At 67.7% G+C, this 112,609-nt stretch carries 106 protein-coding genes and 1 pseudogene (1 of these 107 cut by a window edge); 52 read left to right on the top strand and 55 right to left on the bottom strand.

Going from position 1 to position 112,609, the window contains the following annotated elements:
* Both C5B85_RS08820 and C5B85_RS08815 read right to left on the bottom strand, forming a co-directional pair.
* Window positions 1-2,587, bottom strand: the 5' portion of a protein-coding gene (locus tag C5B85_RS08820; protein WP_104285656.1) for a hypothetical protein. Its footprint begins 2,396 nt before the window's first position; only the first 2,587 of its 4,983 coding nucleotides appear in the window; its start codon is at window positions 2,585-2,587; its stop codon lies beyond the left edge, outside the window.
* Between the two features lie 248 nt (window positions 2,588-2,835).
* The gene (locus C5B85_RS08815; protein ID WP_219819380.1) at window positions 2,836-6,045 is read right to left on the bottom strand and encodes a DEAD/DEAH box helicase; all 3,210 of its coding nucleotides are present in this window, start codon (window positions 6,043-6,045) and stop codon (window positions 2,836-2,838) included.
* A gap of 297 nt (window positions 6,046-6,342) precedes the next feature.
* On the opposite strand from C5B85_RS08815, the gene C5B85_RS08810 reads away from it, so the two are divergent.
* Window positions 6,343-7,860, top strand: a complete 1,518-nt coding sequence (locus C5B85_RS08810; protein ID WP_374953093.1) for a recombinase family protein — start codon at window positions 6,343-6,345, stop codon at window positions 7,858-7,860.
* 247 nt (window positions 7,861-8,107) lie between these two features.
* A complete protein-coding gene (locus tag C5B85_RS08805; RefSeq protein ID WP_104285653.1) occupies window positions 8,108-8,374 on the top strand; it encodes a hypothetical protein in 267 nt (88 codons plus the stop codon).
* A gap of 70 nt (window positions 8,375-8,444) precedes the next feature.
* Here the strand turns inward: C5B85_RS08805 and C5B85_RS08800 are convergent, their stop codons facing one another.
* The 4 genes from C5B85_RS08800 to C5B85_RS08785 form a co-directional block, all read right to left on the bottom strand.
* Window positions 8,445-9,626 (bottom strand): site-specific integrase, encoded by a 1,182-nt coding sequence (locus tag C5B85_RS08800; protein WP_104285652.1) that lies wholly within the window; start codon window positions 9,624-9,626, stop codon window positions 8,445-8,447.
* 4 nt (window positions 9,627-9,630) lie between these two features.
* The gene (locus C5B85_RS08795) at window positions 9,631-9,858 is read right to left on the bottom strand and encodes a helix-turn-helix domain-containing protein (protein WP_104285651.1); all 228 of its coding nucleotides are present in this window, start codon (window positions 9,856-9,858) and stop codon (window positions 9,631-9,633) included.
* 414 nt (window positions 9,859-10,272) lie between these two features.
* Complete coding sequence (locus C5B85_RS08790) at window positions 10,273-10,824, bottom strand: HEAT repeat domain-containing protein (protein ID WP_181064352.1); 552 nt, start codon at window positions 10,822-10,824, stop codon at window positions 10,273-10,275.
* Window positions 10,825-10,888: 64 nt separating this feature from the next.
* Window positions 10,889-12,790 carry an ABC transporter ATP-binding protein gene (locus tag C5B85_RS08785; RefSeq protein ID WP_104285650.1) on the bottom strand — a complete coding sequence of 634 codons (1,902 nt, stop codon included), beginning with the start codon at window positions 12,788-12,790 and terminating at the stop codon, window positions 10,889-10,891.
* 261 nt (window positions 12,791-13,051) lie between these two features.
* Here C5B85_RS08785 and C5B85_RS08780 point away from each other — a divergent pair, with 261 nt between their 5' ends.
* The 7 genes from C5B85_RS08780 to C5B85_RS19545 all read left to right on the top strand — a co-directional run bounded on the left by C5B85_RS08780 (window position 13,052) and on the right by C5B85_RS19545 (window position 19,335).
* Window positions 13,052-13,264: a heavy-metal-associated domain-containing protein gene (locus C5B85_RS08780; RefSeq protein ID WP_104285649.1), complete on the top strand. Its 213-nt coding sequence runs from the start codon at window positions 13,052-13,054 to the stop codon at window positions 13,262-13,264.
* Window positions 13,261-14,253 (top strand): heavy metal-binding domain-containing protein, encoded by a 993-nt coding sequence (locus tag C5B85_RS08775; protein ID WP_104285648.1) that lies wholly within the window; start codon window positions 13,261-13,263, stop codon window positions 14,251-14,253. Before C5B85_RS08780 ends, C5B85_RS08775 begins: the two co-directional genes overlap by 4 nt.
* Window positions 14,254-14,334: 81 nt before the next feature.
* Complete coding sequence (locus tag C5B85_RS08770) at window positions 14,335-16,605, top strand: cation-translocating P-type ATPase (RefSeq protein WP_104285647.1); 2,271 nt, start codon at window positions 14,335-14,337, stop codon at window positions 16,603-16,605.
* 54 nt (window positions 16,606-16,659) lie between these two features.
* Complete coding sequence (locus tag C5B85_RS08765) at window positions 16,660-16,935, top strand: YHS domain-containing protein (RefSeq protein ID WP_104285646.1); 276 nt, start codon at window positions 16,660-16,662, stop codon at window positions 16,933-16,935.
* Between the two features lie 166 nt (window positions 16,936-17,101).
* Window positions 17,102-18,466 (top strand): MFS transporter, encoded by a 1,365-nt coding sequence (locus tag C5B85_RS08760; RefSeq protein WP_104285645.1) that lies wholly within the window; start codon window positions 17,102-17,104, stop codon window positions 18,464-18,466.
* Window positions 18,467-18,567: 101 nt separating this feature from the next.
* Window positions 18,568-18,879 (top strand): metal-sensitive transcriptional regulator, encoded by a 312-nt coding sequence (locus C5B85_RS08755; protein WP_104285644.1) that lies wholly within the window; start codon window positions 18,568-18,570, stop codon window positions 18,877-18,879.
* 216 nt (window positions 18,880-19,095) lie between these two features.
* Window positions 19,096-19,335, top strand: coding sequence for a hypothetical protein (locus C5B85_RS19545; protein ID WP_258070681.1), 240 nt, complete (start codon window positions 19,096-19,098; stop codon window positions 19,333-19,335).
* A gap of 420 nt (window positions 19,336-19,755) precedes the next feature.
* On the opposite strand, the gene C5B85_RS08745 is transcribed toward C5B85_RS19545, so the two are convergent.
* A complete protein-coding gene (locus C5B85_RS08745; protein WP_104285643.1) occupies window positions 19,756-21,186 on the bottom strand; it encodes an MFS transporter in 1,431 nt (476 codons plus the stop codon).
* Between the two features lie 228 nt (window positions 21,187-21,414).
* Between C5B85_RS08745 and C5B85_RS08740 the strand changes: the two are divergent.
* The 3 genes and pseudogenes from C5B85_RS08740 to arfB form a co-directional block, all read left to right on the top strand.
* Window positions 21,415-22,146: pseudogene (locus C5B85_RS08740) on the top strand (2-oxo acid dehydrogenase subunit E2); the annotation flags it as partial.
* A gap of 322 nt (window positions 22,147-22,468) precedes the next feature.
* Window positions 22,469-23,734, top strand: a complete 1,266-nt coding sequence (locus tag C5B85_RS08735; RefSeq protein ID WP_104285641.1) for a vWA domain-containing protein — start codon at window positions 22,469-22,471, stop codon at window positions 23,732-23,734.
* 318 nt (window positions 23,735-24,052) lie between these two features.
* Entirely contained in the window at window positions 24,053-24,475 is a 423-nt protein-coding gene (gene arfB / locus C5B85_RS08730; protein WP_104285640.1) for an alternative ribosome rescue aminoacyl-tRNA hydrolase ArfB, read from the top strand.
* 83 nt (window positions 24,476-24,558) lie between these two features.
* Here the strand turns inward: arfB and C5B85_RS08725 are convergent, their stop codons facing one another.
* Complete coding sequence (locus C5B85_RS08725) at window positions 24,559-25,332, bottom strand: M15 family metallopeptidase (RefSeq protein ID WP_104285639.1); 774 nt, start codon at window positions 25,330-25,332, stop codon at window positions 24,559-24,561.
* Between the two features lie 86 nt (window positions 25,333-25,418).
* Between C5B85_RS08725 and C5B85_RS08720 the strand changes: the two genes are divergently transcribed.
* Window positions 25,419-26,114: a response regulator transcription factor gene (locus tag C5B85_RS08720; protein WP_104285638.1), complete on the top strand. Its 696-nt coding sequence runs from the start codon at window positions 25,419-25,421 to the stop codon at window positions 26,112-26,114.
* Window positions 26,111-27,229: a HAMP domain-containing sensor histidine kinase gene (locus tag C5B85_RS08715; protein ID WP_104285637.1), complete on the top strand. Its 1,119-nt coding sequence runs from the start codon at window positions 26,111-26,113 to the stop codon at window positions 27,227-27,229. The genes C5B85_RS08720 and C5B85_RS08715 overlap by 4 nt, the downstream gene beginning before the upstream one ends.
* Here C5B85_RS08715 and C5B85_RS08710 read toward each other — a convergent pair.
* Window positions 27,226-27,729 (bottom strand): VanZ family protein, encoded by a 504-nt coding sequence (locus tag C5B85_RS08710; RefSeq protein ID WP_181064351.1) that lies wholly within the window; start codon window positions 27,727-27,729, stop codon window positions 27,226-27,228. The genes C5B85_RS08715 and C5B85_RS08710 overlap by 4 nt on opposite strands.
* A gap of 128 nt (window positions 27,730-27,857) precedes the next feature.
* On the opposite strand from C5B85_RS08710, the gene C5B85_RS08705 reads away from it, so the two are divergent.
* Together C5B85_RS08705 and C5B85_RS08700 are read left to right on the top strand one after the other, a co-directional pair.
* Window positions 27,858-29,324, top strand: coding sequence for an amino acid permease (locus C5B85_RS08705; protein ID WP_258070679.1), 1,467 nt, complete (start codon window positions 27,858-27,860; stop codon window positions 29,322-29,324).
* A 232-nt stretch (window positions 29,325-29,556) separates the two neighbouring features.
* Window positions 29,557-31,182, top strand: coding sequence for an HNH endonuclease signature motif containing protein (locus tag C5B85_RS08700; RefSeq protein ID WP_146077899.1), 1,626 nt, complete (start codon window positions 29,557-29,559; stop codon window positions 31,180-31,182).
* Window positions 31,183-31,685: 503 nt separating this feature from the next.
* Here C5B85_RS08700 and C5B85_RS08695 read toward each other — a convergent pair.
* The 3 genes from C5B85_RS08695 to C5B85_RS19540 form a co-directional block, all read right to left on the bottom strand.
* Window positions 31,686-32,264, bottom strand: a complete 579-nt coding sequence (locus C5B85_RS08695) for a hypothetical protein (RefSeq protein WP_146077898.1) — start codon at window positions 32,262-32,264, stop codon at window positions 31,686-31,688.
* A gap of 160 nt (window positions 32,265-32,424) precedes the next feature.
* Complete coding sequence (locus C5B85_RS08690; RefSeq protein ID WP_104285633.1) at window positions 32,425-33,051, bottom strand: response regulator; 627 nt, start codon at window positions 33,049-33,051, stop codon at window positions 32,425-32,427.
* Entirely contained in the window at window positions 33,048-34,436 is a 1,389-nt protein-coding gene (locus tag C5B85_RS19540) for a histidine kinase (protein WP_258070678.1), read from the bottom strand. The genes C5B85_RS08690 and C5B85_RS19540 overlap by 4 nt, the downstream gene beginning before the upstream one ends.
* 166 nt (window positions 34,437-34,602) lie before the next feature.
* Here C5B85_RS19540 and C5B85_RS08680 point away from each other — a divergent pair, with 166 nt between their 5' ends.
* From C5B85_RS08680 to C5B85_RS08655, 7 genes are all read left to right on the top strand, one after another.
* Window positions 34,603-35,670 carry an ABC transporter permease gene (locus C5B85_RS08680; protein ID WP_104285632.1) on the top strand — a complete coding sequence of 356 codons (1,068 nt, stop codon included), beginning with the start codon at window positions 34,603-34,605 and terminating at the stop codon, window positions 35,668-35,670.
* A complete protein-coding gene (locus C5B85_RS08675; RefSeq protein WP_104285631.1) occupies window positions 35,667-36,353 on the top strand; it encodes an ABC transporter ATP-binding protein in 687 nt (228 codons plus the stop codon). Before C5B85_RS08680 ends, C5B85_RS08675 begins: the two co-directional genes overlap by 4 nt.
* 537 nt (window positions 36,354-36,890) lie before the next feature.
* Complete coding sequence (locus C5B85_RS08670) at window positions 36,891-38,135, top strand: NAD(P)/FAD-dependent oxidoreductase (RefSeq protein ID WP_181064350.1); 1,245 nt, start codon at window positions 36,891-36,893, stop codon at window positions 38,133-38,135.
* 60 nt (window positions 38,136-38,195) lie between these two features.
* Window positions 38,196-38,543: a hypothetical protein gene (locus C5B85_RS19370; protein WP_219819379.1), complete on the top strand. Its 348-nt coding sequence runs from the start codon at window positions 38,196-38,198 to the stop codon at window positions 38,541-38,543.
* On the top strand, window positions 38,540-38,923 hold the full coding sequence (locus C5B85_RS19365; RefSeq protein ID WP_219819378.1) for a DUF2809 domain-containing protein: 384 nt from the start codon (window positions 38,540-38,542) through the stop codon (window positions 38,921-38,923). The genes C5B85_RS19370 and C5B85_RS19365 overlap by 4 nt, the downstream gene beginning before the upstream one ends.
* 216 nt (window positions 38,924-39,139) lie before the next feature.
* On the top strand, window positions 39,140-40,801 hold the full coding sequence (locus C5B85_RS08660; RefSeq protein ID WP_104285628.1) for an ABC-F family ATP-binding cassette domain-containing protein: 1,662 nt from the start codon (window positions 39,140-39,142) through the stop codon (window positions 40,799-40,801).
* Window positions 40,802-40,897: 96 nt separating this feature from the next.
* Window positions 40,898-41,305 carry a DUF5684 domain-containing protein gene (locus C5B85_RS08655; protein ID WP_104285627.1) on the top strand — a complete coding sequence of 136 codons (408 nt, stop codon included), beginning with the start codon at window positions 40,898-40,900 and terminating at the stop codon, window positions 41,303-41,305.
* Here the strand turns inward: C5B85_RS08655 and C5B85_RS08650 are convergent.
* Window positions 41,295-42,191: a DUF4386 domain-containing protein gene (locus C5B85_RS08650; RefSeq protein ID WP_181064349.1), complete on the bottom strand. Its 897-nt coding sequence runs from the start codon at window positions 42,189-42,191 to the stop codon at window positions 41,295-41,297. The genes C5B85_RS08655 and C5B85_RS08650 overlap by 11 nt on opposite strands.
* Before the next feature lie 96 nt (window positions 42,192-42,287).
* Here C5B85_RS08650 and C5B85_RS08645 point away from each other — a divergent pair, with 96 nt between their 5' ends.
* A complete protein-coding gene (locus C5B85_RS08645; RefSeq protein ID WP_104285626.1) occupies window positions 42,288-43,031 on the top strand; it encodes a TetR family transcriptional regulator in 744 nt (247 codons plus the stop codon).
* Between the two features lie 73 nt (window positions 43,032-43,104).
* On the opposite strand, the gene C5B85_RS08640 is transcribed toward C5B85_RS08645, so the two are convergent.
* Window positions 43,105-43,950: an alpha/beta fold hydrolase gene (locus C5B85_RS08640; RefSeq protein WP_104285625.1), complete on the bottom strand. Its 846-nt coding sequence runs from the start codon at window positions 43,948-43,950 to the stop codon at window positions 43,105-43,107.
* Between the two features lie 133 nt (window positions 43,951-44,083).
* Here C5B85_RS08640 and C5B85_RS08635 point away from each other — a divergent pair, with 133 nt between their 5' ends.
* A complete protein-coding gene (locus tag C5B85_RS08635) occupies window positions 44,084-46,246 on the top strand; it encodes a cell wall-binding repeat-containing protein (protein WP_104285624.1) in 2,163 nt (720 codons plus the stop codon).
* A gap of 59 nt (window positions 46,247-46,305) precedes the next feature.
* On the opposite strand, the gene C5B85_RS08630 is transcribed toward C5B85_RS08635, so the two are convergent.
* Window positions 46,306-47,235 carry a LysR family transcriptional regulator gene (locus C5B85_RS08630; protein WP_104285623.1) on the bottom strand — a complete coding sequence of 310 codons (930 nt, stop codon included), beginning with the start codon at window positions 47,233-47,235 and terminating at the stop codon, window positions 46,306-46,308.
* Window positions 47,236-47,312: 77 nt separating this feature from the next.
* On the opposite strand from C5B85_RS08630, the gene C5B85_RS08625 reads away from it, so the two are divergent.
* From C5B85_RS08625 to C5B85_RS08615, 3 genes are all read left to right on the top strand, one after another.
* Window positions 47,313-49,052: an L-aspartate oxidase gene (locus tag C5B85_RS08625; RefSeq protein WP_104285622.1), complete on the top strand. Its 1,740-nt coding sequence runs from the start codon at window positions 47,313-47,315 to the stop codon at window positions 49,050-49,052.
* 116 nt (window positions 49,053-49,168) lie between these two features.
* Complete coding sequence (locus C5B85_RS08620) at window positions 49,169-49,660, top strand: SRPBCC domain-containing protein (RefSeq protein WP_104285621.1); 492 nt, start codon at window positions 49,169-49,171, stop codon at window positions 49,658-49,660.
* Window positions 49,661-49,831: 171 nt separating this feature from the next.
* Entirely contained in the window at window positions 49,832-50,050 is a 219-nt protein-coding gene (locus C5B85_RS08615) for a hypothetical protein (RefSeq protein ID WP_104285620.1), read from the top strand.
* A 93-nt stretch (window positions 50,051-50,143) separates the two neighbouring features.
* Here the strand turns inward: C5B85_RS08615 and C5B85_RS08610 are convergent, their stop codons facing one another.
* Window positions 50,144-50,617, bottom strand: coding sequence for an Lrp/AsnC family transcriptional regulator (locus C5B85_RS08610; protein ID WP_104285619.1), 474 nt, complete (start codon window positions 50,615-50,617; stop codon window positions 50,144-50,146).
* Window positions 50,618-50,775: 158 nt separating this feature from the next.
* Here C5B85_RS08610 and hisC point away from each other — a divergent pair, with 158 nt between their 5' ends.
* The 3 genes from hisC to C5B85_RS08590 all read left to right on the top strand — a co-directional run bounded on the left by hisC (window position 50,776) and on the right by C5B85_RS08590 (window position 54,002).
* Complete coding sequence (gene hisC / locus C5B85_RS08605) at window positions 50,776-51,918, top strand: histidinol-phosphate transaminase (protein WP_104285778.1); 1,143 nt, start codon at window positions 50,776-50,778, stop codon at window positions 51,916-51,918.
* A 13-nt stretch (window positions 51,919-51,931) separates the two neighbouring features.
* On the top strand, window positions 51,932-53,368 hold the full coding sequence (locus C5B85_RS08600; protein WP_104285618.1) for an amino acid permease: 1,437 nt from the start codon (window positions 51,932-51,934) through the stop codon (window positions 53,366-53,368).
* Between the two features lie 403 nt (window positions 53,369-53,771).
* A complete protein-coding gene (locus C5B85_RS08590; protein WP_146077896.1) occupies window positions 53,772-54,002 on the top strand; it encodes a hypothetical protein in 231 nt (76 codons plus the stop codon).
* On the opposite strand, the gene C5B85_RS08585 is transcribed toward C5B85_RS08590, so the two are convergent.
* The 4 genes from C5B85_RS08585 to C5B85_RS08570 form a co-directional block, all read right to left on the bottom strand.
* Complete coding sequence (locus C5B85_RS08585) at window positions 53,983-54,903, bottom strand: DUF1295 domain-containing protein (protein ID WP_104285616.1); 921 nt, start codon at window positions 54,901-54,903, stop codon at window positions 53,983-53,985. The two genes, C5B85_RS08590 and C5B85_RS08585, sit on opposite strands and share 20 nt — an antisense overlap.
* A gap of 89 nt (window positions 54,904-54,992) precedes the next feature.
* Complete coding sequence (locus C5B85_RS08580) at window positions 54,993-56,858, bottom strand: long-chain fatty acid--CoA ligase (RefSeq protein ID WP_104285615.1); 1,866 nt, start codon at window positions 56,856-56,858, stop codon at window positions 54,993-54,995.
* 163 nt (window positions 56,859-57,021) lie between these two features.
* Entirely contained in the window at window positions 57,022-57,474 is a 453-nt protein-coding gene (locus C5B85_RS08575) for a DoxX family protein (RefSeq protein WP_104285614.1), read from the bottom strand.
* A gap of 262 nt (window positions 57,475-57,736) precedes the next feature.
* A complete protein-coding gene (locus tag C5B85_RS08570; RefSeq protein ID WP_146077895.1) occupies window positions 57,737-58,372 on the bottom strand; it encodes a pentapeptide repeat-containing protein in 636 nt (211 codons plus the stop codon).
* 182 nt (window positions 58,373-58,554) lie between these two features.
* On the opposite strand from C5B85_RS08570, the gene C5B85_RS08565 reads away from it, so the two are divergent.
* Window positions 58,555-59,025, top strand: coding sequence for a hemerythrin domain-containing protein (locus tag C5B85_RS08565; RefSeq protein WP_104285612.1), 471 nt, complete (start codon window positions 58,555-58,557; stop codon window positions 59,023-59,025).
* A 174-nt stretch (window positions 59,026-59,199) separates the two neighbouring features.
* Here C5B85_RS08565 and C5B85_RS08555 read toward each other — a convergent pair whose 3' ends face one another.
* Together C5B85_RS08555 and C5B85_RS08550 are read right to left on the bottom strand one after the other, a co-directional pair.
* Window positions 59,200-61,074, bottom strand: a complete 1,875-nt coding sequence (locus C5B85_RS08555; RefSeq protein WP_104285610.1) for an ABC transporter ATP-binding protein — start codon at window positions 61,072-61,074, stop codon at window positions 59,200-59,202.
* Window positions 61,075-61,090: 16 nt separating this feature from the next.
* Window positions 61,091-62,839, bottom strand: a complete 1,749-nt coding sequence (locus tag C5B85_RS08550) for an ABC transporter ATP-binding protein (protein ID WP_181064348.1) — start codon at window positions 62,837-62,839, stop codon at window positions 61,091-61,093.
* Between the two features lie 208 nt (window positions 62,840-63,047).
* Here C5B85_RS08550 and C5B85_RS08545 point away from each other — a divergent pair, with 208 nt between their 5' ends.
* Window positions 63,048-63,368, top strand: a complete 321-nt coding sequence (locus C5B85_RS08545) for a hypothetical protein (RefSeq protein ID WP_104285608.1) — start codon at window positions 63,048-63,050, stop codon at window positions 63,366-63,368.
* Between the two features lie 29 nt (window positions 63,369-63,397).
* On the opposite strand, the gene C5B85_RS08540 is transcribed toward C5B85_RS08545, so the two are convergent.
* From C5B85_RS08540 to C5B85_RS08525, 4 genes are read right to left on the bottom strand one after another with little or no spacing between them, the layout of a single operon-like run.
* On the bottom strand, window positions 63,398-64,789 hold the full coding sequence (locus C5B85_RS08540) for a glycosyltransferase family 2 protein (protein ID WP_219819377.1): 1,392 nt from the start codon (window positions 64,787-64,789) through the stop codon (window positions 63,398-63,400).
* Window positions 64,790-64,827: 38 nt separating this feature from the next.
* Window positions 64,828-65,805: a hypothetical protein gene (locus C5B85_RS08535; protein WP_104285607.1), complete on the bottom strand. Its 978-nt coding sequence runs from the start codon at window positions 65,803-65,805 to the stop codon at window positions 64,828-64,830.
* Window positions 65,802-66,785, bottom strand: a complete 984-nt coding sequence (locus tag C5B85_RS08530; RefSeq protein WP_104285606.1) for a WcbI family polysaccharide biosynthesis putative acetyltransferase — start codon at window positions 66,783-66,785, stop codon at window positions 65,802-65,804. Before C5B85_RS08530 ends, C5B85_RS08535 begins: the two co-directional genes overlap by 4 nt.
* A gap of 43 nt (window positions 66,786-66,828) precedes the next feature.
* Entirely contained in the window at window positions 66,829-67,890 is a 1,062-nt protein-coding gene (locus C5B85_RS08525) for an epimerase (RefSeq protein WP_104285605.1), read from the bottom strand.
* A gap of 26 nt (window positions 67,891-67,916) precedes the next feature.
* Here C5B85_RS08525 and C5B85_RS08520 point away from each other — a divergent pair, with 26 nt between their 5' ends.
* From C5B85_RS08520 to C5B85_RS08510, 3 genes are read left to right on the top strand one after another with little or no spacing between them, the layout of a single operon-like run.
* On the top strand, window positions 67,917-68,657 hold the full coding sequence (locus C5B85_RS08520) for a TetR/AcrR family transcriptional regulator (RefSeq protein WP_104285604.1): 741 nt from the start codon (window positions 67,917-67,919) through the stop codon (window positions 68,655-68,657).
* The gene (locus C5B85_RS08515; RefSeq protein ID WP_104285603.1) at window positions 68,654-69,895 is read left to right on the top strand and encodes a DUF4166 domain-containing protein; all 1,242 of its coding nucleotides are present in this window, start codon (window positions 68,654-68,656) and stop codon (window positions 69,893-69,895) included. Before C5B85_RS08520 ends, C5B85_RS08515 begins: the two co-directional genes overlap by 4 nt.
* Window positions 69,813-71,147 (top strand): glucose-6-phosphate dehydrogenase, encoded by a 1,335-nt coding sequence (locus C5B85_RS08510; RefSeq protein WP_181064347.1) that lies wholly within the window; start codon window positions 69,813-69,815, stop codon window positions 71,145-71,147. The genes C5B85_RS08515 and C5B85_RS08510 overlap by 83 nt, the downstream gene beginning before the upstream one ends.
* A 112-nt stretch (window positions 71,148-71,259) precedes the next feature.
* On the opposite strand, the gene aqpZ is transcribed toward C5B85_RS08510, so the two are convergent.
* The 5 genes from aqpZ to C5B85_RS08485 form a co-directional block, all read right to left on the bottom strand.
* Window positions 71,260-72,024 carry an aquaporin Z gene (aqpZ, locus tag C5B85_RS08505; RefSeq protein WP_104285601.1) on the bottom strand — a complete coding sequence of 255 codons (765 nt, stop codon included), beginning with the start codon at window positions 72,022-72,024 and terminating at the stop codon, window positions 71,260-71,262.
* Window positions 72,025-72,290: 266 nt separating this feature from the next.
* Window positions 72,291-73,943, bottom strand: coding sequence for a M24 family metallopeptidase (locus C5B85_RS08500; protein ID WP_104285600.1), 1,653 nt, complete (start codon window positions 73,941-73,943; stop codon window positions 72,291-72,293).
* Between the two features lie 67 nt (window positions 73,944-74,010).
* Window positions 74,011-74,790 (bottom strand): ABC transporter ATP-binding protein, encoded by a 780-nt coding sequence (locus C5B85_RS08495; RefSeq protein WP_104285599.1) that lies wholly within the window; start codon window positions 74,788-74,790, stop codon window positions 74,011-74,013.
* A 24-nt stretch (window positions 74,791-74,814) separates the two neighbouring features.
* Window positions 74,815-75,864 carry an ABC transporter substrate-binding protein gene (locus C5B85_RS08490; RefSeq protein WP_104285598.1) on the bottom strand — a complete coding sequence of 350 codons (1,050 nt, stop codon included), beginning with the start codon at window positions 75,862-75,864 and terminating at the stop codon, window positions 74,815-74,817.
* Between the two features lie 121 nt (window positions 75,865-75,985).
* Window positions 75,986-76,855 (bottom strand): ABC transporter permease, encoded by an 870-nt coding sequence (locus tag C5B85_RS08485; RefSeq protein WP_104285597.1) that lies wholly within the window; start codon window positions 76,853-76,855, stop codon window positions 75,986-75,988.
* Between the two features lie 319 nt (window positions 76,856-77,174).
* Between C5B85_RS08485 and C5B85_RS08480 the strand changes: the two genes are divergently transcribed.
* The 10 genes from C5B85_RS08480 (at window position 77,175) to C5B85_RS08435 (ending at window position 85,355) form a co-directional block, all read left to right on the top strand.
* Window positions 77,175-77,669, top strand: a complete 495-nt coding sequence (locus C5B85_RS08480) for a RidA family protein (RefSeq protein WP_104285596.1) — start codon at window positions 77,175-77,177, stop codon at window positions 77,667-77,669.
* Between the two features lie 45 nt (window positions 77,670-77,714).
* Window positions 77,715-78,611, top strand: a complete 897-nt coding sequence (locus C5B85_RS08475) for a LysR family transcriptional regulator (protein ID WP_104285595.1) — start codon at window positions 77,715-77,717, stop codon at window positions 78,609-78,611.
* 128 nt (window positions 78,612-78,739) lie between these two features.
* Window positions 78,740-79,699 (top strand): 5-dehydro-4-deoxyglucarate dehydratase, encoded by a 960-nt coding sequence (kdgD, locus tag C5B85_RS08470; RefSeq protein ID WP_104285594.1) that lies wholly within the window; start codon window positions 78,740-78,742, stop codon window positions 79,697-79,699.
* A complete protein-coding gene (locus tag C5B85_RS08465; RefSeq protein ID WP_258070677.1) occupies window positions 79,696-81,225 on the top strand; it encodes an aldehyde dehydrogenase (NADP(+)) in 1,530 nt (509 codons plus the stop codon). The genes kdgD and C5B85_RS08465 overlap by 4 nt, the downstream gene beginning before the upstream one ends.
* Window positions 81,226-81,275: 50 nt before the next feature.
* Entirely contained in the window at window positions 81,276-81,662 is a 387-nt protein-coding gene (locus C5B85_RS08460) for a biopolymer transporter Tol (protein WP_258070676.1), read from the top strand.
* Window positions 81,663-81,812: 150 nt separating this feature from the next.
* The gene (locus tag C5B85_RS08455; protein WP_219819376.1) at window positions 81,813-82,214 is read left to right on the top strand and encodes an ethanolamine utilization protein; all 402 of its coding nucleotides are present in this window, start codon (window positions 81,813-81,815) and stop codon (window positions 82,212-82,214) included.
* A gap of 5 nt (window positions 82,215-82,219) precedes the next feature.
* Window positions 82,220-82,990, top strand: a complete 771-nt coding sequence (locus C5B85_RS08450) for a dimethylamine monooxygenase subunit DmmA family protein (RefSeq protein ID WP_104285593.1) — start codon at window positions 82,220-82,222, stop codon at window positions 82,988-82,990.
* Window positions 82,987-83,976 carry a PDR/VanB family oxidoreductase gene (locus C5B85_RS08445; RefSeq protein WP_104285592.1) on the top strand — a complete coding sequence of 330 codons (990 nt, stop codon included), beginning with the start codon at window positions 82,987-82,989 and terminating at the stop codon, window positions 83,974-83,976. The genes C5B85_RS08450 and C5B85_RS08445 overlap by 4 nt, the downstream gene beginning before the upstream one ends.
* The gene (locus tag C5B85_RS08440) at window positions 83,973-85,004 is read left to right on the top strand and encodes a DUF3445 domain-containing protein (protein WP_219819375.1); all 1,032 of its coding nucleotides are present in this window, start codon (window positions 83,973-83,975) and stop codon (window positions 85,002-85,004) included. Before C5B85_RS08445 ends, C5B85_RS08440 begins: the two co-directional genes overlap by 4 nt.
* Before the next feature lie 105 nt (window positions 85,005-85,109).
* On the top strand, window positions 85,110-85,355 hold the full coding sequence (locus tag C5B85_RS08435) for a hypothetical protein (protein WP_104285591.1): 246 nt from the start codon (window positions 85,110-85,112) through the stop codon (window positions 85,353-85,355).
* A gap of 116 nt (window positions 85,356-85,471) precedes the next feature.
* On the opposite strand, the gene C5B85_RS08430 is transcribed toward C5B85_RS08435, so the two are convergent.
* The 3 genes from C5B85_RS08430 to C5B85_RS08420 form a co-directional block, all read right to left on the bottom strand.
* Window positions 85,472-86,224: a sulfite exporter TauE/SafE family protein gene (locus tag C5B85_RS08430; protein ID WP_258070675.1), complete on the bottom strand. Its 753-nt coding sequence runs from the start codon at window positions 86,222-86,224 to the stop codon at window positions 85,472-85,474.
* Between the two features lie 271 nt (window positions 86,225-86,495).
* Window positions 86,496-87,467 (bottom strand): carbohydrate kinase, encoded by a 972-nt coding sequence (locus tag C5B85_RS08425; protein ID WP_258070674.1) that lies wholly within the window; start codon window positions 87,465-87,467, stop codon window positions 86,496-86,498.
* The gene (locus C5B85_RS08420) at window positions 87,464-88,081 is read right to left on the bottom strand and encodes a maleylpyruvate isomerase family mycothiol-dependent enzyme (RefSeq protein WP_258070673.1); all 618 of its coding nucleotides are present in this window, start codon (window positions 88,079-88,081) and stop codon (window positions 87,464-87,466) included. The genes C5B85_RS08425 and C5B85_RS08420 overlap by 4 nt, the downstream gene beginning before the upstream one ends.
* Before the next feature lie 188 nt (window positions 88,082-88,269).
* Between C5B85_RS08420 and C5B85_RS08415 the strand changes: the two genes are divergently transcribed.
* Window positions 88,270-89,484, top strand: coding sequence for a zinc-dependent alcohol dehydrogenase (locus tag C5B85_RS08415; RefSeq protein ID WP_104285589.1), 1,215 nt, complete (start codon window positions 88,270-88,272; stop codon window positions 89,482-89,484).
* 81 nt (window positions 89,485-89,565) lie between these two features.
* Here the strand turns inward: C5B85_RS08415 and C5B85_RS08410 are convergent, their stop codons facing one another.
* From C5B85_RS08410 to C5B85_RS08375, 8 genes are all read right to left on the bottom strand, one after another.
* Window positions 89,566-89,781, bottom strand: coding sequence for a helix-turn-helix transcriptional regulator (locus C5B85_RS08410; protein ID WP_104285588.1), 216 nt, complete (start codon window positions 89,779-89,781; stop codon window positions 89,566-89,568).
* Entirely contained in the window at window positions 89,781-90,266 is a 486-nt protein-coding gene (locus C5B85_RS08405) for a DUF2975 domain-containing protein (protein WP_104285587.1), read from the bottom strand. The genes C5B85_RS08410 and C5B85_RS08405 overlap by 1 nt, the downstream gene beginning before the upstream one ends.
* Window positions 90,267-90,416: 150 nt before the next feature.
* Window positions 90,417-90,875, bottom strand: coding sequence for an SRPBCC domain-containing protein (locus C5B85_RS08400; RefSeq protein WP_104285586.1), 459 nt, complete (start codon window positions 90,873-90,875; stop codon window positions 90,417-90,419).
* Window positions 90,876-91,098: 223 nt separating this feature from the next.
* Window positions 91,099-91,884, bottom strand: a complete 786-nt coding sequence (locus C5B85_RS08395; protein ID WP_374953092.1) for an SCO1664 family protein — start codon at window positions 91,882-91,884, stop codon at window positions 91,099-91,101.
* Window positions 91,885-92,192: 308 nt separating this feature from the next.
* Entirely contained in the window at window positions 92,193-92,801 is a 609-nt protein-coding gene (locus tag C5B85_RS08390) for a DUF3090 domain-containing protein (protein ID WP_104285585.1), read from the bottom strand.
* Between the two features lie 16 nt (window positions 92,802-92,817).
* Window positions 92,818-93,555, bottom strand: coding sequence for an MSMEG_4193 family putative phosphomutase (locus tag C5B85_RS08385; protein WP_104285584.1), 738 nt, complete (start codon window positions 93,553-93,555; stop codon window positions 92,818-92,820).
* 218 nt (window positions 93,556-93,773) lie between these two features.
* Window positions 93,774-95,423 carry an ABC-F family ATP-binding cassette domain-containing protein gene (locus tag C5B85_RS08380; protein ID WP_104285583.1) on the bottom strand — a complete coding sequence of 550 codons (1,650 nt, stop codon included), beginning with the start codon at window positions 95,421-95,423 and terminating at the stop codon, window positions 93,774-93,776.
* 103 nt (window positions 95,424-95,526) lie between these two features.
* The gene (locus C5B85_RS08375) at window positions 95,527-95,973 is read right to left on the bottom strand and encodes a MarR family winged helix-turn-helix transcriptional regulator (RefSeq protein ID WP_104285582.1); all 447 of its coding nucleotides are present in this window, start codon (window positions 95,971-95,973) and stop codon (window positions 95,527-95,529) included.
* Between the two features lie 122 nt (window positions 95,974-96,095).
* Here C5B85_RS08375 and C5B85_RS08370 point away from each other — a divergent pair, with 122 nt between their 5' ends.
* The 4 genes from C5B85_RS08370 to C5B85_RS08355 all read left to right on the top strand — a co-directional run bounded on the left by C5B85_RS08370 (window position 96,096) and on the right by C5B85_RS08355 (window position 99,688).
* Window positions 96,096-97,313, top strand: coding sequence for an MFS transporter (locus C5B85_RS08370; RefSeq protein WP_104285581.1), 1,218 nt, complete (start codon window positions 96,096-96,098; stop codon window positions 97,311-97,313).
* Between the two features lie 355 nt (window positions 97,314-97,668).
* Window positions 97,669-98,850, top strand: a complete 1,182-nt coding sequence (locus tag C5B85_RS08365) for a lipase family protein (RefSeq protein WP_258070672.1) — start codon at window positions 97,669-97,671, stop codon at window positions 98,848-98,850.
* Window positions 98,850-99,275, top strand: a complete 426-nt coding sequence (locus tag C5B85_RS08360; RefSeq protein WP_219819374.1) for a hypothetical protein — start codon at window positions 98,850-98,852, stop codon at window positions 99,273-99,275. Before C5B85_RS08365 ends, C5B85_RS08360 begins: the two co-directional genes overlap by 1 nt.
* Window positions 99,276-99,352: 77 nt before the next feature.
* On the top strand, window positions 99,353-99,688 hold the full coding sequence (locus tag C5B85_RS08355; protein ID WP_146077894.1) for a hypothetical protein: 336 nt from the start codon (window positions 99,353-99,355) through the stop codon (window positions 99,686-99,688).
* Between the two features lie 55 nt (window positions 99,689-99,743).
* Here C5B85_RS08355 and C5B85_RS08350 read toward each other — a convergent pair whose 3' ends face one another.
* Window positions 99,744-100,118: a hypothetical protein gene (locus C5B85_RS08350; protein ID WP_146077893.1), complete on the bottom strand. Its 375-nt coding sequence runs from the start codon at window positions 100,116-100,118 to the stop codon at window positions 99,744-99,746.
* Window positions 100,119-100,370: 252 nt separating this feature from the next.
* Here C5B85_RS08350 and C5B85_RS08345 point away from each other — a divergent pair, with 252 nt between their 5' ends.
* Entirely contained in the window at window positions 100,371-100,889 is a 519-nt protein-coding gene (locus C5B85_RS08345) for an SRPBCC domain-containing protein (RefSeq protein WP_104285577.1), read from the top strand.
* A 158-nt stretch (window positions 100,890-101,047) separates the two neighbouring features.
* Here C5B85_RS08345 and C5B85_RS08340 read toward each other — a convergent pair whose 3' ends face one another.
* The 12 genes from C5B85_RS08340 to C5B85_RS08285 all read right to left on the bottom strand — a co-directional run.
* Complete coding sequence (locus C5B85_RS08340) at window positions 101,048-101,797, bottom strand: SGNH/GDSL hydrolase family protein (protein ID WP_104285576.1); 750 nt, start codon at window positions 101,795-101,797, stop codon at window positions 101,048-101,050.
* Between the two features lie 152 nt (window positions 101,798-101,949).
* A complete protein-coding gene (locus C5B85_RS08335) occupies window positions 101,950-102,180 on the bottom strand; it encodes a hypothetical protein (RefSeq protein ID WP_104285575.1) in 231 nt (76 codons plus the stop codon).
* Window positions 102,177-102,899 (bottom strand): DsbA family protein, encoded by a 723-nt coding sequence (locus C5B85_RS08330; RefSeq protein ID WP_104285574.1) that lies wholly within the window; start codon window positions 102,897-102,899, stop codon window positions 102,177-102,179. Before C5B85_RS08330 ends, C5B85_RS08335 begins: the two co-directional genes overlap by 4 nt.
* A gap of 212 nt (window positions 102,900-103,111) precedes the next feature.
* The gene (locus C5B85_RS08325) at window positions 103,112-104,800 is read right to left on the bottom strand and encodes an HNH endonuclease signature motif containing protein (RefSeq protein ID WP_146077892.1); all 1,689 of its coding nucleotides are present in this window, start codon (window positions 104,798-104,800) and stop codon (window positions 103,112-103,114) included.
* Between the two features lie 194 nt (window positions 104,801-104,994).
* The gene (locus C5B85_RS08320) at window positions 104,995-106,371 is read right to left on the bottom strand and encodes a Y-family DNA polymerase (protein ID WP_258070671.1); all 1,377 of its coding nucleotides are present in this window, start codon (window positions 106,369-106,371) and stop codon (window positions 104,995-104,997) included.
* Entirely contained in the window at window positions 106,364-106,825 is a 462-nt protein-coding gene (locus C5B85_RS08315; RefSeq protein WP_104285572.1) for a LexA family transcriptional regulator, read from the bottom strand. Before C5B85_RS08315 ends, C5B85_RS08320 begins: the two co-directional genes overlap by 8 nt.
* Window positions 106,826-106,880: 55 nt before the next feature.
* Entirely contained in the window at window positions 106,881-107,741 is an 861-nt protein-coding gene (locus C5B85_RS08310; RefSeq protein ID WP_104285571.1) for an ABC transporter ATP-binding protein, read from the bottom strand.
* Window positions 107,738-108,796: a FecCD family ABC transporter permease gene (locus C5B85_RS08305; RefSeq protein ID WP_374953091.1), complete on the bottom strand. Its 1,059-nt coding sequence runs from the start codon at window positions 108,794-108,796 to the stop codon at window positions 107,738-107,740. Before C5B85_RS08305 ends, C5B85_RS08310 begins: the two co-directional genes overlap by 4 nt.
* Before the next feature lie 50 nt (window positions 108,797-108,846).
* The gene (locus C5B85_RS08300; RefSeq protein WP_219819373.1) at window positions 108,847-109,893 is read right to left on the bottom strand and encodes an iron ABC transporter permease; all 1,047 of its coding nucleotides are present in this window, start codon (window positions 109,891-109,893) and stop codon (window positions 108,847-108,849) included.
* Entirely contained in the window at window positions 109,890-110,921 is a 1,032-nt protein-coding gene (locus tag C5B85_RS08295; protein WP_104285570.1) for an iron-siderophore ABC transporter substrate-binding protein, read from the bottom strand. Before C5B85_RS08295 ends, C5B85_RS08300 begins: the two co-directional genes overlap by 4 nt.
* A gap of 230 nt (window positions 110,922-111,151) precedes the next feature.
* Entirely contained in the window at window positions 111,152-111,943 is a 792-nt protein-coding gene (locus C5B85_RS08290; protein ID WP_104285569.1) for an AraC family transcriptional regulator, read from the bottom strand.
* A gap of 61 nt (window positions 111,944-112,004) precedes the next feature.
* Window positions 112,005-112,609 (bottom strand): NAD-dependent epimerase/dehydratase family protein (locus C5B85_RS08285; RefSeq protein WP_146077891.1); only part of this gene is annotated, 605 nt, incomplete at its 5' end.

Here is a 112,609-nt window from a genome sequence, read left to right as displayed (position 1 = left end):
ACTCAGTGAGGGTGAGGAGAAGCTGAGGATCGTGCATCCCAAGCCCCCAGGCGCTCCAGAAGAAGTCGACAGCGGGTTGAAGGCGCGATGGGGACTCGGCTGCTACCTCCAGGAGGCATGCACGTGTTTCGTCGTTGATGTCAGGGCCAAGGAGAGCCAGCAGCTCAACGAAGCGCTCTTCGGTGATCTGCCAGTTCAGCTTGCTCCGGCGCCGTCTCATTGTTGTATGACCTTGGAAGACGTCAAACACAGCGTCGCCTTCAAGCTCCTGTGCCGCGCTCGACCGGTCAGCCTGCGGGTAATGCTTATGCCAATGGTCGAGCAGGACTCTGCGAAGCGCGAGACGAGTGGAGTTGCCGGCAGACAACTGTTCCAGTAGGGAGGATTTGAGCCAGTCTGACACCAAACGGTAGGTCTCGTTATCACGGTGCCACAGTTGCTCTGTTTCCTCAACGAGCAAGCGCACGACCGGCTCACCTCGTCGGACGTCGATCATGTTGTCATGTCGCTGATGCAGCGAAACGACTCGGACAATGTTCGCGAGAACGTTCTGCGTATCTGTGCCGGATTCGTCGATCATGCGGCGGAGAAGAGCATAGGAGTTCGGCATCTCAAGTACCGCTTCGAGCGGCACGTCCTTCCAGCGGACGCTGGCTTCCTCTCCCAGAGCGTCAAAATCGGCGATCTGTATCGCGAGTTCAGCATGGGGATCGTTTGCGCCGGAAAGCCTGCCCTCGCATGCGAGCTTAGCGGCTGACATCGACCATCGCGCTGGTCCGGATGTCTTCAGAGTTCCGCTCAGGGAAGGGGCCTGCACTAGACAGACAGCGGTTGCGAAGCGACGGACCTCGTCATGGGCAAACTCCGGCGCGGGCCTTCTTAGATTCGCTGGTGCCACCAGCCGATCTGCCCGGAGAGAGTCGAGTGCTGCGTAGTCGGCGCCTGAGTAGGCCTTTTCGGGGCTCGGGAGGCCGAGTGCTGCCTCGCTCATTGACAAGAGGGTTGCGGTTCTCGCTGCCGCTGAGCTTTGACCCACTGCACGGCCTATGAGGTCCTGCCAAATCAGCTCGAGACAGTCCCAGTCGGCCAGCGGCTTGGTGACTGCGGAACCGGTACGCGCCAAGAGGTCAATGATCGCCAGTCGCCGAAACAGCGATTTGGTGGGGATGTTTCGCAGGGCACCTGCGATCGCTGGCACCTTGGTTCCCACGGCGCGAAGCTCGCTGTCATCGAGTCCAGGCACTTCGAATCGCTGTGGGTCGGGGTATATGCCGTGGAGCGTGTTGGAGGCTTCGTTGACTGCCGTGTCGGCGGCGACGAGCACTATTCCGACTCCTGCTGCATGTGTCGCTGCCACAAGTTCTCGGAGGAGTGGTGCACGCCCTTCATTGGCGGCATCGGCGGCGTCAATGATGAGGACGCGATCAGGTGCAGACATCTCCCCGAGTACGTCAGTAAGAGACATTCCGAGATCCGCCGACAGTGCCGCAACGCTGTCGCGGGTCCGTCGCAAATTGAGCACTACGCACTGAAAATCGCTGTTGCGGTCCGCCAGCGCCGCTGCCGACGAGAGGGTCACCGCGCTCTTGCCTATCCCGGATTCACCTGTAACTAGGAGAGCCCCATGTGTCTTGCCTGCGTGAGCGATCGTGGCCTGAATGTCCGCCTGTAGCTTCGCTCGTGGCAGTTGGATTCCGTCTGCCAGATCGTGGCGAACGGCAACCCTTGCGGATTCCTGTTCCAGGCTGAGCTGCGCCCACGCATCCTTAGATCGGCCGGCGTCTGCTGCGAGAACAGAGTGGAACTTGTGTCGGAGCAAGGCACGGTCAACTACAGTGCCTTGCTGATCAAACTGAGTAGAGCCGGCCGAGTGAAGGGCATCGCGGACATCGGTCCCCTTCTGTCCGTGCCGGGCGAGAGGATTGAGCCGGTTTCCAATTTCTACCCAGTCAGTTTCGTCGTCGGACTCGACGCGAAAACTCAGGATCCATAGGCGGTTGAGGAGTGACCAGACGATTCTCCGAAGTTCGTTGTCGGAGGCCGTCGGCCGCGCCTGAGATACCAGCCTTGTCAGGTGCTCGTACCGCTTCGCATAGCCTGAGTTCCGCCCAGGCGTGTGGATCTGTGAGTAGAAGTCAGCTTCCGTTGCGTTGTCTCGTGCAAGGGAGGCGAGGAGCTGAACTTCCTTAGTCGAAGAGGCCATAGTTGCGACGGCGACCGCAACGTTTGCACACTCGTCCTCTGCCAAGGTCTCGACCTGGTCAACAAGGGTTCTGACGAGTTTGGCTGTCTTCGAATGGCTGCGGGTGAACTGGGGGGCGCGTCGAGCTGCGATGTGGACGACGATCGTTTCTCCATCGTGTTCAGCCTCTACCCTTAGATCGTCGACGGGATCGGTTGAGCTCGTCTGGAAGGCGACCCTGACGACAGGAAGCTCGTGAGTCTCAGCTCGCCCGGCGCCCAGCAGCATGTCGGCGAGATAGCTAGTCGCGATTCGGTGAGCAAGGGTGTTCCCTCCGCCACCGCCGGCATACGGATTGACCACCGCGATCTCTTTCTCGCGCGCGTTCACGTTATCGGCGCCCATGCTCTAGACCTCCCCGATCGAACGTGTTGCCGACAGCTTCACCCAGCCACGATCCCTCACAGGCAATGAACGCCAATAATCGGCGATCTCAACCAACTTTCCTTCCTCTCGGGGCACGCCAGATCGAGAGGATGGACCAGGGAACGCGGTTTCCTCAACGCGAGCGTCGTAACGCATGTCGTCTGTTGACTCCGAAGAACTTGCTGAAAGCCGTTCTTCTACGGAAACCCATTGACAGTCTCGAATTCTCATCGCGATCCATACACCTCGAAACCTCCCTTGGTGACGGCCTGGACGTATGAAGCTGCCCCCGCAATCAGTCGAAGCTGCTCGACGCTTGAGGCCTCGATGCTCAGGCCTGGCTGAGCGATGATCGTCGTGAAGCGTGGGAACAGCAGCGGCGCTTGCTGTCTGATCTTGAACAGTGCCCCTCGATCGCCGATCTCGAACGCCGAACCGCCGAAGCTGCGTTCGTAGCCACCGGCCCGCTGATCGAGGTGTTCGAGAAGCGGCAGTGCGGCCTTGTCTCGCCACCGAGCTCCTCGCATCGCTTGCCCGCACACTTCGTAGAGATCGGCAAGTCGCGATCCGGGTTCTGGTTTCGATGAATATTTGCAATGCACGAGGGTGACGTGAAAATTCCCGCCCTCAACTCGGAGCCCAACGAGGTCGGCCGCCTCACCAGATCGGTCGTCGTCGATGAGGATATCGAAGGTCTGGTTCTCCGAGAGGTGTCGGGCCATGAATGCCTGGATCGAGTCTTGTCTGCGCTCACGGCCTTGCGACTCGACCGTGATGTTCACGCCACCTGCTGCCCAGTCGAGAGTGCGCAAGTTCTCCCGGGGGTATGGGGCGAGTTCGGTGCGCGGCTCAAGAAGCCGGTCATCTCCCGTAATCAGCCGATCGCCAGAGAGCAGCAGCGTCGGCTTGTGGTTGTTCAACCACGTAGACAGTGGTGAACTGGTCCCGCGTCCGGCTTCGACCGTGGCATCGTCGGCTACTGCGCGGTAGTGAATACCTCTCTCGCTGAACCGTCCTTCGTACGCGAGTTCCCAGTTTGGGGTGACTACCGAAAAGAGAAGATGACCGACGGTGCCGTAGTCGTCAACTCTCAAATCCGCGTCGGTGAGAAGAACGCCCGAGCCGTCGTACACGACGCGCGACGAGGTACCTGCCCCGAGATACAGATCCCACGGCCATTCGACCGCCAGGAACGGGTGAGGAGGCCGTTCCTTCACGTCGATCGGAATGATCATCTCGCGGAACAGAGAGCGGACGTCAACGGAGCTATCGCGAAGTTTCGTACCTTGGTCGTGACACCAACGACGCCACTCAACGAGGTTGGACGCAGCCCTCATCGACCAGAATCTGCCCGAAAGTGCCGCGGATATGGTGACTCGTTCGCCGTCCTGGAATGCCTTGGCAGCGACGTGGGTGTTGGTCTTGTTGCTCTGCTCTGCCTCCGTCAGCGCTGTCTCGACGTTGCTTCCGACGTGCATCGAGAACCGCTTATCGCGATCCCGGGCGTCTAGTAGGCCAATGTTCGTTGGCACGAGACGGTCGAGTCCAGCGAACACCTTGAACGTGTCGAATCCGTTGACCGGTATGGGCTCGTGCCCAAGAACCGCCTCCACGAGATCATCCAGGCCGCGCTTCGTGTCAGATGAGTGAACATAGAGGAGGCCCTGAGACCGATCGAGGAACAGGACGATGAGTGCGTAGTCAGTGGCACGGATGGAAGGAATATCGCCCCATCTAAGGTCAGTGATCGACTCGATTACGAACCACGCGATGCTGTTGTCTTGGTTGACGCTGACAAGTCCGTCCAAGACTTTATCTCCATAGATGCGCCGCGCCGCGAGTGGATCCCAATCCAAGTTTGTGGCCTTGAACGCTCGCGCGCTCATTTTTGGCTCCAAGAGGCCGACGGGAACGTCGGGCGGTGTCTCGATGAACGACGCTTCAAAGTCGCTGAGTTCATCAGCTTGTTCGGTCGCACGCTCGGTGATGTCACTGAGGACCTTGTTCCAATCCGGGTCTTCTCGGAGGAGGAACCGGAGTGGAGAGAGTGCTTGTTTAGGGTCTTGGCGTATAAAGACGCTCGCTTCGCCGATCGGAACTGGAGACGATGTCCTTGCTAACCGCCCGATGAGCTGGACCATCGGGCTCAGAGACTGGTGCGCATCATGGAACGCGCCGACTTTAAGTGTCGGCAGATCGAAGCCCTCGCCGAGCATGTCGACGCACACGATCACGCGGCTGGAACGGTTGCGCATCGCTCGTAAAGCTGCGGTTCGATCTCTTACTCCAAGCGAGTCATAGATCACTTTCGGAGCGAGGTCCGGTGCTAGCCGCGAATACAACGCATGGACTTCGTCAGCTCTCGACTTCGTATCGACACGTGCTAGCAGGAGGTGTTCATGTCCTGCGGCCAGGTCACTTCGTAGCCGGGCGATCGCGGCCTTAGCGAGTGCCTCGTCGTCGTCATCGAGATCGAGGACGGCAGTGAAGTCGATTTTGCTGAAGTAGCCCTCTCGTTGCGCCTCTCGTAGCGGAAAGCGGAAGATCACACGTCCCGGCAGCGTGCGTCCGTCACGCCGATAGGGAGTCGCAGTGAACAAAAGAACAGGGCGGTCAGCGAAGGCGCGGATGATTTCGGTCCAGGTGCGAGCTGGAGCGTGGTGTGCTTCATCGACCAGAAGATGCGTGAACCCCGCGAAGAAGGCCCGGCGTACCGATTCGCTTGAGGCGTTGATAGCGCTGGGAGTCGCAATGACAACGTTGCAGGCAGCTGCGAAGCTGGCGGCATCTTCTTCGCTGTCGAATCGGCCAGAGACTCGTCCTACTCGTGGTCTGAGCGCGCCCGGGCCGACTATTCCTTCCTGTTGAAGAATGCCGAGCGTCTCGAACTTCGACGCGAGCTGCTCCCGTAACGCGGACGAGGGAACGATTACGAGGACTCGTTCCGGGCGTCGCGCGACCAGCCACGCGAGCATAGTTTCTGTCTTGCCGGTCCCCGTCGGCATGACCACGGTTCCTGGCTCAGTGAGGCCTGATGATTGGTAGCCAAGGATGGAGTGCAGAGCACCGATCTGTGGACGGCGCAGGCTGTGTGGTCGGTCATAGGCGGTGAACCCTATCGCGCCCTCAAAGGAGTCGAGGATCTTCTCTGCAGGGATCGGGTCTCTCTCGCCGATCCATTCGATCACGCCCTCGGCCTTGTCGATCGGTAGTACGGCAGCTATTCCGTCATCAGGTTGAGTCTGATCTGGTGAAGCCGTGGAGCATTCGCCGTATTGGCTGCGGGCGGTCTCTGTTTCGTCTTCGCTGAGGATTAGTGAGTCGTGGGCCGGAACCAACAACTGTCTGATGATGTTCTTGCCGACAGCGCTTTCCGTCGCCCACACGGATGCGGTTCTCATCGCTGTCTCCCGATCCGCTTTGGCCAGTGATGCCATCGCCCGTTGGCTACGGCAGAGACATGGCTTGCGTTGCACGAGAACGGCCGGCGACGGGCGCTCTGCTCGTTCGCTGAAGGTGGCTTTGCGAGAGATGAGCTTGTCACCGGGTACCTCCTATCGGTGACGCGGTCACCGACAGTTCGTCAGACATCCCTCTGATTCTCCAGCATGTGGATCGCCGCGACCAGACGACACGCATGAGCCAGTGCACGTGCCCTTCCGCTCCTTGGGCATGGGAGCGCCAACGTTGACTGAATGACTCATCTTCTAAAGCCCTCCCACGTTCCAACTTCTATCCATACTGCGTTCTCGCCGCTGTCGGCCGTCTCGTACATCCGCGTATCCACTGCGCGCCAAGCGGAGCGAAACGGCGAGCGAGACGGCTTCTCAATCCCTGCCCAGCGCGAGGCGAACAGGAAGCAGGCACATGGGCTGAGTGCTCTCATCTCTGCCGAGTTTGTCGACCGCGGTCAATCTGGGCTGAGTACAAACCGTCCGGAGCTTCAACGGATGCTCGCCTACCTGAGAGAGCATCCTGTCGACTACGTCATTGTCCACAAGCTCGACCGGCTAGCCCGATCACGTGCTGACGACATCACGATCAGCCAGGCGGTTCATGCTGCAGGTGCCCGTCTCGTCTCGACTACAGATGGGATCGACATGACACCGAACGGTGTGCTGCTGCACGGGATCATGGCATCGATCGCGGAATTCTATTCACGCAACCTTGCGCAAGAAGTCATGAAGGGTATGCGGCAGAAAGTCATCCAGGGTGGGACTCCGAGTCGCGCACCGATCGGCTATCTCAATGTCCGGCTCCAGACTGATGACGGACAAGAGTACCGAACCGTCATCGTTGACTCGGATCGAGCCCCACACGTCGCCTGGGCATTCGAAACGTACGCGACGGGTGACTGGAGCGTCGCTCAGCTCGTGGCTGCGCTCGAGAAGCGAGGTCTACGAACTCGACCGACACCGTCACGACCACCCGCAGTTCCTACCGTCACGAGCTTTCACCGAGTGCTGACCAACCCGTATTACAAGGGCATTGTCACGATGAACGGTGCCCAGCACGCCGGATCACACGAGTCGCTCGTCTCTGCATCCACCTGGGATACGGTGCAGCGGCTCCTCGGTGCTCGGCGTAACGGCGAGCGCAGCCGCATCCACACGCACTATCTCAAGAGCACGGTTTATTGCTTCAACTGTCATCGGCGACTCCTCGTGCACAAAGCTCGTTCAAAGAGCGGGCGCATCTACAACTACTTCGTCTGTTCCGGCAGGCAGAAGGCTCCAAAATGCACGCAGCAGGCACTTCCGGTTGCGGACGTTGAGCGCCAAGTTGAAGCAGCGTATTCATCGGTTGAGATCTCTGGCGCACAGCGACGGCAGATTGAGCAGTCTCATCAACGACGTCTCGACCGCGACGCGTGCGACAGCGACCAGAGACTGGCCGAACTCGACGAGCAGGCTGAGGCTCTGGCCTCGCGTCAGGCGAAGCTGCTCGACCTCTACTACTCGGATGGCATTCCCCGCGAGATCCTCACCAAGGAGCAGAAGAAGCTATCTCAGGAGTTGACCCGGATCGCAGGAGAACGCGAACGCCTCAGCGAGGATACGAGCTCCATCGTGCGGCGCGTCATCGGCGTCCTCGATCTTCTCAATGACGCTCACGCGCGCTACCTAGCCGCGACGTCGGATGCGCGGAAGCAGATGAACAACACACTGTTCAGCCGTATCCTCATCGGCCCAGCCAACGAGAATCTGCGCGTGGAGATGCGCGCTGAGGTCTTAGAGGTCCTGTCCTGCTGAAGCGACCAGCGGCGGTGTTCGCACAGCTGATTTGAGTGGACCTAAGGAGATTCGAACCCCTGACCTTCTCACTGCGAACTTGGCCCGCCCATCGCTACCTGGCGCCACTCGCCAGCCATCAGCCTCGCTCGTCCCAAGCGGCAGATCGTGGCCCCGTCACCGCTTCCATCAGAACTTTGGGATGGCGGCGCGCACCTGTCGTGAAGGGCATGAACAAGACTCGTCCGATGATCTAAGGAGAAGCAACATGCGTTTCGACAATGATGAGGCCCGGCTCAACGCGGTGCGAGGAATCGCGTATCTCCTCGAGGACCGCGATCGCTGGGCGGAGTTCCTCACCGCAGTCGCACAAGAGGCCCCTGCGCTCTGGGGCTTCCTGGAGTTCGCGACGGAGGCGTACGACCGGTTCTGGGAGAGCTTCAATAGCGCAGACGAGTTCGTGCCTGAACAGATCGTCGCCGAGTTGCAGGCAGTGCTCACTCATATGACGAGTCCTGAGCGCTCCGAGCAGTGACACCATCCGATCCTCCGGCCACTCTCCCGTATGAGGTTCTCCACTTAAAATAGCGCGGTGGAGAGCAGCCTCACTCTTCCCTCGAGAAGACGCGATCCAGCATCTCCGCGGTAGCCGGATTCACCATCTCGTTGCGGCGGATATAGTGCTGGATCGTAATCTTAGGGTCGGTGTGCCCTAGTAGTTCGGCGGCGAGCTCGACGCCGCCCTGCTCGTTGATCGCGGTCGCGACCGTGCGGCGGAACATGTGCGGTGTGACGCCGGTGATGCCCGCGAGGTCGAGCACATGCCGGAGTTGACGGCGCACGTTGTTCGTCGTGAGCGGGGTTCCCTCCCTACTGCAAAACAGCAGCGCGTCGAGCGACGAGTCTTCCAGTCGCGTCAGGCGACGCCGCACAGCCTCGGCGGTGAACGACGGGATTGCGACCGTGCGCCGTGACTTCGCGGTCTTCGGGTGATCCTGTCGCATCGTCGGCTCGCCGCGGTGCGTGACGATGGTGCCACTGATCCGAATCGAGGGAGTTGCGCTCGTGATGTCGATATCTCGGCGACGGATCGCAAGCGCCTCACCAATACGCGTGGAGGTGCCGAGCATCACCTCGACGATCGCGCTAAGTTGTCCGTCCGGTTTTGGGCCAGATGGCGAGCGCCCGGCTTCCCAATACGCGATCGCTGCACGAATCGCGTTCACCTCGGCGGGTGTCAGCGCATTCGGCGTCGAGGCAGGCCGCCGCAGGCGAGAGACGTGATCCATCGGGTTACGCGGCAGCACCTCGTGCCGCACCGCGAGCCCGAGTGCGAGTTTCAGCGCCACACGAGCCTGTTTCGCGCGGTTGTAGCTCTGCTTCGCGAGTTGCTTCAAGAAGTGATCGCAGCGGGCGACGCCGATCTCGCGCAGGGTGAGGTGCTCGAAAGCGGGCAGCACGAGCGTGCGCATGTTGCGTTCGTAGAGCTGCAGCGTCGTCTTCGAGAGCCGATCCTCGAGCTCGAGATCCTCCAACCAATAGGCGACCAGGTCGGGGAATGGGCTGTCGGGTGTGAGCGCAGAGCCGCCGGGTTGGAACAGGGTGCGCTCGGCGAGCTTGGCCTTCAGAGCGAGTTCCGCGGCGCGCTGGGTGTCGCCCGTCGCCTGCACGAGCCGGTTCTTGCCGTCCCAGTCGCGATAGCGGGCGCGGGCGACGACGCGACCGTTTGCGCTCGTGAGGAAGCCGATGTCGCCGAAGGTGCCGATCGTGAGGCGCTGGCGGCTCATCTCGTCACCTCCCGTCCGAGGGAGGCGTGTCGCGTTGCTGCTCGATCCAGATGCGCACGTCGGAGACGGCGAACTTCAGGTGCTTGCCGAAGCGGTATGCGCGTGGGCCGAGGCCACGGGTGCGCCAGTCGTAGACCGTCGAGACGGGCACGCCCAGGTAGGCGGCGAGCTCGCCGACGTCGAGCAAGGGCTCCAGACCCCAGGGGTTCTCTGCGATGCGTTCGGTATCCATGCCGAACAGGTGCGTCGCAGAGAACCGAGCACGACCGCCAGCAACGGACGGCTGCCGGAGTAGAGCAGCCAGGAATGGCCGCGGAGAGGTCAATTAGATGGCAATGTGATGACCGGATCAAATCTCACCTACGGAAAAGTCCCGGAAACCCTTGAGTTTCCGGGACCTTTCGGTCGACGGTGAGATGTCGCAAGACATCGAAATAGCTCGAACCTGCAGTTGCAGGTTCGAGCTATTTTGTTCTTCGGGCGGGTGCCTTGGGTTGCCGGTGGGTTGGTAGTCCTTGCTGAAGTCGACGGCGAGCTCGCAGAGCCGACTGGCCAGCAAGCCCGCCCGTCTCGTGCTTTCGGAGCGTCGTCGCCGACCTCACCTCACCCCCCAGACCCGGTGGGTCAAGCCCCACCATGACGAGCTCTAGTCTCGCGGGAACCTCGCACGCAGCGCTTCGATGCCCTGTTGCGCACTACGCCGCACATCAATCTCGGGATCCTTCAGCAGCGGGCGCAGGCGATCCACGTCTTCTAGGGCGCCCACGGCTCCCAAAGACCTCGCGGCTGCCGATCGCACTCGGGCCACGCTGTCGCCGAGCAGCCCGGCGAGTTCGGACGCTACTGGGAGGTTGCGCGCCGCGACAACCCTTGCTCCCATTTCACGGACGCGCCAAGCCGGGTTGCCGAGCGTGCCGATCACCGCAGGCGCGGCCGACTCGTCCCAGACGTACAGCAGCGCTCGGGTGCCCCAGAGCTCGGGCCAGTAGAGCACGGGCGCACCATCGAGGATTCCCTGCGCGTGGTCTCCGCCGACAAAGAGCAGAAGGTCGTCGCCTTCGTCCTGCCCCTTGATGAGGCCGAGTGCTCGCTCAACGAACTCGGACTGACCGTACCGCTCTACGGCAGCCGCCAGTCGCTGCTCGAGCGGCAGGTCTACAGGAACGGGCGCAGGATCTGAAGAGGAGATGTCAGGCATCCGATCACCCTACGCGGACCGCGCTCCGGTCAGTTGACCAAAGAGGCGCCTTCCCGCGTCGAACTCAGGATCCGCCCGCCGCATCTTCATCCGCCGCCACAATCTTCTGCACCGCGAACTGCGTGCGGTGCAGTTCCTCGTACCGGCCAGCCGCGGCGAGCAGTTCCTCGTGCGTGCCGCGCTCCACGATCGCGCCATCCTCGATCACGAGGATCAGGTCAGCACTCCGAATGGTGGACAGGCGGTGCGCAATCACCATCGCCGTCCGCCCTTCGAGCGCTTCGCTGAGCGCCGCCTGCACCGCGGCCTCCGACGTCGAGTCGAGCGCTGCCGTCGCCTCATCGAGGATCACGACGCGCGGCTGGGCCAGCAGGAGCCGCGCGATCGTCATCCGCTGACGCTCACCGCCGGACAGACGGTAGCCGCGCTCGCCGACCATGGTGTCCAGCTGGTCGGGCAGCGAGCGGATGAGCGGCTCGAGCCGCGCGCGACGGACCGCATCCCACACCTCGTCGTCGGTCGCTTCGGGCCGGGCGAGGCGCAGGTTGGACATGATCGTCTCGTGGAACAGGTGGCCGTCCTGCGTGACCATGCCAAGCGTGTGCCGCATGGAGGCGAAGGTGACGTCGCGGACGTCCGCGCCAGCGAGGCGCACGGCGCCACTATCGACGTCGTACAGGCGAGACAGGAGCTGCGCGATCGTCGACTTGCCGGCACCCGACGTGCCGACGAGAGCGACGGTCTGCCCCGGCTCGATCCGGAAGGACACGCCATGCAGCACCTCCTCGCCGCCGCGCGTATCCAGCGTGGCGACCTCCTCGAGCGAGGCGAGCGACACCTTATCGGCGGACGGGTAGCCGAAGTGAACATCGTCGAACTCGACGGACACCGGGCCGTCAGGAACGACTGCGGCGTCGGGCTTCTCCTGGATGAGCGGTTCGAGGTCCAACACCTCGAAGACGCGCTCGAAGCTGACCACGGCGCTCATGATCTCCACGCGTGCATTCGCGAGGCTCGTCAGCGGCGCGTAGAGGCGGGTGAGGAGCAGCGCCAGGGTCACCACATCACCGGTTTCCAGCTGGCCACCGAGCGCGAGGGCGCCACCAAGTCCGTAGACGAGGGCGAGTGCAAGCGCGGAGACGAGCATCAGCGCGGTGAAGAAGACGAACTGCAGCATCGCGGTGCGGACCCCGATGTCGCGAACGCGGGCCGCGCGGACGCGGAACTCCTCGGCCTCCTCATCCGGCCGACCGAACAGCTTGACGAGGGTCGCACCGGGCGCCGAGAAACGCTCGGTCATCTGCGTGCTCATCGCCGAGTTGTGGTCGGCGGCCTCGCGGCGCAGCGCGGCGAGGCGGCCCCCCATCCGGCGTGCGGGGATGAGGAAGATGGGGAGCATGATCACGGCAAGCACCGTCACGAGCCAGGACGTGCTGAGCATGACGATCAGGGTCAGGATGAGCGCCACGAGGTTCGTGACCACGCCCGACAGTGTGCCGCTGAACGCTTGCTGCGCGCCGATCACGTCGTTGTTGAGGCGGCTCACGAGGGCGCCCGTCCGCGTTCGGGTGAAGAACGCGATCGGCATCTTCTGCACGTGGTTGAAGACGGCGGTGCGGAGGTCCAGGATCACGCCCTCGCCGATCCGCGCCGAGTACCAGCGCGTCACGAGCGATACGCCCGCGTCGGCGATGGCCACGAGCGCGATGAGCACGGCGAGCCAGATGATTGTGGAGAGCGCGCCCTTCGCGACGATGACGTCAACCACCCGGCCGGCGAGCACCGGCGTCGCGACCGCGAGAACAGCGCCCACGATCGAGAGTGCGATGAAGATCACCAGCTTCGACCGGTAGGGCACCGCGAACGTCAAGATTCGCCGCACCGACTCACGGGAAATGCCGTTCTTGCTGTTCTTGGCGTCCGAGATCTTGTAGAGCGAACTCCAGGCCACGCCTTCCATGCTCATAGCGGTTCCTTCCGTGGATGCCGGGCTCAGCTTAGGCCGCGGCTTGTCCCAAATCGGGGTTGTCCGCCAGGGGCGGAGTGTGCTGCCGGCTGGAGACTCCAGGAGAGAGACGCGCGCGCCCCGCCTCGTGAGAAACAGGATCGCCCTCCCGCGTGCGCGCCGGGAATGTCGCCCTTCTCGGCTTGGCGGAATACCCATGAGGGGTATACGGTTGCAGTTACAGCTACCCGGTAGGGGTATTTAGTTTTCGAAGGAGACGCAATGATCACGAACGAGTACCAGGTGACGGGCATGACGTGCGGGCACTGCGAGATGTCGATTCGAGAAGAGGTCGCCGAGGTGACCGGAGTCGAGGACATTCAGGTGAGTGCCCAGACCGGCAAGCTCGTGGTGACCAGCTCCGGCCCCGTCGAAGACGCGCGCATCTTGGCCGCCGTCGCGGAGGCGGGGTACACGGCGGTGCCAGCGGCATGAACGCAGGCGCACGACTAGCGGTATATGGGCTCGGGGTGGTGGTGGCGTTCGGCGCGGCATTCGGCCTCGCCGGCGTCGTTGTCCCGGAGAGTGTTGTGGGTGATTGGACGAAGGGTGCGGAAATGAACGGTCACGAGGGCGGACACACGTCTAGCGAAACTGAGGCAGCTCCCACCGCGAGTGTCGCGGCGGACGAGCTGAAGGGCCTCACTCTTGGCCTCAACGGGTACGTGTTGTCGCAAATCGATGCTCCTGCGGGAGTCGGTGAGCCTGGCGAGCTGACGTTCCAGATTCAGGATGCGGTCGGCACCCCGGTCACGGAGTACACGACCGCGCACGACAAGGACCTGCACCTGATCGTGGCCCGATCCGACGGCAGCCAGTTCCGTCACGTCCATCCGGTCCTCGACGCATCCACAGGCACCTGGTCGGTGCCGTGGGAGTGGGCTGCGGCCGGAACCTATCGAGTCTTTGCGGACTTCACGCCAGCGGGTGCCGAGGCAACAGGCCTGACGCTCACCCACACCCTCCAGGTGGCGGGGGAGTTCGCTCCCGTGGCGCCGCAGCCAACCCGGGTGTCCGAGGTCGACGGATTCACCGTGACGCTCGACGGAGACCTGGCAACAGGCACGGCGAGCGAGCTCACGCTCAGCGTCGAACGAGATGGCGCGCCGATCACCACGCTCGAGCCGTACCTTGGCGCATTTGGCCACCTCGTCGCGCTGCGGGAGGGCGACCTCGCATTTCTGCACGTGCACGCCGAGGGCGAGGAACCCAAGGCGGGTCAGGTGTCCGGCCCGGACATCGGCTTCTTCGCGGAGGCACCGACTGCCGGGCGCTACCTCCTCTACCTGGACTTCCAGGTCGACGGGCAGGTGCACACCGCCGAATTCGTGATCGACGCCGGCCACGGCGCACCCGCGACCGACCCCGGCCACAGCGCACCCGAGACCGACGCCGACGAAGAGTCACACGAAGACGGGCACTGACCGTCAGGGCTCGCCTTGCCCCGCCGCGGTCGATAGCCGCAGCACTGAACCTTTGCACTGCCAAGAGAAGAGAAGAAGCACATGAGTCCATCAGCGGCCCCGAACGTCGGGGCAGGTGTCGAGCTGGAGATCGGCGGAATGACGTGCGCCTCCTGCGCGATGCGAATCGAGAAGAAGCTCAACAAGCTCGACGGCGTCGTCGCGACCGTGAACTACGCGACAGAGAAGGCGAAGGTCACCGTTCCTGACGGTTACGACCCGGCACTGCTGATCGCTGAGGTCGAGAAGACCGGGTACACGGCCGCGATGCCCGTGGCCAAGGGGAAGAAGCGCGACGACGTGGGTGCAGGAGACGCTGACGACGCGGATCCCGAGCTCCTATCGCTGCGCAACCGGCTCATCGGCGCGATCATTCTGACGGTTCCCGTCGTCGCGATGGCGATGATCCCGGCGCTCCAGTTCACCTACTGGCAGTGGGCGTCGCTCGCGCTGGCCGCACCCGTGATCCTGTGGGCCGCGTGGCCATTCCACAAGGCCGCGTGGACGAACCTGAAGCACGGCGCCGCCACGATGGACACGCTCATCTCGATGGGCACATCCGCCGCCTTTCTTTGGTCGCTGTACGCGCTGTTCTTCGGCACCGCCGGAACTCCCGGCATGACGCATCCCTTCGAGTTCGCGTTGGCTCCCTCTGATGGTGCGGCGAACATCTACCTCGAGGTCGGCGCGGGGGTGACGATGTTCATCCTTGCCGGCCGGTACTTCGAGAAGCGATCGAAGAAGCAGGCCGGGGCGGCGCTGCGTGCGCTGCTGGAACTCGGCGCGAAGGAGGTCGCCGTCCTGCGCGGCGGGGTCGAGACGAAGATCGCCGTCGAAGATCTGGCGGTTGGCGACGAGTTCATCGTGCGCCCGGGGGAGAAGATCGCCACCGACGGTGTTGTGGTCTCCGGGACCTCAGCAGTGGATGCATCCATGCTCACCGGCGAAGCCGTGCCGGTCGAAGTCGCCGAGGGCGACGCGGTGACCGGGGCCACCGCCAACGTGGGCGGACGACTCGTCGTCCGTGCAACCAGGGTCGGCTCGGACACGCAGCTGGCGCAGATGGCCCAGCTCGTCGAGGACGCCCAGACCGGGAAGGCGGAGGTGCAGCGCCTCGCGGACAGGATCTCCGGGGTCTTCGTGCCGATCGTGATCGTGATCGCATTCGTCGCCCTGGGTGGCTGGCTTGGCGCCGGATTCCCGGTGACGGCGGCCTTCACCGCTGCTGTGGCCGTCCTCGTAATCGCGTGCCCTTGCGCCCTGGGCCTCGCAACTCCGACGGCACTCCTGGTCGGCACCGGTCGAGGCGCCCAGCTGGGCGTGCTCATCAAGGGCCCAGAAGTTCTGGAATCCACCCGCAAGGTCGACACGGTTGTGCTGGACAAGACCGGGACGGTCACCACGGGAAAGATGAGCCTCGTCGACGCGTTTGTCGAGGAAGGCACGGAACGGACCGAACTCCTGCGACTCGCGGGTGCGCTCGAAGAAGCTTCGGAGCACCCGATCGCGCAGGCAATCGCCAAGGGTGCGACCCAAGAGGTCGGGGCCCTGCCAACGCCAGAAGGCTTCGCGAACATCGAGGGCAAGGGTGTGCAGGGCATCGTCGACGGACACGCAGTGTTGGTGGGCCGCGAGTCGCTGCTCGCCGAGTGGTCGCAGTCGCTGAGCCCTGAGCTGGCGTCCACGAAGGCACGCATCGAGAGCGAAGGCAAGACGGTTGTGGCCGTGGGTTGGGATGGACGGGCCCGCGGCATCCTGGTCGTCGCCGACACCGTCAAGCCGACGAGCGCCGAAGCGATCGCGCAGTTCAAGGCGATCGGCTTGACCCCGATTCTCCTCACCGGAGACAACGAGGCCGTGGCTCGACAGATCGCCGCAGCTGTTGGCATCGAGACGGTTATCGCCGAAGTGCTGCCCAAGGACAAGGTCGACGTCGTCACCCGTCTGCAGAGCGAAGGCAAAGTTGTCGCGATGATCGGAGACGGCGTCAACGACGCCCCCGCCCTCGCGCAGGCCGACCTCGGTCTCGCAATGGGCACCGGCGCTGACGTCGCGATCGAAGCATCCGACATCACCCTGGTGCGCGGAGATCTGCGCAGCGCGGTGGATGCGATCCGACTGTCCCGGAAGACGCTCAGCACGATCAAGACCAACCTCTTCTGGGCTTTCGCCTACAACGTCGCGGCTATCCCCGTTGCGGCGCTCGGAATGCTCAACCCCATGCTCGCAGGGGCCGCGATGGCGCTTTCCAGCGTCTTCGTCGTCGGCAACAGCCTGCGCCTGCGCGGATTCAAGACCGTCGCCAAGCAGTAGCGCGACCGCGCCACCCCGCGCCCTCACCCCACCATTGAAAGGAACTATCCCCGCATGACGAACCACACACAGGCACCCTCGAGCTGTTGCAGCACCAGCGCCCCCAACCCCGCCACCGCGAGCAACGGCCGCGAGAACCTGATGGCGAGCGACGTGAACGACGACATGACCACGTGTCCGGTCATGGTCGGCAACCCCGTCAACAAGAGCGCCGCTGAAGCGGTCGGCCTCTACCGAGACCACGAGGGTGAGCGGTACTACTTCTGCTGTGCCGGATGCGGCCCCGCCTTCGACTCGGACCCGGCCAAGTACGCCGCGAATATGGCCTAGCTGTACACCGAACGCGGACGACGTCAGACAATTCACCTCGGTCGACTCGACCTGAACGGACACCCCCTTCAATGCCCATCACCAAGTACCTCGAATCGGTCGGGCCTGCTCCAGCGCCGTCCGGGTCGCGATCGCAGCAAGTCGCCGTCGGCGCAGTTCCCGTCTGATGTCAGAACTGCCTCTCGCGGGCCGCCGGCGCGGCTTCGGCTTTGCTATCACCGCGACCATGCTGCTGATGATCGCCGCCAGCGCGCCGTCTCCGTTTTACCCGGAGTTCGCTGCCCAATTCGAGTTGCCGCCGGTCGCGATCACGCTGATCTTCGCCGTCTACGCCTTCACGATGCTCGCGACCCTGCTGCTCACGGGCGCGCTCTCCGACACGGTCGGGCGCCGCCCCGTCATCGCGGCAGGGTCAGTGCTGCTGGCAGCGAGCCTCGTGCTCTTCTGGCAATCTGGCGGCCTCGCCATGCTGCTCATCGCCAGGGCCTTGCAGGGAATCGCTGCCGGCCTGCTCCTGCCAGCGCTGTCTGCGATGGTGGTCGACTTCGCGCCGCCGAAACAATCGGAGGCAGCCTCGCTGTGGAACACCATCGCGGCCATGACGGGCCTCGGAATCGGTGCAATCACCTCGGCTTTCGTCCTTGACCTCGTCGTCGACGCATCCAGTGCAGTCTTCGGCACCCTGACAGTCGTGTTCCTCCTGGCGACCGCAGTGGTCTGGGCGACGCCGGAGGCGCCCCGCTCGAGCCGCTCGGCTGGTTCGACTGGTTTGACCCGCTCGGCTGGCGTGCGAGTCGAGCCCACCAGGTCACGGTTGGAGGTTCCCGCGAGGCTGCGACGACCGCTCGGGGTCGCGGTGCCTGCCATCATCGCCGGATGGGCAACAAACGGACTGTTCCTTGCCCTTGGGTCGTCACTCGTCGGGCAGGAGTTCGGTGCGACGACGCACGCTCAGCAGAGCGTCGCGATCCCGATTTTCGCTGCCGCGGGCATCGTCGCATCCGTCCTGCTCCATCGTCGTTCGGCACGGCTTGTGAGCGTCTACGGCACGTCCGCGCTCGGCGTCGGAACCGCACTGAGCCTGCTCGCCTTGGCGTTGAACTCCCTGCCCGTCTACCTGCTCACGGTGGCGGTTGTGGGCACGGGCTTTGGGACAGCCTTCATGGGCGTCTTGAAGACGCTCATGCCGCGCGTCGGCCCGAATGAGCGTGCAGCCGTGATGGCGGTTATTTACATCGTCTCGTACCTCGCCTTCGGCGTTCCCACGATCGTCGCGGGTCTGCTCGTGCCGGCCGCCACGCTGCGGGGTGCGATGACGATCATCGGCGTCGTGATCGTCGTGCTCTGCGCGATCGCCACCGTGCGGCGACTCAGGATTCGTGACATCCCCGACGGGAAGGAGGCGGAGCATCCGAACGCAGAGCTCCGCAGCAATGTTCCGGTCGAACCTGCGGAACGCGAGGGCGCATCTTCCGCGGCGTCCGCCTCCGGCGAGCGAGGGTCGAGGGGCCAGACGGGCGACGGCCGGTAGCCTTGCAACGGTTGGAGGGGTCCGCCGCCTGTCGGCGCGATCCCTCCCGCACCGCACGGGCACCTCGCCCAGCTCGCCTGCTCACCCCGAAGGAACGACCCATGTCACCCTCATCTGAGTCTCCCGCAGAAGACCACGGCTACATCAGCGACAAAGACCAGTATCTGAAGCGGATGCGGCGCATCGAGGGGCAGGCACGCGGCATCTCCAAGATGATCGACGAGGAGAAGTACTGCATCGACATCCTCACGCAGATCAGCGCCCTGACGCGCGCGATGCAGGTCGTCGCGGTGGGCTTGCTCGATGACCACCTCCGGCACTGCGTCGTCGACGCGGCGCGACTCGGTGAGGACGAGGCCGAGGCGAAGATCAAGGAAGCCAGCGACGCGATTCGTCGGCTCGTCCGCTCCTGATCTCAACCCGTTTGCGTCCCGGCGCGAGTGATTCGCGTCGCGCTTTGCAGCAGGCCGCCCGCTTGGGCGATCAGTACCTGCTGTTGAGTTCTCGACTCTAAATACCCAATACCCGCACGGGGTATATTCGTGGTCTGGGCAACGATGCCCAGATGCCGCGGAATGCGGTATTCGCTGGCCCCTCAACTCGGGCCTGCAAGAACTCAAGGAGTATCCGTGCCGCGCTTTTCCCGTCTCACACCGTCGACGGCCGTTGGGGCCTCCCGAGATCTGCTTGGCGAGCTCGTGGCTCGTCACGGTGAGGTTGGTGACATGGTGTCGACCATGCCGCACTCGCCCGCGGTGCCTGGCGGGTACCTGCAACTCAGCCGCTCGCTGAGGCGAGCGAAGCTGGACCGGAAGATCAGCGAGCGCATCTCGATCGCAGTTCAGGCGCAACAGGGGTGCGGTCTGTGAAATCGCCGACGTCGTCGGCGTTGTCTCGCTCAACATCCTCACTGGTGCGTTCAACCTCCTCGCGGGACTCACACCTGGGAAGGGCGACGGGAACGCGGACCAGGCCCAGCCGCACTGAGTCTGGCTTCGGTGACCAGGCGAGCGAGCGAGCGAGCGAGCGAGTGGGTCGGGGCTGCGCGATTGGGGGAGCGGATGACGAAGCCAGTCGGTCCGTGTGGCCCGGGAGCAGAGCTGTCGGACCTGTCCTGCGTTTCCGCCTGACAGGTCCGACAAGAGCGGGCGAGCAGCCCACCTATTCTGCGGTGAGCGCGATCCGGTTCTTCTGACGAGCCGATGAATCCGAGCGAGGCGGAATCATGAGCGCCGGGCGGGCGGCCTGGTGACGTACGTTCTCACGCAAGCAGCCCATCCCGATCGCGGTCAGACGGAGATCGACTCCTTGGCTGCCGGCGCGGATGCCCGTGGCTTGGACATGGTGATTGCGGTGACGATTGCGCCGACCAGCGCGAGGATGGCCGCGCCGATGAAGGCTGCCGAGTACCCCTGGGTCAGTTCTGCCTTTGACGCGTCTGTGCCTGCGATGCCGTAGACGATCGCAGTGAGGACGGCGAGTCCGAGGGCCGATCCAATCTGGTAGCTGGTGCTGACGAGCCCGGACGCGATGCCGGTTTCGGCGGGCGGTGCTGCGTCGATCGCCGTTCCGAGGGATGGGACAAACGCGAGCGACATGCCGAGCGCGGACAGGAGCGAGGCGGGCAGGACATCAACTGCGTAGGTGCCGTCTGGGCGAACGAACGCGAGCCATGCCAGTCCGCCGGCCAGCAGCACGAGACCTGTGACGATCATCGACTTCGCGCCGAACCTCGCCTGGAGACGTGGTGCCAGCGCGATCATGACGATCACGACCAGGCCGGTCATTGGGAGGAGTGCCGCACCTGCGAGGAACGCGGTCGCCCCGAGCACCTGCTGCAGGTACAGGTTCAGGAAGAACCACATCGACACCCAGGCTGCCCCGAGCATCAACTGGGCCCCGTTTGCCGCGGCGAGCCGCGGAGCGCGGAGGAGACCGAGACGCAGCAGTGGACTTCGGCTGCGTGCCTGGATGATGAAGAAGAACACCAGCAGGACGATGCCCGCGGCCAGCACGCCGAGCGTGGGCCACGTGAGCCAACCAACTTCTGGGGCGTTCACAACCGCGTACACGACGGCGGCGAGGCCGGCCGTCACGGTGAGGGCACCGCCAAGGTCGATTGATCCCGACGCCTTGCGGACGGTTCGGGGGAGCGCCGTGGCGGTGAAGGCGAGGACGAAGGCTGCGATGGGCACGGTGATGTAGAACACCCACGGCCAGCTCAGGTACTCGGTCAGCACTCCGCCGAGGAAGACGCCAGCCGTGCCGCCGATTGGTGCGGCGGCTCCGTAAACGGCGAAGGCCTTTGGAAGGTCGGCGGTGCCACCGAACAGCATCATCAGCAGGGTCAGTGCTGCCGGTGCGATGAGCGCCGAACCGGCGCCTTGGATGGCGCGGCCAGCGAGCTCGAGGCCGATGTTGCTGGCGGCCCCGGCCATGATCGATCCCGCGATGAGGACCAGCCAGCCGGTCACGAAGATCTTCCTGGCGCCGAATGCATCGGACAGGCGCCCTCCGAGCAGGAGGAGGCCGCCGAATGCGACCACGTAGGCGTTGAACACCCATGAGAGGGACTCGGGCGAGAAGCCGAGCTCCCTTTGAATGTCGGGGAGGGCGACGCCGATGATCGAGGTGTCCATGATGACGACGAACTGCGCCGTCGCGATGAGCACGAGGCCGAGCCAGCGCTTGGCGGGCGATAAGGGCGGGTGGGTGGTCATGAGTTTCCTCCTGCGGAACAGTGCCGGCGTATCCGGACGCGGTGTACTCTATACCCATAGGGGGTAGGGGTTATAGCAAGATTCCCCTGTGTGTGCACGAGGTGCACGGGTAGCCCCACGCAGAGAAGGAGAAATCGCATGAGCAAATTCGCCAGTTCCCCGGTGTCCGGAGAGCGCGCTGAACCGGTCGCGGTCGCGGAGTCCTCTGCCGTTCCCGGCGTGCGCGAACCCCTCGGGGTCTCACCGTTGCGCGGAACCACGGTGCCGATGACGCGCCTGCGCAAGGTGATAGCCGGACGCGCGGTCGAGGCGATGACCTCGATGGCGCAGGTGACCACCGTGGTCGAGGTGGATCTGACCCGCGTCGCTCGCCTTCGCGACAGCGTGAAGGCGAATTTCCTGCGAGCGACGGGCAACAAGCTGTCGTTCCTGCCGTTCTTCGCGATGGCGGCGGCAGAGGCACTCCGCGTCTACCCGATCATCAACGCCAGGGTCGACGACGACAGGATTGTCTATCCGGCGCGGGAGGATATGGGTATCGCTGTTGACGCTGAGCGCGGGCTCATGGCGCCAGTCATCCGAGACGCCGGGGAGCTCGACATCGCCGAGCTCGCCGCACACATCGCGGACCTCGCCGTGCGCACGCGAGGCAACCGGCTCAAGCCGGACGAGCTGGCAGGAGGTACGTTCACGCTGACCAACACGGGTTCGCGAGGGTCGCTGTTCGACACACCCGTCGTCTTCTTGCCGCAGTCGGCCATTCTCGGGACGGGCGTCGTTGTCAAGCGCCCGGTCGTCGTCACGGCGGCGGGGGTGGATGCGGTTGCCGTGCGGTCCATGGTGTACCTCGCGCTGTCCTACGACCACCGCATCATCGACGGGGCAGACGCTGCGCGGTTCCTGGTGAAGGTCAAGGAGCGGCTGGAGGAGGGTGCGTTCGAGTCGAGCCTCGGCATGTAGTGCGGCGACCGGGAACCCGGCTTCGCAGTCGAGCATCCCGAATACCGAGTTACCCGGGAGCCTCCCCGTTGCAGGACGAACACATCCAGATCGACGCACTGCCGTCTCATTGGCCTATAAGGCCAGGTCTGCGCTGGTGCAGATGTGACGGGAGTGACAGCAGGGAGTAAAGGCGCTCGCTGACTCGTTGGTTAATCGAGATTTCTCACGGCAAGTGCTCAGTTTGGTCTAATCTGGATCGAATCCACAGAGGTGTTCCCAAGTGCACCCACGCTCACTTAGGTCGCGAGCCATCCGGCACGACCGTAGAAAGGCTGACTGCATGCCCAAGCGCATCCGACGTTCACTCACTGCCCTCATCGGCGGTATCGCTGCCGCGGGGCTCCTCGCGGTCTCGGCGCCCGCATTCGCGGCGCCGGCTCCAGTTGAGCCCGCCCCGACCTGCGAAGCGCAGCCGCAGGACGTCGCCATCCTGATCGACACCACCGGTTCGATGAGCGGCGCGATCTCCGCTGCCCAGGACACGGCGGTCTCAGCGGCCAACACGATCAGCGCCGCAGGCGGCCGCGTCGCACTCGTCGAGTACAAGGACGCTGGCGACTCGATCGTCGCGCAGACGGCGACCGACTTCACGACCGACGCGGCAGCATTCGCGGCGGCAACCGAGACGCTCTACGCAAGCGGCGGTGGCGACAGCCCCGAAGCCGTGCTCTACGCGCTCAACCACACGCTCGACAACCTCTCATGGACCCCGAGCGCGCCGCACGCGATCATTCTCATCACGGACGAGACGTTCCACGACCCGGACGTCGCGGACCCGACCCTGACCGCAGCCAGCGTCACCGCCGACCTCAACGCCAGCAACACGCAGGTGTTCCCGCTGCTCACCAGCTCATTCGCTGACAGCGAGGGCCAGTACACGGCGCTCGCGACAGCAACGGGTGGTTTCGTCACGACGCTCGATGGCTCCGCGGAGACCATCGACGAGATCCTCGAGCGCCTCATCGGCGAAGTCGTTTCACGTCCCTGGGTGAAGTTCACTGAGGAGTCGTACTCGGGTGTTGTCGGCGAGGCGGTCGCGCTGCCGACCGTCAGCGGAGCCGACTGCGCGCCGCTTGAGGTCGCAACGTGGTCCTGGACACTCGTCGAGGGTGACCCCGACGTCGCGCCAGGCGCTGACGATGAGGCAACCGCAACGTGGGGCGCGCCCGGCACGTACGCAGTGACTGTCACGCTCACGACCGTCGATGGCCAGACCGCGACGGCCACGACGACCGTTGTCGTCACGGCTGCTCCGACGACGACGCCGACCGCAACGGAAACCACCACGCCGACGCCGACCGAAACGGCCACGCCGACGCCGACCGCCACCGCGACCGCGACGCCTCCGGTGACCGTGACGGTCACGCCGACCACGACGGCTCCGGCTAGCACGACGCCGGCTGCCACGCCCACTGCATCGGCAGCTCCGGGTGGCGGCCTCGCCACCACCGGCGCTGAGAACGTCGGCCTCCTCGCAGGCGGGGCCATCGCGCTCATCCTCGCTGGACTCGGCACGACGCTCCTGCTCCGCCGCCGCAACGCCTAACGGCTGAGCAACACCTCGGCTCCCGCTGAGGGAATCCGCTGACGGCCACCGCCACCTCCTGAAGTCAGGGAGGTGGCGGTGGTCGTCTCTCCGCGCCCTCCGCGCACGCATCCCACCGTCCGCTGTCCACCGTCCGTCCGTCCATCCCGCGTCCGCTGGCCGGCGCGCATCCACGAGGGAGATGCAGTTTCGTAGCGAAACGAACCTGCATCTTCCGCACTTTTGCAGCGGGGAGCGCGAGGCCGGGTACGCGGATGAGCGTGAGGGGAAGATGCGGCGGTCGCACCGGGTGGCCGGCAGGCGTGGGAGGCTTGGCGCATGGACTTGGAGGTGTCGCGCTCGCTCACGATTCCGGCCGCGGAGCTCGGTTGGCGCTTCTCGCGATCGTCGGGACCCGGCGGGCAGCACGTCAACACCACCGACAGTCGCGTCGAGCTGTTCTGGAACGTCAGCGAATCACAGGTCCTCACCGACGATCGACGGCGGATGCTCCTGGAGCGTCTCGAGAAGCGCCTCGTCGACGGAGTGCTCACGGTGACCTCCTCGGAGCGGCGCTCGCAGCTCCGCAACCGCGAGGCAGCGCTCGAGAAGCTCGCTGACCTGGTTCGCCAGGGGCTCGCCCCACCCGGGCCGAAGCGGCGTGCGACGAAGCCGACCAAGGGATCGCAGCGGCGTCGCCTCGAGTCGAAAGGCCAGCGGTCGGCGACCAAGGCTCAGCGGCGGCGGCCAACCCACGACTGACCCGCTTGCAGCGTGCATCGCCGCCAGTCGATTGCCGCCTTCCGAGGGGGCATTCCGGCGTATTGGCTGGCAGCGCTGGCGGGCTACCCGCGCAACCGCGGATCGTACGTCGGGTCCAGGTACTGCTCGGCGCATCCATTCGAGGATGCAGACGCCTGGAATTCGAAGTGCCACGGTTCGTTGAGGTAGGTCTGGCAGAGCCCGTATGCAGCCCCGTTGGTGGCGAGCCAGTCGGATGCCCCGCCGCCTTCCACATCGACGGCGTCGCCCGAGACGTGCAGGGAGGTCTCTGGCGAGGCGACCCAGCGGGCCGCTTCTTCCTCTGAGCCGTACTCGGCACGCGCATCCTGGAGCAACTGACTTTGCAGCTCAGTCGAGCGCCAGCCACTGTTCACCATGACGTACACGCCCGCAGATTCGGCGTCGCGGGTTGCCACTTGAAGTGCATCGAGCAACGAGGGGGACAGGTTGCTGATGCCGGCGTACTCAGTGTCGAACGCCGTCGTGCCGAACGGCAGGCGGCCGTCGGAGTTCTCGGCGCCAGCGTCGCTCGGATTGGGTGCGTTACCCGCCCCTGCGTCGCCGGATGTATCTGCGTCGCTGGATGTTCCTGCGTCGCTGGGTTTTTCTGCGTCGCTGGGCGCCGCAAGCACCGCATCCCGAACTGGCGGCTCGCTCTGCGACGCCGTGCTCTGCCCGAGCTGCGCTGAGACGAGCGCGACGCCGAGCCCTGCCAGGGCGACGACGGTGGCGCCGCCGATGAGAAGCCGCGCGGTTCGCTTGCGCTTCGGCAGGTTCGACCGCTTCTGCGGGTTCGGAACGGTGTGCTGATGGCGGGGCGAGCTGGTGAGCGTCATGAGACCAGTTCAGGCGACGCGACGTTGCCCGGGCGTTACAGCTTTCGCATACGCCGGCGATATGCCGCGGCTCGTATCATCGGCCTATGCGTGTGCTGCTGGTTGAAGACGAGCCCTACATGGCGGAGGCGATCCGCGACGGGCTGCGGCTCGAGGCCATCGCCGCCGACATCGCCGGTGACGGGCACGCGGCGCTCGAGCTGCTGAGCGTCAACGATTACGACGTCGCTGTGCTCGACCGTGACATCCCGGGCCCCTCCGGCGACGAGGTGGCCAAGCGAATCGTGGCGTCGCAGAGCGGGGTGCTCATCCTCATGCTCACTGCCGCCGACCGGCTCGACGACAAGGCGTCAGGCTTCGAGCTCGGCGCCGACGACTACCTCACGAAGCCCTTCGAGCTGCAGGAGCTGGTGCTGCGACTGCGCGCCCTGAATCGCCGCCGCGCGCACAGCCGCCCGCCCATACATGAGATCGCCGGCTTGAAGCTCGACCCGTTCCGTCGCGAGGTGTACCGGGACGGCCGCTACGTGGCTCTCACCCGCAAACAGTTCGCCGTGCTCGAGGTGCTCATGAGCGCTGGCGGGGGAGTCATCAGCGCCGAGGAGCTGCTCGAGAAGGCCTGGGACGAGAACGCCGACCCGTTCACGAACGCCGTCCGCATCACTGTCTCCGCGCTGCGAAAGCGCCTCGGGGAGCCGTGGCTCATCGTCACCGTGCCGGGCGTCGGCTACCGCATTGACGCCGACGCGGACTCGGTGCACGAAGAGAACGAACCGCGGTGACCCGGCAGCGCGGCCTCAGCGTTCGACTGAAGCTCGCCCTCAGCTACGCCGCCTTCCTCATGATCGCGGGCGCGCTGCTGCTCGCTGTGGTCTACGCCTTCCTGCTCCGCTACGTGCCAGCCGAGGCGATGGCGAGCGAGTGGACGTTCTTCCCCGGCCGCACCGACCTCGTGCGCGCGTTTGTGCCGGCTGCTGCCTGGGCCTTGCTGTTCCTGCTCGTCTTCGCGTTGGTCGGCGGATGGTTCCTGGCGGGGCGGATGCTCGCCCCGCTCACGCGCATCACGGTCGCCACGCGTGCTGCCGCGGCCGGGTCGCTATCTCACCGCATCCGCTTGGAGGGGAAGAGCGACGAGTTCACGGAACTCGCGGACAGCTTCGACGCGATGCTCGCCCAGCTGGAGGCGCACGTCGCCCAGCAGCAGCGGTTCGCGGCGAACGCCTCGCACGAGCTGCGCACGCCGCTCGCGATCTCGCAGACGCTCCTCGACGTCGCCCGGAAAGACCCGGACCACGATCACGACGAGGTGCTCGGCCGCCTGTACTCGGTGAACGCTCGCGCCATCGAGCTGACGGAGGCGTTGTTGGTGCTGAGCCGCACCGAGCACGGCACGTTCGCGACCGAGCGCGTCGACCTGTCGCTCGTCGCGGAGGAGGCGGCCGAGACGCTGCTTCCGCTTGCCGAGAAGAGGGGCGTCGCCATCGAGACGGCGGGGGAGGTGGCGAATACGGTCGGGTCGCCGGCGCTCATCTCGCTGCTCACGACAAACCTGCTGCACAACGCGATCGTGCACAACTTGGCGCAGGGCGGGTCCGTCACTCTCACGACGAGTTCGGCGGCGGATGCGGCGATGTTGGTCGTCGAGAACACGGGCAGCCCGATCGACGAAAAGCTACTCGCGACCCTCACGGAGCCGTTCCAGCGCGGCGAGCAGCGCGCCCGCAGCGACCATGCCGGCGTTGGGCTGGGTCTCGCGATCGTGAAGAGCGTCGTGAAGGCGCACGGCGGTTCGATGCAGCTCGCGGTGCGCGACGGCGGCGGGCTACGCGTGACCGTGCGCCTGCCACCCGCGACCGGTCGCGAGGCGAGCGCGGCAAGCGTCCGCGACGCGACCTAGCTGAACGCCGAGCGCCGCACGCTCGGCGCGACGATCGCCGCACCCATCAGCGCGCCGACGGTGTTCGCGATGATGTCGGTCGTATCGAAGCTGCCGACGGCAAGCGCGAACTGCGTCGACTCCATGGCGAGGCTCGTGAAGCCGGCCGCGAAGAACGTCTTCGGGCCGGGAGCCACGCGCCACAGGTACCCAGTGCAGAGGCCGAACGGAACGAAAACGGCGACGTTAGCGAGCACCTCAAGCGGCCGGCTCGCCGCGTACCCCTCGCTCGCGATGAACGGGATGAGCTTCAGGTGCCTCGTCTCGCCCCAGCCCACAAACGGCGCTTCGAGCTTCCACACGATCAGCCAGGTCAGTAATGCCAGGTACGCGAGGAAAAGCCCAGCCACCAACAGTCGAGGTGCGCGCGACGGACGCCGTGTGCGCTGTCGCCGCTGGGCGCTGCCGTAGGCCCGCGTGGTCGGGAGTTCTAGGGTCTGTTCTGCTCGGCTGTAGCTCATGGCTACAGCCTCTCGAGGGGCGTGTTGCGAGGACGTATGCGAGTTTCGATACGCGGACGATACGCGTCGGCATGCGCTTCTCCACAGGCGACAAGCCGAGCTCTGCAATCGTGGGAGAATTCCGGCTTGTGACTTCCGCCAGCGCATCCGAAAACCCCAGCCAGCACGAGGCTGCGCGAGACCCTCAAGCCGTCGCGGGGCAGGCCAGCGAGGCGCACCACCTGCAGCGCTCGCTCTCGCCTCGCCAGCTCGCCATGATGGGCCTCGGCGGCGCGATCGGTGCCGGCCTCTTCGTGGGCTCCGGCCAGGCGATCGCGGTCGCCGGGCCCGCCGTCATCGTCTCGTACGCAGTCGCCGGCCTGCTTGTCATCTTCGTGCTCTTCATGCTCGCGGAGATGGCCGCCGCCGACCCGCAGAGCGGCGCATTCTCCGTGTACGCGGCCAAGGCATTCGGGGCGACGGCAGGCGCCACTCTCGGCTGGTTCTACTGGATGCAGCTGGTGATCGTCATCGCCGCCGAGGCGACTGGGGCTGCCGCGATCGTGGCCGCCTGGACCCCCGGCATTCCGCAGGGCGTGTGGGCGCTCGCATTCATGGTGACGTTCACGCTCGTCAACCTGCTCGGGGTTCGCCGCTACGGCTCCTTCGAGTTCTGGTTCGCCGTGCTTAAGGTGGCCGCCATCATCGGCTTCCTCGCCCTGGGTGCGGCGCTCCTCTTCGGCCTCATCCCCGACGTGCCCTCGCCGGGCCTCTCGAACCTCGTAGCTCACGACGGGTTCGCGCCGACCGGCATCCTCGGCATCTCGGCCGCCCTGCTGATCGTCATGTTCAGCTTCGGCGGCACCGAACTCACCGCGATCGCCGCCGCCGAGACGCGCGACCCCGCCACGAGCATCCGCCGCGCCGTGCGCAGCGTCCTGTGGCGCATCCTGCTCTTCTACATCGGCTCGGTCTTCGTGATCGTCGCCGCGCTTCCGTGGACCGACCCCGCCGTCGCCGGTCCGTTCGCCGCGGTGCTCGCGGTCACCAACATTCCCGGCGTCGACTTCATCATGTCGGGCATCATCGTCATCGCCCTGCTCTCGGCGCTCAACGCCAACCTCTACGGCGCCTCACGCATGGTCTACTCGCTGTCCGAGCGCCGCTTCGCGCCCCGCGGCATGCAGCGCCTCGCGCGCAACGGCACGCCGGCCGTCGCCGTACTCGTCTCGGTCGGCGTCGGCTTCCTCACCGTCGTCTTCAACTTCCTCGCGCCCGACGCTGTCCTCCCGACGCTGTTGAACGTCGTCGGCTCGACCCTCATCGTGCTGTGGGCCACGGTAACGGCCTCACAGTTCGTGCTCCGACGGCGAGCGGATGCACGCGGCGAGACCCTCACGGCCCGCATGCCCGGCTTCCCCTGGTTGAGCATCCTGGCCGGTGTGATCCTCCTGGTGATCATCGTGCTGACAATGCTCAACGAGGGGTCCAGGGAGCAGCTGCTCGCGACGCTCGGCATGACCGCGGTCATCGCAATCGCGTGCGCGCTGACGAACAGGCACCTGCGGCGTCAGGGTGTCGACCCGGTGCAGCTGCTGCGTGGCGAAGTTCGCTAGCGCTCTGCGCGAGCTGCGCCCACCTCGAGCGCATTGCGGCAAAGAAATTAAGTTATCCGCATTTCTCTTTGACGCCCCCCTCCGGTTCAAAGTTATATGCGAAAATTGTAAAATTTGGGTTCGCTTCAGTTCTGGGGATAACTGGTGAACGGGCTTGCGGGGAGTGTTTCGTGGGTGAGGAAGTTATCCACAACCCTGCGAAATGTCGGTGGTGGTGCGTAGTGTTTGGGGCATGCAACAGCACCGCGATGATGGCGTTCCGGATCCTGGGTTTGACCCTTCGGATCCGGTGTCGGTCGCGGCGCGGCGGTCGGAGATTCTGGCGTTGGAGGAGGCTGCCGCGGCGATGCTCGCGGCGGGTGCGGCGTTGCAGTTGCGGGCGCACGCGGCCGCGTACGAGTTCGGGCATGCGCTTGATCGTGCTGAGGGGTGCGCTGAGTCGGCGATGCATGTGCGCTCGATCGCGAACGAGGTGGGGCTGCTGGTGAGGCTCGCCGCTGGGACCGCGCAGGGGCACCTGGCGTCGGCGGCGGTGACGTTGCGGGAGTTCCCGGCGCTCACGTTCGCGCTCGAGGAGAATCTGGCAACGCCTGCGCAGGCGAGCACGCTCGCGAGCGTCGGGTTGAAGGTGAACCATGAGGATCCCGCGGAGCAGGTGCTGCGTCGGGCCGAGTTCCTGCAGGTCATGCTCGAGCGGGTGCGGCAGGAACCCCTCCCGCCGAAGGCTCTCCAGAAGGCGGCTGAGCGGGTCGCGGAGGAGCTCACCGGGGAGTCCATCGATCAGCGTTACGAGCGGGCGAAGAAACGCCGCCGCGCGAGCGTCGAGGACCTCGGCGACGGCATGAGCGTGCTGCGTGTGCTGATGAGCTCGTTCGTCGCGAACGCTGTCCTGGACCGGGCGCGGAAGCAGGGCAAAGCGATCATCAAGGCCCGCCCCAAGCCAGGCGCCGCGATCGAAGAGCCAGCGGACGGCGCGAACGCTGCAGCCGGCACGAGCGCAGCAGCGGGCACGAACCCGGCAGCAGGCACGAGCGCTGCAGCGGGCACGAGCGCGAACCCGGCGAGCGGGGAAGACAGCGCGGACCATGCGCCCGACGAGCGCACCCTTGACCAGGTCATGTCCGATGTGATCGCGGACATGCTCCTCACGAGCGACCCCATGAACCCGTCCGCGACCGCCGCGAGAGGCATCCAGGCCACCGCGCACATCAGCATCCCGGCCACGAGCATGCTGGCCGGCCCGAACAGTGGCGGCCCCAACACCGGCGGCCTCAACTCCGGCGGCCTCAACTCCGGCGGCCCAGGCGGCCGGGGCTTTGCTCCGGCGCTGCTGGATGGCATGTCGCCCATGCCGCTTGAAGAAGCGAAACGCCTCGCCGCCACCGCGCCAGCCTTCATCCGCGTCCTCACCCACCCGGTCACGGGTGCCGTGCAGGCCGTCGACTCGTACACGCCCACCGCCGCGATGCGCGCGTTCCTGCAAGCCCGCGACGTGCACTGCCGCTTCATCGGCTGCCGACAACCTGCCGCGAGATGCGAACTCGATCACACCATCGATCACCAGTACGGGGGTAAGACCGCCGTCTGGAACCTCAGCGACTTCTGCCTCGCGCACCACATCGTGAAACACCACACCGCCTGGCAAGTCAGACAACTCGGCGGCGGCATCCTCGAATGGACCACTCCGAGCGGGAAGGTCTACATCGACCGACCCGAACCCTACGGCGTGATCTTCACACCAAGCGACGAATTGACCAGAGCAGGCGGCACCGCGCCGTCGATGTCAGACGAACGTCTGCGCCCAGTCAGCGGTACCCCGCCGGCGCGGGCAAACGAAGTCGCACCGCCACCGTTCTAGGTCCGCCTCTGGCGTAGGAGTATCGCCGACGCGCGCTGGTTCCTCTTCGCGGGCGGGAGTCCGTCCGCGGGGCATGAGCTCCGCTTCCGGCGCGGGAATCCCGCCGGCGCGGAGTGGTTCTTCCTCGTTGGCAGGAAGCCAACTGCCGCGCACGATTCCGCTTTCGGCGCACGATTCCGGCCGCCGCGCATACGTTCCTCCTCGCGGGCAGGAATCTGGCCGACGCTCGCTCGTTCTTGCTCGCGGGCGGGCACCCGGCAGTCGTGCATGAGCTCCGTTTCCGGCGCGGGAATCCCGCCGGCGCGGACTGGTTCTTCCTCGTTGGCAGGAAGCCGACTGCCGCGCCGAGTTCCGCTTTCGGCGCACGATTCCGGCCGACGCGCATACGTTCCTCCTCGCGACCCGGAATCCGACCGCCACAGAGGGCGAGCAGGGGCGGGGCGAGGGCGGGGCGATCGAGCTCGCGACTCTCGCGCGTCTCGTCGGGCTTAGCGACGCCGGGGTCAGTCCACGCGGGGAGCCACGAGATCCGAGGGTGTTTCCGGGACGACTCCAGGCCAGTCCCCGAGCCGGTCGAGATTCTCCGGCACACCCTTCTCGACCGCAGAGTCCGAGACGGGAATCACCACACGCGAGAAGCCGTTCGCGGCTACCCCGATGCCTCCTCCGCTCGGCGAGAGCCATCCCTCGGCCCCGGCCACCGCTGCCAGGTCCAACTGGTCGCCCGGCGCTCCCGTGTAGTTGATCTCGACGGACGTATTCGGCATCGGGTCGTCGTTGACCGACCACGCGGACTCGGCGAGAAACTCCACGAGGCCGGCCGGGTCCACGAGCACATACTCGGGATCCAGCCGCACCTGGAACGTGAAACCGGTGTTGCCCTTGACGTTCGGCTCAGAGCCCCCGACACCGGAGAACGATAGCCCGGCCATGCCGTCGAGCGTGCTGATCAGCTCGGCCCGCGTCTGCCCGCCGGTTGCGGTCGGCGACATTTCGCGAGCGCCCGGAGCCTCGGGACCCGCGCAGCCGACAAGCGAGAGCAGCGCGGACAACGCCAGGAACGCGGCGGCTGGTTTCGACAAGCGGTCAAGGATCACCGCTCCAGACTAAGCCGGGTGCTGCGGGTGCGGGCTGCGGTGCGCGGGGTGCTGCGGTGTGCGGTGTGCTGCGGGGTGTGGTACGCGGAGTGCGGACGGCGCCAGGGGATCCGAGTGGCGTAGGCCAGAGGCTCTCAGGCACGACCTAGCGCAGAACGCCGCGCGCCCTCGCCTCGGAGACCGCCGCCGTGCGGGAGGTCACGCCGAGCTTCGAGAACACGTGCGCAAGGTGCGACTTCACGGTCGTCTCGGTCACGAACAGCTCGGCGGCGACTTCCGTGTTCGAGCATCCGTCGGCAACAAGCTCGAGCACCTCGATCTCGCGAGGCGACAGGCTCTGCTGCGGTGCGCGGAGCCGGTCCATGAGTCGGGACGCGATGGGCGGCGCAAGCGCGCTCGCTCCGCTGGCCGCGGCCCGCACCGCCGCGAGCAGCTCGTGGGGCGGCGCGTCTTTCAGAAGATACCCGCTGGCACCGGCTTCGACGGCGCCGAGGATGTCACCGTCGGAGTCGTAGTTCGTCACGACAAGCACGTGCGGGGGATCAGGCAGGCCGCGGATGCGCTTGGTCGCCGACGCGCCACTCTCGTTCTCGCGCGCACCGAACTGCAAGTCCATGAGAACGAGGTCGGGGTGCTCATCCGCCGCAGCCCGCACGGCCTCGTCGGCACTCGACGCCTCGCCGACAACCTCGATGTCGGCCTCGACGCCGAGGAGCGCGCGGAGCCCCGCCCGGACCACGGGGTGATCGTCGGCGATGACAACTCTGATCATGCGGTCGCCTCCTTCGGGAGCGTGACGGTGAGGGTCGTGCCTCGCCCTGGGACCGAGGCGACGTCCAGCATTCCACCCAACTGCTGTACACGCTCTCGCACGGCCACGAGCCCGAACGAGTCACTTCGCGGGCGCGTCGGCTGCGCATCGGCGGCCGTATCGAACCCCCGCCCGTCGTCGGCGACCGTGAAGGTCAGCCCGGCTTCCGTCTGCTCGAGGGTAATGGTGGCGCGCGTCGCGCCAGCATGCTGTGCAACGTTCGCGAGCGCTCCCTGAGCGATGCGCAGCAGCGCAGTCTGCACGGCCATTGGCAGCGCGTCGGCGTCGCCCCGTGAGTCGGCGTTGTCCCGTAGGTCGGCGTTGTCCCGTAAGTCGGCGCTGGCCCGAACATCGGCGTCGCCCCGTAAGTCGGCGCTGGCCCGAACATCGGCGTCGCCCCGTAAGTCGGCGTTGCCCCGTAGGTCGGTGTTGCCCCGCACGGCGGTGTTCCCCCGCGCGTCGGCGTGGCCCCGTGCGTCGGTTCTGGCACGAACGTCGACGCGCACCCCGTGGGCCGCGGCGGTCGCCTCGGCGAGCCGCCGCAGCGCGTGCTCCAAGTCCATGCCGTCGAGGTCGGGCGGCGACAGCTCACGAATGAACCGCCGCGTCTCCGCGAGGTTGTCGGCGGCCGTCTCCCTCGCCAGGCGGACGTGCGCGACTCCTGGCCCGTCCGGCTCGGCCCGCTCGGCGGCATGCAGGAGCATCTGGATGCTCGCCAGGCCCTGCGCGACCGTGTCGTGAATCTCCCTGGCAAGACGCGCGCGCTCCGCGAGCGTCCCCGCCTCGCGCTCCGTGGCAACCAGGTGGGACTGCGTCTCCAGCAGCTCGCTCATCAGCTGCTCCCGCTCCCTGGCCTCCATCGCGAGGGCTTTGTATCCGAGGCCGATGAGCACGGCAACGCCGGCCCCGATGCACGGGCCGACGACGCCGGCGACCGACCAGCCCTCGTGCAGGCCCAGGCCGACGACCGCGATGGTGGTCGTCGCGGCGACGGACAGCATCCCCGCCGCTCGGCCAAGCAGGTGCAGGTAGACGAAGAAGAGCGGGAAGACGAGGTACGCGGCCTCGCGCGACAGCCAGAGGAGGAGCATCCACTCAACGGTCAGCGCGGCCAGCCAAAGGAGCCGGCGGGAGTCAGGGCCCGACACTGACGTTGTGCGCGAGCTCACGAAGACTCCGAGGCCGTACGTCACGCCGAACAGCGCCGCCGCGCCGACGATGACCGGCGCACCCTGACCCGGGGTGATGAGCGCACGCACGACCACGAGCGCGAGGAGGCCGAACAGCAGCGCATGGAGCCCCGTGCGCAGCCCCACGAAAACCGGGGTGAGAGCGGTGGGCGACATGTCGCTCAGCCTAGACAGGCGCGCGGGGAGGATCATCCTTCGAAAGTTGGAGCGGAGCCTCCACCCTGCAGCCCTGGAGGAGTGTGCCGACGGCCGATGCCGCGCGAGGGGCCTCGGCGGGAGAGTTGTCTGAGCCGCCGGACCTGGCGGCGGGAAAGGACCAACCATGTTCGTCGCGCTCCGCGACCTCCGCTTCGCGAAGGGCCGATTTGTGCTCATCGGCTCCGTCGTCGCACTCATAACCGTGCTTGTCGGGTTCCTCAGCGGGCTGACGGGCGGCCTCGCCACACAGAACATCTCGGGCGTCCTCGCCCTGCCCACCGACCGACTCGCCTTCACGGTGCCGGCCGGCGACGACGCCCCGAGCTTCTCGACCTCGTCGCCCACAAGCGAACAGGCGGATGCCGTGGCCGCGGTCCCGGGGGTCGCGAGCGTCGCCCCGCTCGGCATCAGCCAGCTGCGCGCGGAGTCCGCAACGACCGGCGCCGCGGTGGCCGTCTTCGGCGTGCCCGCGGGGTTCAGCGACACTTCCCCATCGGCGACAGACACGATCACCCTCTCCGAATCGGCCGCCGAGGAGCTCGCTGCCGCCGTGGGAGACGAGGTCACGATCGGGGGCTCCAGTTTCCGCGTCGAAACCATCGGACCGGACGCCTGGTACAGCCACACCCCGGTTGTCGAGGTCGCACTCGACGACTGGCGCGCCCTCGCCGAGGCGACCGGGCCGCCGGATGCGTTCGCCACGGTCCTCGCCATCTCCGGCGACCCAGACTGGGCGGCCTTCGACGCAGAGACGGGGGTCGTGTCGGAGACGCTGGTCGGCTCGCTCACCGCCCTGTCAGCGTTCCGCTCAGAAGTGGGCTCGCTGCTGCTCATGGTGGCCATGCTCTTCGGCATCTCGGGTCTCGTGATCGGCGCGTTCTTCACCGTGTGGACGATGCAACGGCAGGGCGACATCGCAGTACTCAAGGCCCTCGGCGCGAGCACGGCATCGCTGGCTCGCGATGCGCTCGGACAAGCCCTGCTTGTGCTCCTCGCGGGGATCGGCACCGGCGTCGCGCTCGTCGCCCTCCTCGGGACCGTCGCGGGACAGGCGCTGCCGTTCCTCCTCAGCCCCCTCACCACGCTCCTGCCGGGCGCGATCATGGTCGCCCTTGGCCTCGCCGGCGCCGCCTTCGCGCTGCGCTCCGTCACCACCGCCGACCCACTCACCGCCCTCGGAGGCAACCGATGATCGCCCTGGACAACGTCACTCTCACCTTCCCAGACGGCGCCGGCCGCCTGACCGCGCTCGACAGTGTCAGCCTCTCGGCGCAGCCCGGCACGGTCACAGGCATCACGGGGCCAAGCGGCTCCGGGAAGTCGAGCCTGCTTGCCGTCGCTGCCACGCTCATCCGCCCAGACTCAGGCAGCGTGCGCATCGGGGATGTGGACGCCAGCGCGTTGAGTCGCACGGAAGCGGCCGCCCTGCGCCGGTCCAGCATCGGCATCGTCTTCCAACAGGCCAACCTCCTTCCCTCGCTCACGGCCCGAGAACAGCTCCTCGTGATGAACGAACTCGGGGAGCCGGCAAGCCGACAGCGCAGACCGGACGCATCCGCCCACGCCGACGAGCTGCTCGCCGCCGTCGGCCTCGAAGACCACCGCGCCAAGCGGCCGCACCAGCTCTCCGGCGGGCAACGGCAGCGGGTCAACATCGCGAGGGCCCTCATGAACAACCCGAGCGCCCTGCTCGTCGACGAGCCGACAAGTGCGCTCGACCAGGAACGCGGCGCCGCCATCATCGACCTCGTGCTGCGCCTCACGGAGGAGCTCAACACCGCGACCCTCCTGGTCACGCACGACCTCACGCACCTCCCGAGCCTGCACAGCTCCGTGCACCTGGTCGACGGTCGACTGGCGCAACTCCAGCGCTGACGACGGCGCTGACGACGGCGCGGCCCGGCGCTGACTCCAGGGCTGATTCCAGCCCTGGTGGCGGCGCTGACTCCAGCGCTGACGGCGGCGCTGACTCCGGCGCTGACTCCAGCTCTGATGGCGGCGCTGACTCCGACGCTGGTTCCCGCGCTGACTCCAGCGCTGAGGTGCCCGGCTGGGAGCAGACCGACTCGGAGGCGCGCGGGATCTGCCCGGATTGCGCCCGGCTGTGACCGGCAGTATCCGGCTGTATCCGGCTGTCCAAGGCATGCGACCGGCTGCGCCCGGATTTCGCCCGACTGCGCCCGGCTGTCCACGGCATGCGACCCGCTGTGCCCGGGTTGCGACCTGCAGCGCCCCGGCTGCGCCCCCGGCTGTGCCCGGGTTGTGACCGGCTGTGGCCGGATTGCGCCGGGCTGTGCTCAGGATGCGCCGGGTGTGCCGGTGACGCGCCCGGCGGTGCCCGGATGCGCCAGGGCTGCGCGAGAATCAGGGAGCGGCCCGGGTGGTCGCCACAACGGAAGGCGGCGAGACCCCATGCGCATCATCGTCATCGGAGCCGGACTCGCGGGCCTGACCTCCGCCTGGGAGCTGCGGAAGCTCGGCCACGAGGTCACGGTGCTCGAAGCGCGCAACCGAGTCGGCGGTCGCACCTGGTCGCAGCGGCTTGGCAACGGGCAGATCACCGAACGCGGCGGCGAGTACGTCTTCCCGACCGAGTTCGCGATCCGCAGGCTCTCGGCGGAGGTCGGGGTGCCCATTCTGAGCCACAACGTGCGGTACGCGCGGCGCACCGTCGATGGCAGGCACGTCTCGTCCGCCGATCTTGAGGCGACGACGACGCGCATCACCGAGACGCTGCGGCGGATGCTCGGAGACGGACACACGCGGGTCTCCGTCGAAGAGGCGCACCGGGAGGCGCTTGGCCCCGACTACCGGCAGAACCCGGTCTACCGGCGCATGGTCACGTCGCTCGCGAGCGACCCGAGCCTCGTGAGCGCCGCCTCCGCATTCCTCTACGACCCCGACGCCGGGCAGCCGTTCATCGACGACGGCGGGCGCTTCATCGGCGGCAACCAGTCGCTGTCGATCGAGCTCGCCCGCCGCCTCGGTCCGGCCGTGCGGCTCGAGCATCCCGTGATGGCACTCGATCAGTCGGATGCCGGCGTCGAGGTGACGCTGGCCGACGGCTCGCCACTGCACGGCGATGCCGCCGTCGTCGCGGTGCCGCTGCCCATCCTGCGCGAGCTGCGGCTCGGCTTCGAGCTCACCGAGGACCAGCGCGTCGCCCTCGACCACCGCATCATGGGCACTGCCGCGAAGCTCGGGGTGCCGCTCAGCGCGGTCGACGACGACATCGCCCTGCAAAGCTCCCACCTGACCTGGTGGTCGTGGCGGTCCCTCTCTGCTGACGGCGAGCACCGCATCCCGGCTCTCTCCTGCTTCGCCGGGAGCCGCGCGACCCTCGACGCCCTGCGGACGGCCGATGGGCCAGAGACCTGGGTCGCTCAGCTCCGCGCGATGCGGCCCGAGTTGGTCATCGACGGCGACGTGCTCCTCACCGACTGGAGCGCCGACGAGTGGACGCGCGGCTCCTACTCTGCCGCGTCGCTCGACTGGACTCCGGCCGATCTCGACGCCTTCGACGTGCCGGCCGGCCGGGTCGCGTTCGCGGGGGAGCACACCGGGCTCGAGCAGACGCTCAACGGCGCAGTCGTCTCTGGGCTCCGGGCGGTCGGGGCGCTCTCGCGCCTGACTGAAGCAACGGGCGGTGCCGTGTGAGCGCTCGGCCCGGTTCCAGCAATGGGGCCGGCTCTATCGCGGGCGTCGACGGAGCCGAAGGTGTGGACAGAGGCGAAGGAGCGGCCGGAGCCGAAGGACCGGACAGAGCCGAAGGAGTCGACGGAGCCGATGGAGTGGACGGAGCCGATGGAGTGGACGGAGCCGATGGAGTGGACGGAGCCGAAGGACCGGACGGAGCCGATGGAGTGGACGGAGCCGAAGGACCGGACGGACCCGATGGAGTGGACGGAGCCGAAGGACCGGACGGATCCGAAGGAGTGGACGGAGCCGAAGGACCGGACGGAGCCGAAGGTGTGGACAGAGCCGAAAGAGCGAACGCAGTCCGAGGGGCAGGCAGGTCGAGCACACGCCGCCGCCGGATCATCGCGACGACCCTGCTCGTCGTGACCGTTGCCCTCGGCTTGGCGACGCACTTTTTGCTGCCAGACGGCCCGGTTTCCGACGTCGCTGGCGATGCCCTCTACACGGTCGCGATGTACCTCGGAGTCATGATGCTCGCGCCGCGCGCCCGCCCATGGCTGCTCGCCGCCGTCGCGATCGGCTGGTCGTTCGCGGTCGAGTTCCTCCAGCTGACCGACGTTCCAGCGCGCGCCGCCGAGGCGTTCGGCCCGGCCAGGCTTGTCCTCGGGGTCGGCTTTGACCCGCGAGACCTGCTCGTGTACGCGCTCGCCGGCCTCGTCGCGTGCGCTGTGGACCTGCTGGTCGCACACATCTGGTCGCAGCGCGCCGGGCGCTCTCGACTCGCCGGGACGACGCTGATACCGTGATCGCGTGTTCCTTTTGCTTTTCTCCTAACGGCTGAGCAGGCCCACCGCCCTCGTCGAGGCTGATCTCTCGCGGAAACCAACCCGAGCAGAAATCCTCCGAGCCCGCGGCGGCCGCTCGCTCTGACCCCTCCGGGTCGCCGTTTTTGCGCACCCTGCTGCCGACCGACACTTCGCGGTTCCCGGCAGATTCAGGTGCGCCTCCGCAAAGGAACACCAATGCACGCCACCTCTATCGCTCATCCGGCGCGCCGTCGCGCGCAGCTCACGGCCTCCGACGTCTCGCTGCTCCGCGGCGCGACGAGGGTCCTCACTTCGGTCGACCTTGTGGTCACGCCCAGTTCCCGCATCGCGATCGTCGGCGAGAACGGGCGCGGCAAGTCGTCGCTCCTGCACGTACTCGCTGGAACCCTCCAACCCGACAGCGGCACAGTTCAACGCATCGGAACGCTCGGCGTCGCGGAGCAGGAAATGAGCGCCGACGACAACCGAAGCGTCGGGGAGGCCATCGCCGACACCATCGCCCAGCCGCTCGCGGCGCTTGCCGCCCTGAACCAAGCCGGCGCGGGGCTGGCAGACGGAACGCCGGGCGCGGAGGAACGCTACGCTGCCGCCCTCGAGACGGCCGAGGCGCTCGACGCCTGGGACGCCGAACGTCGCGTGCTCATCGCGCTCGAGGCCCTTGGCGCCGAGACCGACCCGACACGCCTCCTCGCCGAGCTCTCCGTCGGTCAGCGCTACCGAGTGCGCCTCGCATGCCTGCTTGGAGCTGACCACGACTTCCTGCTCCTCGACGAACCGACCAACCACCTCGATCGCGCCGGCCTCGACTTCCTCAGCGAACGGCTCCGCTCGCGAAAGGGAGGCGTCGTCATCGTGAGCCACGACAGGGCGCTGCTCGCCGATGTCGCCGAGACCATCGTCGACCTCGACCCGACACAGGATGAACTGCCCCGCCTGTACGGGAACGGGTTCGCGGGATACCGCGAGGGCCGCGCCGCCGAGCGGGAGCGCTGGGAGCAGGCCTATGAGCGGCAGCAGGTCGAGCAGGCGCGTCTTCAGGACAGCCTGAGTGCCGCGCAGAATCGGCTCGTCACTGGCTGGCGGCCGGAGAAGGGAGCGAACAAGCACGGGCGGGCGACCCGCGCCGCGGGCCTCACGCAGAGCGTTCACCGCAGGCAGGAGGCGCTCGAGGCGCACGCCGTGACGGTGCCAGAACCGCCGCAGGCGTTCCGCTTCCCTGAGCTGCGCACGCGGTCTGGTGCCGAGCTGCTGAACGTGGAGGAGGCCACCGTGGCCGGGCGGCTATCCACGCCGGTCTCGTTTGCCCTCGCGCACCGGGGCAGGCTGGCGATCACTGGGCCCAACGGTGCCGGCAAGTCGGCGTTGCTGGGGCTGCTTGCAGGCACATTGGCCCCAGACTCGGGTCACGTGCGCCTGCAATCGGGCACCAGAGTTGGCGCCCTTCCGCAAGAGTCGTCGCTCCCGTCGGAGCGGCGCGCAGCGGAAGTATTCGAGCTGCACCTCCGACAGCTCCAGGCCTCCGGGGTGCTGACGTCGAACGAGGCTGTCGGCCTCACCCAGCTCGGGCTCCTGCGCGCCCGCGAGGCTGGCAAGCGGGTTGGGGAGCTCTCGATGGGGCAGCAGCGGCGCTTGGATCTGGCGCTCGTGCTGGCCGCCAGGCCGCACGTGCTGCTGTTGGACGAGCCGACCAACCACCTCTCGATAGCGCTGGTCGACGAGCTGACCGAGGCGCTCGGCGCGACGCAGGCCGCAGTGGTGCTCTCCACCCACGACCGGCAGCTGCTGCGCGACGTGAGCGGATGGCCGCACCTGCGTCTGGGAGGATCGCGCGCGCAATCCGTGCCGGCCTCTCATTGAGATCTCACAGGAAAGGGCATCACGCGGTAGCGTTGCTCCGCTCCCCGCACCTTCTCGGGGGAACTCATCCACTTCACGTACCTCAAGGACGTCACTATGTTCACGCTCGAAAACTCCACGCAGATGGACTCCTGGCAGTGGGAAGCGCTCTCGCCCGGCGGCACCGCCAGCGGCTTCATCGGCTGGATCCTCCTCATCGCCGCCCTCTGGCCCGTCTTCCGGAAGGCCGGCTACCCGGGCTGGGGCGCCATCATCCCGATCTACAACATCTACATCCTCGTCAAGATCGCCGGATACCACGGCGCGACCGTGCTGCTCTACCTCATCCCGATCGTGAACATCGTCTTCTCGATCTTCGTCGCCATGCGCATCGGCAAGGCCTTCGGTCGCGGCGGCGTCTTCAGCTTCTTCCTGCTGTGGATGTTCTCACTCATCGGATACTTCATCGTGGGTTACGGCTCGTCGCAGTACCGCGGACCCGGCGGGCGCGCCATCACGGCGTAGCTTCGCTCTGACCCGCAGGACTTGCAGGACTTGCAGGACCCGCAGGACTTGCAGAACGTGCAAGGCCTGCAGAACGTGCAAGGCCTGCAGAACGTGCAGAGCCTGCAGAACGTGCAGAACGTGCAGAACGTGCAGAGCCTGCAGTGCCTTGTGCCTCATCGGCCGCGGCGACCGCACTTGCCTTTGTCGGCGGTGCGGTCGCCGCGGCCGATGTCGTGAACCCCCTGGTCAGCATCCACACGCCGATGCTGAACTCCCAGAGCGCGATCGGCAAGGCCAACAAGCCGGCCAGCGGCGAGACCTGATCGAGTGTGCCGAAGATGGTCGCGAAAGCCGACGCTGCGAGCAGCGGCGCCCCGACCAGCCCGACAAGCGGGATCACGCGGGGGACGAGGCGGCCACGCAGGAGCACGGTGCCGAAGAGCAGCGCATTCGCCGCCGGAAGTAGCCCGGGGCCCACGAGGAAGGCCCAGTCGTGCACGGCGACGAGCGCCGCGTCGACCGGGCCGGAGCCGGGGCCGGGGCCGGGGCCGGGGCCGGTGGGAGCATCCGCGCGCACCGTGGCCAGCGCGAGGATCGCCACGACGCCAAGCGCCACCAGGGCGGCTTCCACGATGCGCGAGGCCACGAACCCGAGCGACAGCGCGGGGCTCGCGCGGCGAAGGATCGGATACAGGGCCACGGCGGTGCCGACGCAACTCGCCGCCAGGAGGAGCTCCAGGACAACCGCCCACTGAGCGCTTTCTGCTCCGGCATCGCCGGCCAGGAAGGGGGCCTTCAGCGCCAGTGCTGGAATCGAGGTCGCGAAGGTTGCGAGGTAGAGGGCTCCGGCGATGCGGATCAGCCGACGATCATCCGCCCCGGGGTTCGCGTGTGAGTTGGGCATCTTGGCTCCTCCGCTCGGTGACTTCGCACGCGGTATACGCTGTACACCGCTGGTTGCAAGCTAAGTGTACGGTGTACACCACGTCAAGGGGGTCCCATGGTGAAGTCTGCTGAGGGTTCCCGACGCGCCCCGCTGGACCGCCATCAGATCCTGATCGCGGCCACCGAGCTCGCGGCGCAGGACGGCCTCGAGCGGCTCAGCATGCGCAGCCTCGCGGCGAACCTCGGCGTCGTACCGATGGCGCTTTACAAGCACGTGGACAATAAGGAAGATCTCGTCGACGGCATGGTGGATGCTGTCGTCGCGAACTACCCGCACCCGGCAGCCGGCCTCCATTGGCGGGACTCGGTGCGGGAGCGAATCATCTCGGCGCGAGCCGAGGTCCTCGCCCGCCCTTGGTTGCGAAGCGCAATCGAGTCTAGGGTGACTCGCAGCGAGGTGGTGCTCCGGCACATGGATGCGGCGGCGGGGGATTTCCTCTCCGCGGGCGTCTCGGCTGATCTCACGCACTACGCGATGCACGCGCTCGGGAACCGGCTCTGGGGCATCCACTCCGAGGCGTTCGAGCCGGCTGCCGAGCCGGCTGCCGAGCCGCCTGCGGCAGTCGAGCGCGGCCCTGAGAGTGATCCCCAGCAGGCCGCCGAGATGATGCGCCTGATGGCACAGCACTACCCGAACGTCACCGCGATTGCGATGGACGCCGCCAAGCGAAACCCTGCGGGGGCCTGCGAGCCGGAGGGCGAGTTCGAGTTCGGCGTCGACCTGCTCCTCGATGCGTTTGTGCGGTTGCATGAGAGCGGCTGGGTGTCGCGCCCGGACGGCGGAGCCGCCCAAGGCTGACGTGCCGCCCGTGCTGGTGCCCGTGCTGGTTCTGATGCTGGTGCTGGTTCTGGCGCCCGTGCTGCAGGCCGGCTCAGCTGAGGAACGTCACCAGCGCATCGGAGGTCTCGTCGGGCGCATCCATCGTCACGACGTGTCCGGCCCCCGGGATGACCACCTGCGTGAGGTGTTCGGCGGCGGCCCAGGCGGGCATGGCCCGCGCGATGTTGCCGGTCCCGTCCCGTTCGCCGCGAACCAGCAGGGTCGGTATCGGCGAGCGGTGGCCGGCATCCGGGCGCACGAAGTCGGTGGTCGCTCGCCAGACGGCGATGAACTCGCGCTTCGACATGGCTCCGAACGTTCGGGTGAGCTCGGCTCGTGCGGCCGGTGTTGTCGCCGACGCATCCGCCATGAGCCGCGGCAGGAGCCTGGCGGGAATGAGGCTCAGGATCGGTGCCGCGAGCCAAAGGGCGCCGCGCGCCAAAGCAGTCAGCGGGCCCGCGTTCCAGGTCGAATCGAGGACGACGAGGCTGCGGAAGCGCTCCGGGGTGCGGCGGACCAGTTCCTGCGCGAGGTTCCCTCCGAGTGAATGCCCGACGAGCGAGACCTCGCCGAGTCTGAGATGCGCGATGAGGCGTTCGACATCGCTCGCCAGCAGCTCCGGGGAGAGGGGCGTCGAGTTCGGGCGCGACGCTCCGTGTCCGCGCAGGTCGAGCAGCACGACGCGGAGTCCGGAGCGCCGGAGTGCCTCCGCCTGGTGCTCGAACATCGTGTGGTCGGCGCCCGCACCGTGGAGCAAGACCACGGCCCTGCTGCGCTCGCTACCGATGGCTTTGCTGCGTTCGCCTGCGCCAGGGCCGACGCCAGTGTTCGGGCCAGAGCTGTCCGCGAACCGAAGCGTGCATCCTCCGAGGGGGAGTTTTCCGTCGAGGGGTGCCATGTCACGACGCTAGCGCGACCGACTGAGGGGATCCATCCACGTGATTTTGCACACTTCCTCGATTTCACCCTGAGTTTCACCCTACGATTCACTCAAGGGGCAATCGCTCGATCACACAACCCGGATGTGACCCATGAAGAAGGCACTCTCTCTCCTTGTCGCCCTCCTGCTTTCGGCCTCGGCGCTGACATTCCTCGGCACGGCACCCGCGCAGGCTGCAACCTTCGGGGTCGTGAATCAGGACGTCATGGCGCCCGGGAACTACGTCGCCAAGGGCAGCTACGCGACCACGACGCCGCAGAACGCGCCCGTCTCGTCGGTGTCGGCGCAGACCGCAGCCATGGTCGACACGCTGCCAGATCGGTACCTCAACGACTTCTGGAAGGGGCGGCTCAAGACCTCGACGAACCGCGAAAACTTCACGATCCCGATCTACACGGTCGACAGCTCCCGGGCCGACGCCAACTGGGTGACCGTGAAGATGCAGAGCTACGCGCTCTACCCGGACATCCACCCCGTCATGGAGGGCAAGGCGACAGCCTCGGCGACGGGCGGCACGTACGGATTCCAGATCACCCCGTTCGCGACGAATGCCAAGAACTACGGCAAGGTGGTCATCCCGGCGCACGCCGTTCCGGGCGGCCCGCTCCCGGGCGGCGACAAGTCGATGACCGTCGTCGACATCGCGACGGGCATCGTGCGCGGCTACTACGTCGCCGACAAGCAGGCCGACGGCACCTGGCTCATGGGCGGCGGTTACTTGACGACCCTGAACTCGCCGAAGTCGACCAACTGGTTCGACCAGAACGCTTGGCTCAAGACCGAGCGCGGCACCAGCTCCGTTGGCGGCGTCATGAACGAGTTCCTCATGGCGGGAGCCGAGGAGATCGCGGCCGGCTCGATCAACCACATCACCAGCTGGACGTTCCCGTCGACGCGCGCCGGGGTGGCGATGTGGCCCGCGTACCAGTCTGACGGAAAGCTCAGCGAGGCCCACGCCCCGAAGATGGGGCAGCGGTTCTGGATCCCGAACGACGCAGCCACCAACGCGAAGATCGCCGCGCTCGGCCTCTCCAGCTTCGAGAAGGTCGTCGTGAAGAACCTGCAGGAGTACGGCGGCATCGTCACCGACCAGAACTACTGGACCATGGCGCTCAATCTGCAGCATCCGGTCACCTTCACGGCGCAGGGCAAGCCCAACCCGTACCTGCCAGGCGGCATCGTGCACAACACGCACGGCAACGTCGACCTGATCAACAAGATCCCTTGGACGCTCACGAAGTGGGGCGAGATCACGTCGAGCACGAAGCTGCCGCAATTCGGAGCGGCCACAGCCACCCCCACCCCCACCCCGACACCCACGCCCACGCCCACGCCCACGGTGCCGCCGACGCCCGGAGCGCAGCCAGGGGTCGCGGAAAGGATCGGCTCGACAGACACGTACGCAAACGCCGTCACCGCGTCCGGCAAGTTCAACACCGTCGGCAGCAAGCTCGTCATCGCGAGCGGGGATGGCGGGGTGGATACGCTGCTCGCGGCCCCCGTCGCGGCCAAGATCGGCGGCAGCATGCTCCTGACGAAGCCCAACGCCCTGCCCGCCAACGTCTCCGCGGAGCTGATGAGGCTGAAACCCTCGGCGATCTTCGTCATCGGCACGATCTCGGAGGCGCAGAAGACGGCGCTCGGGAAGCTCACGCCAAGGCTCGAGGTCGTCGGGAGCGCCGACCGGGAGGAGACTTCCGTGCTCGTCGCGAAGCGGTTCTTCCCGAACGACCCCAGCGCCTACGTCGCGAACAGCAGCAATCAGACTGAGGTCGCGAACGCCGCCGGACGGGCGACGCTTGCCAAGGTACCGCTGCTCCTGACGGGTAAAACGCAGACCAGCAGCTCCTTCAAGTCCTACTTCGCGACGGGCAAGGTCACCTCGGCCAAGGTCGTCGGCACAGAGGCCTCGCTTGCAGCGGGTGTCTTCAACGAGGTCAAGGCGAAGGTTGCGAACACGACTCGCTTCAACGCATCGGAGGTGTTTTCCCTCAACGCTGCGCTGCTGCAGGACTTCGACGCGGGCATCGTCCGCCCAACTGGCTTCACGATCGCCAGTTCGGCCAGCACCGAGGACACGTTCGTGGCTCTGCTCGTGACCGCCCGCACGGGGTATCCGCTGGTGCTCTCCAAGCAGGCGTGCATCCCCGCAGCCGCAGCCGCAGTCACCTCGAAGTACCCGAGCGCCAACTACAGCATCGTCGGAACCACGGCCGACCTCGTCTCCGGGATCCACACGAAGCGTTGCACGTAGGCGCTGTCAGACACGACGGAGAGTGCCAGACAGGAGCCGGGCCTGGTGCCAGGGAGGACCTACTCGACGCTGCTCGTTCCCGGCGTCTGCCCGACCATGGCGGTGGCGATCTTCTCGATCGTCGCCGCCATGGCGCGAGCTGCCCGCGAGAGGGGCACGTCGCTTCGGTGCGCGAGGCTCACGGTGCGTTGCAAGCTCGAGTCGGTGATGCGGGCCGAGCGGAAGCCTTGGCGCCCGCGCAGAACCATGGCGGGAACGACCGCAACGCCGAGGCCGAGCTCCACGAAGCGGAGGACCGCGTCCATCTCGGGCCCCTCGACCACGACGTTCGGCTGCAGACCGGCCTCGAGGTAGGCGGCTTCGGTGGTGGCACGAAGGTCGTAGCCGCGGTGGAAGGCGACCTGCGGCTGGGCCGCGAGCTGTCTGAGCGTCAAGGCGGGGGAGTCGAGCGCGGTGTCGCCCTGCAGTGAGGAGACGACGAGGAGGTCCTCGTTGAGGAGCGGGATCCGGCTCAGGTTCGCTCGAGGCGACTGGCGAGACTCGGGGGTCGTGATGAGGGCGAGGTCGAGCGCGCCCTCGGCGAGCTGCTCGATGAGGCCTTGCGAACCGCTCTCCGAGACGTGCAGCTCGATGCCGGGATGGGACGCGTGGAACGACTGCAGCGCATCCGCGACGAGGCTCACGCAGAGCGAGGGCGTCGCGCCGAGGCGCACCGTGCCGCGCTGCAGGTCGGCGAGCTCCGCCATCTCCCGCCGCACCGATTCGGCGTCGGCGAGCATCCGCCGGGCGAGGGGGAGGAGCGATTCCCCAGCGTCGGTGAGCGCGATGCGCCCGGGCGTACGGGTGAAGAGCGGGGCTCCCAGGTCCAGCTCAAGCGTCGAGATCTGGCGGCTCAGCGAAGGCTGGGCGAGGTGGAGCGCCTCCGCGGCCCGCGTGAAGTGCCCCTGTTCGGCGACCTCGACGAAACTCCTGAGCTGGTCCAGATTCATGTTGATAGCCTAAGTGAATCGGCCCGAGCGAAACTATGCATTGGAGTAATCGCTTGGCGCTCTCTAACGTTGCTCGCATGACCGCGACCAAGTCCATCGAACGCCAGATCTCCACCACCGTGCTTGTCATCGGAACCGGCGGTTCCGGCCTGCGCGCCGCCATCGAAGTCGCCGAGCAGGGCGTTGACGTGCTCGCAGTCGGCAAGCGTCCCAAGCATGACGCGCACACCTCCCTCGCCGCCGGCGGCATCAACGCCGCCCTCGGTACGATGGACGCAGACGACAGCTGGCAGCAGCACGCCGCCGACACCATCAAGGAGAGCTACTGGCTCGCCAACCCGCACACGGTCGAGATCGTGACGCGCGGCGCCGAGCAGGGCATCCGCGACCTCGAGCGCTACGGAATGGGCTTCCAGCGAGAGGGTGACGGTCGCATCTCGCAGCGCTTCTTCGGGGCCCACAAGTTCCGCCGCACCGCGTTCGCGGGCGACTACACGGGCCTCGAAATCCAGCGCTCGCTCGTCGCGCGCAGCGAGCAGCTCGACATCCCGATCCTCGACACCGTCTACATCACCCGCATCCTCGTGCGCGACAACGTCGTCTTCGGCGCCTACGGGTTCGACATCAACGACGGCACCAGGTACCTCATCCACGCCGACTCGGTGATCCTCGCCGCCGGCGGGCACAACCGCATCTGGCGGCGCACCTCGTCGCGCCGCGACGAGAACACCGGCGACTCGTTCCGCCTCGCCGTCGAGGCCGGCGGCCGCCTGCGCGACCCCGAGCTTGTCCAGTTCCACCCCTCCGGCATCATCGAGCCGGAGAACGCGGCGGGCACGCTCGTCTCAGAGGCAGCCCGCGGCGAGGGCGGCATCCTCACGAACGGCCTCGGCGAGCGCTTCATGGAGCGCTACGACCCGGAGCGCATGGAGCTCTCGACCCGCGACCGCGTTGCCCTCGCCGCCTACACGGAGATCAAGGAGGGGCGAGGCACCGCGAACGGCGGCGTCTGGCTCGACGTCTCCCACCTGCCGCGCGAGACGATCATGAACCGCCTCCCGCGCATCTACCAGCAGATGCTCGACCTGCAGATGCTCGACATCACGGCCAAGCCGATCGAGATCGCGCCGACCGCGCACTACTCGATGGGTGGCGTGTGGGTGCGCCCAGACGACCACGGCACCGATGTCGACGGGCTCTACGCCATCGGTGAAGCGTCGAGCGGCCTGCACGGCGCGAACCGCCTCGGCGGCAACTCGCTCATCGAGTTGCTCGTCTTCGGCCGCATCGTCGGCCAGGCTGCCGTCGCCCACTCCGCGGCACTGGATGCGCAGCTCCGGTCGGGCGAGGCCGTCGCGCAGGCCCGCGGCGAGATCGATGACCTCCTGTCTGCCGACGGGCGCGAGAACGTGCGCGCCCTGCAGCGCGCCATCCGCGACACGATGACCGAGTACGCGGGTGTCGTGCGCGACGAGGAAGGGCTCAAGGCTGGCATCGCAGCGCTCGACCAGATCGAGTCGCGCATGGAGGACGTCGGCATCCACCCCGACATCGCCGGATTCCAGGACCTCGCTCACGCCTTCGACCTCAAATCGTCCGCGCTGGCCGCCCGCGCAACCCTCGAGGCGGCCCTCGAGCGTCGCGAGACTCGCGGGTGCCACAACCGAAGCGACTTCCCCGAACTCGACCCGGCCATGCAGGTCAACCTCGTGTGGTCCCCGAAGGGCGGCATCACGCGCGAGGCGATCCCACCGGTTCTCGCCGAGATCGCCGAGCTCATCGGCGAGGTCTCCGTCGAGGGCAAGCTCGTCGAATAGCAGAGCTTGAGCTTCAGGCTCAGCGGAACTGAATCCTGATTCTGCCCGATCCTGGTCGACCGCGAGCTCGCAGTCTGCCAGGATCGGGCTGTTCGTCATCTCAGATCAGGAGCACCATGAGCGCTGCAGCATTCAACCCCGAACTCGACCTCACGCTGACCCGCGTGATCCACGCACCACGCGGTGTCGTCTGGCGCGCGTGGACCACGCCGGAGCACCTCGCGACGTGGTGGACCCCCGCCCCCACGCAGTCGCGCGTCGAGCGGCTCGACGTTCGGCCAGGCGGCGCATTCGTCACGCAGATGAGCGACGATGGCGAGACGTTCGTGCCGCACACGGACGGCATCTTCCTGGTTGTGGAAGCGGAGTCGCGGTTGGTCTTCACGAACGCTGTGACGTCGGCGTTGCGCCCAGCCGCGCCCGCCCCGATCTCGATGGTGGCCGAGATCTCCTTCAACGAGCATCCGGACGGCACAGAGTACGTCGCAGTCGCACGCCACACCGACGCGGCAGCGCGCGCCCTCCACGCCGACCTCGGCTTCTCCGAGGGCTGGGGCGCCGTGACCGAGGCCCTTGGCGAGCTGTCCGAGAAGCTGGCTGCGCACTAGCGAATACGGGTTTGGGTCTAGACGCCGAGCGATCGACGCGCGCACAATGAAGTGCTCCATCGTTCTCGCGGCGTCAGGACCCTGCTCACGTGAAGCCGATCGTCAGCCCACGTGAATGCCGTCGCTGCGCATCCCCCTGCCAGGTCCCACCGAATCCATCGGAGCCTTCTCATGAGCATCGACGACTCTTCGAACCCACTTGCCCGCAAGCAGCCGCTCGGTGGCCGCACCGGCGTCGCGATCGTCGCGATCGTGCCACTCCTCGCCCTCGCCGCGTTCCTCCTCATCGGACTTCTCGCGGGAGGATGGGGCTGGGCGTGGGTGTTCTTCCTCGCGATCCCCATCTCCGCGATCATCGTCTACGGCGTCGGCGGGAGAAAGGGAAGCTGAGCGGCGCGAAGGTGGTCGTTCGAGCCCTGTTTGTCCCTGTTTGTCCCCGTTTGTCCCCGTTTGTCCCTGGTTGTCCCCGTTTGTCTCCTGCGCCTAGCGGTCCCCGCCCTGGACTATCTTCCGCAGAAGCGGACGCGTGCGGTCGTTGACGTAGCTCTTCATCGCGATCGAGGTTTTGGTGCGGGAGATCGCCGGAATCGTGGAGATCGCGTCGAAGACGCGCTGCAGATCGTCGGTCGAGCGCGCCGCGAACTTCGCCATCATGTCGTCCTCGCCCGTGATCGTGTGCAGCTCGAGCAGTTCCGGGATGGCCTGGAGGCTCTCGTAAACAAGCGCGTGGGTGCTCGACTGTCGAATCTGGATCGTGCAGACGGCGAGCACCGGATAGCCGAGCGCGACGAGGCTGATGCGCGGTGACATCGACTCGATGACGCCGCGCGAGTGGAGGCGATCGAGGCGTGACTGGACGGTTGCGCGGGCCACGCTGAGGCGTCGCGCGTACTCGACCACGGGGAGCCCGGGATGCGCGTCGAGAAGCTCGATGAGCGCGAGGTCAAGTTGATCCATGATGTCCTCCAAGGTAAGCGATCTGTATAGCCGATAGGCCGCAGAGTCTGAAGAATCGTACAGATTGCGTGACTCTGACTGCGCATGTTGCTGGCTTCGAATCTCGAGCCTACGGTGATGCTGAGCAATCGCACACCGGAGTGAGAGAGACAGCGTTCATGATCAGAACTTTCCGTCGAGGCCTGGAGCTAGTGCCGCCCTACAGGGCAGGCAAGCCACCCATCGCTCGAGCCGACGTCACACCGTTCAAACTCTCGTCGAATGAGAACCCGTTCCCGCCGCTGCCGGCAGTCGAGGCGGCGATCAGGGATGCGCTCGGGGCGTCAATCAGCACCTACCCGCAGATCGCAGCCCCTGAACTGCTGAGCGCCCTCGGTACCCGGTTCGACGTCGAGCCCGAGCAGATCGCGCTCGGAGCCGGATCGGTTGAGGTCGCAGCGCAGATCATCCACGCTCTCACGAGTGAGGGCGACGAGGTCATGTACGCGTGGCGCTCGTTCGAGGCCTACCCGATCCTCACGAGGGTCGCGGGTGCCGTCCCCGTCGAGGTGCCGCTTGGCGACGATTCCGCCCACGACCTGCCGGCCATGGCCGCCGCCGTCACCGACCGCACCCGGGTCATCTTCATCTGCAACCCGAACAACCCGACGGGCACCACCGTCTCGGCGGATGCGCTCGACGAGTTCCTGCAGACGGTTCCGTCGCGCGTCCTGGTCGTCGTCGACGAGGCCTACGTGCACTTCAACACGGATCCGAACTCGGCCGTCGGACTCGACCTCTTCCGTCGCTACGACAACGTGGCCGTGCTCCACACCTTCTCGAAGGCGTACGGGCTCGCTGGGCTCCGAGTCGGCTACGCGATCGCACCCGCGGAGGTCGTCGCGGAACTGCGCAAGACCGCCATCCCGTTTGCCGTGACCGCCCTCGCGCAGGCCGCCGCAGTGGCCTCGCTCGAAGCCGAGGCCGAGCTCCAGGCCAGGGTAGACACCCTCGTCGTGCGCAGAGGCGAGCTCACGACGGAACTCGAGCGCCTGGGGCTACCAGTCGTTCGGTCCTCGGCGAACTTCGTCTGGGTGAAGACCGGAGCGGCGACGGCCGCCGTCGAGGAGACGCTCGCGGCGCACTCGATCTCCGCGCGGGCATTCCCCGGTGAGGGCGTCCGCATCTCCATCGGCGAGGCGGCATCCGTTGCCGCGATCGTGCGCGCCCTCGCATCCGTGCCAGCATCCGAGCTGGCGTCCGTGCCGGCATCAGTGCAGGCGTCAGCTCCCGCAGCCACTCACACGCCCGTTCACGCCTAAGGAAATCGAGCACATGACGACAACGAAGTCGACAGCAACGCCGAACAGTCACGAAGACGCGCTGGGAGCAGGCAGGCGCCTCCACCAGTCCCTCTCGCCGCGACAACTCACGATGATGGGGCTGGGAGGCGCGATCGGGGCCGGGCTCTTCATCGGGTCGGGTCAGGCGATCGCCGTGGCTGGGCCCGCGGTCCTCATCTCCTACGCGGTCGCGGGCTTCCTCGTGATCCTCATCATGTTCATGCTCGCCGAGATGGCCGCCAACGATCCGCAGAGCGGGGCCTTCTCCGTGTTCGCGGAGAAGGCTTTCGGGGCCACGGCGGGCGCAACCCTCGGCTGGCTGTACTGGGTGCAGCTCGTGGTCGTCATCGCGGCCGAGGCAACCGGAGCCGCGGCAATCGTCGCGGCCTGGACCCCCGCCGTGCCGCAAGGAGTGTGGGCGTTCGTCTTCATGGCGGGCTTCACCCTCGTGAACCTGCTCGGCGTGCGACACTACGGCTCGTTCGAGTTCTGGTTCGCGATCCTCAAGGTCGCCGCGATCATCATCTTCCTCGGCATCGGCGCCATGATGATGTTCGGCCTCCTCCCCGGGGTCCCCTCGCCCGGCCTCGGCAACCTCGTCGAGCACGGCGGCTTCGCGCCCGAGGGGCTCCTCGGCATCTCGGCGGCGCTCCTCGTGGTCATGTTCACGTTCGGGGGCACCGAGATCATCGCGATCGCGTCCGCCGAATCGCGTGACCCGGCCGTGAGCATCCGCCGCGCGGTGCGCAGCGTGATGTGGCGCATCCTCGTCTTCTACATCGGGTCGATCTTCATCATCGTCGCGTGCCTGCCGTGGAACAGCGAGACTGTCGCGGCTGGGCCATTTGCCGCCGTGCTCGCCCTGACGCACATCCCCGGCGTCGACGTGATCATGTCGGTCGTGGTTGTCGTGGCGCTGCTATCAGCGCTCAACGCGAACCTGTACGGCGCATCGCGCATCATCTTCTCGCTGTCGGAGCGCCGCTTCGCACCGGGCGCGGTGAGCCGTATCGCCGCAAACGGTGCCCCGCGCGTCGCCGTGCTCTGCTCGGTCGCGTTCGGCTTCATCACGGTGATCTTCAACTTCCTGGCGCCAGAGACCGTGCTGCCCACGCTGCTCAACATCGTGGGATCGACGCTGGTTGTCCTGTGGGCGACGGTGACCGCATCCCAGTTCGTGCTCCGCCGCCGAGCGGATGCGCGTGGCGAGCAGCTCGCGGCGCGCATGCCCGGATTCCCCGTGCTCACGGTGCTCGCCGGCGTGCTGCTCGCGGGAATCGTGACGCTGACCCTGTTCAGCGCTGGCGCTCGCGAGCAGTTCCTGGCCACGGTGGGGCTGGTTGCCGTCATCGCGGTCGCCTGCGCACTCCGGCAACGGGTGCTGGCGAAGCGCCCAGAGTCGGGGGTGGCCGCGGCGCGCATCGAGTAGCGAGCGCGAGTCGGGCCCGGCGAGGACTGCGCGAGCAGATGCGAGACCTCGTCCGGGAACCCGCCGCCGCGACTGAGCGACTGAGCGGCTCAGCGACCCGGCGGCTGAGCGACTCAGCGACTCAGCGGCTCAGCGGCTCAGCGACCCAGCGGCTCGGTGGCTCAGCGGCTCAGCGACTCAGTGGCTCGGCGGCTCGGCGGCTCAGCGACTCAGTGGCTCGGCGGCTCAGCGACCCAGCGACTCAGCGGCCCAGCGGCTCGGTGGCTCAGCGACCCAGCGACTCAACGACTCAAGTCTGCGCGATCTCCGACGTACGGGGGAGCGATGTCGGCCGCCCGGGGGAAGCCGGGCGGGCGTCGGCTCCGTAGCGTTGAACGCAACGGAAACGACGATGGGAGATGACATGAGCAGCATGCAGCATGACAACACCCGAGGTGGGGGCTCCAACGGGTCCACGCAGATGGGCACAGGAATCGCCGTCGGACTTGCGGTCGGCGTTGGCCTCGCCCTCATCCTCGACAGCTGGGCCATCGGCCTCGGCGTCGGACTCGTTCTCGGCATCGCCGTGGGGGCGATCCTGTACCGCGCTGCCAAGCGCCGCTCGGGACCGGAAGCTAGCTCTTCGGACTCGTGAGCCGCGGCAGGAGCACCGGCGTCGTGCGCTTGTACTCCTCGTAGTCGGCCTGGCCGCCCCACTTCTTGTCGGCCTTGGCCTCAAGGAGGGGAACGCCGCTGACGCGCGAGAGCAGGAGCGTCACGAAGATCGGCGAGATGAGGGCGATCCACTGCCACCCCACGAGTACCGGGGCCGCCACGACGGCGACGCCGACCCAGAGCAGGATCTCGCCGAAGTAGTTGGGGTGGCGCGAGCGCGACCAGAGGCCGGTGCGGATGAAGCGGCCTGTGTTGGCCGGGTCCGCCTTGAACGCGTTCTTTTGCAGGTCGGCCGTGACCTCGATCACGAAGCCCGCCGCCCAGATCACGATGCCGAGGATGGCGAGCCAGCCGATGGGCTCGCGGTCCTCGACGCCGCCGGCGATCGCGATCCACGCTGCCGCGGCGGTGAGGCTCACCCAGAGCCCCTGCATGACCCAGACGCGCAGGAAGCGCAGCTTGTTGCCCTTAATGTCGTCGAAGCGGTCGTCCGACCCGGAACGATGGATGCGGGCGAACAGGAACGAGCCGAGGCGGATGGCCCACAGGATGACCATGGCTCCGAGGATCCATGAGCGCGCATCCGGAGACGGGGAGGCGATGAGGAGCCCGACGGTCACGACGATGAACGTCGCACTGCCCGTGAGGTCGAAGAACCGTTCCGTCTTGGCTACCGCCGACGGCAGGTACACGATGACCTGGATCAGGAATGCCGCCGCGACTGCCCAGCCGTACAGCGGGAAGCCCGCCAGCTGTGCGCCGCCCTGACTTCCGGCGAGGGCCACGAGCGCCCCGATGATGACGGCGATAGCGATCGTGATGATCGTCGCGCGGTTCTTGCTGCCTGCGGTCGTGCCGTTCGCGGTGGTCTCGCTGCTCATGCTGGTTGTTGCCTCTCGAAGCGGTGAACGCCAGGGGAATGGTGTCGTTGAGCCAGGGGGTGGTGTCGTTGAGAAGGTGAAGATCTTGTCTAGGAGGAGTAGAGCGCGTCGACGACGTCGGTGCTGCGCTGCAGGACTGCGGCCCGCTTGAGCTTCAGCGTCGGGGTGACGAACGTCGGGTCGTCGAGGTCAGTCGCGATGAGCGTGAAGCGGCGCACCTGCTCGCTACGCGCGACGAGCTCGTTTGCGCGGTCGACCGCGCCCTGCACGTGCTCGCGTGCTTTCGCGTCGGCGATCGTCAGCAGTTCGTGAGCGTCGGCGCTCGGGTGCGCGACCGCGGCGGCCTCCGCGGAGAACTCGGCGAGCGCCTCGGGATCGAGGATGATGAGCGCCGAAAGGTAGTTGCGTCCCTCGCCGATCATGACGGCGTGCGAGACGAGCGAGTCCGACTCGACAGACGACTCCCACCTCGTCGGGACGATGGTCTTCCCGTTGGAGGTCACGATGACGTCCTTCAGGCGCCCCTCGAGGATCACGCGCCCCTGCTCGTCGAGGCGGCCGAGGTCGCCGGTCCTGAAGAACCCGTCGATGAACGCGTCGCGGTTGTGCTCCGGGTTGCGGTAGCCGCTGAACACGCCGATGCCGCGGGCGAGGATCTCTCCGTCGTCGCTGATGCGAACCGTCGACCCGGGGAGGGGCCGTCCGACGGTGCCGGAGCGGATGTCGCTCGGCAGGTTGCCGGTGAGGGGCGCGGTGGTCTCGGTGAGCCCGTAGCCCTCGATGACTGGCACGCCGATGCCGCCGAAGAACAGGGAGAGGTCGGCGTCGAGGGTCGCGCCGCCGGACAGCACGTGGGTGACGCGGCCGCCCATGACCTGGCGGAGGCGGCTGAAGAAGAGCCGGTCGAACGCGCCGTGGCGGACGCGGAGGCCGAGCGGCGCGCGCTGGGTTGAGGTCGCCGTCTCGCGGAAGTCGCCCCACTCGACGGCGGAACGCTGCGCTGCTGCCCAGACCTTGCCGAGTCCGCTTGCCGCCGCCTTCGTGCCGGCGGCCGCCTGGATCTTCTGGAGGACGCGGGGCACGACGACGAGGAACGTCGGCTTGAGCTGCCCGAGGGTGCCGACGACGGCGGCAGGGTCGGCGAGGTGCGCGATGCGCATGCCGCTCGCGAGGCAGATGAGCTGCAGGCCGCGCGCGAGGACGTGGGCGAGCGGCAGGAAGATGATGGTGTTGCCGGCGGGGTGCACGACCTCGCCGTAGGCGGCGGCGATGTTGAGCACCTGACCCAAGAAGTTGTTGTGCGTGAGCACGGCCCCCTTGGGCTCCCCGGTTGTGCCGGACGTGTACACGATCGTCGCGGGGGAGTCGGGAGTTGCGAACAGGCGACGCTCCTCGAGCGCCTCGTCTGCCACCCCGCTGCCGAGGACCGCGAGCCGCGCAAGGTCGCGGCCGTCGTTCAGGCCGTAGCTCGCATCCATCGACCACACGCCGAGCGTGCCAGTGCCTCGCTCGTTGAGGGGAGCCTCGAGGAGGCTCACGTGCTGTGCGCTGCCGCCGAACGCGAGGACAACCTCGGCGTCGTGGATGATCGCCGAGACCTGCGTGGGCGCCGACGTCTCGTAGATCGGGACAACAACACCGCCTGCGAACCAGACGGCCAAGTCGGCGACAGCCCACTCGTACCGGGTCGGTGCCATGATCGCGATCGCGTCGCCCGGCCGAACGCCGAGCGCGACGAGGCCCTTGGCGACCGAACGCACCGTGTTCGTGTACTCGAGGGTCGACACCCGGCGCCACGGCGCCGACGGGTCATCGGGGTCTGTGGGCACTTCGAAGGCGGCGTGGTCCGGAGCCTTCTCGGTGCGGCGGACAAGCAGGTCGGTGACGTTCCGGTACCCCTCGGGGCCGCCGATGCTGTCGGGGCCCACGAGGAGTGGAGTGGAGGATTCCAGCACTGCAGCCGCCTTTCGCGCGCCGGGCTGTCGCGCCCGTGTACGAGGAAGTTCGGAGCAGGGGAAGCCGGTGGATTGGACCGTATCGCGACTTCGGCTTCTCGCCCTTGCCGACCCGCCTTATTTTGTTAGGCAGGCTAGCTTTCTCGGCGATGTCCGACGCGACTCAGGCGGGCTGGGGTGCCGCGCGACGCTCGGGGTGCTGCACGGAAGCGCTGCGCGGGCGACGGATGAGAGCATCCGCGGCCCAGCGTCCGCCACCCGTCAGTGTGAGCGCGATACCGAGGAGGGCAAGCACGAGGACAAATTCGTAGCCGCCGTCCTGGGCGAAGAAACCGGCAGCGAAGTGCACCGTGAACATGGCTCCGAGGGAGACGACCACAAGGAGCGCGGCGGCGACGCGTGTGAACAGGCCGACGAGGAGGAGGGCCCCCGCGACGATCTCGACGAAGGGGAGTGCCGCGCCGGCCACGTCGGAGAGGGGCACACCGAGGCCGGCGAGCATCTCCTGGACCCCGCCGATTCCGGTCGTGGTGAGCTTCTGGATGCCGTGCAGCAGCATGGTGGCGCCGAGGGCGATGCGGAGAATGAGCAGAGCGGCGTTCGCTGAAGTTGACATGCGCTCGACGCTAGGAATGGAGGCGAGCCGGAACCTGAATGACGAGAGCCGCGGTTGCTGCGAGCGTCCCGGGGGACGCGCCGGGTCAAGAGTTTGGCCTGAGAGGCGAGGTTCACGGGGACGGGCCCGGCTCGCTCGCCCCGCGGGGTCAGGAGGTGTCACGGGTCGCGCGACTCTGTGAGGCGGGCGTCAGCCCTCCCCGAACCGTATGACTTTGCTATGACTCGCGCCGTGCTGGCCCGGTCGGGCGTGGCAGAGGGGTTCAGTCGGCAAGCGGCTCGATCTTCGTGCCCGTCTCGCTCGCTTTCCCGAACTTCGGGGCCGCGCCAACGAACGTACATCCACGGAATGTGCTCGCGGCGTTGAGCTTCGCGCCGGTGAAGCCGCAGTCGACGAAGCGCGTGTTGGTGAACTCGGCGCCGGATAGCTCGGCGCCGCTGAAGTCGCAGTTCGAGAAGACCGTTCCGGGGACGGCACGGAGTCGTCGGAGCTTGGCGTTCGCGAAGTTGCAGTCGGTGACCTCGGGCCCGATTGAGGCCTGCGGGATGTTGGCCGCCGCAAACGAGCAGGCACGGAATGAGCCCTCGAGTCGCGTGTGCGCCGTGAGCTTCGCGTCCTGGAAGCGGACGTGCGTGAGCGTGCTGTTGGTGACGGTGAGTCCGCCGACGAGCCCGCTGGCGTCCACGTCCGAGAGCTCGAGGTGCGTGATGCGCACCCCGAGGCTGCCCGTCTGGAGCCCGCGCAGGTCGGTGGTCGCGGATGCTGCGTCGTGCCAGCTCGGGGTGAGCCGGTGCGGGCCTGGCGCGACCTCGGCGAGGCGAGCGAGCTGGGTGCGCAGCGTCGAGAGCTCCTGGGAGGTCCAGCGTTCGCGCAGGGTTTTGCTGTCGGCGGCGGTCATGGCGTCGAGCGTAGCCGTCCGCGTTGCACTCGGCTGCTGCGTGCCCGCGCTCGCATCGCTATCCTGGTCGGAGCGTCGCGTGCCGGTGGCAGTTCGTGTCAGGCATGGAGGCGCCGAATCGAAGGAGAACGGCGATGATGTCGTCACACCCTTCGCCCTCTCGTGACTGAGGGCGATCCAAGATGAGCGCACAGGAGAAGGACCGGCTTGTCGCCTGGAGCAGTGAGCTCCGGGCCGTGCACGGTCGACTACGGAAGGCTCTCGCCGTCACGCAGGAAGCGGTCAAGCGCGGCGAGCAGGCAGAACCGGCCACGAGGGACCTGCTGCTCTATTGCCACGGGTTCTGCACGGCGCTTGACGGGCACCACCGCGGCGAAGACCGTGAGCTGTTCCCCGCGATCGCGGAGGCGCATCCTGAGCTGCGCGGCACGCTCGCATACTTGCAGCAGGACCATTCCATGATCGGGCACCTGATCGGTGGCCTGCAGACTGCCGTGGATGCTGGGGAGTCGCCGAGCGCGCTCGACCGGCACCTCGAGGGCATCGCCGCGATCATGGAGTCGCATTTCCGCTACGAGGAGCGGCAGCTGCTCGAGGTACTGGAGACGCTCGCCCTCGACGCGGACCCGGCGGCCGTGCTCGGGCCGCTGTAGGGGAAGCGCGTCCACAAAGCTGCCCGAACCGAAGCGGCAACCTGTCTGCGTCTGCGTCTGTGTCTGCGTCTGCGTGTGTCAGTGTCAGTGTCAGTGTCAGTGTCAGAGTCTGCGTCGAGTCTGTGATCTGTGTCTGCGTCAGTGCCTGTGTCTGTGTCTGCGTCTGCGTCTGCGTCAGCGCTGGGTCCCTGGAGTCGCATCCTCACGTTGATCTCGCCGTGGGCGGTGCGAGGTCCAGGCGGCCCAGAGCTCGCGATACGGACCCTCGACGTCGAGCAGCTCGTCGTGGGTTCCGTCCTCGACGATGCGCCCGTGCTCCATGACAAGCACGCGCTCAGCGCTGCTCGCCTGCGTGAGGTGATGGGCGATGGTCACGACCGTGCGGCCCTCGAGGGCCCGCCTGGCCGCGGCCTCGAGGGCGCGAGCGTCTGCGGTGTCGGCGTCAGCGGTGGCCTCGTCGAGGATCACGATGGGGGCGCGCGTGACAAGCGCGCGGGCGAGGGCGAGGCGGTGTGCATCCGTCGCGCTCAGTTCGGCGTTGCCCTCGCCGATCAGGGTCTCGAGGCCTTCGGCGAACGTGTGCCGCCAACCAGGACCTGCGACCTTCTCGAGCGCATCCTGCAGCTCTTGGTCGTTCGCCGTCTCCCGCGCGATGAGCAGGTTGTGGCGGAGCGTCCCCGAGAACACGTGCACATCCTGGCTGACCATCACGACTCGACGCGCGCGCTCGAGCTCGCCCATGAACGCCGGATCGAGTCCGCCGACCTCGACGTGCCCCGCCCTGACCTCGAGCAGCCCCATGAGCACGCGGGCGAGCGTGCTCTTGCCCGCGCCAGAAGAGCCGACGACGGCGATGCGCTGTCCGGCAGGGATGCGCAGCTCGTCGATCCAGAGCACGGCCGGGCGCCCAGGGTAGGCGGCCTCGACGTCGCGCAGCTCGATGTGCGGGGCGTGCGATTCGCCCGAAGCGGCCCCAGCGAGAGCGCTCGCGATACCCGAGGCTTGCGCCGAGGCTGCGCTTGGCGCCGGCGCGAGCTGGATGACCCCGGCGACTCTGGCGAGGGACGCTCCAGCTGACTGCAGGTCGTCGACGAGCATGAGGAGCGAGATGAACGGCCCGAAGAGCGCCTGGAAGAGCAGCGCGGCCGTCGTGACCTCGCCGATCGTCGCGGCGCCCGTGAACGCGAGCCAGGCGCCGACGATGAGCACGGAGGTGAGGCCGACGGCCTCGGCCATGTTCATGCGGAACCCGAAGCGGCTCTGCACGATGCGCGTACGCAGCGCCCACCTGAGAACGTTCCACGAGCGTGTCCGGATGCGTTCGGTGACCGCGCCGCCCCACCCGTACGCGTGCACGGTCGGCAGCGCCTGGATGGCCGAGACCATCTCGCGGGAGCGCGACGCGACGGCGACGCGCTCGGCGGCGTAGAGGCGGGGAGCCTTGCGGAGGTAACGCCTGAGGGCGAACGCGTGCACGGGGATGACCGTCAGCATGGCAAGCAGGAACAGCGGGTTCAGGACGGCGAGGCCGATGCCGGTGGCGACGACGGCGAGGCCCGCCGAGACGACGGCGGGCACGGCGCCGGTCGTGACCTCGCCGACCGTGTCGACGTCGTCGGTTGCTCGGGAGACGAGCTCGCCGTCGGCGACCTCGTCGACCAGCACAGCGGGGAGCGAGAGGGCTGCGGCGACGAAGTCCTCTCGGAGGCGGGCGAGGGCCGTTTCCAGAACCGCGGCGAGGGCCATCGAGCCGAGGGCCCCGAGAGCAGCGCTGCCTGCGACCCCCGCGACGAGCAGGAGCGCTGTGCCGGGCAGACTGTGGTCGACGCCCGTGACGGCGTCGACGAGGCGCCCGAGCCCGGCGGGTACCAGCAGGGCTGCACCTGCCGCGGCGCCGAGGAGCAGGACCGCGAGCACCAGCATCCACGGACGCAGGGTCAGCAGGTGCCACGCCAGGCGCGCCGAGCGGCGCCCGTTCGCGATGGGGAGCGACGGGGCCTTGTGAGCTGGGGTCACCGGTGGGGTCTCGGCTGGAGTCTCAGTGCTCATCCGGCTGTCTCCGTGATCATCCGATTGCCTCCGAGTAGGGCGGGTGTTTCGCGAGGAGCTCGTCGTGGGTTCCCTCTGCGGCGAGTGCACCGCCCCGCAGAACGAGCACGCGGTCGGCACGGACAAGCAGCTGCGGGTTGGAGCACACGACGACCGTCGCGCGGGCGGCCGTCGCAGACCGCATCCGCTCGCCGATGTGCTGTTCGGTGACGGCGTCGATGGAGCCGGTCGGCTCGTGGAGCACGAGGACCGGGGCGGGTGCCGCGAGGGCCCTGGCGAGCGCGAGGCGCTGACGTTGGCCGCCGGACAGGGTGCGGCCGGCACCGCCAAGCGGAGTGCGGACTCCCTGCGGGAGCTGGTCGAGCACGTCTTCGAATGCCGCCGCGGTGAGGGCGTCGTCGGGGAACCGCGACCAGCTCCCGATGCCGACGACGTTGGCCGCGACGGTGCCGGGCACGGTGTGGGCGGCGTGCGGGGCGGCGGTCACGAGTTCGTGGAGGCGGTTGGCGTCGACTTCGTCGAGGGGCAATCCGTCGACCTTGATGGAGCCCCCGGATGGGTGGATGCGCCCGCCGAGCAGGCTGACGAGCTCGGCCGCGTCGTGAGCTTCTGCGACGACGCCCACGATCTCGCCTCGCTCGACGGTGAACTGCAGCTCCCGGAGGTGCTCGCCCGTGAGCCCGGTGACCGAGAGCGCAGGGGGCGGGGTGGATGCGGGAGCCAGGGTGGCACCGGGAAGCGGACGACCCGCGTCGGGGGCGCCGGCCACCTGCTCGCCGAGTCGCGGCTCCCGCGCGTAGGGGGCCTGCAGCAGCGACAGCACTCGCTTCGAGGAGGCTCCCGCGCGCGCCCAAACGGCGCCGACGTTGACGGCGAGGGCTTCCATGGGACCCATGACGACCTGCACGACGCCGACGACGGTGATGAGCTGGCCGACCGTGATGGTGCCCTGGAAGGCGAGGAAAGCGGCGATGACGCCGATCGCGACGACGAAGATGCCTGTCGCGGTGCTGGAGACGGCGACGAACCATGCTTCCGCGCGGCGTGTGGCGATGGCCGCGACGCGGGCCCGCTCGCTTGCCTGCGCGTAGCCGCGGGACGCTCGCCCGGTCGCGCCGAGAGCCGTCAGCGTGCGGAACCCGGCGATGGCGTTCGCCGCGAGCGACGCTGAGTCGGCGGTGAGACGCTGCTGGTCTTCTGCCCTCGTCCGCAAGTGCCTGCCGAAGCGGTCGAGGAGAAGCAGGAAGGCGGGGCCGCCGAGGATGACGGCGAGCCCGAGCGGCCACGCGATGCTGACGAGCACGGCCCCGGCGGCGATCACGGCTGCCAGCTCGGCCGCGGGATGCACGAAGAGGAGCCCGCCAAACGCGACCCGCTGCACGTCAGAGCCGCCGATGCCAAGCAGTTCGCCGGTGGGCCGCTGCCGGTCGCCGAACCCGCGCGGGTCGAGGGTGCGCTCGCTGACGCGCATCCGCAGGGCGTGGTGGGCGCGCTGGATACCGTGCACGAGGAAGTAGACGCCAGCTCGGTAGGACCAGGCGAGCAGGACGAAGACGCCGACGAGGACGGCGAGCCACACCGCGAGCTGGGGTACGTCACGGTCGACGATGCCGCGGTCGATGACCAGCCCGACGACGACGGGCACGGCGACCTCGCACAGCTGGTGCGACACGAAGAGCGCGGTCGCCGGCGCCAGCCAGCGCTTGACGCTCATCGCCGTCTGCACGATGAGGCGCCGCGGCCCGGTCGTCTGCGCTGCTGTCACGCGGTGGCCTCCTGGCTGTGCGGTGCAGTGAGTTGCTCTCGGACGGTGCCCTCCGACTGCGAGATGCTCCGGATGCGAGGTGCCCAAGATGAGCGAACGCTCCACTGCGCGACGCCCAAGGTGAGGGCGACCTTCCCATTTTTCCCTACATTCGAGAATTTCGCCCCCCTCACGGCCGGTCCGTGCTCCGCGAGGACAGAATGAGCGCATGAACCCGAAGCAATTCGTGATGGCTCGGCTCGCCGAGGGCGCGCTCCCGCCGGCGGTCGAGCTCGCCTACCGCCGGCTGCTCCGCGTCGCCGAAGAGGTCGTCTCCGGCGGTGAGGAGGACGACATCGTCGACTGGTTGCTCGGCGCCGACGAGGAGGAGAAGGCCCTCGAGTACCTGTTCGGTGCTGACCCGGCAAGCGAAGGCGAACGGCTCAGCCTGCAGCTGATCGTGACGCTCGCCGCGACCTGGGAGCCGCATCCGGAATTCGATCCCAAGTGGCGCGGCAAGCTGCCAGGGGAGGGCGCGGCCGGCGACTGACCCGGCTGCGCCGGACATCACGGCGGGAGTCAGCCGAGCGCCAGCCAGCCGCCGAGGTGAGCCGCGACGCTGACGTCGCCAGGGATGACGGTGATCGAGCCATCGGAGCCCTGGGCGGTCCGCCAGCCTGCCTTCGGCCCCCAACGTTCTGCGCGGCGCAACGCACGTTCGGAGCTCACGACGACGTGGGGGCCCAGGCGCACCGTGCCGAGGTCCGAGACGCCGACCTGCGCGACCGCGCACTGCAGTGCAGATTCTCCTATCCCCGACGGCTCGGACTCGGACTCGGGCTCGGGCTCGGACTTGGGCTTGGGCTTGGGCTCGGGCTCGGACTCGGACTCGGACTCGGCCATAGCCTGCCCAGTCTCGCCGAAGTGCACGGCCGCGCTCAGATCGATGCGGACCCGTCCCCGCGGAAGCTGTCCGGTGGCCGGGACCACACGTTGGTCCGGGCCGAAGACCGGATGCACCTCGGCCGGGACCACCACGGTCGCGTGGGGGAGCTGGGCCAACAGGGTGTCGACGCACACGAAGGCCGCGCCCGCGCTCGGCGCGGAATGGAGGACGACGACGACGTCGGTGGCCGCCGTGCGGAGCGCCAGCGGGCGTGAACCGTCGACGCCGATCTTCTGCGCGAGCATGAGCGTCTCGCGGTTCTTCTGCTCTTGTCGGTTCGTGTCCTCGGCGCTCCGACCCGCCCAGTCTGGCCCGTCGTGCCAGGCGACGGCCGACGGCTCGTGGGCCAGCACTGCGCCAGCCAGCCACGCTCGGTGCGACCACTCCCAGTCCTCGCCGCCGTAGCCGAGGAAGTCCTCGTCGAAGCCCGCGGTCTCGGCGAAGAACCAGCGCGTGCACGAGAACACGGCGCCGATGACAAACCGGTACGAGCGGTTGTCGGCCTCCAACAGGTTCCCAGAGTCCCGGTAGGCGGCGGCAAGCCAGGCCGGCTCGGGCAGCTCACGTGCGGGACCCGCCACCTCGACCGGCGCCTGCGCATCCACCCCCGCGAAGTCAGCGTGCTTGCGGTGACCCGCGACGACCGCCTCGGGCAGCACCGACGGGAGTGCCGCCATCCGGGTCACGTACTCGGGCTCCGGCGACGTGTCGGCGTCGAGGAAGCAGAGGATCTCGCCCGTCGCGTTTCGTGCGCCGAGGTTGCGCGCCGCCCCGGCCCGGAAGCCGAGGTTCTCCTGCACGAGCAGCCGGACGCCGGAGGGGACGACCGGCGGCTCGCGTGAGCCGTCGTCGACGACGATGACCTCGAGCAGGTGCGCCGGGTGCGTCTGCCGCGCGAGGGCGGCGAGGGTGCGATCCAACTCCGTCTGCTGCTCGAAGTGGGCGACGATGACGGACACGGACCGGGCGGATGCTGATTCCGTGGCCTCGCGTGAATCCACGAGGTCCCAGCGGTTTCCTGGCACGGAGCGGCCGAACGGCGGTGGACTCGCCGCGTCCCGCGTCACAGCTCGGCCCACCAGCTGAGGTAGGCCCGCGCGATCTCTTCGAGGCTCGGGGAGGTCGACGTGGCTTCGTCGAGCCAGGTCGATTCCGGATGCATGAGCGCCGCCTGCAGCTCCTCGGCGAGGTGTCCCGGGCGCACGAGGTGCATCGTCTCGGGACGGATGGCATCCATCTCACGGAAGTAGTCGGAGTCGACCGTCAATGGCCTGCGCCCGGCCGAGAGCCAGTCGGTGAGCGAACCCGAGGCCGAGACATGCTGGTGGGCGATGATCGGCACGGCGACGGCCCGACTGCGAGCAAGGCGCTCCGCAGTCGACAGGAAGCCCGTGCTCGTGAAATCGACACCGAGCTGCGCCGCGTGCCGCCCGAGGTCGAGCAGCTCCTGCTCGTGGCCTGACGAGGCGCACCCCAGCGCCACGACGCGCGGCCTGCTCTCGACGGGCAGCGCCGCGACGGCCTCGACGACTTCCAGGTGCCCCTTGCCCGGGTAGTAGAAGCCGAGCACGGCGACCTCGTCGCTCGGGCGCCAGTCGGCGGCCCGCGGCTGCGGGGGCTGCGCGGGCAGCGGCACGACGTGCACCGCGACGTGACGGCCGAGGGCGACCTCGAGCAGGCGCTGCTCGTGCGCGCTGTTGCAGACGGTGCCAGCGGCGGCTTGCACGACCCGCCGGTAGCACTCGGTGCGGCGCGGGAAGCCGCGACTGCCGTCGGAGGACTGCGGAACGTCGTGCAGCGTGACGCTCACCGGACCTCGCGCGGCGAGGCGCTCGAAGCGCTCCGCGGCTCGCTCCGGGCTGCTGCCCCAGAGTCGGTCGGTGAAGTGCACGTGGGCGAGCTGCGAGGAGTCGAGCCCGTGCGCGCTGCGGTAGGTGACTTCGACGTCGAGCTTTGCGACGGCCGTCGCAACCGCTCGCGCGTACTGGTCGACGCCGTGGGTCTCGTCGTCTCGGTGCAGCAGCAGGGGAGCGGCGCTCATATCGCCCTCAGTGTGTGCATGGTCGCGCCGTGTCTGGCGAGGCCCGCCGCGACGGCGTCCGGATGCTTCGCGTACCAGTCGAGGTGCGCGGCCCGGATGCGCTCGGTGTCGATGGATTGGCCGTTGACCGTCCACGAGGCGGTTGCCTTGTCGGGGAGCCCCCAGGCATCGATGACCGACTGCTCACGCGGGGCGTGGATGGAGTTCAAGATCTCGCGCTCCAGGGAGAGCTCCATCTCCGGCAGGCCGAGCCCGTCTCGAACCCGGCGCGCCGTCTCGAGCCAGATCGGGTTCCCTGGGTGGTTGATGGTGCGGGCCTGCGCGAACGAGGGGTGGGCGAACAGGTCCGAGACGGACACCGTGCCGTGGTGGTCTTCTCGAGTCCGCAGCTGCGAGACCGACTCGGCGGCGACCGCCAGGACCGCGGCGGGCGACGCGCTGCCGGGCAGCGGGTCGGCACCGGCGGCCTCTGCCAGCGTCCGGAGGTCGTGGTACGGGACAAGTGGCGGCACCAGTGAGGTGTCGGAGGGTGGGCGGACGATCGCCTGGAACGGGTAGAGCCCCGCGAAGCGGATGACGGGGAAGAGCACCGTTCGCGCCCCTGCTCGCAACTGCGCGGTGAGCTGTCTCGTGCCGACGGGCAGCCCGTGGTAGTCGTCACGGATCGGCTGGGAGACGAGGAAGCTCGCCCGTGAGAGCCAGGACTCGAGGTGGGGGAGGTCGCTGGCTTCGAGCTCGTGCACCGGCGGTGTGCGCACGAAACGGACATCGTCGCCGAGGGCCAGGCGGAGCGACTCGGCCTGGCAGTTGCCGATTGCGAGACCGATGGGCCGGTCGTCGGCATCCGGGCTGATGACGGCGGTGGCTGCGGTGGTGGCGTCGCCGTCGGTGGTGGCGTCGGCGCGAGTGTTGGTCTCAGGGTCGCCGCTGGATGCGAAGAACTCCGCGAAGTGCGCGAGGCGTGCGGTGGCGTGCGTCATCGAGGGGAGAGGTCTCCGAACCTGCCGAGGGGAGTGGGGCGGCTCAGCCTAACTCCCTTGCCACCAGCCGCAGCACGGGGTTGAGTTCCGGGTGCTCGAAGTGGTAGCCGGCATCCGTCAGTCGCTCTGGCATGACCCATCGGCTCTTCAGGATGAGCTCCGGCTCGGTGCGCAGGACGGCCATGGCGGGCTCGAGCATCCACCGCCAGGAGGGGATTCCGAAGGGGGCGCGCACAACCCGGCGGATGCCCGCCATGAGCGTGCGGTTGTCGCTCGGGTTCGGGCTGCTGACGTTGACGACCCCGTCGAGGTCGTCGCGCTCGAGGAGGAACCGAACGGACCCGACGACGTCGTCGACGTGCACCCAGCTGAACTTCTGCCGCCCCCGCGTTCGGTACTGCGGAGCACTGCCGTCGCCACTGGGCGTGAGGCCGATGCCCCGGTATCGGCGGTGGTTCGGTGCCCAGCCGTCGATGTTCGGCCCGCCGAGTCCCAAGCGGGCGAGGGTGAACAGCGTGCTGGCGGCGGGCCCGTCGCCGAGCACGATCGCCATGCGGAGCGCGACGCGTCGGGTGCCTGGCAGCTCGCCCTCGAAGAAGACGCGCTCCCAGCTGCGGGCGACGTCGACGGAGAAGCCCTTGCCGAGTTCACCTTCGGCTTCAGTGTTCGGGCGGTCGGTCGCGTGGCGGTAGATGGTGGCGGTGGATGCGTTGAACCAGACCCGGGGAGGGGCGGACACAGCTGCAACGGCTCTCCCGAGCTCGGCGGTCGTCTCGACGCGGGAGCGCAGGATCTCGTTCCGGTTGGCGTTGTTGTAGCGGCAGTTGACGGACTTGCCTGCCAGGTTGATGAGCACGTCGGCGCCGTCGACGGCCCGCTCGATCGCGTCGCGATCGCCCCAGCGCACCGACTCTCGGCGCCCGACGCGGACAACCTCCCAGCCGTCGCCCTCGAAGGCGGCGACGAGCGCACGACCCAAGAACCCACTCGCTCCGGCGATGACAACGCGGGCCCTTCCCGACTGGCCGTGGTCCTGTCCGGAGTGGCTCCGCTCGGCGTGGTCCGCTGTAGCGTCGCCCTGCTTGGCGTGGCTCTGGTGCTCCATGGGGTCGAGTGTAGTACTTTCTGAACATGTTCAGTTTTGAATCTGGTGCTGGTCGCGAAGAGTCGGTCGAGTCAGAAAGGCCGGATGGCCGGGCTGGCGAGCCGTCAGCGTGGCCCACGAAACGTGAGCGCACCAGGGCCCTCATCCGCGACGTCGCGCTCCGTTCCTTCCGCGAGCGCGGGTACGAAGCGACGACGCTCCGTCGCATCGCCGAGGAAGCCGGGGTATCGGTCGGCACCACGAACTACCACTTCGCGACGAAGAACCACCTCGTCCAGGAGCTGTACCTCGACGTGCAGGAGGCGCATGCTGACACCGCCGAGCCGCAGCTGGAAGGGGAACGCGACCTCGTCGACCGCCTCGCCATCGTCTACCGCACGGGGCTCGAGCAGCTCGAGCCGTACCACCCGCACGCCCCGGAATTCCTCGCAGCCTCCGTGTCGCCCCGCTCGCCCATCAACCCACTCTCCGAGGAATCGGCGCCGGCGCTCGCGGTGATCCGGGGGCTCTTCGAACGCGCCGTTGAGGGCGCGAAGTCGCCGCTGCCTGACGAGTTCAGGGCGGGCCTCCCGCAGGTGCTCGTGCTGAGCCACCTGCTGCTGGCGCTCCTGTGGGTCTACGATCCGACGCCCGGCCAGACTCGCACACGGGGCATCCTCGACCGCGCCCTCAACCTGCTGCGCATGACACTTCCGCTCACACGGATCCCCGTCGTGCGCGCACCGCTGCGGGAGCTCCTGGCGCTCGCCGGGTCCATCCGGGCATGAAGCGTGAGGCTGGCCTGACGGGTGAGCTGGGCCTGACGAGCGAGCCGGGCCTGACGGGTGAGCCGGGCCTGACGGGTGAGCCGGGCCTGACGAGCGAGTCGGGCCTGATGGGTGAGGCTGGCAGGACGGGTGAGTCGGGCCTGATGGGTGAGGCTGGCAGGACGGGTGAGCCGGGCCTGATTCGCGACACCAATCGCGGTGATTTGCTGGAACTCTCGGTCTACGAACGGGTTCTCGGCGAGGACATCGCCCGGCTTCATCCGCAGCTGCGTCGGTACTTCGGCGCACTCCCACCCGGTTACGAGGGCCGGGGTCACGGCGTGTACTCGTGGGCCGGGTCCCGACACCGAGCGCTGCGGCCGGTGTTCGCCTGGCTCGCATGGCGTCGCATCCTCTTTCCGGAACGCGGGCGCGACGTGCCGTTCGCGGTGGTCAACACGCCTGCGGGTGCCGGCGCGCTCTCGGCTCGGCGCGAGTTCACCTTCCAGCGGGTCACGCGGGTCATGGAGGACACCATGCGGGTCGTGCGTGGCGCGGACGGATCCGTGCGCCTCGTCGACGCGCTCGGCCGTCGTCGGGGGCTGGAGGTCGAGCTTGAACTCACCGTGCACGATGGAGGCTTGCGGATGCGGTCAACGCGGTTGGCGCTCCGGATGCGCGTGCCGACCGTGCGGATGCGAGTGCCGGCCGTACGGATGCGCGTGCCGACCGTGCGGATGCGAGTGCCGGCAGCGCGGAGCGCCGCACGGGCGCGGGGGAGGGCGGTCGCACCCGGGCTCGGCACGCTTCGTGTGCCGCTGCCGCGCATCGTGACGATGACGCTCGACGAGCGCGCGCATCCCGACGGCGATGGCCGCCAGTGCGTGGACGTTCGGCTGCGGGCGCCCCTGCTCGGAGACGTGTTCCGCTACGTCGGCGAGTTCGACTACGCCATCGTGCCTCGCTCGTCGCCGTTCGAGGCCGTTCGAGGCCGTCCGAGGCCGTCCGAGCAGCAGCGACCGGCCGATTCCCGGGCGTGGGCGCGTAGTCTCGCGCCGGATGAGCAAGCCACCACGAAGCCAGCCAGCACGACGCCAGCCACCACTGAGCAAGCCACCACGAAGCCAGCCAGCACGAAACCAGCCAGCACGACGCCAGCTACCACCGGGAGGTCCTATGCGCACGACTGTCAATATTCCAGAGGTCGCCATCGACGGCCGAGTCGCGCGGACGATCGCCATTCTCGGCGCGGGTGGTGATCTGACCGAGCGCTTCCTGCTCCCAGGGATCGCGCGCGTCGTCGACGCGAGCCCGGAGGTCGAAGTGCACGTCATCGGCGCGGCCCGCACGGCGCAGTCGCGGGACGAATGGCGGGGTGTCGTCGAACGGAGCCTCGAGGGCGCTGGCGTCTCACAGGCGACGATCGACGGCCTCGTGTCGAGGTCCGAGTTCGTGCAGACCGATGCATCTTCGGCCGACGAGCTGCGCGAGCTCCTCGAGGAGTGCCCGAGCTCGCCCCTGCTCTACATCGCCCTGCCGCCCGCGATGGGCCGCAAAGTGGCGGCCGCTCTTGCCGAGCTGGAGCTCCCCGATGACCTGAGGATCGCCATCGAGAAGCCATTCGGCGAGAACGAGGCTGACGCGCGGGAACTCAACAGGGCCCTTGCCGAGGTGATTCCTGAGGAGCGTCTCTGGCGGATCGACCACTTCCTGGGAACGCCGACCGCTGTGGAGCTGATCCGGTCGCGCGAACTCATCGAGCAGAGTGGCGTCGTCCGCCCGCACGCTGCCGGCGAGCATGGTGGTGCCGGTCCGGGACCGCACGCCGGTCCAGGTCGCGTCGAGATCATCTTCGAAGAGGAGCTGGGCATCGAGGGGCGCGGCGCCTTCTACGACGAGACCGGCGCGCTCCGGGACATGCTGCAGAGCCACCTCCTGCTCATCCTCGCGCTCGCGGCGATGGAGCACCCCGGTGAGCACGCCGGGGCCGTCGGCGATGCGGTGGCCGAGGTGCTGCGGGCCGTCAAGGTGTGGGACGACAGCCCGGTCTCGGCTCGCCGGGCCCGGTACACGGCCGGTGAGGTCGGAGGCAAACGGCTCCCGGCCTACGTCGACGAGGAGGACGTGGACGTCGCCCGGAACACGGAGACGCTCGCGGAGATAACGCTACGGGTGGACACTCCGAGGTGGCGTGACGTGCCGTTTGTGTTGCGTTCCGCGAAGGGCATCGGCGGTGCTCGACAGGAGATGATCCTGACGCCGGGCGACGATGGGACGCCGCCGACGCGCATCCAGCTCCGTGCCCCCGCGGGTGACAACAGCGCAGACCCGTACGCGAGGGTCATCGCCGGAATGCTGGCCGGCAACACGCTCCTGTCGGTGCGCGGTGACGTCGCCGAGGAGCTCTGGCGCATCGTGACGCCGGTGCTCGACGCGTGGGAGCAGGACACGAAGGGCGACACGAAGGGCCTTGACGAATACGCGGCGGGAACGCGGGGGTCCGAGGTCTAGTTCGTGTCTGGCAATGTCTCGCCTACCCCGCCCGCGTTCGACCGGAAGCGGACGGGGCGGCAACAGCTGCTGCTGTTGCCGCCCCGCTCGAGACCGCACGGTGCTGGTGCTGCTACTTGCGCAGGCCCTCGAAGAGCGACTTGTAGGTGAAGCCCGCGATGAGCGCTCCGACGATGGGGGCGAGTATGAAGACCCACACCTGCGAGAGCGGTACCGAGCCGCCGAAGACGGCCGTCGCGATGGAACGGGCCGGGTTGAGCGACGCGTTCGACACGGGGATCGTCATGAGGTGGAAGAGCGTGAGCGCGAGGCCGATCGCGAGGGGAGCGAAGCCGCTCGGCGCGCGACGGTCGGTGACGCCGAGGATGACGTAGAGGAAGAGCGCGGTTGCGACGATCTCCGTCACGATGACCGCGACGAGTCCGAAGCCGCCGGGAGACGCCTCGCCGTATCCGTTCGATGCGAAGCCGCCCTCCTGAGCCGCCGCGAGGAAGCCGTCTGGGCCGTTGGAGGCGATGAGGAAGACGAAGGTCGTGGCGAGGATGCCGCCGAGGATCTGAGCGACGACGTACAGCGGCACGTCCTTCCACGCGAAGCGGCCGGCCGCGGCCGCTCCGATCGTGACGGCGGGGTTGAAGTGGCCGCCGGAGATGTGGCCGACGGCGTACGCGCCGGCGATCACGGTGATGCCGACCGCGAGCGAGACGCCGACCCAGCCGATGCCGGTGTCGGCGACGCCGTTGGCTGCGGCGAAGATGGCGGCGCTGATGACGCCGAACACGAGGAGGAAGGTGCCGAAGAACTCGGCGGCGAGACGGCTCGTCGTCGACGGATCGGATTCGATCGCGACGTCGGCGATTGCAACATCGGTGGTCATGAATGCTCCTAGGAGGGTGGGCGTACGGGAAATGCGAATTCTCGTCGCGCTGTGACTTCGGGAACGAGGATGCTCGTCCCACGACCCAGGGCTCGCCTGGGGGATCGGTCCCCCTGAATCGACTCTGAAGTGTACGACGAAACCGACCGAGTGGTTGTTTCGGTGCAGTTCGTTTCGTCGCGTGTCGTCGGCGCCTCGAAACGACATTCGCCGGGTCCCCGTTGCCGTGAGGCAAGGGAACCCGGCGATGCCGTCATTGCCAGGATCTAGTCAGCGAGTGTGAGGTTGTAGGTGCGCTCGCTGCCGATGAACCAGAGGTCCTCGGTGCCGATCGCGTGCTCTCCGTAGCGCCACGGGATCTCGGCGGCGCCGTACGAGCCGACGGCGAGCTCGTGCGTGTAGCCGGGGCGGAGCTCATTGGCAAACGATTCCTGCTTGCCCATGAGGTGGCCGACGTTGCGCTTCCGGTACTCGGTGTTGAAATCGACCTCGGGGCCGAGCAGCCCGATCTCGATCATGCGCGGCAGGACCGCCTCAAGGTAGTCGAGCGTGCTGGCGTGGACGTCCTCGCAGATGACTCCTGGCCGCAGGGTCGCGATGATGCCCTCACGGACCGCCTTCGTGAGAATCTCGTACGCCTCCTTGCCCTCTTCGCTACGAAGCACGGAGCGAGCCATGTCGGACGTGGCGACGGTCACGCCGTCGATCGTGATCTTGACCCCGGCGTCGAGCTGGATGCACTTCGTCTCGGAGTTGAGGGGGAAGTCGACGGGAGGCCCAGGGAAGAGCATTCGGCTCGAGGAGTGCAGGTTCGTGAAGTACGGCTCGATGGCGAAGGGGATACCGTTGTCGCGTCGGAAGGCGTCCAGCGCGCCCAGGTACACGGCGTACATTTCGCGCTCGTTGGTGTCGATTCCTGCGTCGAGCTGCTCGTGAGCCCAGGCGACGGCCGCCTCGATCGCCGTGACGCTCGCGCGTGCGGCGATGACGTGGAAGGCGAGGTCTTCGTGGTCGCGCACATCGCGCCAGGATCCGAGGGGGCGAGACGCCGAGGTGAGGGTGATCCCTCGTTCCGTGAGCGCGAGCGCGAGCGCCGTCGTCTCCCACTGCTCTTCGAAGGCCAGATGCGCGGCGCCAGCGAAGTGGTGGATGGCGTCGGCCGCCGAGTCGAAGCTGCCGAGTGGCGTGCCCGCGACTCCGCGGTTGGAGGCTTCCGCGATCACCAGGACACGATTGCCTTCGGCGAGCCAGAGTGCGATCTCGCTGGACTGGGCACGGGTGCCGGTGGATTCGCTGAAGTTGGGTGGGGAAGAGAGGAGCGCGGCGGTGACCCCGAGCTCCTCACCGAGGCCGGTGAGTCCGTCGAATCGGCTGTCGGCGTCGGCCCCCAGGTCGGCTTCGAGCCCTGCGAGGTGGGGCACGTCGGCGATGAGTCTGGTGGCGACGGCGACGCCCTGCGCGCGCCACTGCGCGAACCGGGTCTTCACGAGGTCCTGGTCTACTTCGTAGACGGTGACGGCGGGCGCCGTCGAGGGCGTGACGGTCACGGCGACTTCGCCGGTGAGGGCGAGGTAGTGCACGTACGGGGCGTTGGAATCGAGCTCAATGCCGTCATCGCCCGAGAGCTCCTTCACGAGTGCGGGGAGCGACGGCGAGGCCGGCCAATCCTCGACGATGCGCGCGTCGATCGTCACCCACGGTTCGTAGAAGCGGATGCTCTCGGCAGGGACACCGGCGGAGAGCACGTTGCCCTGCTCCTGCTGGCGAACGAGCAGGATGTCCTTCTCGCCTCCCTCCACGATGAGGGGCGTGACAAACGGGTGGGAGTCGAGCCGGATGGCGCTGAAGAGGAGGCTGTCCTGGGGGCGGAAGCCGTAGCGCTCTTCAACAGTCTTTGCGTTGCTCAGGATACGGAGCATGGGAGTCCTTCCTTTCGGGGGAAGTTGGGGCCCTTTCGGGGGAGTTGGGTCTGAAGTGGTGCGAAGGTCAGCTGATGGCGCCGGAGACGCCGATGAGGGATTCGACCTCGGAGACGTACTCGGCAAACGCCTCGGAGTAGCGGTGCTCCTTGGTGCGCGGCCGCGGGAGATCGATGCGGATGTCGGCGATGATCCGGCCGGGCCGGTCGCCTACGACAACAACTCGGTCACCCAGCCAGACGGCTTCCGGGATGCTGTGCGTCACGAAGAGCACGCTGCGCTTCGTCTCCTGCCAGATCCGCTGCAACTCGATGTTCATGCTGTCGCGGGTCATCGCATCCAGTGCGCCGAACGGTTCGTCCATGAGCAGGATCTCGGGGTGGGAGACAAGTGCGCGGCAGATGGCCACGCGCTGCTGCATGCCACCGCTAAGCTCCGAGGAGTACTTCTTCGCCTTGTCTCCGAGGCCAACAAGCTCGAGGAGCTCGAGCGCATGAGCCTTGGCCTCTTTGGTCGCCTTCTTGCGGAACTCCATAGGCAGCATGACGTTGTCGAGGTTGTTCCGCCAGGGGAGGAGCACCGGGCTCTGGAACACCATGGCGATGTCGCGGAGCGCGTCGCTGACGTCCTTCCCGCGGACGAGGACTTCGCCTTCGGTGTTGGAGACGAGGCCGGAGATGATCTTCAGGAGCGTCGTCTTGCCGCCGCCCGACTGTCCGACGATCGAGACGAATTCGCCGGGGGCGACATCGAACTCGCAGCCCTTGAGGACGGTGTTGCTGACTCCGTCGCGGGACTCGTAGGTCATGCCGACGTTCTTGACACTGATGACTGGTGCTTGCGTCATGGTCTTCTCCAGATTCCGGTCGGGTTACTCGGCGCGCGGCGAGGTGATGACCTCGTCGACGGCGATCGGGGTGATGAACTCGTTCGTGTAGACGTCAGCTGGGCTCAGCGAGTCGGGGTCGGCGAGACCGAGGTAGGTGCCAGCCAGATCGATGAACTTCTGCACGCCCTCGTCGCTCATGGATCCGAAGCCGAGTTCCTCGTTTTCAGGGGTCCAGGTGACGCTGCACTGGGCTTCGATGGCGGCTTCCACGGTGGCCTGCTCGAAGCCGGGGACCTGCTCCATGAAGTCGGCCGCAGCGAGCGACGGGTTCTGGCATGACCAGATGAGACCGCGGGAGAGGGCGGTGTTGAAGCTCGTCACGAGCTCGGGGTCGTTCGCGAGTGTCTCGTCGGAGGCGACGATGCCGTTGCCGTAGTAGCTGACGCCCACGTCGGCCCACTTGAGGACCACGGGGTCGATGCCCTGGCCGATGAGCACCGGCTGGTCTGAGACGAAGAGCGAGATGTTGGCGTCCCACTGCTTGGCGAGGAGGCCGGGGATCTTGGACTCGCCGGTGGCGGCCACGATCTCGACATCGCCTTCGCTGAGGCCCGCGGCCTCGACGACGGCTGGCCACATCTTGGCGGGGGCTCCGGCGGCTTCTGTCGCGACAGTCTTGCCCTTGAGGTCGTCCCAGTCCTCGATGCCACTGTCGGGGAGAGCGATGGTCGCGTAGGCGCTCTGGCCCTGGACCAGGTTCACCTGCTTGACCTTGGCGCCCTCGCCCTGGTTCAGGATCGTGACGCCGTAGTCGGCCCAGCCGAAGTCGACGCGTCCAGTGTCGACCGAGGTGACGGTGTTTCCCGACCCGGAACCGGCCATGATCTCGAGGTCGATCCCCGCCTCCTCGAAGAATCCTTCAGACACTGCGGCGTAGAAGGGGGCGTGCTTGGGGAGCGCGGCCACGTCGAGCATCAGGGTGACGTCCTGGCCGGTTGATGCGCCGGCCCCCGAGCATCCGCTCAGGACGAGTGCGGTGGATGCGAGGGCGGCGCCTGCGAGGAGTGTGCGCCGAGTGCGTGTGGTGGTCATGATGGCCTCAAATCGTTTCTGCCTTGCGGCATGGGAGTGTGCGACGGCGGTGTCGTGCCTGCCGTGCCTGCTTGGCGAGTTGTGGATGGGTGGGAGAGGGGAGTCTGTGACGGGGGAGCGGTTACTTGAGGTTGCTGCGCCACGGCAGCAGCTTCACGGAGAGCAGATTGATGAGGTAGAAGAGGACAAGCGAGATGGCGGCGAGCACCATGAAGGCCGCGAACATCGAGGCCAGGTCCACTTGGCTGTTCGCCAGGAGGATGACGTAGCCGAGGCCTGCGGAGCCCGCGATGAACTCGCCGACGACGGCGCCACCAACTGCGAGCGAGATCGAGATCTTCGCGCCGGTGAAGATCGAGGGCAGTGCGTAGATGAACTCGATCTTGGTGGCCTGCATCCATTTGCTCGCCTTGTTGATGTGGGCGAGCTCCTTGAGTTCGTGGGGCACTGAAGCCAAGCCGTCGAAGGTGTTGATGACAAGCGGGAAGAAGGCGATCGCCATCGCGACGAAGGCCTTCGACTCGAAGCCGAAGCCGAACCAGACGATGAAGAGCGGCGCGAGCGCGACCTTGGGGATCGTGTCGATGGCGATGAGCGTGGGGTAGAGGAAATGCCTCATCGCGGGGATGTAGTAGAGGATCGCGCCGCACACGACGCCGAGTGCGGTGCCGAGAGCGAAGCCGGCGAGGGCCTCCTGAAGCGTAATGAAGGCGTTCGAGAGGAAGTACTCGGGGCGGGCCGCCAATTCGGCGAAGGCCGACAGCGGGCCGACGAGGAGGTAAGACGGCAGCTGGAAGACGAGGACGACGACTTCCCAGATCGCGAGCACTCCCAGGAGCCCGACGACCGCCTTGAGAGCGTTGCTGACGCCGACGGGAAGTCGACGTCGTGTGGCGCGAGGTGAAGACGTGTCGCGCGGTGGCTGTGGGCCCGCTGCCGCGATGGCGGCGGTGCTCGGCGCCTGGTTCCAGTCTTTGACGGCCTGGTTCATGGCTGCTCCAATTCGATTGCGGTGCGATTGGGGAAGGGGGACTTCCTGCGTGGCATGTGATCGGCTGACCTCGCCGGTGAGGTGCCTGATGTGTTGACTCAGTATTGGAGCCGTCGTCGATGCCTGTCTAACACCCACTGGGCATGGAATCTTGCCGTAAGGGTATCGATTTACATTCGCCCTCGGAGCTCTACGTCATGCAGGCAAGGTATTGACTGGGTCCGAGGTGGTCTTGGACTTGGCGGCGGCGCGCGACGTAGCGTGCCCGGTAATCGGTCCGTAACGAGAACGTAATCACACGAGGAGAGGAATCGACGAGATGACCACAGAAGACGGTGCGGCGTTTGCTCGCGAGGTACAGGAGAGGCTCGCTGGGATGGGGGTGGAGCTCCCCAAGCCCGCCGACGCGTCCTACACCTATGACACGGTTGTGGTGTGGGGCGATATCGCCTTCGTCTCCGGGCAGATCCCGAAGCTGGACGGGGCCGTCGCGTTCCAGGGTGTTGTCGGCGACGGCCCTACGATCGACGACGGAATCGCGGCCGCGCAGCTCTGCGCCGCGAACGCGATCGCGCAACTGGATCGGGCCGTTGGGCTCGAACGGGTGGCCAGGGTGCTTAAGTTGAACGGCTACGTGGCGAGCGCGCCGGGCTTCGTGCAGCATCCGAGCGTCATCGAGGGGGCGTCGAAGTTCCTTGTCGCGGCGCTCGGAGAAGCGGGCCGCCATGCGCGCACGGCGCTCGGCGTGCCGAGGCTGCCGGCGGACGCGCTGGTGGAGATCGAACTCGTGGTCGGGCTCCGCCCAGCCGCCTAGCTTGGACGGCTGCCTCGTTCGCGCGGGGAGTGGTAGGTTTTCGGCATCTCCTACTCACTTGATCAGGTACGCGCCTTCATCGCTGTGGCGGAAGAGCTCCATTTCGGTCGCGCCGCGGACAGGCTCCGCATGACGCAGCCGCCGCTGAGCCGCCAGATTCAGCGCCTCGAGGCGACCATCGGCGTGCAGCTCTTCGCGAGAAGCAATCGGCGCGTCGAACTCACGGATGCCGGCGAGGCCTTCCTCGCTGAGGCCCGCCGGCTGATTGCCGTGGCGGATGGGGCGCCCGAGATCGCCAGGACCGTCGCGGCAGGATCAAGCGGCGTCTTGCGGTTGGGAATCACGGCGTCGAGCTCATTTGTGCTGCTCGGCGCCGTGATTAACCGCCTCGAGGAGGTCCTGCCCGACGTCAGCGTCGACCTCCGTGAGATGGTCACGCGCGACCAGCTGGCGGCGCTCGCCAAGGGGGAGATCGACCTCGCGCTGGCGCGGCCACCAGTGGACCCGGCCGTCTACTCCTCGAAGCTCCTGGTTCGTGAGGGGCTCGTGGTCGCTGTGCCCGCGCAGCATCCGCTCGCCCGACGCAATCGACCACTGACGGTCGACGATCTCGCGAACGAAGACCTCATCATGCACGACCCCGTGAACGCTCGCTACTTCTACGACATCGTCGTGCGCATGCTGCCGGTCTCGCGCTGGAAGTACACCCACACGGTGAGCCAGATCCTCTCTCTGGTCGGCCTCGTGGCCGCCGGCCGCGGAATCGCCATCGTGCCGGAGTCGGCCTCGATGCTTGGCTTCAGTCAGGTGAGTTTCAAGCCCATCCTGACGCACGACCCGTACCCCGTTGAGCTCCACGCCATCTGGCGTCGTGACGAGCACCGGGCGCTTATTCACCGTGCCCTCGCGGCGTTGGAAGCCTCCAGTCTCTTCCCCGAGTAGTCGATACCTCTACGGCATCTGATCATGTCCGAATGCACTTGGACAGGCATCAATGGCGTTGCCTAGCCTTTCGTTACCGAGTCGCGGCGTCGGCGCAGTTCCGCCGCGGACCTACGAAAGGCAACACCGTGTCAGCACTGCACCCAACAGATCTCGCCGCCACACTCAAGGGCGGCCTGCTCACCTTCCCGGTGACGCACTTCACCGAAGCTCTTCAGGTCGACGAAGACCGCTACCGTCAGCACCTCGACTGGCAGTCGGGGTTCTCCTTGGCTGGGCTGTTCGTCGCCGGTGGGACGGGCGAGGGGTTCTCGCTCACGACTGAAGAGGTCCGTCGCGTCGTCTCCGTCGCGGTCGACGAGGTCGGCGGCCGCCTGCCGATCGTGGCGCCAGCGACCGGCGCCACTGCGGTGGCGACGCAGCAGGCGGCCGACGCTGAAGTGCAGGGCGCCGACGGAATCCTGCTGCTGCCCCCGTACTTGACTGAGGGGTCGCAGGCGGGTCTCGTCGCCCACGTTGAGGCTGTGTGCCGCGCCACATCTCTCGGTGTGATCGTCTACAACCGTGCCAACGCCATCCTCTCCGCCGAGTCGGTTGAAATCCTGGCCGAGCGGAACCCGAACTTCGTCGGCTTCAAGGACGGCATCGGCGACATCGAGGCCATGGCCCGCATCTACGCCCGCCTCGGTGATCGCCTCATGTACATCGGCGGGCTCCCGACCGCCGAGACCTTCGCGCTCCCGCTCCTCCAGCTCGGCTTCAACACCTACTCGTCTGCGCTCTGCAACTTCCTCCCGGAGTTCGCGCTCGACTTCCACCGTGATGTGCTCGCGAATGACCGCAAGACGGTCTACGAGAAGCTCAACGAGTTCGTCATCCCCTACCTCGACATCCGAGACCGGGAGAAAGGCTACGGCGTCTCGATCGTCAAGGCCGGGCTTGACGCTGTCGGCCGAGACGGCGGCACTGTCCGTCCACCGCTGCAGCGCCTGACGCAGGTTGACGCAGACGACCTGCAAGCGCTGGTCGACCGCACGTCGGCACTCACGGGGGTCTCAACCGCGGCGCTCAGCGGAGCGACAGCGTGACGGGCGGCCCCGACCTGACCGTCGTCGACGCAGCCTCGGCACCGGCGGCTGACGCGGCCAGGGTGGATGCAGATGCGGTTGTGGATCAGCTTGTTGATCGTGCCGCTCGAGCATCCCGTGTCTGGGGTGCAACCTCGGCGGCCGGCCGAGCCACCGCTCTCCGCCTCGTTGCCGACGCCCTCGACGATTCCGCAGGGAGCCTGATTTCGATCGCCATGCGAGAGACGAACCTCCTCGAGGGGCGTTTGAAGGGCGAGCTGGCACGCACGACGTTCCAGCTTAGGTTCTTCGCTGATGAGCTTGAGGCTGGCCAGCTCTCGCAGGCGACCATCGACCACGCCGACGTGAACTGGCCGATGGGGGCCCCGCGCCCGGACCTGAGGCGGCACCTCGTCGCCGTCGGTCCTGCCCTGGTCTTCGCCGCGAGCAACTTCCCCTTCGCGTTCAGCGTCGCTGGCGGAGACACCGCATCGGCTCTCGCGGCGGGGTGCCCCGTCATCGTCAAGGCGCACTCTGGCCATGTCGAGCTCTCGGTCGCGACTGCAGCTGTCGTCACGACTGCGCTGCGCGCGGTAGGCGCCCCCGAAGGCACATTTGCCCTCGTGACCGGAACCGAGAACGGACGCAGGGCTCTTCTGCATCCCGCGCTGAAGGCCGCCTCATTCACTGGCTCGATCGCGGGCGGCCGGGCCCTCTTCGACCTCGCTGCATCGCGTGAAGAGCCGATTCCCTTCTTCGGTGAGCTCGGAAGCGTCAACCCGGTGTTCGTGACGCGCGCCGCAGCCGACACGCGGGCGACCGAGATCGCGGCGGGGTTCCTTGCTGCCGTCGCCGGCAGCTCAGGCCAGCTGTGCACCAAGCCGGGCGTCCTGGTTGTACCCGCGGGCAGCCCGTTGCTGGCCGAACTCCAGGAGATCCAGCAGCTCGAGACGCACAGGCTTCTGAACGCTCGAATCGAGTCCGGGTTCGAGCGGTCTCTCGAATGGCTGCACGGCAACCCCAAGCTGACGACGCTCGCCCACGCCGACGGGACCCCGGCTGGTGCTCGCGGGCTCTCGCTGTACAGCACCGACGCCAACACCTTCCTCGAGCATGCTGCGGAGCTGGCTGAGGAGCACTTCGGTCCGGCCGCAGTTGTTGTCACGTACAACGACGAGGTCGACCAGGTGCGCATTCTCCGCGAATTCGCTGGACAGCTCACGGTCAGCGTCTTCGGTGAGGAAGCGGATACGGCGATCGAGAGCGTGCGCGAGCTCGTGCAGCTCGCACAGGAGAAAGCCGGCCGCGTTCTCTGGAACCAGTGGTCGACGGGCGTCTCCGTGACCTACGCACAGCAGCACGGTGGACCGTACCCGGCGACAACGGCACCCGCAACCACGTCGGTCGGGGCGGCTGCAGTCTTCCGGTTCCTGAGGCCGGTTGCTTACCAGGGGTTCCCCGAAGCTCTGCTTCCCGATGGTCTCAAGGAAGCGAATCCGCTCGGCATCCCGCGTCGCGTCGACGGTGCAGTTGGTGTCACGCGCTGATCGGTAGTCGGTGCCCTCGCTTGATGGTCGTACGCGCGTAGTGTCGGCGTATGGCCATCAAGCGCGCTGGCGAGCCGGAACGTCACACTGACGCTGACGCTGACGCTGACGCTGACGCTGAGTCGGACTCGGCGATCGACGATGAACGTTGGCTGATCGTGAAGGGCCGCCGCTGGCGGCGCACCGACCCGAGCCTGCCCGCTGAGTTGGTGGAGCGGCTGAAGTCGCATCTCGGGCGGGCGCGATCCGGGGTGGGTGCCGCGAAGCGCCGTGGTGATGAGGAGGCGGTCGCGGCCTCGCGCAAGCGGGTCGGCCTCGCGAAGCACGGGCTGGGCGAGCGCGGGCCGCGCTGGTGGGAGGAGCCTGAGGCGGCACGCCTCGAGCGGGCGCGGACGGCGCTGGCCGAGCTCGACGCTCTGGATGCCCACGACGCCTGAGATCCCGGTCCGTATCCCAGCCCGTATGCCGACCCCGTATCGCGCACGCAGCTCTGCCTGCATCCCGGGCCCGCGTGTGTGCTCGAACGGGAACCAGATCGACCACCACCGTTTACACGGAGGAAACGACGTTCACTCGATACTGGGTTCATGAGCACTGAATTCATGAGCATCGACGCCGTGACCACGGCTATCCCTCCGTTCAGGGTGACGCCGGACTTCTGGGCTGACCTCCCGCGCATGCCGCTCGAGCAGTACCCGGGCACTGACGGGTACATCGCCGACGTCTACTCGAACCCTGACGGCTCCGCCATGTCGGCGGGCTACTTCGCGCTCACCCACACCGACGCGCCGCTCGACTACTTCTACGACTACGACGAGATGAAGGTGGTGCTCTCCGGCACCTTCCGTCTCGAGAACGTGGATACGGGTCAGGTCTCGTTCGCGGGTCCGCGGGACGCCATCTTCTTCCCGAAGGGCTCCCGCATCCTCTTCAGCACCGAGGACTCGGCGCTCGCCTTCTACGTCGGCCACCGCTCCGTCGCTCCCTGACGATCATGGGAGCGACGACGGGAGCGGCAGCAGGTGTCACGGAACGTGAGACGGAATGTGAGACGACAGGTGCGAACCCGGTCGCGCCGACCCCGGGCACTGTGCTCGGCCTGGACACGGCGCCGGGTGTGAGCGCGACGGCCACGAGCTCCTCAAGGTGGCGCCGGATGCTGGACGCGGGAAGCCGCGATGCCGGCAGGCCCGCCTTCGAGGGAGCCTTCGCGGCTCGCACGATCACGTTCCTCGTCGGGGCGGAGGGGCGTCCAGACGTGAGCGCCGGTGTCCTGGCAACGGGCGAGGCGCCAGCGGATCGCGGCCATGGCACGGTGGTCGAGCTCGCCACTGCGGCCTCGCGCGCTTCGCGAGACCGCATCGCCGCGGCGCTCGCCGAGGCCAGAACCGGGTGGCGGTTTCGGGTCGTCGGCGACGAGCCCTCGCTCGGGGCGCTGCGCGCGATCCTGCACGAAGCCGGAGTGCTCGACGAGGAGATCACGCTTGTACTCGCCCCTCCGGCATCTGAAGTTGGCCGGGTCCTCGTCTCCTGCGGGCACTGTCAGTCGAAGACGCTCGGCCCTGGCGCGGCGAACGGGACTGGCGCGGCGAACGGGACTGGCGCGGCGAACGGGACTGTGACGTGCGCTGGCTGCGGCCTGCAGCTCACCATCTACTACCACTTCTCGCGCCGACAGGGCGCGTACCTGGGGTATTTCGCTGACGCGGAGCTCGCTGCCACGCCGCAGCCCGCGCGCGAGCCGAGCCAGCTGGCTTTCGCATGAGTGCTGTGATGCTCGAGCTTGTTGTGGCCGGCATCACAGAACTCGGGGGCGGGGTGCGCGCGTTGACGCTCCGCGACCCGAGCGAGCGCACGCTGCCGTCGTTTGCGCCCGGCAGCAGCATCGCCGTGCAGGTCGGGGCTCAGGTTCCGGGCGCCGCGCCCGCCCGCAACTCCTACTCACTCACTGGACCAGGTCGGCGCCCCGAGTCCTACTCGATCTCGGTCCGACTCGACGAGGCGGGGCGTGGGGGTTCGCGGTGGATGCACGGCCTGCAGCCAGGCGACTCGGTCACGGCCAGTGCGCCGTCGAGTGCGTTCCCACCCGTGCTCTCTGCGCGGCACCACCTGCTGATCGCGGGCGGCATCGGCGTCACCCCGATCCTCTCGCACGCGAGGGCGGCCGCCGAGTGGGGCCGCTCCTTCGAGGTGGTCTATGCGCACGGGGAGGGCGGGGGAGCGCACCGCGAAGAGCTTGAGGAACTGAGCGGGGGACGCCTCACGGTCTGCGGCAGCCGCGGAGAGCTGCGCGCGCACCTCGCAGCTGCCCTCATCGACCAGCCGCTGGGGGCGCACCTCTACGTGTGCGGTCCGGTCGCCATGATCGAGGCCGTGACGAGCGCGGCCGGGGCGGCCGGCTGGCCGGACTCGCGCGTCCACGCCGAGGCCTTCACTGCCCCCGCTCTCGAGCCGGGCGAGCCCTTCGATGCGAAGTTGCTGCGCCTTGGACGCACGATCCGTGTCGAGTCAGGCACCACTCTCCTCGACGCGCTGCTCGCCGAGAACGTGCCCGTGCCGAACCTCTGCAGGCAGGGCGTCTGCGGTGAGTGCCGCGTCGCCGTCCGAGTGCGCCCAGGCTCCGGGGACAAGGACACCGCGGGCATCGAGCACCGCGACAGCTTCCTCACCGATGAGGAGAAGGGCCGCGGCGACTGCCTCATGCCGTGCGTCTCCCGCCCGCGAGGCGAGATCCTGGAGCTTGAACTGTGACCGCATCCATCCCCGGCGAGGTCGACCACTCCGTCGCAGTCGCCGCCTTCCCGTTCCCGTTCCCGAAGGAGACCTACCGCTACAGCACCAACGTGGAGCCGGCATCCGTGCCCCGCGCCACGGCCGCCGGTTCCTGGGGCGAGCATCCGGTCGACATCGACCACGCGTATCGGGGTGAGCTCGCCGAGCGAGCCCGCATCCTGAGCGATGACCCGTCTCGGCTGCAGTGCCTGCCGCACATGGTCCCGGCCGCGTGGGACGCGATGTTCGTGCTCATGGAGCAGCTCGCCGAGGCGTACCCGGAGCACATGAGCCTCACGCGAGAGGGCGGCGGGTGGCATTGGCACAACGGCCTCCTCGGCGTTGACCGCTGCTTCGCCGTAGGCGAAGCGTCGTCGATGCCTGAGGGCCCGCTCGGCTTCATCGGTCAGCAAATCCAGGAAGACATCGTGCTCCTTGATCAGCGCGACGGCGAGCTGTGGGCGGATGCCGGCCTCGTGACGTTCGCCGCGGACTGGTCGTTCGGATTCGACGTCGGCATGTCGTTCCTCGAGATCCACGGCCCGGTTCCTCGCGTGCACGACGAGGGCGTCATCCCGCGCGCGCAGGAGTTCCTCATGCGCCTCGAGCCGGGGCAGAGCTTCCGGCGCACCAACTGGACGCTCACGGTCGACGGGAAGCTCGACACGTCGACGGAGACCTATCCGGAGTGGGGCCCTGACCGGACGTCGCTCGTGGATGGTCCTCTCGCTGCGGTCGGCGAACGGCTGCATCTTCGCACCGAGGTGCAGCACCTCATCCGCCTGCCCGAATCGAACGCCATCATGTTCCTGATCCGCAGCTACCTTCTGCCGTTCGCGGCTCTCGCCACGGTGTCAGAGTGGGCGGCACGCACGGCGGAAGTGCTCGAGGAGCTGCCGGACGACATGGCTGAGTACAAGGGGGTGCTGCGTACTCGCGAGGTCGGCATCCGCTGGCTCCGGGAATTCGGGGGCGTCTGCGAGGGGGATGCGGCTGGCGCGGCCTGACGGGCACCCCTGGCGAGCACAGCCCATCGGCCCCCTGACGGGCGCACTTCCTCGGCTGCGGTGCGGGCGAACGGCGAAGTCGAGCTGCTGTGTAGCCTTGCCGTCATGGTTGATGCTGAGCAGGTCCCGAGCGCGCGCGAGAGCGAGCTGGAGCACGAGCGCGAGCGCGGGGTCGACGGGGCCGCCGCTTCCGGCGCGCAACGCACCCCGACTCAGCAGGAGCGGGCCGAGGCGACGCTCCGTTCCATCATGGCGGGCGGCAACCTGACGGCCGAGACGATGAAGCTCTCGAACGAATTCACGGATCGCCACATGTCGCGACTGAAGGGGCTTTTCCGGCGCTCGTCGTAGCGTCTCCCGCCGCGTCGCCCGCCGCTTCTCTCGGCGTACTACACCGCAGTGGGCGTGCGCGAGCCGGCTGGCGAGGCCCGGTGTCGCGGGCACACGGGGCAGCCTGGGTGCCTGCGCTACACGAGCAGGTAGACGGCGCCGGCGATCGTCAGCACCAGCACGATGCGGTCGAAGAGCTTCTGGCTGAGGCGCGGCGCGAGCCAGCGGCCAAGGAAGGCACCTCCGATGAGGAGCGGCACGAGGAGCAGGTCTAAAACCAGGGTGCCCGGCGTGATGAGGCCCAAGCCGATCGAGAACGGCAGCTTCGCTATGTTGACGATCGCGAAGAACCAGGCGGCGGTGCCCAGGAAGGCCTTGACAGGGAACTTGGCGGCGAGGAAATACATCGACATGACGGGCCCGCCGGCGTTGGCGACCATCGTCGTGAACCCGCCGAGCGAGCCGTAGCTGGCTCGCGCGACCTTGGCGGCTCGGTCGCTCGGCGTCTCCGGGGTGCGGTAGCGGCGCCACACGGTGATCGCCACGAGGACGAGCAGGATGATGCCGATGACGCGTCGCACCCAGTCGTCGTCGGCGAAGGCGAGGAACGCGGCACCTGCGAGCAGACCGACGGCGACAGCCGGGATGAGCTTGACGAGCGTGGGCCAGTCAGCGTGGCGCCGGTAAGTCCAGAGGGCGAACATGTCGCCGACGATGAGCAGCACCAGGAGCGCGCCGGTGGACTGCTTGGCGGGGAGGACAGCGGCGAAGGTCGCGACCGACAGGGTCGTGACTCCGGGGAGAGCGGTCTTCGAGATGCCGACGGCGAAGGCGGCGACCGCGAGCAGCGCCCAGGCGAATGCGGGCAGTTGGGGGAGCAGCTCGAGCACTCAACGAGTCTAGGCCCGATCTGCGATTTGTCCTGTTGTGCCGACAAGGTGGCGATGTCTCCGGATACGCCTCCCGCGGCGTGGCGCAGGCTCCACAACGGGTATCCGGCCGGGGCTCTGTGGGCTCTGTTCGCTGCGTCGGCTAGTGGGCTGGGTCGGGGCTACGTGGGCTACCTGGACTACGTGGGCTGGGTCGGCTACCCAGGTCTCGCATGTCACGCACAAGATGCTCGCCGGTCCGCATCAGGTTCCGACGTGCTGCAGTCCCAGGTCAGTTGCCGGCGAGTTCCTGCGGCCAGGGTGGGTTCGCTCCGGCGCGCGCGACCGTCACGGCAGCGCTGCGGGCGGCCGTCGCGAGGGCCGCATCTACCCAGCTCGTGTCAGGTTGGCCGTCGAGGAGCCCGCGGCGGATGCTCGGGGTCGACACAGCGTGCAGGAGGCCCGACATGAAGGCGTCGCCCGCCCCGACAGTGTCGACGACCCGCACGGGCGGCGCCTGCACGGCGAGCTCGCGGTCGCGAGTGCGCGCGAGCGCGCCGTCGCCGCCGCGAGTCATGACGGCGAGTCGAGCGCCGAGCTCCACGAACCGCTGCAGGACCTCAGAGGGGGAGAGGTCCGGGTAGAGCCACTCGGCGTCTTCGTCGCTGAGCTTCACGACGTGGCTGAGGGCGACAAGCGATTCGACGCGCGCCCGCACGGAGTCGCGCTCGCCCATGATGGCCGCGCGCACGTTGGGGTCGTAGCTCGTGAGGATCCCGCCGCGCTCCCTGGCGTCGGAGAAAGCGGCGCGGACGACGGCAGCGCCTGGTTCGACGACTGCGCCGATCGAACCGGTGTGCAGAAGGTCGAGACCCGCGAGGTCGGGCGTTGGCAGCGAGAAGTCGAGGTCGAACTCGTAGCTTGCGCTGCCGTGCTCGTCCAAGGTGGCTCTCGCGGTCGAGGTGCGTTGCCCATCGAACGCACCGTCGACGAGGGTGACGCCCGATTCCTCGAGGTGGGTGAGCACGAGGCGACCGAGTTGGTCGTCGGCGAGGCGTGCGGCGAGCTGGGAGCGGTGCCCGAGGCGGGCGAGGCCCACGGCGACGTTCATGGGGGAGCCGCCCGGGAGCGCCCGGCCGTCCGGAGAGCTCGCGTCGCCGGGAAGGAGGTCGACGAGTGCTTCACCGATCACGAGGGTGCTCGCGCCGTCGCCGCCAGTCATCGAAACGTGACTGCCATCGGTGGATGCGTGTCGGGTGCTCATGAGATCGCCTCCGGTGCGATATCGCGACCGCTCAGCCAGAGGAGCAGGTCGATGGCGGTGCCCCGAACGGCCGGCCCCTGGCCGAGCGAGAGGGGATTTGCGGCAGTGGTGCCCGCGTCTGTGACGACGAGGCGGCGGCCGGCGGCGAGCTCGCGCCCACCGCCCATCGCGACGGGCGTCTTGCGTTGGTGCACGATGGCCTCGAGGACGGCGTCGACGGGGTAGGTGTGCGCGATGCCAAGCGGGCGGCGGATGTCCTCGCCGTGCACGATGGCCTCCACGTAGCGCGTCGCGGCTGGCGTCGGGGCGCTGGAGGTGCGGTCGGCGACCTCGCGGAACCTGGCCAGCGTATCCAGCGGGCGTGCTCGACGCTCTGACTCGACGCCGCGCTGGTTGAGCGCATCGAAATCGAAGCGGGCCGCCGCCAGTTGCGCGACGAAGCTGAGGCGAGTTGTCGTCGCGTCGTTCACGAGGTGGGCGAGCACGTCATGCACCGTCCATCCGGTGCAGAGTGAAGGGGTGGCCCATTCCTTGTCACTCAAGGGGGTGAGGTCGTCCGCGAGGGCACGCCGCTCGGCGTGCACGATCTCCCAGTGCGTCTTCTGTCGGCTCACCAGACCGACGCTACCGTGTCGCCGACGCGGTTGCGAGCATCCCTTGGGCGGCGCACGCGGCATGTGCGGTGCCTCGCCCCGTGTACCGGCTGGGAAGTCAACCCCGTCGCGCCACGACGCGGGCCTCCGTAGCCTCGGGAGGGGTACACCACCCCGAAGGTACATCGCCCCCGACGAGAGGAACTCCGGTGCGTGCATTGACATGGCAGTCGAATGGCAAGGTCGAGATCGAGACGGTCCCCAAGCCGTCGATTGAGGATGCGGGCGACATCATCATCAGAGTGACGTCGGCCGCGATCTGCGGATCCGACCTGCACCTGTACAGCGTGTTCGGGCCGTTCCTCGAGAAGGGCGACATCCTCGGCCACGAGACCATGGGGATCGTCGAGGAGGTGGGCGAAGGTGTCACGAAGCTGGCCGTCGGGGACCGGGTCGTTGTGCCGTTCGTGATCGCCTGCGGAGAATGCGAGATGTGCCATTCCGGGCTGTCGACGCAGTGCGACGTCACGCAGAACCGCGACCAGGGGACTGGAGCTGCCCTCTACGGCTACACGGAGCTTTACGGCTCGGTGCCAGGCGGGCAGGCCGAGTTCCTCCGGGTGCGTCTCGCGGACAACAACGCGATCAAGGTCGGGCACGCGCTGTCCGATGAGCGCTACCTGTTCCTCAGCGACATCCTCCCGACGGCGTGGCAAGGGGTGCGGTACGCCGAAGTTCCGGAGGGTGGAACGCTCGCGGTGCTCGGTCTCGGGCCGGTCGGTCAGTTCGCAGCTCGCATCGGCAAGCACCTCGGGTACCGAGTGCTTGGCGTCGACCCGGTGCCGGAGCGCCGTGCGCTCGCGGAGCGCTATGGGGTCGAGGTCTTCGACTTCGACGAGGCGACGGCGGACGCGCTCCGGGAGGCGACAGGTGGTCGCGGCCCGGACTCGGTCGTGGACGCGGTTGGTCTGGAAGCGCACGGCATCGGCGCCGGTCCCGCCGCGGGTGCTGGCCTGGCAGGCCTGGCCGGGCTCGCGCAGAAGGGTGCAGGCCTGCTGCCGGACACGATCGCGAAGAAGGTCATCGAAACGGTCGGCGTCGATCGGCTCTCGGCGCTCATGCTGGCCCTCGACGCTGTGCGCCGCGGAGGAACGGTCTCGCTGAGCGGTGTGTACGCGGGAGTTGCAGACCCCATGCCGCTCATGACGATGTTCGACAAGCAGCTCACGCTCCGCATGGGGCAGTGCAACGTGCAGCGGTGGATTCCCGAGCTGCTGCCGCTTGTCGAGGATGCGAGCGACCCGCTCGGCACAGAGGACCTCGTGACGCATCGGGTTCCGCTTGAGGACGCGCCCCGCCTGTATGACGTCTTCCAGAAGAAGCAGGACGGGTGCATCAAGGTCGTGCTGAAGCCCCGCGGCTAGCAGCCACCGGAAGCGGCAGAGGGGAGTTGTCCTCGCGCTCGAATCTGTCGTACCGCAGAATCTGGTACTCGGTCGCCCCTGTCACCCTGTCGAGGCTGGCTCCCAGCGGAGGAGCTCGCCCGGCTGGCAGTCCAGGGCCTCGCAGAGTGCCTCCAAGGTTGTGAAGCGCACGGCTTTGGCCCGGCCGTTCTTGAGGACGGCGAGGTTGGCGGGCGTGATGCCGACCCGCTCGGCGAGCTCGCCGACGGACATCTTGCGACGCGCGAGCATGACGTCGATGTCGATCGCGATCGCCATCAGATGACCTCGTCGAGCTCGCTGCGGAGGGTTTGCGCTTCCGTTTCGCGCAGAGTTGCGAGACGGAGGAGCATGCGCATGACCACCATGAGGAGGGCCCCGCCGAACGTGACGAGCGCGGCGCCGCAGAGCAGGCCGATGAAGCCAGGGGCGGCGGCGCCGGGCGCAAGCAGAATCGCGAGGATCAGGATCGTCAAGGCGGCCACGGCGATGGCGCCGATGATCGTATCGACGTAGCGGAAGGCGCCCTGCGAGAAGACCGAGCCCCGGCGGACCATCGTGAGGAGGCGCCAGATGCAGACCGCGCTGGCCTGCAGGGTGAAGACGAAGATGGCGGCGAGGGCCACCAACGCGACGCGGGCCACCGAGGGTGTTCCTGCCAGGTCAGCCCACACAAGCGGGAGCAACAGCAGCTGGACGACCAGGGAGCCCGCGAGCGACAGCGCAATGAGAACCTTCAAGGCGGTGATGGTGACGGCGCCCATGGCGGACCTCCTACTGGCCAACGATGTATTTCTATCGATTATCGATAGAGTACTCGAGGTTGCGGTTCAGGCAAACCGTGCGTTCACTTGTCTGTGGCTTCGTTTTCGGGTTTGTCTTCAGGTTCGTCTGTGGGTTGGATTGTGGCTTCGTCAGGGCTCGAGATGCGCGGCCAGGTTCTCGAGCGCCTCGGTCCAGCCGTCGTAGACGTTGTCATCACCCGGCTCGCCCGCGATGCCGCGCACGTGCAGGATGACCTCGGTCGCGTCCCCGCTTGGTGCAAGATCGACGCTCACGACGGGGGACTCTGCAGGGTCGTCTTCCGGCAGGCCCCACGTGAAGACGAGGCGCTTGCCCTCATCGACCAGGAGGTAGGTGCCGGCAGTCGGGTACTCGTCGCCGTTCTCGTCGTTGACCATCGTGTAGTGGTACGCACCGCTCTCGCGGACGTCGAGGACGATTGTGTCGAGAGGTGTCGAGACCTTGGCGGGATGGTGCCAGTGGGTGAGCTCTGCGGGGTCCGTCCATGCGCGCCAGACACGATCGCGGGGTGCCGTGACGTTCCGGCGGAGGGTGAATTCGGGCTGGGCTGCGGTTTCCGGGCTAGTCATGGCGCCAAGCTAGGCCCGTAGGTTTGGAACCACCTCGAAGCTGGTGGCGACTCGTCCTCCTGCCTGTGACGTCCTCCAGCCTGCGACGTCCCTCTGCCTGTGACGTCCTTCTGCCTGTGACGTTCTCCTGCCTGTGACGTCCTCCAGGCTGCGACGTCCTCCTGCCTGCGAGTTCTTCCGGACTGCGAGTTCTTCCGCGCTGCGACTCCTTCCAGGCGGCAACTCAGAAGAGCGGCCAGGGGGCGGCCGGCATGTCGCCCTCGGGGACCGGGAATTCGCGGTCCTCAAGCAGGCGGTCGATGCGTGCGGCGAGCTGCTCGAGTTCGGCGTCGGCGAGCAGCGTGGCCAGTTGCACTCCGAGGCCATCATCACGCTTGTCGTCGAGTGCCTGGCGGAGCCTGTGGATGCCCGCCGCTTCCTCATCCGTGAATGGCTCGGCGACCCACCCCCAGAGCACGGTGCGCAGCTTTGGCTCCACGTGGAAGGACAGGCCGTGGTCGACGCCGTACCGGTGCCCGTCGGTCATGGCGAGCACGTGGCCGCCCTTGCGGTCGGCATTGTTGATGATGGCATCGAAGATCGCCATGCGGCGGATCGTGGGGGAGTCCTCGTGCACGAGCACAACCTCGCGGCCGGTTTCGTCCTCGCCGGTCAGGACGGTCCGCCATCCCGCTTCGGGGAGCTCCGTCGCGTCGACGAGGTCGACCGCATCCTGGGACTCGTCGACGTCCTGCCAGAGTTGGAGCATCCCCGGCCCGAACTGGCCGTCGCCGAGCCAGGTGCGCGGCACGACGTTCCAGCCGAGCGCTTCAGAGACGAGATAGGCCGCGACCTCCCGGTTGGCGAGGTCGTTGCCGGGGAAGTCCCAGAGCGGCTTCTCGCCCCGGGAGGGCTTGTAGACGACCTCGACCGGGTCGGCGCCGGGAGCCGTGTAAGTGCCGACGAACGTCGCATTCGAGGCGCTCATGACGCGCGCCGTGAGCTCAAGCGTGGGGCCAGGCTCTGCCACTGCCACTGCCACTGCCTCTGCCCGCGCTTGTGCCTCTGCCTGCGCTTCTGCCTGTGCTTGTGCATGGGGCTGGGCTGCGTCTGAGTCAGGTGCCGTCGCGTCCGCGTTCGCCTGCGCGTCCGCGTTCGCCTGCGCGTCCGCGTTCGCCTGCGCGTTCGCGTTCGCCTGCGCGTTCGCGTTCGCCTGCGCGTTCGCGTTCGCCTGCGCGTTCGCGTTCGCCTGCGCGTTCGCGTTCGCCTGCGCGTCCGCGTCCGCGTTCGCCTGCGCCTGCGCGTCCGCGTCCGCGTCCGCGTCGGGTTCGGGTTCGGTCACAGGCCGTCGTCTGCCGGGCAGTTGTGGCCTTCCGGGTCCATCGGGAGGCCGCAGCGCGGGCACAGCGACCGGCCGGCGCCGACGATCTCGAGGGTGCGCTTCGCGAACGCTCTGGCCGACCCAACAGGGATGCGCACGCGCAGGAGCTCCTCCGGTTCGGCGGCTTCGACGAGCTCGTCGAGTCCTGCCATGCGGGCGAGTTCGGCCTCGAGGGCCTCCGTGTCGACGTCCGCGTCGATCTCGAGTTCAACCTCGACGACGGGAATCACCTCGAGGATGACCTGCGCGGTGGCGGGCTCCCAGCCGAGGCCGATCGTGCCGACGCGGAACCGGCCGTCGACTGGCGTGTCGAGCGGCTCCTCGTCGATGAGCTCGATGGGTGTTGAGCTCGGAACGCTATAGCGGTTTCCGTCTTCGAGCATGATCTGGTCGAGGATCTCGTCGACTTTCTCAGCGAGAAGGGCCGACTGTTCTTTCTCGAGGATCACGCTCACGACGCGGGCTCCGTCGCGGGCTTGCAGGTAGAAGGTTCGCTCGCCGGGCTTGCCGAGCGTGCCGACGACAAATCGGTCCGGCCAGTCGAATTCGTGCACGAGGGTCGTCATGTGTTCAAGCCTATGCTCAGGCGGCCCGGCCTGCGCCGCCACCGACGGTCGCGTCGCCCGAATGGGGTGCGCCTGCCGCGGAAGTCACGCTCGGGGCCAGCCAGGAGAGGTCTCCCGCGTCGGAGTTGATGACGGGAACGCTCGGGCGTGCCTTGCCGTAGCTGATGATCGAGACGGATGCGGGGCCGACGGCGAGGCGCTGGAACAGGTCGAGGTGCATCCCGAGCGCGTCGGCGAGCACCGACTTGATGATGTCTCCGTGGCTGACGGCGACCCAGGCGGCGCCCGGCCCGAACTCCTTCTCAACCTCGGCGTCGTGGCGGCGGATGGCCGCGACGGCCCTCGCCTGCATCGTGGCCATCGATTCGCCATCTGGGAAGGTCACCGCAGACGGCTGGGTCTGCACGGTCGCCCAGAGCTCTTCTTTGGCGAGCTCGGCGAGCTTCCGGTTCTGCCAGGCGCCGTAGCCGCATTCGGTGATGTTGTCGTCGATGAGGTCGAGGGTGGGCTCGAGGCGCGGGTCAGCGAAGGGGGCGGTGGGCTGCTGCGCGCGGATCGCGGCCGCCGTCTCGATGCAGCGCTCGAGGGGGCTCGTGACGAGCCGCGCGAGCGGCACGGCGGCGAGCCTCGCCCCGGTCACGGCGGCCTGCGACCTGCCCGTCTCGTCGAGGAAGACTCCTGGGGTGCGTCCAGCGAGCAGCCCGCTCGCGTTCGCCGTGGTGCGTCCGTGCCGGACGAGAATGACGGTGGCCATGCGAGTCACCCTAATCGCTGTGCCACTGGAGGTGCCTGCGCGCGTGCCTGCCTGCGCGGCGTGCCAGCGTGCCAGCGTGCCCGCCCTGCCTGCGCGGCCTGCCAGCGTGCCCGCCCTACCTGCCAGTCTGCCAGCCAGCCTGCGTTGCCAGCCAGCCAGCCAGCCAGCCTGCCTGCGCTGCCTGCGCTGCCTGCGCTGCCAGCCAGCCTGCGTGTACCTCAGCGCTCGGTGAGCTGCCCGCCCTCGACTTGCCAGGCCCGATTCAGTTGCACGGTCTCCAGCATCCGCCTGTCGTGGGTGACGAGCAGGAGGGTGCCTTCGTAGCTCTCGAGGGCTTGCTCGAGCTGCTCGATCGCGACGAGATCGAGATGGTTCGTCGGCTCGTCAAGGACCAGGAGGTTCACGCCGCGAGCCTGCAGGAGCGCGAGGCCTGCCCGGGTGCGCTCGCCGGGCGAGAGCTCGTCGGCGCGGCGGCTGACGTGGTCTGCCTTGAGGCCGAACTTGGCGAGAAGTGTGCGCACCTCCGCGCTCGGCCAGTCCGGCACCTGGGCTTCGAACTGTTCGGCCAGCGGAGCCGGCCCGGTGAGGGCCGCCCTCGCTTGGTCGATCTCACCGATCGCGACGCTCGAGCCGAGGCTCGCGGCTCCCGAGTCCGGCTGGATGCGCCCGAGCAGCAGGCGGAGCAGGGTCGACTTGCCTGCGCCGTTCGGCCCCGTGATGCCGATGCGGTCCCCGGCGTCGACCTGCACGGAGACGGGGCCGAAGGTGAAGTCGCCAAGTTGGATCTCGGCGCGCGACAGCGTCGAGACGACGGAGCTGGAACGAGGTGCCGTGCCGATGGTGAATTGCAGCTGCCATTCCTTGCGGGGCTCCTCGACCTCGTCGAGGCGAGCGATGCGGCTCTCCATCTGGCGGACCTTCTGCGCCTGTTTCTCGCTCGACTCGCTTGAGGCTTTCCGGCGGATCTTGTCGTTGTCAGGTGCCTTGCGCATGGCGTTGCGGACACCCTGGCTGGACCATTCGCGCTGCGTGCGGGCGCGCCCCACGAGGTCGGCCTTCTTGTCGGCGAACTCCTCGTACTCTTCGCGTGCGTGGCGCTTCGCAGTCGCGCGTTCCTCGAGGAAGGCCTCGTACCCGCCGCCGTACACGCGGTTGCTGTGCTGTGCGAGGTCGAGCTCCAGTACGCGGGTGACGCTGCGAGCGAGGAACTCGCGGTCGTGGCTCACGACGACAACCCCACCGCGGAGACCCTGGATGAACGCCTCAAGCCGTTCGAGACCGTCGAGGTCGAGGTCGTTGGTCGGCTCGTCGAGCAGCACAATATCGAAGCGTGAGAGGAGGAGCGCCGCGAGTCCGACACGTGCGGCCTGGCCGCCGGAGAGCGAGGTCATGAGGGCCTCTGCGCTCAGCTCGAGGCCAAGCTCGGCGAGGACTGCCGGGAGTCGCTCTTCGAGGTCGGCGGCGCCGCTCGCGAGCCAGTGCTCGAGGGCGACCGCGTAGATGTCGCCCGGGTCTGGGGCGCCTGGCTCAGCTTCCTCCGCGAGGGCCTCGGCGGCCGCATCCATCTCCCTGGTCGCCTCGGTGGTGCCAGTGCGCCTGCCCACGTACTGGGCCACCGTCTCGCCTGCGACACGCTCGTGCTCTTGGGGCAGCCAGCCGATGAAGGCGTCGGCGGGAGCGAGCGAGACGCTGCCCTCCTGGGGTTCGTCGATGCCGGCGAGCAGCCGAAGCAGGGTCGACTTGCCCGCGCCGTTCGCGCCCACGACGCCGACGACGTCGCCTGGCGCGACAACGAGGTTGAGCGACGAGAAGAGTGTCCGGTGGTCGTGGCCACCGGCGAGGTCCTTGGCGACGAGGGTTGCGGTCATTGCTCTATGGTCGCTCACTTGCGAGCCTCGCGGGACGGCGACGCGCTGGGGTAGACGGGGACGGCGACGCGCTGGGGTAGACGGGGACGGCGACGCGCTGGGATTAGACGAGGGCGTCCGCGTGCAGGGCCCCGACGATCGGCGCGAGCTCCGGTACCTCTGCGGCCTCGGCGAGTGACTGCTCGAGCACGGAGTCGTGGGTGGGTCGGGCTCGCTCGAGGAGCTCGCGGCCGAGGGGCGTGAGTTCGGTGTAGATGCCGCGGCGGTCGTCGTCGCAGAGGATGCGGGTGAGTAGCTCTCTGTCTTCCAGGCGGGTCACGAGGCGAGTGGTTGCGCTGCTCGAGAGGGCGGCGGCGCGGGCGAGCTGCCGCATCCGCATGTGCCATCCGTCCTGGCGGCTGAGGGCGTCGAGCACGGTGAACTCGACAACCGACAGCTTGTGCTCGCGCTGCAGCGAGCGCTCGAGTTCCATCTCGATGAGTCCGTGCAGGGCGGCGAGCGTGCGCCATCCGCGTGCGCGGATCTCCACGGCGTCGTCGGCAATTCCCATGTGTCCTCCTCGGGTGTGTACTCCGGGAATGGTACCCCACTTGCGCGGATATAGCGCGTGTGCAAACATCTTATTCGTTGCGCGTGCAACTACTGCACACGCCGTATATCGCTGGGGGAAATATGCCTATCGCGTTGTTCGCCCTTGCCCTCGGCGGGTTCGGGATCGGGCTGACCGAGTTCGTCATCATGGGGTTGCTGCCAGAGGTTGCCGCCGACTTCGCCGTCTCGGAGGCGGTCGCCGGCTACCTGATCTCCGGCTACGCGCTCGCTGTCGCCGTAGGAGCGATCGGTCTCACGGTCGCCATAACGCGCATCGATCGCAAGAAAGCGCTGGTTGGCCTCATGGTGATCTTCATCGCGGGCAACGTACTCTCGGCGATGGCTCCCAGCTACGAGGTGATGATGCTCGGGCGCATCGTCGCGGCCCTCAGCCACGGCGCTTTCTTCGGGATCGGGGCGGTCGTCGCAGCGAGTCTGGTTCCCGCGAATCGCAAGGCCGCAGCAATCTCGCTGATGTTCGCGGGGCTCACGGTCGCCAACGTGCTCGGCGTGCCGATCGGCACGTTCATCGGGCAAGCCGCGGGCTGGCGCTCGACGTTCTGGGTGATCGCCGTGATCGGCGTCGTCTCCCTCATCGGCATCGCCCTGCTCATCCCCGCGACGGCGGGACGAACGAGCGGGGGCAGCGTCTTCGCGGAGTTCCGCATCTTCCGGTCCGGGCAGGTGGGGGCCTCGATGATCGTCACGGTGCTCGGATACGGCGGCATGTTCGGGGCCTTCAGCTACATCGCGTTCACGCTCACCGGGGTGTCCGGGTTCGCTGCGTCCACCGTGCCGTGGCTGCTGGTGCTCTTCGGCGTCGGCCTCTTCGTCGGCAATATCGTCGGCGGCAGGGCGGCCGACCGGAACCTTGGGCGCTCCCTGCTGGTCCTGCTCGTCGGACTCGTCGTGATCCTCGTCGCATTCGCGTTGCTCGCGTCGAGCCAGGCCGCGACGCTGGTGCTGCTTGTCCTCATGGGCGGCTTCGGGTTCGCGACGGTCCCCGGACTGCAGATGCGCATCATGAACTTCGCCGGTGACGCCCCGACGCTTGCCTCCGGCGCGAACATCGCCGCCTTCAACATCGGGAACGCGTTCGGCGCGTGGATCGGCGGGCTGACCATAGCCGCCGGGCTCGGCTACGCCTCGCCGCTCTGGGCCGGCGCCGCGGTGACGCTTGCGGGCCTCGCCGCGCTGCTGATCGCGGGCGTCATGCCCGGTGGTGAGCTCCGCCGAGGTGAGCGCGCGAGCGAGTTGCCGGCCGCGCAGGTGGCGCCCGCTCCTGCCCATTCCGCTTGACCGGGCGCGCGGCCGGGTCGAAACTGAGTTCGTAGCCTCCGAACCCCCGCTGGCTGCGTCTTCGCTCACCTTCGAGCGCATGCGAGTCGGATGCGCCAGGAGGCTCGGCCAGTTCAGAACAGGACCGCACGTGGCAGAGACGACACCGGACCAACCTCAGGACTCTTCACATCAGGCGAACCCGACCCGTCCGACCCGCGCTGCTGCAGGTTCTGCGGGCTCTGCGGGCTCTGCGGGCTCTGCGCGCTCTGCGGGCTCCGCAGGTTCTGCGCGCTCTGCGGGTTCTGCAGGTGCCGCGGGCTTTGCGCCTCGGGCTCGGTCGCCGAAGCGTGTCGCCGCATTCATCGTGACCGGGGTGCTCGCTCTCGTCGCGATCGTCGTCGGCGCCGAGGTGCTGCGCGTGAGCGGTGACACGATCGAACAGGGTGAGCTGGCCGCGTTCTACGAGCAGCCGGGTGGCGGCGTTCTGAGCCAGCCTGGGACCCTCGTGCGGAGCGAGCAGCTCCTCGGCACACCCATCGGCTCGCAGGCGTGGCGCATCATGTACTCGTCGACCGACCTGAACGGCGCGCCGGTGCTGGTCACGGGCGTTGTTGTCGTGCCGGATGGGGAGGCACCCGATGGGGGCCGCACGGTGCTCGCCTGGGGGCATCCCACGACCGGCACCGACCCCTCGTGCGCGCCATCGCGGGCGTTCGACCCGTTCATCGGCGTCGAGGGGCTGCGCCTCATGCTGGACCGCGGTTACGCGGTTGTCGCGACCGATTACCTGGGGATGGGCATCGAGACGGCCGACGGCAAGCAGGCCGGGCAGGATTCGTATCTGGTGGGGGAGACGGCAGCCAGAAGCGTGCTTGACGCGGTGCGCGCGGCGCAGCAGATCGAAGCAGCAGAGGCCGGGGCCGAGGTTGTGCTCTGGGGGCACTCGCAGGGCGGCCAGGCTGTGCTGTTCGCGGCTCAGGAAGCCCCGAGCTATGCGCCAGAGCTCAAAATCGCGGCGGTTGCGGCGGCAGCACCCGCCGCCGACCTGACGAAGCTCATGGGCTCGCACCTCGACGACATCTCGGGCGTGACGATCGGCGCGTACGCGTTCCCGGCTTTCGCCGAGGTCTACGCGGGCGTGCCGGGGGCCGAACTTTCGAGCATCCTCACTCCTCCCGCGATAGAGAAGGTGGCGCAGATGAACTCGCTCTGCCTGCTCAGCAGCCTCACCGAGCTGCACGAGATCGGGCAGCCGCTCGTCGGCGACTTCACGCTGCAGGACCCGACCTCGGTCGAGCCCTGGGCGACACTCCTCGCGGAGAACTCGACCGGGTCGAAGGCCTTCGAGGCGCCCCTCTTCATCGCGCAAGGGAGCGCGGATGAGTTGGTGCTGCCCGCCGACACCGCGGCGTTCGTCTCCCACGAGGAGTCGATCGGGGTCGACGTCCATGCCGTGACGGTGCCGGGCGCAAGCCACGGCACGATCGCCTACGAAGCGCTTCCCGAGCTGGAACGCTGGCTCGAGCAGCATGTCCCCGACAACGGAGGTTCCTGATGTCCAAGACCCGTCGGGTCGCATCCATCGCCCTTGCACCGCTGGCGGTGGTCGGCGCGGTTGCCGCCCTGAGCGGATGCGCGGCCCAGCCCGAGGCGCCGCTCTCGCGGGCGGTCGCCACGTTCCAGGTCGTCGACCAGACCTACAGGGTCGAGCTGGCGACGCCAGAACTCGTCGAGCACGCCCAGAAGCTCCTGGACGGCGAGGAGGTGGCGGCGATCCCCGTCGGCACCGTCGTGCGCGATGACGCCTCGGTGAACGAGCCGTGGACCTGGCACATTGACCCGGCGACGCTCGAGTTCGCGGACTTCACGACGGAGGTCTGCGACGGCCTTCCCGAGTACGTCGAGGACGGAACCGTCACAAGCGACGTGTACTGCCCGTGGTCGGCGAAGATCACGGCCATTGAGCCGTTGGAGGGCTAACTCCCAGGGGCTGAGTGCGCGTCCGGTTGTGCGGCTGGAGCGGGACCCGCGACCGCGCGAGTGAGGATGCGAAGCGGATGCTCGCCCCGCGTGCATCCGCTTCGGAGCCTCGAGTGCTTACCTCGGAGGAGTCGGGTGGCAGTCGGCTGCCCGCGAGATCCGAGCGCAGTGAGGCGGCGACGATCATGGGTGAAGTCAACCTCGACGAGGGAGTCCTAGAGGGCGAGGAACGCTGGAGAGACGAGGGCGGCTCCGGAGAGAGCACGCACTTTCACGCGCACGGCTGGAGACCGGACCCTGTGCTGTCTGGCCAGGCGCATCAAGACGCGACGGACCCGGCCGTTGCACCGCCGACGGTCAGGGTGGCCGACGGTGACGCTTTAGGGGAGCGCGACGCTCCCGAGGCGAGCTGAGGACCCTCAGGCAGGCGACGGGGCATCCGGAGACGGAGCCCCGCCACGTGGAGTCCTAGCTGGCGGTGCGGGCATTGACGGGGCCCCGCCGCCCGGCGCGACGGCGACGCGGTCGTGCCGCCGCGACGTCGGATTGGTCGTGTTCGACCGGGAACAGGGCCTCGGCGAGCGCCTCCTGGGCTTCGTCGAGCGTTCCGAAGTCGCCGATGCTCTGGCCTTGAGGGCCCTGGAGCGTGTGCAGACCGGTGTCTGCGATCGTGATGAAGCCAGCGAACTCGTCGCTGATGGTCGCCGCGTACACGTCGTCGTCGGCTTGTCGCCAAGAGACTCGAGGTGCGGGCAGGGTGAATGGTATTGCGAGTGTGATGCGATTCTTCGTTTCATTGCGGCGCAGCCCGCCTGCGTTGGCGGGGCGCTTTCTTTCAAGCATGTGTGCGCCGGGGTGGGCGCGTGCTGGTCAGCCGTGAGCTCTTGTGCAGAGCGTCCTCGCGAGCAGAGTCTGCTGTTGAGCGAGCAGTGTCTGCTGTTGAGTGGAACGGCGTCTCGGACTTGGGTCCTGGTGGCCACGGATCCGGTGGCACGGATGGCAACTAGCGAGATCTGGAATGTCCGCGAGAAGCGGGGCGATCATGCGTTGACTCCGCCACTATACGGCATGAAGCCTGAATGAGAGAGTTTTCTTATGAGCGATGACACGAGGAGCAGCGTTGGTGGGGATGGCGGCGCGAGCGAGAGTGGTGCGTTGACGGCGCTGAGGTTCACGGTCTCCGGCTTCATCTCGAAGCCCGTGCGCGAGGTGTACGAGGCGGTCGCCGACCCGAGAGTCCTCTCCGAGTACTTCACGACGGGCGGCGCGAAGGGGCGGCTGGAGACCGGAGCGGAGGTGCAGTGGGACTTCGCTGACTTCCCTGGGGCGTTCCCCGTCAACGTCGTAGAGGCGGTCTCGCCGAGCCGCATCGTCGTTCGGTGGGATGCAGAGGACGACAGCGCCGGGCAGGGCTTCACGACGACGACGTTCGAGTTCGACCCGGTCGACGACGGGGCCCGCACGCGGGTCCGGATCAGCGAGTCGGCCTGGAGCCTCACCGATTCCGGTGCGAAGGCGGCGTTTGGCAACTCGATGGGGTGGACCGGCATGCTGGCCGCCATGAAGGTGTGGCTCGAGCACGGCGTCCGTCTCCGAGAGGGCTTCTACAAGTAGCGTGCCTGGCCTCGGGCCGGCCTCGGGGGGCTTCGTCTCTCGGGCCGGCCTCTCGGGCCCAGCTACCGGCGTGCCGGGCCCTGTGCGCTCCACCTCGCGCCGCCAGCCGCATCCACTTGACCTGTGGAGGGGGCCCTCGTCGTCGAGGTGTCGTGTGCTTACTCTGTGACGACGCGTTCGAGGGTCGGGTACTTGGCCGTGCGGGTGTCGCCGGAGGATCTGCCGGTGAGGCGCCGGCCGATCCAGGGCAGGACGTACTCGCGCCAGTACGCGGAATTGCGCGGACGCTGGATGCTCGAGGCCTGCGGGCCGAAGTCGGGCGCTGGCACTTCGAGGGCCGTGAGCACGTTTGCGGCAACCCGCTGGTGCCCGCTCGCTCCCATGTGGAGGCGGTCGCGCGACCAGTAGTCGAGGTGCCGGAGCTCGGGGTCGGCCCAGTTGTCGACGAAGGTCAGGCCCGGCTGCGCCGGGATTTTCGCGTGGACGGCGGCCGCGAGCGCATCGCCGCGGGCGCTGATCCGCTTGCCCATCGGCAGGTGGTCTGAGGGGTTGGCGCCCGAGAGGAGGATGACGTGGATGCCCGCGTCCAGTGCCTGCTTGGCCCCGTCGACGAGGCGCTGGGCGACGGCGTCGATGGAGACGCGGGGGCGCAGGATGTCGTTTCCGCCCCCGTTGAGGCTCAGCAGCTGCGGTTTGAGGGCGATCGCGGCAGGCAGCTGCTCCTCGAGGATCGCGTCGAGGAGGCGTCCGCGGATGGCGAGGTTCGCGTACGTGACCGGCTCTGGTGAGGAGACTGCGAGGCCCTGGGCAACAAGGTCGGCCCAGCCGCGGACCTGACCGCCCGGCAACTCGTCTCCGACGCCCTCGGTGAAGCTGTCCCCGACGGCCGCGAAACTCGTGAATCCCATGTCGGAGAGTTCATCACACTGCAACCCGGGCAGCGCCCAGGCGCCGAAGCGGAGAAGGGTGTGGGTCTGTCCGGTCGAGCCTTGTGGCAGACGCTGGTCCTGCTGTCGGTCTGAGGAAGCGAACTCGCTCTCGCTGTCTGTCTGGCTGTCTGTCAGAGCAGGCAGGCGTCACTTTCGCAGGCGGTGCCCGCGTCGCCGAGCATTGTGAAGCCGCCCGGAGTCGCCGCTTCTGCAGTTTGACGGGCCTCGGCCTGCGAGGGGCCGGACTCCATCGGCGGAGTCGCCTGGGGGAAGTCTGCCAGAAGGAGAACCGTCTCGAGGTTCGTCTCCGCGGGCCTCGTGGGCGCGTTCGTGCTGGCGTCCGCTGCGGTGCCCGCCCTCATACGGTCACCTCGTCGCGGTCGCTCGTGATCTTGGTGAGGACGTCGGAGAAGGTCGCCGCTTCTTGTGCCCCGGAGACGCCGTACTTGCCGTCGATCACGAAGAACGGGACGCCCTGGATGCCGTAGGCCTGCGCCTGCTGCTGGTCGGCGAGCACATCGTCGTGGTGGATGCGCTCTTCGAGAGCGTACACGGCAGCGGCGCGGTCGAGGCCGAGTTCGGCGGCGAGGTCGGCGAGCACTTCGATGTCGCTGAGGTCCTGTCCCTCGACGAAGTAGGCCTTTAGGAGGCGCTCCTTCGCTTCGAGTTGGCGGCCGTTCGCCTTGGCGAAGTGGATGAGTTCGTGGGCGCGCACGGTGTTCACGTGCTGCACCGAGTCGAAGTCGTAATCGAGGCCGACGTCCTTGGCGATTCCGGTGACTCGGTCGAGCATCTGCTCGACCTGCACGACGGGAAGGCCCTTGCGCTCGGCGAGGTACTCCGTCGTCGACCCGTGGAAGTCGATGGGCGTATCGGGGGAGAGCTCGTAGCTGTGGTACTCGATCTCGATGGCTGGCGCGTTGCCGCCCGCGGAGAACTGCTCGATGCCGCTCTCCAGCTTGCGCTTCCCGATGTAGCACCAGGGGCAAGCGATGTCCGACCAGATGTCGATGCGGATCGGTGCCTGCTCTGAGCCGGCCTGCGGGCTGTTCTGGGGTGCGTCCTGCGCTGCTGTCGTCACACGCAATGCAACAGGCCCCCTTTCGCAGCTATTCCCAGCCGCACGTCGCAGCTATTCCTAGCCGCACTTCGCGGCCATGCCCAGGGCCCTTTCGCAGCTCCTCCAGGGCCCACTTAGCAGCTATTCGCATGGGATGCACGCACCGGATGGGCCAGCGGTTGTCCCCCCGCGGGCCGGACAGATCTTCCCGCGCCCACGTGCGGACCGCGAGCTTAGAACGGCGGTGGCTGAACGGTGAGGGCGCGCGGAGGCGAGTCACCGCCGGGCGGTCGATCGTCGCCCGGTGCTGGCACCGACGCCGGTGTTGTTTCCGGTTCCAGTTCTGGTTGTCGATCTGGTTGTCGATCTGCCGTTCTTGCTGCCGCCGAGCGTGGGCTCACCGAAGCCATTCGTGGGAGTTCGTCGCTTGGTGTGAAGATCACGCCGTAGGGTTCGGGTCGGTCGATGTAGACCTTCCCGCTCGGAGTCGTCCACTCGAGGATCCCGCCGCCTAACTGTCTGACTTGCCAGGCGGTGTGGTGTTTCACGATGTGGTGCGCGAGGCAGAAGTCGCTGAGGTTCCAGACGGCGGTCTTGCCCCCGTACTGGTGATCGATGGTGTGATCGAGTTCGCATCTCGCGGCGGGTTGTCGGCAGCCGATGAAGCGGCAGTGCACGTCGCGGGCTTGCAGGAACGCGCGCATCGCGGCGGTGGGCGTGTACGAGTCGACGGCCTGCACGGCACCCGTCACGGGGTGCGTGAGGACGCGAATGAAGGCCGGCGCGGTGGCGGCGAGGCGTTTCGCTTCTTCAAGCGGCATGGGCGACATGCCATCCAGCAGCGCCGGAGCAAAGCCCCGGCCGCCTGGGCCGCCGGAGTTGAGGCCGCCGGTGTTCGGGCCACCACTGTTCGGGCCGGCCAGCATGCTCGTGGCCGGGATGCTGATGTGCGCGGTGGCTTGGATGCCTCTCGCGGCGGTGGCCGAGGGGTTCATGGGGTCGCTCGTGAGGAGCGTGTCCGCGATGACGTCCGACATGACCTGGTCAAGGGTGCGCTCGTCGGGCGCATGGTCCGCGCTGTCTTCCCCGCCCGCCGCGTTGATGCTCGTGCCCGCTGCTAGGTTCCCGCCGGCCGACAAGTTCGTGCCCGCTGCAGCGCTCGTGCCGGCTGCCGGGTTCGCGCCGTCCGCTGGCTCTTCGATCGTGGCGTCTGGCTTGGGGCGTGCCTTGATGATCGCTTTGCCCTGCTTCCGCGCCCGGTCCAGGACAGCGTTCGCGACAAACGAGCTCATCAGCACACGCAGCACGCTCATGCCGTCGCCGAGGTCCTCGACGCTCGCGCGGCGGCGTTTCTTCGCCCGCTCGTAACGCTGATCGATGGACTCCCCGGTGAGCTCCTCCGCGACCCGCTCAGCCGCCTTCTGGAGAGCCTTGGGCGGCAACGGTTCCTGCCGCACCCGCTCGAGCATGACCTGCAGGAACTCGGCCCGACGCAGCACCTGCTCCGCGGGATCCTCATGGTTCACCTTCAACCCGACGCTCGCAAGCGTGCTAGCCTGCGCAGGCATCGCCAGATTCTCCTCGAGCGCGAACGTGAGCGCCGGGAACTCCCGCAACGTCACCGCCGCCGACGCCAGGTGCCCCTGCGCGGTCCCAGCGGCGAGCCTCACCAGCAACCCCACCTCGTTCGCGATCGAGCGCACATGCATCGCCGACTCCGCGCACCCCTCAGCACGATCAAGCGCGTGCCCGAACTCGTACGCCGCCGCGTGCGCCCGCAACTGCAACGCCGTACCCGCCGCGAGCATCGCCGCGGCAGCCTCCTCCAACGCCAGAATCTCCGACCGCCGCGCCGCGACCGACACCGGATCCGAAGGGTCAAACCCAGGGTCCGGAACGTCATCATCGCGGTGCTGCTGCATGCCCCAAACACTACGCACCACCACCGACAATTCGCAGGGTTGTGGATAACTTCCTCACCCGTGAAACGTTCCCCGCAAGCCCGTTCGCCAGTTATCCCCAGAACTGGAAACAACTTCAAAGAAGTATTTTAGTACCTATATGCGAAAGCAGTGTCTCAACTAAGTGACTTGGGTGTAACAAGAGGTCCCGTCGCCTACTCAGCCTTCACGACGGCCAACTCGTCCCAATGGGTTGTGGCGCGCGGCGAGATCATCTCGCGACGCATCGTCCAGGTTCGTCCGCCGCGCAGCCCTGCGACGCCGAGCCCGAGCGACTCCCGCCCGAATCTCGCGGCGACGGCGTCGAGGGCTTCCCCCACACGCCGGTCTTCGCTGCGTTCTCCGAAAATGTCGAGTGCGGCGTATGAGTCCCGAGCGACGAACTCGAACAGTGATACTCCGACCCGCACGTACTTCAGGTCGCTGCGCAGCTGAGGGCCGAGAGCCGCGGCGGCTGCTCGGAACAGCACAACCGGGTCGTCGGTGGGCTCTGGGAAGGCGACAGACACGGCGTGAGACTCGTGCCCCTCGCGGAAGGGGGAAGTGGCCGCGTAGCAGCTCATCGCCCTGGCGAGCGAACCCTGTGACCGCAGGCGGGCCGAGGCGCGTTGCGTGTAGACGGAGAGCACTTCCTCGAGTTCCTGCACCGTCGAGATGGGCACAGCAAACGATCTGGAGAACTGGATCTGCTCGCGCTCCGACGGAACCTCGTCGATCGGGAGGCAGTCGATGCCGCGCAGCTCCTGCACAACTCGCTCCTGCACGACCCCGTAGCGGCGGCGGATGGCGGTTGGCGACGATTCGCGGAGGTCGAGGGCGGTGCGGATGCCGAGCCCCACGTATTTCGCGGCCATCTTGCGGCCCACGCCCCACACGTCCCCGACGTCGATGCTGCTGAGGATGCCGCTGAGCTGCTCGCGCCCGTAAGTGCCCAGGTGGCAGACCCCGCCGAGTGACGGCTCAGACTTGGAGCCGCGGTTCGCGAGCTTGGCGAGCGTCTTGCTCGGGGCGATGCCGATGCTGACGGGGATGCCGATGAGCTTGCGCATCGCCACCCTGATCTCGCGTGCGACGGCGAGCGCCTCCCCGCGGTTGCCCGGTAGCCGGATGAAGCTCTCGTCGATCGAGTACACCTCCTGCGATGGCGTGTACCGGCCGAGGAGCTCGATGGTGCGGGCGTTGATGTCGCCGTACAGTTCGTAGTTGCTCGAGCGGGCGACGACGCCCTTCATCGCGGCTTCGGGCGCGATGGCCTGCCAGGGAGCTCCCATCGGGATGCCCGCGGCTTTGGCTTCCTCGGAGCGCGCGATGACGCATCCGTCGTTGTTGGAGAGCACCACGATGGGCTTTCCCTCGAGGCTGGGGTCGAAGATGCGCTCGCAGGAGGCGTAGAAGTTGTTGGCGTCGACGATGGCGATCGCGGACTGGGGCGCACTGGGAGTCGCGTCGGGCGCAGGCCCTGGGGTTCGGGCGCTCACGGTGCCCGCCTCGCTCACGGCGCCCGCCTCGCTCACGGCGTTTGGCTCAGACACGGTGCAGGCACCTCGTGACGACGCCCCACACGGTGAGTTCGCTGAGCTCTTCGAGCACGATGTCGGCGTAGGCGGGGTTCTCGGGGACGAGGCGCACGCGGCCGCGCTCGAAGCGTAGGCGCTTGACGGTGAGCTCGCCGTCGACGACCGCGATCACGACGTTGCCGTCGTGGGGTTCCAGGGACCGGTCGACGATGATTTCGTCGCCGTCGAAGATGCCAGCACCGATCATGCTGTCGCCGCTGACGCGCACGATGAACGTCGCCGCCGGGTCGTTGATGAGGTGCCGGTTGAGGTCGACGGGCCCCGAGTAGTAGCCCTGGGCTGGAGACGGGAAGCCTGCCGGGACGGCCTCGTCTGCGCGCTCGGCGAGTTGCGCCGGCTGCCCGGAGCTGGTCCCGCCCTCAGCGGGCGGCGAGACGGAGGCGAGGACTTCGACGCCAGCATCGCTCATGCTCGGCCACCTGTCATTGATCAGGCGAGACGGGTCAGCTGCCGCCTCACTCCAGTCACACGGTTGTGCGAGCCTCAATTGTCGCGGATGAACCTCCGGAGTGCGTGACGGATGCGCCGGCCGAGTGGTGGCGGCCGATCGGCACCATGAGCGGCCGGCCGGAAACGGGGTCCTCCACGACGAGGCTGTCGAGTCCGAACACGGCGTGCACGGTGTCGACCGTGAGCACGTCGCTTGGCTCGCCTGCCGCGTGGAGGCCGCCGTCGGCGAGCGCGATGAGGTGGTCGGCGTAGCGCGCGGCGAGGTTGAGGTCGTGGAGGACCATGACGATTGTCGTCCCGCGTGAGCGGTTGAGGTCGGTGAGGAGGTCGAGCACCTCGACCTGGTGGCTCACGTCGAGGAAGGTGGTGGGCTCGTCGAGGAGCAGGAGGTCGGTCTGCTGTGCGAGGGCCATCGCGATCCACACTCGCTGCCGCTGCCCGCCGGAGAGCTCGTCGACGTGCCGGTCGGCGAGCGCCGTGGTCTCGGTCGCCTCGAGGGCGGCCGCGACCGCGAGGTCGTCGTCGTGGCTCCACCTCGAGAGGATGCTCTGGTGCGGGTGGCGGCCCCGGCCGACGAGGTCAGCGACCGTGATGCCCTCCGGGGCGATCGGAGACTGCGGTAGGAGCCCGAGCATCCGCGCCAGCTGCTTCGCCGGCGTCTTGTGCACTTCCTGGCCGTCGAGGAGCACGTGCCCGTCTCGCGGCGAGAGGAGCCTCGACATGGAGCGCAGCAGCGTCGACTTGCCGCACGCGTTCGCGCCGACGATCGCGGTCACCTTGCCAGGTGGCACGAGGAGGTCGAGCTCGTCGATGACAACTCGGTCGCCGTAGCCGAGCGTGAGCTTCTCGACGGTAAGAGTGTGGTCGACGGTCATAGCGAGCCTCCCGCGCGGTTCGTGCGGATGATCAGGTAGATGAGGAAGGGCGCGCCGAGCACGCCCGTGACGACGCCAACTGGGTAGCGGGTGCCGAGCAGGAACTGGCCGACGAGGTCGGCGACGAGCACGAGCAGGGCACCGACAAGGCCTGCGGGGATGAGCAGGGAGCCGCCGCCCCCGAAGAGCCGCGCCGCGATGGGGCCGGCGAGGAACGCGACGAACGCGATCGGGCCCGCGGCCGCCGTCGCGAACGACAGCACGCCGACTGCGGTCACGATGACGATGAGCCGCGTCCGGTTGACGCGCACCCCGAGAGCCGCCGCCGTGTCGTCGCCGAGCTGCGTCGCGGAGAGGTTGCGGCTTTGCGCGAGGAGGATCGGAACGAGCACGACGATGGCGATGGCCACCGGTGCGATGGCGTTCCAGGATGCGCCGTTCAAGCTGCCGTTGAGCCAGCGGAGCGCCTCCTGGAGGTCCCACTGCGCGGCCTGCGAGAGCACGTAGTTCGTGATGCTGTCGAGCATCGCCGCGATCCCGATGCCGATCAGGATGAGGCGGGTGCCCGTGACGCCGCCCTTGAACGACAGCACGTAGATGAGGAGAGCGACGCCGAGACCGACGAAGATCGCGAAGAACGACACCTCGCTCGCGCCGAGCGACAGCGTGACGATGCCGAAGGCCGCCGCCGCGCTGGCACCTGAGGAGATGCCGATGATGTCGGGGCTCGCGAGCGGGTTGCGCAGCATGGTCTGGAAGGTGACTCCGGCGAGTCCGAACGCGAGGCCGGCGAGGATCGCGAGCACGGCGCGGGGGAGGCGCAGGCGGCCGACGGTGAAGCTCGCTCCCTGCACGTCCTGGCCGAGGAGGACGGCGATGACCTGGTCGATGCCATAGAACGTCTGCCCGTACATGAGCGAGAAAACGAAGACGATCGCGATGAGTGCGACAAGCACGAGCATCGTGAAGCGGCGCCGAGCAGCCCGGCGATTGCGGCTGCTGGCGACAGCACGCGCAGTCGCCTCGATCGCCGAGTTGGGAGACGAGGGGGCCAGCGACGTCGGCGACGATGCGGGGGAGCGCTGGCCGGATGCACGAGTTGCGGTCACAGGGCACGCAGCTTCGAGCGGCGGACGATCCAGATGAAGATGGGGGCTCCGATGATGGCCGTGATGATGCCCACGTCGATCTCTGAGGGGCGGGTCAGGATGCGTCCGAGTACGTCGGCACCGGTCAGCAGGGATGCGCCGACGACGGCGGAGAACGGCAGCACCCAGCGGTGGTCGACGCCGAACATGAGGCGGCAGGCGTGCGGCACGACGAGGCCGACAAACGCGATGGGGCCTGTGACGGCGGTTGCGGCGCCGCACAGCACAACAGCGCCGAGAGCCGCGGCACCTCGCGTGATGGCGACGTGCTCGCCGAGGCCCGCCGCGAGGTCGTCGCCGAGTGCAAGCGAGTTGAGGCCCTTCGCTGAGACGAGGCTGATGAGGAAGCCGACGACGAGGAAGGGGAGGACCTGCGAGATGCTGTCCCAGGTGCCGCCGCCGACTCCGCCGATCTGCCAGGACCTGGCGCTCTGGCTGATGTCGCCGCGCGGCAGGATGATGGCGGTCACGAACGAGGCAAGCGCGGCCGAGGTCGCGGCGCCGGCGAGGGCGAGCTTGAGCGGCGTGGCGCCGCCGCGGCCCAGCGAGCCGACGACGTAGACGAAGATTGCCGCGAGGGCGGCCCCCGTGATAGCGACCCAGATGAAGCTCGACGCCGAAGTGAGACCGAAGTACGCGATGCCCGTCACGACGGCGAGGGATGCGCCCATGTTGACGCCGAGGATGCCCGGATCGGCGAGGGGGTTGCGGGTCACGCCCTGCATGACCGCGCCTGAGACGCCGAGTGCCGCTCCGACGGCGACGGCGAGGAAGGTGCGGGGGATGCGCTTCGCCACCGCAGCTTCGTCGAAGCCGTTGGTCGATCCGCCGAGCGCGGCCACCGCATCCGCCCAGCTCACGTCTCGCGAGCCGATCATGACGGAGACGACGACCAGCGCGCCGAGTGTGGCGATCGCGAGGACGAACCACAACGCCCGCAGCCGCCGGGGGCGTCGCACGATGGCGACACCCCCGGCGGCTAGGGGAGGAGCGGTCTGGGTCACTTGACCTTGTCGGCTGCCTGCGAGAGGAGTGCGACGTAGTCGTCGAGGATCCACGAGATGGAGAGCGGCGTCGGGTTCGCTGCCGTGCCGAGTGGCTCGGTGCCTGGCAGGTTGACGATCGAGCCGTTCGCGACGGCGGGGATCTGAGAGAGCACGGGGTCGCCCTGCAGGGTCTGGACAAGCTCCTCGCCACCGTAGGTGACGATGATCTCGACATCGGCGAGCGTGTCGGTCTGCTCGGCGCTGATTGTCTGCGAGAACTGGTCGGTGCTCGCCGAGGCATCGACGAGGCTCTGCGGGAAGGCCATGCCGAGGTCTTCGAAGAAGGCGCTGCGTGTGTCGTGTGTCGTGTAGAAGCTGACCTGGCTCAGGTCGGTTTCGTCGACGTGCGTCAGGAACATCGTCTTCTTGCCTTGGATGGACGGGTACTTCGCGGCCGTGGCCTCGATCTCGCCCTCGAGTTCGGTGATGAGCGCGTCGCCTTCGGCGTCCATCCCCATGCCCTGGCTGTTGAGGCGGATCATGTCGCGCCAGGAGGTGGCCCAGGCCGTCTCGGGGTACGCGACGACCGGTGCGATCTCGGAGAGGGTGTTGTAGTCCTCCTGCGTCAGGCCGGAGTAGGCGGCCAGGATGACGTCGGGGTTCGTGTCGGCGACCGCTTCGAAGTCGACGCCGTCGGTCTCGTCGAAGAGCACGGGGGTCTCTCCGCCGAGCTCTTCGAGCTTCTCGCTCACCCAGGGGAGGATGCCGTCGCCGTTGTCGTCGCCGAAGTCTGCGCGCGCCATGCCGACGGGCACGACGCCGAGCGCAAGGGGAACTTCCTGGTTCGCCCAGTTGACCGTCGCGATGCGCTCCGGCTTCTCAGTGATCTCGGTCGTGCCGAGCGCGTGCTCGATCGTGATCGGCGTGAAGTCGCCGCTCGCCTCGCCCGCGGGGGCGTCGGTCGCCGGGGTCGTGGAGCAGGCGGCGAGGCCTGCCGTGAGCAGCGCGGTCGCGGCGAGGGCGACGAGCTTGGAAGCGCGGGGCATGGTGTCCTTTCGAGGGTGGAGCTGAGGAGTTTTCCGCACGCCGAAGTCCGCCGCGGGACGGCGAAGAAGTGGGGCGCGGAGTCGAAGTCAGCGGCAGCCGGACAGGTTCTAGATCTTACCCTGTTAGGCGTGCCTTACCAAAGCTAAAGGACGCGGGGCGGCATTGCAATCGAGGCGAACCGACAGCATTCTTCGCGAAACGGACACGAACGGCGCTCGTCAGCGTTGACTCACTGCGCGCGGAACCGCCCGGGGCTCGTGCCCGTCACCCGTCGGAAGGCCGTGCCGAATGCGCTGGCCGATCTGAACCCCACCGCGGCCGCGATCTCGTCAATGCTCTCGCCATCGGTCAGCAGCACGATGGCGCGCTGGATGCGGGCGGCTGCGAGCCAGCGGCTGAAACCGAGGCCCGTCTCTGACTGGAACTGGCGGGTGATGGTGCGGGCGCTCACACCCAGCTGCGTCGACCACTCCTCGAGCGTGCGCCCGTCCCGGACATCCGCCTCCAACGACCGGACGATGGGGATGAGCAACTCGGCTTCCGGGATGCGAAGCACAAGCTCGTGCGGCGCGGGCGCGAGGATATCGAGCACCATCGCCTCGGTCTTCGACCTCGACGCGTCGTCGAGTCCGGGTTCGGCGAGTCGATCGAGGAGGAGGCGCAGCAGATCGGTCACGTCAACGGCGACGGGCTCGTCTGCGATCGGGGTCGTGGTCTGCACGCTGAACATCGCGGTTCGGTACCAGGTGCCGGCCGGCGTCCAGGCAGTGTGGCGGACTCCGGCGGGAATCCAGAGGCCAACCGCTGGCGTGATCGTCCACGTGCGGGAGCCGACCGTCAGCGACGATGCGCCTCGCGTGTTCCAGATGAGCTCGTGCGTCGGGTGGGAGTGCTCCTCCCAGAACGTGTTGCGGTTGATCGCCTCGTCCATGCCGTCGATGACGTACGGCACCTCGACGGACCCCGCCTCGTAGAGGGGCAGGGTGCGCCGGTCGACTTCCGGCACGTCGATCGTGCTCATGGGGCGAGCCTACGGATTCGGCCGGCACGCTGGCGGCTGCACCGACCGGCGCGTCTGGATCTCAGGCGCGGTCCGTCGTGAGCCAGCCACCGTGTGACGGCGCCCAGTCGTAGGCTTCCCTGGCGTACTCGCCGGTCGCTGCCTGGTCTTGGAGGAGGGCGTCCGCGAATGGTGCGCCGAGTCGAGCGCGGCTCGCATCCGGGTTCTCCTCGATCAGAGGGGCGTAGGTGCCGGCCGACACGGCGATCTCGCGAACCGTCGGGTTCTCGCCGCTCGCCCCGATGACGTAGCCGACGGCCGCTCCCTTCTCGAGGACGCGCACGTACAGCTCGGCGAGGTCGTCGACATGCACAAGTGTCCAGTGCTGGCGGCCGTCGCCGACGAGCGGCACGGGCGCGGAGCCGTCGCCGGCGAGCAGCTGAGTGACGCCGCCCTGCCCGCCGTAGACGACGGCGGGTGCGACGATAGCGGTGTTGACGTTGCTGTTGATGACCTGTTGGTCGATGGGGATGCGCCACGCCACGATTTCTGGTGCGGCTGGCTCGGAGGCTTCCGTGATGGCTTGGTTGTCGCCGAACAGCCAGATGCCGCTCGTGTGCACGAATTGCGTGGGGGAGTGCACGAGTTCGTTGAGCACGTGGGGCACGAAGATCGGGTCGAGGTCGG

The sequence above is a fragment of the Pseudoclavibacter sp. AY1F1 genome (assembly GCF_002931075.1).
Taxonomy (GTDB): domain Bacteria; phylum Actinomycetota; class Actinomycetes; order Actinomycetales; family Microbacteriaceae; genus Pseudoclavibacter.
The sequence above is the reverse complement of the archived record's forward strand: the minus strand, read 5'-3'. Positions and strand labels throughout refer to the sequence as shown.

Excerpts from the sequence above, each read along its gene's own strand:
- C5B85_RS08815 (WP_219819380.1), bottom strand. The coding sequence starts at position 6,045 with ATGGCATCACTGGCCAAAGCGGATCGGGAGACAGCGATGAGAACCGCA.
- C5B85_RS08805 (WP_104285653.1), top strand. The coding sequence starts at position 8,108 with ATGCGTTTCGACAATGATGAGGCCCGGCTCAACGCGGTGCGAGGAATC.
- C5B85_RS08800 (WP_104285652.1), bottom strand. The coding sequence starts at position 9,626 with ATGAGCCGCCAGCGCCTCACGATCGGCACCTTCGGCGACATCGGCTTC.
- C5B85_RS08795 (WP_104285651.1), bottom strand. The coding sequence starts at position 9,858 with ATGGATACCGAACGCATCGCAGAGAACCCCTGGGGTCTGGAGCCCTTG.
- C5B85_RS08790 (WP_181064352.1), bottom strand. The coding sequence starts at position 10,824 with ATGCCTGACATCTCCTCTTCAGATCCTGCGCCCGTTCCTGTAGACCTG.
- C5B85_RS08785 (WP_104285650.1), bottom strand. The coding sequence starts at position 12,790 with ATGAGCATGGAAGGCGTGGCCTGGAGTTCGCTCTACAAGATCTCGGAC.
- C5B85_RS08780 (WP_104285649.1), top strand. The coding sequence starts at position 13,052 with ATGATCACGAACGAGTACCAGGTGACGGGCATGACGTGCGGGCACTGC.
- C5B85_RS08775 (WP_104285648.1), top strand. The coding sequence starts at position 13,261 with ATGAACGCAGGCGCACGACTAGCGGTATATGGGCTCGGGGTGGTGGTG.
- C5B85_RS08770 (WP_104285647.1), top strand. The coding sequence starts at position 14,335 with ATGAGTCCATCAGCGGCCCCGAACGTCGGGGCAGGTGTCGAGCTGGAG.
- C5B85_RS08765 (WP_104285646.1), top strand. The coding sequence starts at position 16,660 with ATGACGAACCACACACAGGCACCCTCGAGCTGTTGCAGCACCAGCGCC.
- C5B85_RS08760 (WP_104285645.1), top strand. The coding sequence starts at position 17,102 with ATGTCAGAACTGCCTCTCGCGGGCCGCCGGCGCGGCTTCGGCTTTGCT.
- C5B85_RS08755 (WP_104285644.1), top strand. The coding sequence starts at position 18,568 with ATGTCACCCTCATCTGAGTCTCCCGCAGAAGACCACGGCTACATCAGC.
- C5B85_RS08745 (WP_104285643.1), bottom strand. The coding sequence starts at position 21,186 with ATGACCACCCACCCGCCCTTATCGCCCGCCAAGCGCTGGCTCGGCCTC.
- C5B85_RS08735 (WP_104285641.1), top strand. The coding sequence starts at position 22,469 with ATGCCCAAGCGCATCCGACGTTCACTCACTGCCCTCATCGGCGGTATC.
- arfB (WP_104285640.1), top strand. The coding sequence starts at position 24,053 with ATGGACTTGGAGGTGTCGCGCTCGCTCACGATTCCGGCCGCGGAGCTC.
- C5B85_RS08725 (WP_104285639.1), bottom strand. The coding sequence starts at position 25,332 with ATGACGCTCACCAGCTCGCCCCGCCATCAGCACACCGTTCCGAACCCG.
- C5B85_RS08720 (WP_104285638.1), top strand. The coding sequence starts at position 25,419 with ATGCGTGTGCTGCTGGTTGAAGACGAGCCCTACATGGCGGAGGCGATC.
- C5B85_RS08710 (WP_181064351.1), bottom strand. The coding sequence starts at position 27,729 with ATGAGCTACAGCCGAGCAGAACAGACCCTAGAACTCCCGACCACGCGG.
- C5B85_RS08700 (WP_146077899.1), top strand. The coding sequence starts at position 29,557 with ATGCAACAGCACCGCGATGATGGCGTTCCGGATCCTGGGTTTGACCCT.
- C5B85_RS08690 (WP_104285633.1), bottom strand. The coding sequence starts at position 33,051 with ATGATCAGAGTTGTCATCGCCGACGATCACCCCGTGGTCCGGGCGGGG.
- C5B85_RS19540 (WP_258070678.1), bottom strand. The coding sequence starts at position 34,436 with ATGTCGCCCACCGCTCTCACCCCGGTTTTCGTGGGGCTGCGCACGGGG.
- C5B85_RS08680 (WP_104285632.1), top strand. The coding sequence starts at position 34,603 with ATGTTCGTCGCGCTCCGCGACCTCCGCTTCGCGAAGGGCCGATTTGTG.
- C5B85_RS08675 (WP_104285631.1), top strand. The coding sequence starts at position 35,667 with ATGATCGCCCTGGACAACGTCACTCTCACCTTCCCAGACGGCGCCGGC.
- C5B85_RS08670 (WP_181064350.1), top strand. The coding sequence starts at position 36,891 with ATGCGCATCATCGTCATCGGAGCCGGACTCGCGGGCCTGACCTCCGCC.
- C5B85_RS08660 (WP_104285628.1), top strand. The coding sequence starts at position 39,140 with ATGCACGCCACCTCTATCGCTCATCCGGCGCGCCGTCGCGCGCAGCTC.
- C5B85_RS08655 (WP_104285627.1), top strand. The coding sequence starts at position 40,898 with ATGTTCACGCTCGAAAACTCCACGCAGATGGACTCCTGGCAGTGGGAA.
- C5B85_RS08650 (WP_181064349.1), bottom strand. The coding sequence starts at position 42,191 with ATGCCCAACTCACACGCGAACCCCGGGGCGGATGATCGTCGGCTGATC.
- C5B85_RS08645 (WP_104285626.1), top strand. The coding sequence starts at position 42,288 with ATGGTGAAGTCTGCTGAGGGTTCCCGACGCGCCCCGCTGGACCGCCAT.
- C5B85_RS08640 (WP_104285625.1), bottom strand. The coding sequence starts at position 43,950 with ATGGCACCCCTCGACGGAAAACTCCCCCTCGGAGGATGCACGCTTCGG.
- C5B85_RS08635 (WP_104285624.1), top strand. The coding sequence starts at position 44,084 with ATGAAGAAGGCACTCTCTCTCCTTGTCGCCCTCCTGCTTTCGGCCTCG.
- C5B85_RS08630 (WP_104285623.1), bottom strand. The coding sequence starts at position 47,235 with ATGAATCTGGACCAGCTCAGGAGTTTCGTCGAGGTCGCCGAACAGGGG.
- C5B85_RS08625 (WP_104285622.1), top strand. The coding sequence starts at position 47,313 with ATGACCGCGACCAAGTCCATCGAACGCCAGATCTCCACCACCGTGCTT.
- C5B85_RS08620 (WP_104285621.1), top strand. The coding sequence starts at position 49,169 with ATGAGCGCTGCAGCATTCAACCCCGAACTCGACCTCACGCTGACCCGC.
- C5B85_RS08615 (WP_104285620.1), top strand. The coding sequence starts at position 49,832 with ATGAGCATCGACGACTCTTCGAACCCACTTGCCCGCAAGCAGCCGCTC.
- C5B85_RS08610 (WP_104285619.1), bottom strand. The coding sequence starts at position 50,617 with ATGGATCAACTTGACCTCGCGCTCATCGAGCTTCTCGACGCGCATCCC.
- hisC (WP_104285778.1), top strand. The coding sequence starts at position 50,776 with ATGATCAGAACTTTCCGTCGAGGCCTGGAGCTAGTGCCGCCCTACAGG.
- C5B85_RS08600 (WP_104285618.1), top strand. The coding sequence starts at position 51,932 with ATGACGACAACGAAGTCGACAGCAACGCCGAACAGTCACGAAGACGCG.
- C5B85_RS08590 (WP_146077896.1), top strand. The coding sequence starts at position 53,772 with ATGAGCAGCATGCAGCATGACAACACCCGAGGTGGGGGCTCCAACGGG.
- C5B85_RS08585 (WP_104285616.1), bottom strand. The coding sequence starts at position 54,903 with ATGAGCAGCGAGACCACCGCGAACGGCACGACCGCAGGCAGCAAGAAC.
- C5B85_RS08575 (WP_104285614.1), bottom strand. The coding sequence starts at position 57,474 with ATGTCAACTTCAGCGAACGCCGCTCTGCTCATTCTCCGCATCGCCCTC.
- C5B85_RS08570 (WP_146077895.1), bottom strand. The coding sequence starts at position 58,372 with ATGACCGCCGCCGACAGCAAAACCCTGCGCGAACGCTGGACCTCCCAG.
- C5B85_RS08565 (WP_104285612.1), top strand. The coding sequence starts at position 58,555 with ATGAGCGCACAGGAGAAGGACCGGCTTGTCGCCTGGAGCAGTGAGCTC.
- C5B85_RS08555 (WP_104285610.1), bottom strand. The coding sequence starts at position 61,074 with ATGAGCACTGAGACTCCAGCCGAGACCCCACCGGTGACCCCAGCTCAC.
- C5B85_RS08545 (WP_104285608.1), top strand. The coding sequence starts at position 63,048 with ATGAACCCGAAGCAATTCGTGATGGCTCGGCTCGCCGAGGGCGCGCTC.
- C5B85_RS08535 (WP_104285607.1), bottom strand. The coding sequence starts at position 65,805 with ATGAGCGCCGCTCCCCTGCTGCTGCACCGAGACGACGAGACCCACGGC.
- C5B85_RS08530 (WP_104285606.1), bottom strand. The coding sequence starts at position 66,785 with ATGACGCACGCCACCGCACGCCTCGCGCACTTCGCGGAGTTCTTCGCA.
- C5B85_RS08525 (WP_104285605.1), bottom strand. The coding sequence starts at position 67,890 with ATGGAGCACCAGAGCCACGCCAAGCAGGGCGACGCTACAGCGGACCAC.
- C5B85_RS08520 (WP_104285604.1), top strand. The coding sequence starts at position 67,917 with ATGTTCAGTTTTGAATCTGGTGCTGGTCGCGAAGAGTCGGTCGAGTCA.
- C5B85_RS08515 (WP_104285603.1), top strand. The coding sequence starts at position 68,654 with ATGAAGCGTGAGGCTGGCCTGACGGGTGAGCTGGGCCTGACGAGCGAG.
- C5B85_RS08510 (WP_181064347.1), top strand. The coding sequence starts at position 69,813 with ATGCGCACGACTGTCAATATTCCAGAGGTCGCCATCGACGGCCGAGTC.
- aqpZ (WP_104285601.1), bottom strand. The coding sequence starts at position 72,024 with ATGACCACCGATGTTGCAATCGCCGACGTCGCGATCGAATCCGATCCG.
- C5B85_RS08500 (WP_104285600.1), bottom strand. The coding sequence starts at position 73,943 with ATGCTCCGTATCCTGAGCAACGCAAAGACTGTTGAAGAGCGCTACGGC.
- C5B85_RS08495 (WP_104285599.1), bottom strand. The coding sequence starts at position 74,790 with ATGACGCAAGCACCAGTCATCAGTGTCAAGAACGTCGGCATGACCTAC.
- C5B85_RS08490 (WP_104285598.1), bottom strand. The coding sequence starts at position 75,864 with ATGACCACCACACGCACTCGGCGCACACTCCTCGCAGGCGCCGCCCTC.
- C5B85_RS08485 (WP_104285597.1), bottom strand. The coding sequence starts at position 76,855 with ATGAACCAGGCCGTCAAAGACTGGAACCAGGCGCCGAGCACCGCCGCC.
- C5B85_RS08480 (WP_104285596.1), top strand. The coding sequence starts at position 77,175 with ATGACCACAGAAGACGGTGCGGCGTTTGCTCGCGAGGTACAGGAGAGG.
- C5B85_RS08460 (WP_258070676.1), top strand. The coding sequence starts at position 81,276 with ATGGCCATCAAGCGCGCTGGCGAGCCGGAACGTCACACTGACGCTGAC.
- C5B85_RS08455 (WP_219819376.1), top strand. The coding sequence starts at position 81,813 with ATGAGCACTGAATTCATGAGCATCGACGCCGTGACCACGGCTATCCCT.
- C5B85_RS08450 (WP_104285593.1), top strand. The coding sequence starts at position 82,220 with ATGGGAGCGACGACGGGAGCGGCAGCAGGTGTCACGGAACGTGAGACG.
- C5B85_RS08445 (WP_104285592.1), top strand. The coding sequence starts at position 82,987 with ATGAGTGCTGTGATGCTCGAGCTTGTTGTGGCCGGCATCACAGAACTC.
- C5B85_RS08435 (WP_104285591.1), top strand. The coding sequence starts at position 85,110 with ATGGTTGATGCTGAGCAGGTCCCGAGCGCGCGCGAGAGCGAGCTGGAG.
- C5B85_RS08425 (WP_258070674.1), bottom strand. The coding sequence starts at position 87,467 with ATGAGCACCCGACACGCATCCACCGATGGCAGTCACGTTTCGATGACT.
- C5B85_RS08410 (WP_104285588.1), bottom strand. The coding sequence starts at position 89,781 with ATGGCGATCGCGATCGACATCGACGTCATGCTCGCGCGTCGCAAGATG.
- C5B85_RS08405 (WP_104285587.1), bottom strand. The coding sequence starts at position 90,266 with ATGGGCGCCGTCACCATCACCGCCTTGAAGGTTCTCATTGCGCTGTCG.
- C5B85_RS08400 (WP_104285586.1), bottom strand. The coding sequence starts at position 90,875 with ATGACTAGCCCGGAAACCGCAGCCCAGCCCGAATTCACCCTCCGCCGG.
- C5B85_RS08390 (WP_104285585.1), bottom strand. The coding sequence starts at position 92,801 with ATGACGACCCTCGTGCACGAATTCGACTGGCCGGACCGATTTGTCGTC.
- C5B85_RS08385 (WP_104285584.1), bottom strand. The coding sequence starts at position 93,555 with ATGGCCACCGTCATTCTCGTCCGGCACGGACGCACCACGGCGAACGCG.
- C5B85_RS08380 (WP_104285583.1), bottom strand. The coding sequence starts at position 95,423 with ATGACCGCAACCCTCGTCGCCAAGGACCTCGCCGGTGGCCACGACCAC.
- C5B85_RS08375 (WP_104285582.1), bottom strand. The coding sequence starts at position 95,973 with ATGGGAATTGCCGACGACGCCGTGGAGATCCGCGCACGCGGATGGCGC.
- C5B85_RS08370 (WP_104285581.1), top strand. The coding sequence starts at position 96,096 with ATGCCTATCGCGTTGTTCGCCCTTGCCCTCGGCGGGTTCGGGATCGGG.
- C5B85_RS08360 (WP_219819374.1), top strand. The coding sequence starts at position 98,850 with ATGTCCAAGACCCGTCGGGTCGCATCCATCGCCCTTGCACCGCTGGCG.
- C5B85_RS08355 (WP_146077894.1), top strand. The coding sequence starts at position 99,353 with ATGCTCGCCCCGCGTGCATCCGCTTCGGAGCCTCGAGTGCTTACCTCG.
- C5B85_RS08350 (WP_146077893.1), bottom strand. The coding sequence starts at position 100,118 with ATGCTTGAAAGAAAGCGCCCCGCCAACGCAGGCGGGCTGCGCCGCAAT.
- C5B85_RS08345 (WP_104285577.1), top strand. The coding sequence starts at position 100,371 with ATGAGCGATGACACGAGGAGCAGCGTTGGTGGGGATGGCGGCGCGAGC.
- C5B85_RS08340 (WP_104285576.1), bottom strand. The coding sequence starts at position 101,797 with ATGGGATTCACGAGTTTCGCGGCCGTCGGGGACAGCTTCACCGAGGGC.
- C5B85_RS08335 (WP_104285575.1), bottom strand. The coding sequence starts at position 102,180 with ATGAGGGCGGGCACCGCAGCGGACGCCAGCACGAACGCGCCCACGAGG.
- C5B85_RS08325 (WP_146077892.1), bottom strand. The coding sequence starts at position 104,800 with ATGCAGCAGCACCGCGATGATGACGTTCCGGACCCTGGGTTTGACCCT.
- C5B85_RS08315 (WP_104285572.1), bottom strand. The coding sequence starts at position 106,825 with ATGAGCGATGCTGGCGTCGAAGTCCTCGCCTCCGTCTCGCCGCCCGCT.
- C5B85_RS08310 (WP_104285571.1), bottom strand. The coding sequence starts at position 107,741 with ATGACCGTCGACCACACTCTTACCGTCGAGAAGCTCACGCTCGGCTAC.
- C5B85_RS08295 (WP_104285570.1), bottom strand. The coding sequence starts at position 110,921 with ATGCCCCGCGCTTCCAAGCTCGTCGCCCTCGCCGCGACCGCGCTGCTC.
- C5B85_RS08290 (WP_104285569.1), bottom strand. The coding sequence starts at position 111,943 with ATGAGCACGATCGACGTGCCGGAAGTCGACCGGCGCACCCTGCCCCTC.